The organism is Streptomyces sp. NPDC048248 (assembly GCF_043201875.1).
Lineage (GTDB): Bacteria > Actinomycetota > Actinomycetes > Streptomycetales > Streptomycetaceae > Streptomyces.
The window spans coordinates 1-84,043 of sequence record NZ_JBICZL010000025.1 but is presented as its reverse complement, the minus strand read 5'-3'; the positions used below and the strand labels follow the sequence as shown (position 1 = coordinate 84,043).

Below are 84,043 nucleotides of genomic sequence, written 5' to 3'. Positions count from 1 at the left end.
GACCCGCCGGAGGACTCCACGGCCGTGGTGAGCTGGCTGACGGCGGTGCCGCTCGCGGGAACTTCCAGTCGCACCGTCATCGAATACGAGACGCTAGGCGCCGTTGCCATGGCCGACTTCCTCTGCTTTCCCTGGATTCACTCTGCACATCGCTCCGATACCTGATAGTGCAGGTCCGGAGCGTGTTGGTCGATCGTCCCACCTACCAGCCGGTACACGGTAACCAGCTACAAATTTCGGAAGAACTCTTCCACCATACGAGAGAATGCGGTTCGAGGGGAAGCCCCTCCCCCTGCACCGCCCCTGAGCGGCCGCTCAGGGGCGCGGCTCCGGGGGCGCAAAACGACTGCGGGCGCCCCTCCCGTGGGAGAGACGCCCGCAGTTCCGCTAGGTGGCACCGACCCGCCATGCTCGCCTCGCGGCAAGTGGTCGCTCGTAGCGACGATGGTTGGGCCCGGGGGCTTGGATCGAGCCGGTGCCGTCACCCAGGCTAACAAACCATCCCCGGAAGCGAATCCCGTCCCGGGCGGACGATTTCAAGACCCCTCGGACGGCGGTCCGCGCCTGCTCGCGCGGGCCGCCGTACGGGTCAGTCCCGCAGCAGGTCGGGCACCCCGTCCGCGTCGGGCTCGTCGCGCTCCGCGGAGAGCACCGTCAGCTGCTGGGTGGCCCGGGTCAGGGCCACGTAGAGCACCCGCAGACCGGCCGGGGACTCGTCGGCGATCTCGGCCGGCGAGACGACCAGCGTCGCGTCGTACTCCAGACCCTTGGCCTCCAGCGAGCCCAGCGCGACCACCCGTTCGCCGAGTCCGGCGAGCCAGCGGCGCGCCTGTTCGCGGCGCTGCATGGCCACCACGACGCCGACGGTGCCGTCCACCTCGCCCAGCAGCCGCCCGGCCTCCTCGACGGTGGCTCGTGCCAGTGCGTCGTCGGCGGCCGCGCCCCGTGCGCCGTCCGTGGTGGCGAGCGCGAATCGCGGCGTCAGACCCGTGGAGCGGACCGCCTTCGGCGATTCCATGCCGGGCATCGCCAGCGCCAGCACCCGGGCGGCGAGTTCGGCGATCTCCGCGGGGTTGCGGTAATTGACGGTGAGTGTGAAGCGCCGCCGGGGGCGGGATCCCAGTGCCTCGTCCCGGGCGAGGGCCGCCTCGTCCGGGTCCGACCAGGAGGACTGCGCCGGGTCACCGACGACGGTCCAGGTGGCGTGCCGGCCGCGTCGGCCGACCATGCGCCACTGCATCGGCGTCAGGTCCTGCGCCTCGTCGACGATGACGTGGGCGTAGTCGGCGCGCTCCTCCTCCAGCCGCTCACGGCGGCTGCGGCCGCCGCCGTTGCGCTCGGCGTAGGTCGACAGCTCCTCCAGGCCGGTCAGGTGGTCCAGAGGGTCGGCCTCGCGCTGACGGGCCGGACGCGCGGGCGCGCCGAGGATCAACTGCAGCTCGTCCAGCAGGGCCACGTCGTGTACCGAGAGCGGGCCCCGGCCCTCCGCCGCCTTGCCTCCGCGTCCGGCCGCGGAGCTTGCGTTCGCGGTGTCCGCGGCGTGCAGCCGCCGCAGCGAACGGGCGAGCTGGCGGACCTCGCGCTGGTTGAGGACCCGCCGGGCCCAGCGGCCCAGCAGGCGCTCGTCCGCCATCGCGGCCAGCACCCCGCGCGGGGTGAGCTCGGGCCACCAGGCGTCCAGGAATTCCTGGAAGTACGGCTCGGTGGTGAGGTCCTCGTCGAAGCCCTGCCGGGCCTCGGCGACCAGCTCGGGGTCGGTGTAGCGGCGGGCCGCGCCGGACTTGGCCCACAGTGCGTCCAGGATCAGCCGCCGGGCGCGCGGCCGCAGCAGGTTGACCGGTGCCGTACCGCTGAGTGCGGTCTGGCGGATGGCGCGCAGTTCTTCGGCCTCCAGCTCGATCCGGCCGCCGAAGGCGACCACCCGTAGCCGGGTGGGCGCGGTGGTGGCGGGGCGCGAGGGTCTGGAGCGGGTCCTGCGGCCGTCCCGCCCGCCGTCGGCGGGCCGGTCGGCGCCGGTGTCGTCCCCGGCGGCCGCGAAGAGGTCCTCCAGGGACAGCTGCGCGTCGGCTTCCGCGGGCCGGGCCGCTGCGGGCCGGGAGTCCTCCGCGGGCTCCGCCGCTCCCCCGGCGGCCGTCTCCAGCGCTCCGCGGGCCGCCTTGCGCAGCAGCTTCTGCATACGGCTCGACCCCTTGATGCGGGCCACCGCCGGCGGGTCGTAGGCGGTCGCCTCGGCGCCGTCGACCAGGGAGCCGAGCGACCGGATGGCGACCTGTCCCTCCTCGCCGAGCGAGGGCAGCACGCCCTCGGTGTAGGCGACCAGCAGCGGCGTCGGGGAGACGATCAGGATGCCGCCGGCGTAGCGGCGGCGGTCCTGGTAGAGGAGGTAGGCGGCGCGGTGCAGCGCGACGGCGGTCTTGCCCGTGCCGGGCCCGCCCTCGACCTCCGTCACCGACGCGGCGGGGGCCCGGATGACCATGTCCTGCTCGGCCTGGATGGAGGCGACGATGTCCCGCATGGTGTGGCTGCGGGCCCGTCCCAGGGCGGCCATCAGCGCGCCGTCGCCGATCGCCGGCAGCTCCCGGCCGTCCAGCGTGGCGGTGACCTCAGGACGCATCAGGTCGTCCTCGACGCCGAGGACCTTGCGGCCCTTGGAGCGGATGACGCGACGTCGTACGACCCGGCCGGGGGCGACCGGGGTGGCGCGGTAGAAGGGTGCGGCGGCGGGCGCCCGCCAGTCGATGACCAGCGGGGAGTAGTCCGCGTCGAGGACGCCGAGTCGCCCGATGTGCAGTGTCTCGGCGATCGCGGCGTGGCCGTCCTCGATGGCGCCGTCGGCGGGTTCGACGGAGGTGTACGCGCCGTCCGGGCCCTTCTTGCCGTCCTTGCCCAGGAGCAGGTCGATGCGGCCGAAGAGAAAGTCCTCGTACTCGGAATTCAGGCGGTGGAGATGGACGCCGGCCTGGAAGACCTGTGCGTCGCGCTCGGCGAGGGCGCCGGGCGTGCCGACCTGCCCGCGCTTGGCGGCGTCGTCCATCAGGAACTCTGCCTCGTGGATCTTCTCCTCAAGGCGCCGGTAGACGCGGTCCAGATGCGTCTGCTCGGTCTCGATCTCGCGGTCGCGAACGGAATCCGAAGCGTGATCCGGCGCGTGCGTGGCGTTCTGCGCGGCCACCCAGGCCCCCTTCTGCTGTGCGTAGGGCAGCCGTCAACCGTACGCGAACCGGGCACCGCGCGCACCTGGCCATACGGACAAAAAGGGACGTGTTCGGTCGGATGTTGACTCAGGCATCGACTTCACCCCCGGGGAGGCCTGCCGGGGTGCCCCGTTCGGCCGAGAGCCGGCCCCGACCGCGGCGTGCCGCGGCGCCCGAACCTCGGCCGCCGGGCCCGCCGACGGAGGCTCAGACGTCCACCGTGGCCAGTCGTTCGCCCGCCAGGGTGCGGATCTCGAACCGGTCGATGTCGCCACGGCCAAGGGCCGCCCCGCCCGCGGCGTATAACGGCTGCCGGTTCCACTTGGCGGCGCTGTCCTTGATGCCGTATCCGCCCGGGGGCACCGCCCAGGTGGTGACGGTCTGGCGCCTGCCGTCCTTGCCGACGGCGACCAGGTCGCAGGTGAGCGGGCCCTTGACGTTGGCGAGTTCGAGGACGATCTGCGTACCCCAGGGCCGGGGCGCCATGGACACGCCCGCCGCGACCTTGGTGTCGGGATCGACGGATGTCACCCGCTCGCCCTCGGCGTACTGGGCGCGGACTGCGTTGGCGAGCGGCGGCACGGCCTCGGTGCCGGTTCCGGATTCGGCGGAGGTCATGGAGACCGCGGCGAGCGGCCCGCCGATGATCAGTACGGCGGCCGCGGCGACGAGGTAGAACCTGCGCCGGCGCCGGGCGCCGCGGGCCGCGGCGACCTCGTCGAGCAGGCCGTCCAGGACGCCTGGCCCCGGGGTGGCGGTGACGGTCTGCGGGGTCGGGGCGGACTCCTTGAACTCGGCCAGCAACGGGGGCAGGCCCATCAGTTCCTCGAGTTCCGCCGCGCACCGGTCGCAGCCGGCCAGATGCACCTCGAACCGGTCCGCGTCGGCGGCGTCCAGGACGCCCAGCGCGTAGGCGCCGACGTCGGTGTGCCGGTCCGGCTGCGTGGGCGGGTTCACTCCGTCACTCCTCGTTCCTCTAGCGAGAGCTTCAGGGAGCGCAGGGCGTAGAACACCCGGGACCGCACGGTCCCGGCCGGCACCCGCAGCACCGCCGCAGCCTCGCTGACCGTACGCTCCTTGAAGTACGTCTCGACGAGGGCCTCTCGGTGGGCCTGACTGAGGTCGCTCAGCGCCTCGGAGATCGTCATCAGGCGCAGCGCCCGGTCGATCACGTCGGCCGCGGGCATCGTCTCCAGCGGGGTGGGATCGACCTCCTGGGGCCGGGCCTGGCGGCTTCGGTGTCCGTCGATGACGATCCGCCGGGCCACCGTCACCAGCCACGGCCGGATCGAGCCGGTCGCGCGCTGCAGCTGGTCGGCGTTGCGCCAGGCGCGCACCAGCGTTTCCTGCACCACGTCCTCCGCGCGGTGCCGGTCGCCCGCCACCAGCCGCAGGACGAAGGCGAGGAGCGGACCCGCGTGCTCGTCGTAGAGGGCTCGCATGAGCGCCTCGTCTGGTGTCGTCCGGTCTGCCACGACGGCATCCTTGCGCACTCCAACTCCCGGGTCGATAGCGCGGATCACCGGAGCGGGCCGGGGACCATGCCACGGATCGGACTTGCGGAGAGGAGTACGGGCCAAAGGGGCGGGGCGACTCACTGTCCGGCGGAAAATTTTGCGCCAGCGGCAGAAACGGCGGAAGGGGCGGAAGCCGCGGCGGGGGAGGAAGCCGCGGCGGGGGCCGGCGGCGCGGACGTCGAGGGAGCGGCGGGAGGGGTGGCTGCCGGGCCGGCGGCCCTCCCGGAGGCCCCGCCCGGGGGCATGCCCGGGGGCGCGCCCGTGCCCCGCCGCCTCGACCGCCTGCGGTGCCGCGCCACCCGCTCGCGATTGCCGCACACCTCACTGGAGCACCACCGCCGGCGCCGCCCGCGGGAGGTGTCCAGATAGACCAGGGAGCAGTTCTCGCCCGCGCACTGCCGCAGTTGCCCGCGGGCCGCCTCGTCGGTCAGCAGCGCGACGGCGTCCCGCGCGACCGCGGCCAGCAGCCCGGCGCAGTCGGGCGGGCCGGAGAAGGTGCGGGCCAGACTCCCATCGGCGGTACGCAGCAGGCGCACGGCGGGCGGATCCGCGACCTCGGCGGTAGCGTTGAGCAGCGTCAGGTCGGCGTCGGCCGCCCGGTCTTGGAGTTCGTCGTGCACCACGCGGCGCAGGAGCTCGCGCAGCGTCCTGAAGCGGGTGACCCAGCCGCCGTCGACGGCCTCCAGCGGGACTCCGGGTGGTACCACCCCCGCGCCGACCAGCCAGGCCGTCAGGTGCTCGGGCCCGGTGAGCCGTTCGGCCGGGGTGCCGCCGGTCGTGGCCACCAGGTCCAGGCAGATCCGCCCGCAGTCGAACCGCAGGTCGTGAGGCGCCGCCATGTGCCTGTCACTCCTTAGAGAACAAACGCGTGTGCCCCAAGAGTGCCCGGCGCGGCGGCCGCCGGGAACCCTCCGGGAGTGCCCACCACGGAGGTGCGCCGCAGGTGGACACATCGAGTAGACACTGCATGTATACCTCTCAGGTATAGTCCGCGGCGTGGCGTCCGGACGGCCCTGCCGACCGCCGCGCCCTGCCCCTTCCGGCCCCACCAGGACGAAGGTCTCCATGTCGCCGAAATCGCTGCTCAGGAACCGCGCCAGCCTGACCCACAAGGTCGCCTACGCGATCCGGAACCCGGCTCGCGTCACCCCCTACCTCAGGCGCACCGCACGCGACACCTGGCTGCGCGTCAAGCACCCCCGTCACGTGGACTACTACCGCGCGGTCATGGCGTCCGACGCGGCCCGCAACCCGGAGGCCGCGGTCGGCAGCCGGAGCCATGAGCGCTGGCTGGCGCTGGGGGAGATGCAGTTCGACTACCTGATGGAGCACGGCCTCAAGCCCGTCCACCGGATGCTCGACATAGGCTGCGGCAACCTGCGGGCAGGCTGGCGCTTCATCGAGTACCTGGACACCGGCAACTACTACGGCATCGACATCTCGCCGGACATCCTGATCTCCGCGAAGAAGACCCTCACCACCTACGGACTCCAGGCCAAGCTGCCGCACCTGACCCTCACGCACGACCTCACGCTGGACTTCCTGCCGGACGGCCACTTCGACGTCGTGCACGCGCACAGCGTCTTCTCCCACTCGCCGGTGGAGGTCATCGACGAATGCCTGTCCCACGTCGGCCGCATCCTGGCACCCGGCGGCTTCTTCGACTTCACCTTCGACCGGACCGAGGGCGCCGAACACCAGGTCCTGCGCGAGGACTTCTACTACCGGACCGAGACCCTGCTGCGGCTGGCACGCAAGCACGGCCTGGAGGCGCGATTCATGGAGGACTGGGAGAAGCGGCCGCACGGCCAGTCCAAGATCCGCGTCAGCAACGCCGACAACACCGACAACGCGGCCTGACGCGCGCCGCGGCCGTCACCGCGGGCACGCTCCGAGCGGGCCGTCAGACGCCGTCGTACTTGGCGGTGTCCGCGTGCGGGTCGAGCGAGAGCCGGTAGCCCCGCTTGACCACCGTCTGGATCAGCTTCGGCGCGCCCAGGGCCACCCGCAGCCGGGCCATCGCTGTCTCCACCGCGTGCTCGTCCCGCCCCGCGCCCGGCAGCGCCCGCAGCAGGTCCGCGCGGGCCACCACCCAGCCGGGGCGGCGGGCCAGCGCGCGCAGCAGCGCCATACCGGCCGGGGGCACCGGCCGCAGCTCGCCGTCCACGACGACGGCATGCCCGCGGATCTCGATGCGCCGCCCGGCCACCGGCAACGACAGAACCCGGCCGGGGAGTTCGCGGCACAGGACGCCGACCATCGGCCCCAGCCGGAAACGCTCCGGCTGAAGGGTGGGCAGATCATGCGCCTGGAGGGGCAGCGCGGTGACCGGTCCCACGCACACCGACAGCACGTCCTGGCGCAGGGCGGCCAGCACCTCCTCCTGGATGCCGCGCTCCTCGGCACGGCGCAGCAGCGACGAGGCGGCCGGGGCGCTGGTGAAGGTGACCGCGTCCACGCCGCGTCCGACCACCGCGTCCAGCAACCGGTCCACGGGAGCGATGTCCTCCGGCGGCATCCAGCGGTAGACGGGGACCCCCACGACCTCCGCGCCGTCGGCCCGCAACGCCTCCACGAAGCCCGGCAGCAGCTCCCCGTGCAGCTGGATGGCCACCCGGCGCCCGGAGACCCCCTCCTCCAGCAGCCGGTCGAGGACCTCGGCCATGGACTCGGACGCGGGTGACCACTTCTCGGTCAGCCCGGCGGCCCGGATCGCGCCCTTCACCTTCGGCCCGCGCGCAAGCAACTCGACGCCGGCCAGCCGGGCGAGCAGTTCCTCGCCCAGCCCCCACCCCTCGGCGGCCTCGATCCAGCCGCGGAAACCGATGGCGGTGGTCGCGACCACCACGTCCGGCGCGTCCTCGATCAGGCCCCGGGTGGCGTCCAGCAGCTCGGTGTCGTCCGGCAGCGGGACGATACGCAGCGCGGGTGCGTGCATCACCTGGGCGCCGCGGCGCTCCAGCAGCGTGCCCAGCTCCTCCGCACGCCGCGCTGCGGTGACACCGACGGTGAATCCCTCCAGCGGCCGTACGGTCTGCGCGGCCTCCCGCGGGATCTCCGGCCCGTCCCCGTCGCCCGGCTGCGGCTGCTGGTCGCCTCGCTGCTGTGGTTGCTGCTCCTGCTGTTGATCGTGCATGGTCGTCCCGCTCCGCCCAGAGTGGTGTGGTGCATCGTGCGTACGCGCTCCCTCAACGCCGCGGCTCGGGCGAGAGGGGTCCGAAGGTGCCGAGCCTGCCAACACCACGTGACAGGCCCGGTCACCCAGTATTTCCCAAGTGTTACGGCGCGTCCTGCGGCGCGTCTCACACCTGTGCGTAGACGGGCCGGGCGGCCGCCTCTCCCGCGTCCGCGCCGGTCTCCGGACCGGCCGTGGGCACCCCGCGCCGCGGCCTGCGCAGGTATACGGCCCAGGTCACCGCGCAACACACGGCATAGAAGGCGAGGAAGGAGACGAACGCCGGGGTGCCGGACCCCGTCATCTGGAACGACTGCCGGAAGGCGAGGTTGATGGCCAGCCCGCCGAGCGCGCCCACCGCGCCGATCAGCCCCATGGCCGCTCCCGAGAGGCGCCGCCCGTATGCCGCGGCCGCCTCCCCCGCGAGCCCCCGCCGGACGGCCTGGGCCTGGAAGATCCCCGGGATCATCTTGTACGTGGAGCCGTTGCCGAACCCGGTCAGTACGAACAGGGCGATGAACCCCACGAGGAAGACCGGCAGCGAGCGCTCCGCCGACGCGAAGATCACCACGCCGGTGGCCGCTCCCATCGCCACGAAGTTGCCCAGCGTGATCCGGGCGCCGCCGAACCGGTCCGCGAACCGCCCGCCGATCGGCCGCACCAGCGAGCCGAGCAGCGGCCCGATGAACGTCAGGGACGCCGCCTGGAGGGGCGTGCGCGCGAACTGGTTCTGCAGCACCAGGCCGAAGGCGAAGCTGTAGCCGATGAACGAGCCGAACGTGCCGATGTACAGCAGCGACATGACCCAGGTGTGCGGCTCCTTGGCCGCGTCGCGCGCCGCCCCGGTGTCGTTCGTGACCGGCCCGAGGTTGTCCATGAAGAGCGCGGCGAGCACCGCGGCGACCACGATCAGCGGCACGTAGACGGCGAGCACGATCCGCGGGTGCGCGGCTCCCGCCGTACCGATGACCAGCAGGCCGAGCAGCTGGATGACCGGCACGCCGATGTTTCCGCCGCCGGCGTTCAGACCCAGCGCCCACCCCTTCTTGCGCAGCGGGTAGAAGGAGTTGATGTTGGTCATCGACGAGGCGAAGTTACCGCCGCCGACGCCGGTCAGCGCCGCGACCACGATGAACGTCGTGTACGAGGTGCCCGGCGTCATCACCAGCGCCGCGGCGGCCGTCGGCACCAGCAGCATCAGCGCGCTCAGCACCGTCCAGTTGCGCCCGCCGAAGCGTGCCACCGCGAAGGTGTAGGGCACCCGCAGCACGGCGCCCACCATCGTCGGCATCGCCACGAGGAAGAACTTCCCGGCCGGGTCGACCCCGTACTCCGGACCCATGAAGAGCACCATCACCGACCACAGGCTCCAGATGGAGAAACCGATGTGTTCGGAGAGCACCGAGAAGACAAGGTTCCGCCGCGCGATCTTCTCGCCCGTCTGCTTCCAGAAGCCCTCGTCCTCGGGATCCCACCGCTCGATCCACCGGCCTCCTCTCCTCGTTCGGCTACCGCTACCGGTCTCTGCCGCGGCCTCGGCCGTCATCGCGCCTCCCAGGGGTCGTGTCCTCTCCCTCGAAGCTAGGTACGGCGCGTTTCCGGCCCGTGCCGACAGGTGACCACGGCGAAACCTTGCACTCACGCCTTCCGTGGCCGCGTGGTGAGCCGTCCTGCATCGGACAGGCGGCGGGCCCTGGCACCGGACGGGCGCTGCGCGCGCTGTGCAGCGCAGAGGCCCGGCGGCGCGGGGGCGCGGCTCCGCGGCCGGATGCGTCGCGCGCCCCTCCGTTCACCCGATAGAGGCAATGGCATCGGCGCAGGCCGCTGACAATCTGATGAAAGAACGCTGAGTAATCAGCCCGACACGGTGCGTGCGCTGTTGGTGCGCAGCCCTCCCGAAGGAGATACCTCCATGCAGGAACCGCAGAGCAGGTCGAGTACGAGGCACCCGAGCCGGCGGAGGCCGGCGACTTCACCGAGCTGACGCTCGGGTTCTTCGGCCCCCACTGGGACGGCCTGGCCGGATTCCACCACGGCTGGTGGTGAATCGGCACCACCACAGGGCCCTGTCGACCCCGCGCCCCCGGCAGGGCCCGCCCGGCATCGGGCACGGAGCCGATCCGCTAGCCGACGCCCATCGCGCGGGCATCCTCCCGAGGCAGCCACGCCTTCGCCGGAGTCGTCAACCATCCCCCTTCGGCGGCGAGTTCATGTGCCGCGGTCCGCAGCGCGTCGAGGCCCGGATGCCGCAGCCCCTTGCGCCACACCATCGAGATCGGGGACAGCGGCACCGGATCGACCAGCGGTCGCAGGACCATCCCCGGCACCTCGATGAACTCCACACTCGCCAGCACCGACCACCCCCGCTTCCGCACCACCCGCACGAACTCCCGCGAGCCCTCGATCTCCGGGAAAGGAGCGGCCATCGCGATTCCACGCCCCTCGAAGAGGCGGGCCGCCAGATCCGTCCACTCCGCCGTCTGTGGATTCCCTGCGCCCGCGTAGAGCGTCTCCCCGGCCAGCGCCGCGAGCGGCACCGCGCCCCGGGGGGCCAGCGGATGGCCCTCGCGCAACAGCACCGCCATCGGCTCCAGCCGGACGGGCTGATGCTCCAGACCGGCCCGCACCCCCGCCGGCAGTGCCGCGACCCGGCCGAAGGACACATCGAGCCGCCCGTCCGCCAATTCGGCGGCCGCGCCCGTCAGTCCGCTGTGGAAACGGGCGACCAGCTCGCAGCTCTCCGGCACCCGGCCCCGGGCCGTCTCCAGCACCCGGTGCGCCGTCCCGATCGGCACGCCCACATCGACCAGCAGCGGCCGCTCCGGCACGGCCCGGAACGCGGCGGCCAGCTCGTCCTGCGCGGCCAGCACCCACCGGGCGTACGGCAGCAGCCGCTGCCCGTCCGGCGTCAGCGCGACCTGGCGCGTGGTCCGCACGAAGAGGACGGCACCCAGCTCCCGCTCCAGGCGCCGGACGTCCCGGCTGAGCGCCTGTTGGGCGACGTACAGCCGGGCGGCGGCCCGCGTGAAGTGAAGTTCCTCGGCGACGGCGGTGAACGCCCGCAGCAGACGCGGGTCGATGTCATACGGCACCGGGCCACCCTCCCAGCCACCGCCCAGAATTAACAACCCTGTTGCGTGAATGCAGTCTGATCAGGTGTTGGACGACCGACCCGGTCCGCCGCGACGGTAGAGGAATGATCCTCTTCCTCGCCGCCCGCCCCGTCACCGCCCCGCCCGTACGGCCCCCTGTCCTGCCGGCCCGTCGCGCGCCCCGTCCGCGCCGTCCGCACCGCGGGCCGCTCGCGCCCTATCGCCGGATCTTCGCCGTCCCCGGCACCCGCGCCTTCACCGCCGCGAACCTGCTGGCCCGCCTCCCGATGGGCATGCTCAGCATCAGCGCGGTCCTGATGATCGCCGGATCGCGCGGCTCCTACGCGCTGGCCGGAGCCGTCACCGCCACCGGGCTCGCGGCGACCGCACTGGCCGGCCCGTGGACCGCCCGGCTGATCGACCGCCACGGCCAGGCCCGTATCGCCGTCCCGGCCACCGTCCTCGCCGCCCTCGGCTCCGTCGGCCTGCTCCTGTGCGTGCACCATGACGCGCCCGCCTGGACCCTGTTCGCCTGCTACGCGGCCACCGCCACCACGCCCAACACCGGCGGAATGTCCCGTGCCCGCTGGGCCCACCTGCTCCGCGAGGACCCCGCCGCCCTGCACACCGCCAACTCCTTCGAACAGGCGGCGGACGAACTCTGCTTCATGCTCGGCCCCGTCCTCGCCACCCTGCTGTGCACCGCCCTCTTCCCTGAGGCGGGTACGGCCGTGGCGGCGGCACTGCTGCTCTCCGGCGTGCTGCTGTTCGCGGCCCAGCGCCGCACCGAACCACCCGTACCGCCCCGAGAGGAAGACCGCGTCCGTCCCCGGCCCCCGCTCCGCCTCCCCGGCCTGCCGCCGCTCCTCGCCACGTTCCTGTGCACCGGCGCGATCTTCGGCTCACTGGAGGTCGTCACCGTCGCCTTCGCGGACAGCCACGGCGTACGCTCCGCCGCCGGGGCCATGCTCGCCCTCCAGGCAGCCGGCTCCTGCGCGGCCGGCCTGCTCTACGGCCTGCTGCCGCCCGCCGGCCGGACCGCCCGCCGCTTCCTCCTCTGCATCGCCGCGATGGCCGCCCTGATGCTGCTCCCGCTCCTCGCCGCCTCGACGGGCAGCGCGGTGGCCGTGGCTGCCGCGCTCCTGCCGGCCGGTATGGCCACCGCGCCGACCATGGTCACCGGCATGGGCCTGGTCCAATCCCGGGTGCCCGCAGGTCAGTTGAACGAAGGGATGACCCTGGCCGTGACCGCCCTCCTCGGCGGCATCGCAGCCGGCTCGGCGGCGGGCGGCTGGGCGGTGGACCACCTCCCCGGCTCATCGCCGGCTGCCTACACCGTCCCGGCCTGCGCGGCCGGCCTCGCGCTCGTCACCACCCTCCTCGCCGCCCGCGCCCGCCGCTGAACCGCCCGGCCCCGGCGCGCTCGCGGCCTCTCAGCCGCCCAGCCCCCATCCCCGCCCCAGCTCATACGCGGCACACAGGTTCACATCGAGCACATACGCCGCTGCCGTCCCGCACTGAGCCGGTCCCGTCCCCGGGTCGACCGGCTGCCCGTGCCCCATACCGGTGATCGCGTACGTCTGGACGACCGGGGCACCCGCGGCGTTCTGATACACCGCGTGCGGATACCCGCCCACCGTGTCCGTACGGTCAGCCGTCCCGTCGACGCCGTGCACATTCGTCCACTGCTCGACGAGATCCGCCATGTTCACCGGCTTCACGGTGGTGTCGGCGGTGCCGTGCAGCACCGTGAGCGTCGGCCAGGGCCCGCCGTACCCCGGATTCGCCGCCCGCACCCGGTCACCCCACTGCTGAGGCGTCTGGGTCGCCCCGACGTACATGCACACATACGGCGACCCGGCGGCCTGTGCGCAGCCGTACGGCAGTCCGGCGACCACCCCGCCGCCCGTGAACGCCTCCGGATACGCGGCCATCATCACGGTCGTCATCCCGCCGCCCGCCGACAGCCCGGTGACATAGACCTTCGAGGCCCCCGTGTCCGTCCGCTGCCGCTCCACCATCTGCGCGACGGACGCGGCCTCTCCCTGCCCGCGGGCCGTGTCGCCCGCCGTGAACCAGTTGAAGCACGAGGAGGCGTTGTTCGCCGTGGTCTGCCCCGGCAGCACGACCGAGAAGCCCCACCGGTCCGCGAGCTCGACCCAACCGCTCTGCCGTCCGTAGTCGACGGCGTTCTGCGTACACCCGTGCATCGCGACCACGACCGGCCGGCCCTCCGGCAGCCCGGACGGCACATAGCGGTACATCCGCAGCGCCCCGGGATTCGTCCCGAACCCGGTGACCTCCTCGATCGTCCCGGCGGCGGCCTCCGCCCGCGCGCCGCCCACCGGCGACAGTCCGCCCGCCAGCAGCCCGGCGAGCAGCACCAGCACCCCGGCCGTCCGCCGGCCCCATCTCGTCCGCATCCGTCTCATCACGCCCCGTCCCTGCCCTTCGCCGTCCGTCATTGCCGAGCGACGGTAGGCGGGCCCCGGGTGCGCCGATATGTGGCCGGCGACCACAAAAACGACTCAGGCCCCGGTGTCCTCTCGGACACACGGGGCCTGGGCCTCACATGGGAATTGTGGAGATGGCGGGAATCGAACCCGCGTCCAACGGTGCAGCAACAGGGCTTCTCCGAGTGCAGTTCACTGCGATTTTCTCGGCCCCGGAGATCACGCGAACAAGTCTCCGACGGGCTCAGTCACTGTTTGATTTCCTTCTATACCCCGTGACCGGGTCTAGAAGTTTAGTCCCCTAGCTGATGCCAGGATCCGGGTCGGGAACAGCCCCGGGCTGACACTTCGCAAGTCGCTACTTAGGCAGCGAGGGCGAAGGAATCGCGCTTGGTATTGGCGATTATTGTTTGCGACATATGGTTTACGAGATCATTGCCGCTTCCTCGACTCGCTTCCCCTGCTTCAACATCCGCTGTCGAAACCGATCATCCCCATGTTGTTTTTTCAAGGTGGTGCACTGACACCCGCATGGAGCGCCAGATCCTGCACACCCCGTGAGGTGCAGTGCCATCGTACGTGACCAACGCACGACGATGCCAGCGTATTCCCCGGCCCTGCCCCGGACCCGCGGCGAGCGGGCGGGGGCCGGGGGTCAGGCGCGCTGGCGCCTGCGAGCGGCCGAGACGGCGCGGTCCGTCTCACGGCGGTCCTGCTGCTCGCGCAGCGTCTGCCGCTTGTCGTATTCCTTCTTGCCCTTGGCCAGGGCGATCTCGACCTTGGCCCGGCCGTCCTTGAAGTACAGCGCCAGCGGCACGATCGTGTGACCGCTCTCCTGGCTCTTCGCTTCCAGCTTGTCGATCTCGACGCGGTGCAGCAGCAGCTTCCGCTTGCGGCGGGCGCTGTGGTTGGTCCAGGTGCCCTGGGTGTACTCCGGCACATGGACGTTGTGCAGCCACGCCTCATGCCCGTCGATGTGCACGAAGCCGTCGGCCAGCGAAGCCTTGCCCTGCCGCAGCGACTTCACCTCGGTGCCCCACAGCACCAGGCCGCACTCGTAGGTGTCCAGAATGTGGTAGTCGTGCCGCGCCTTCTTGTTCTGCGCGATGAGCTTGCGCCCCGTCTCTTTAGCCATAGTGCGGCCATTTTCGCACTACGACCCACCCCCGAGGCCACTCAATACCGTCCGGGCCCTCTTCTCCGTGCGGCTCTCGGCCAGCACGTCGGGGGTGATCCCCCGGCCGTCGACGGCCCGGCCGGACGGTGTGCGGTAGTGGCCCACGGTCAGCTCGGCGACCGAGCCGTCCGGCAGCTCGCTGGGCATCTGCACCGAGCCCTTGCCGAAGGTCGGGGAGCCGACGACGACCGCACGGCTGCGGTCCTGCAGGGCTCCGGCGAGCAGCTCACCGGCGCTCATCGTGCCGCCGTCGACGAGGACCACCAGCGGAACGCGGGTATTGCCGCCCCGCTCGGCGTACAGGGCGCGCTGGCTGCCGCGGACGTCATAGGTGGCGACCAGGCCGCCGTCCAGGAAGGCGGATGCGGCGTCGACGGCCTCGGTCACCAGGCCGCCGGTGTTGCCGCGCAGATCCAGCAGCAGACCGCCGTGCGGCGCCGCGCGGCGGACCGCCCGGCGCACCTCCTCGCCGGTGCCCTTGGCGAAGGCGGAGACCTTGATCCGGGTCAGGCCGTGGGTCCCGGCCGGCCGCTCGGTGGTGACGTTCTGCGTTCTGAGACGGGTGCGGTGCAGGGTCGCGGTCCAGGAGCGGGAGCCGCGCTGAAGATCCAGCCGGACGGACGTCCCGGCCTCGGCGGAGTGCCGGCCCGAACCGTCCTCGGCGGCGCCGCGCAGCCGGGCGACGATCTCGGTGACCGGTCTGCCCCGGGACGGCCGGCCGTCGACGGCACGCAGCGCGTCACCGACGGCGATGCCGGCGCGCGCCGCGGGGCTGTCGTCCTGCACCCCGGAGACCTCGATCCGGCCGCCGTGCGCCTGGCGCACCCACAGGCCGACGCCGACGTACGCACCGTCCAGCTGCTGTTGGAAGCCCTCGAACTCGCCGGGTGAGTAGATCGTCGACCAGCGGTCGCCGCTGCGGCTGACGACGTCGGCAGCGGCCTGCGAACCGGACTTGCCGTCCTCGATGGCCTCGGACGCCGCCCGCTCGACAGCGGCGCGGTCGGCGATCCGCTCGGCCCGGCCGTCGGCGCTGGTCCGCACCGGCCGCTCCACGGCGCCTTCGGCGCTCTCGTTCCATGTACCCGCCGCCGCGCCGGTCGCGAGCACACTCGCGAAGACCAACGTCAGGGCTGCCCCGCGGCGGATGCGGCGGGGCCGGTCGTACGCACACGGGCCCGACATGCCGGTGAGTCTAGGTGACAAAAGGGCGCCGTACGGTGAGTTGACCGTACGACGCCCCTTGGCAAAGCTCACACCTTGAGGTACTTGCGCAACGCGAAGAAGGCGGCGAGCGCGGGCATCAGCAGCCCGATCAGCAGCACCAGTGGCAAGACCGCCGCCACCGAGTCCCAGCCGATGAAGTTGATCACTTGGATCTTCTCGGCCAGCCAGTTGTTGACCAGGATGTACTTGCCGCCGACGATCAGCACGCAGGCGAACACCGCCCCCAGCAGCCCCGCGATGGCGGCCTCCAGGATGAACGGCATCTGGATGTAGAAGCTGGAAGCTCCCACCAGGCGCATGATCCCGGTCTCCCGCCTTCGGCTGAACGCCGACACCCGGACGGTGTTGACGATCAGCATCAGCGCAACGACGAGCATCAGCCCCATCACACACAGCGCGGCGATATTCATGCCGTTCAGGAGGTTGAACAGTGGCTCAACGGTGTCCCGTTGGTCCTGTACCTCCTGCACGCCGGGCCGCTCGGAGAACGCCGACTTGATGACCGTGTACTTCGTCGGGTCCTTGAGCTTGACCCGGAAGGACTCCGGCAGCTGGTCGGGCGTGACCAGTCCGGCGACGGGCGTGTCGCCGAACTGCTCCTTGTAGTGCTTGTATGCCTGGTCGCTGGATTCGTACTGCACCGGCTTCTGCACGAGCGGCAGCCGGTTGAGCTCGGCCTTGATGTCGTCCTTCTGCTGCTGCGTGGCCGCACCCTTGGTGCAGTTCGTGCCGCTGCCGGCGTCGTTCTTGTTGCAGAAGAAGATGGAGACGTTGACCTTGTCGTACCAATAGCCCTTCATCGTGCTGACCTGGTCGCGCATCAGCAACGAGGCGCCGAACAGGCCGAGCGAGAGGGCCACGGAAACGATGACGGCGAAGGTCATCGTGAGATTACGGCGGAGACCGACGCCGATCTCCGACAGGACGAACTGGGCGCGCATGGCGTCCTTTCAGTGCTGGTAGCCGTACACGCCGCGCGACTGGTCGCGTACGAGCCGGCCCTTCTCTAGTTCCATGACCCGCTTGCGCATCTGGTCGACGATCTGCTGATCGTGGGTGGCCATGACCACCGTCGTGCCGGTCCTGTTGATCCGGTCCAGCAGCTTCATGATGCCGACGGAGGTCTGCGGGTCGAGGTTGCCGGTGGGCTCGTCCGCGATGAGCAGCATCGGGCGGTTGACGAAGGCCCGCGCGATGGCGACGCGCTGCTGCTCACCACCGGAGAGTTCACCCGGCATACGGTCCTCTTTGCCGCCAAGGCCGACGAGTTCGAGGACCTCGGGCACCGTCTTGCGGATCTGGCCGCGCGGCTTGCCGATGACCTCCAGAGCGAAGGCGACGTTCTGCCCCACCGTCTTGTTGGGGAGCAGGCGGAAGTCCTGGAAGACCGTGCCCACCTGGCGGCGCATCTGCGGCACCTTCCAGTTGGACAGCTTCGCGAGGTCCTTCCCCAGTACGTGCACGGCGCCATGGCTGGCGCGCTCCTCGCGAAGGAGCAGGCGCAGGAAGGTTGACTTACCGGAGCCCGAGGAACCCACCAGGAAGACGAACTCGCCGCGCTCGATCTCGAGCGAGACGTCCCTGAGCGCAGGGCGGTTCTGCTTCGGGTAGGTCTTGGAGACGTTGTCGAATCGGATCACTGATGCACCACGGTCGACCTGGATAGAGGGCACGGTATGCCGGGTTGCGGCTCCCGTCGGTGTGCGTGACCATACGCGAACCTCACACGGCGGCGCAGTCGCCGTCGGCGGTTGGTGCGTTTATTCACGGCACCTACGGGACAAAAGGAGCACAATCCCGCGGGGCGCGCCGTTCCGCCACGGACCTGGCACAGTGGTAGGGGGAACCAATGTGCCTTCCGGTGCGTTGGCGCAGTGGAGAAGGAGGTCGCATGACGTACGACCGATTGGTGTGCGCCAACTGCGCGGCCCCTGTGAGCGAGGGCCGCTGCCCGGTCTGCCGGGCCAGCAGGGAACGACTTCAGCACCAGACGGGCGGCATGTTCGCCCAGCTCAGCCCCGTGATGCTGGTGGCATTGCTGATCGCGTTGATCGCGGTGGGGCTGCTCCTGCAGCAGACCGTCTGAGACGGGTAGCCACAGCCGCGGGTGAGCGCCGCCGCGTACGGCGCGAGCACTCGATACCTCACGTAGCGCAAGCGGACGCGCACTTTCCGCGCGTCCGGCGCAGGCCCGTCGGCGCACCTTCTCACCGGGAGAACACCGGAGGGCCCGGAGCGCTGGCTGCGCTCCGGGCCCTCGTCGTGTACTGCGTCAGCGTCAGGCCGCGGCCGCGCCGCCGCCGCTCTTGTTGATGAAGCGGGGCATCAGGCGGAAGCCGACACCGCCGGCGATCATCGTCGCCGCGCCGATCAGCAGGAAGGTCGTGCCGGAGGAGCCGGTTTCGGCCAGCTCGCCGCCCTTGGCCTCCTGCTTCGCCTGACCGGGCGTGTCAGCGATCTGCTCCTTGCCCTCGCCCGGCTGCTCGACGGGCTTGCTGCCCTCGTTGTCGGTGCCGGTGCCGGTGCTGTCGCCACCGGTGCCGGCGTCACCGCCGGTGCTGGCGTCGCCACCGGTGGTGTCACCGCCCGTGGTGTCACCGCCCGTGGTGTCGCCACCCGTGGTGTCGCCACCGGTGGTGTCGCCACCGGTGGTGTCGTCACCGCCGGTCTCACCGCCCGTGGTGTCGTCACCGCCGGTCTCACCGCCGATGCTGTCGTCACCGCCGGTCTCACCGCCGATGCTGTCGTCACCGCCGATCTCGCCACCGGTGCTGTCGTCACCGCCGATCTCGCCGCCGGTGCTGTCGTCACCGCCGATCTCACCGCCGATGCCGCCGTCGTCGCCGCCGGTGTCACCGCCCGTGTCGCCGCCGGTGTCACCACCGGAGTCGCCGCCACCGATGATTCCGCCGATGAGGCCGCCGATGATGCCCGTGCCGCCATCACCGTTGGCACCCTGGTCGGGGCCTGCCGCCGAGGCGGCGCCGGCCGCGGTCAGCGACGCACCGGCCGCGATCACCGCGCCGGCTGCGATGCGCGCTACGCGCAGCCGCGTCTTCTTCGTCATGTGCTGCTACCCCCAGTAGCTGAACTCGTCAATGGAGCATCGCTGTACGGGGCCACGGCCGACAGGGGGTACGCGAGTCACGGCCCCACTCGGGCGGGCCACTCATCTCCCCGTTCATACACGCGCCCCAGACATACGCATGCCGCGCCCACCCTTCCCAGTTCCGCCAACATCGTCAAGGTCGAATAAAGTCTCGATGACCGAATTGCCAGAAGTTGGGCGGTACATGGACGTACGACTGTGACCAAACCGCCACATCAAAAAACAACTGCCCTCCGAGGAGAGGCAGTTGTCTGATGAGGCGTATACGCCGAAAAGCGCTACTTCTCCCGCTGCTTGCGCCAGCGGATCCCGGCCTCCAGGAAGCCGTCGATGTCGCCGTCCAGCACGGAGGTGGGGTTGCCGACCTCGAACTCCGTCCGCAGGTCCTTGACCATCTGGTACGGGTGCAGGACGTACGAACGCATCTGGTTGCCCCAGGAGTTGCCGCCGTCGCCCTTGAGCGCGTCCATCTTGGCCTGCTCCTCCTGGCGGCGGCGCTCCAGGAGCTTCGCCTGGAGGACGTTCATCGCGGAGGCCCTGTTCTGGATCTGCGAGCGCTCGTTCTGGCAGGAGACGACGATGCCGGTCGGAAGGTGCGTCAGACGGACCGCGGAGTCCGTGGTGTTGACGCCCTGGCCGCCGGGGCCTGAGGAACGGTAGACATCCACCCGCAGCTCGGACTCGTCGATCTCGATGTGGTCGGTCTTCTCGACGACCGGCAGCACCTCGACGCCGGCGAAGGACGTCTGACGGCGGCCCTGGTTGTCGAACGGCGAGATGCGCACCAGGCGGTGGGTGCCCTGCTCGACCGAGAGCGTGCCGTAGGCGTAGGGGACCTGGACGGCGAAGGTGGTCGACTTGATGCCGGCCTCTTCGGCGTACGAGGTCTCGTACAGCTCGGTCTTGTAGCCGTGCCGCTCGGCCCAGCGCAGGTACATCCGCTGCAGCTTCTCGGCGAAGTCGGCGGCGTCCACACCGCCGGCCTCGGCGCGGATGTTGACCAGCGCCTCACGGGCGTCGTACTCGCCCGACAGGAGGGTGCGGACCTCCAGCTCGTCCACCGCCTTGCGCACGGACGTCAGCTCCGCCTCGGCCTCGGCGCGCGCGTCCTCGTCGCCCTCGTCCTCGGCCATCTCGAAGAGCAGCTCGAGGTCATCGACCCGGCCGCGCAGCTCCTCGGCGCGGCGCAGCTGGCCCTGGAGGTAGGACAGGCGGCTGGTGATCTTCTGCGCGCTCTCCGGGTCGTCCCACAGGGACGGTGCCGCGGCCTGCTCCTCGAGCACGGCGATATCGGCCCTCATCTTGTCGAGGTCCAGGACGGCCTCGATCGACCCCATGGTCGAGGAGAGGGACTTCAGCTCTTCGGATACATCGACGACTGCCACGCACCCAGCCTAACGGCTGACGCCGCCGTCGTGCCCCGGCCCCGTCGGGACGGCCCCGCCGAGGCCCTGCCGGGCCGCTGTCGGCCGCTGCCGGGGCGGCCACGGGCAGCTGCCGCGTGCCCTGGGGAACGGCCCGGCAGGCGCGGTCACGGGGCGTCGGGCTCCGACCTGTGGACTCCGGGCCCGGCGTCGCCCGGCTCGTCGTCGCCGGAGGCCAGCCAGCCGCCGATACCGGCCGCCACGACCACCGCGGCGGCGGCCGCGCCGAGCTTGATCCGCCGGCGGCGCACCGCCCGGTGCCGGGCCGAACCCGCCCGGCGCTCCCCGGCGGCCCGGGGGGCGCGGGCGGTGCCGTGCGCGCCGCCCGCCAGCTCGTCGGGGCCGGGGACCCGCATGCTCGTGTGGGTCTCCCGGTTGGAGTCCGGCACCGCGCCCTGGACGAGCGGGACCGCGCCGCGGGTGGGGCCCGCCTCGGGTGCCACCGGCGGGTAGAGCGCGTCGTCCCGCGGTGTGCCGCCCTCCTGGCCCGCCCGCTCGTCCTCCGCGGACTCGTCGTCCGGCTCGTCGATGTCCAGCGGCGGGATGCCGGCGAGGTCGGGAAGCATCTCCCGCAGCCGGGTGGCCAGCTCCGGCGCGCGCAGCCGGGACGCGGGAGCCTTCGCCAGGCACTGGAGCAGCAGCTGCCACAGCTCGTCGGGGATACCGGGCAGGGGCGCCACACTCTCGGTGACGTGTCGGCGCAGCACCGCTCCGGGGTGGCCGCCGCCGAAGGGCGTGAAGCCGGCGAGCAGCTCGTACAGGACGGTCGCCAGGGCGTAGACGTCGACGGACGCGCGTGGCGGCAGGCCCTCGATGATCTCCGGCGCGAGGTAGTCGGGGGTACCGATGACCTTCGTCGAGCGAAGCGGGACGGAGGACCCCCCGGCCGGAGGCTGGGGGAGGGTCCTGCGCGGCGAGTCGACGAGCCGGGCGATGCCGAAGTCGGTGAGCAGCGCGGGGTGCGCCCCGCCGGGGCCCAGCTCGCCCTGCATGTCCAGCAGGACGTTCTCGGGTTTGACGTCGCGGTGCACGATCCTGGCGGCGTGCGCGGCGGCCAGCGCGTCGGCGACGTCGGCGGCGATGGCGACCGCGGCCTCGGGGGCCATCCGGCGCTCGCGCTCCAGACGGGTGCGCAGGTCGGTGCCCCGTACGAGGTCCATCACCAGCGCCAGGTCGTTGCCGTCGACGACGAGGTCGCGCACGCCGACGACGCGGGGGTGGTCCAGGCTCAGCAGCGCCGTACGCTCCTGCACGAAGCGGCCGACGAGCTCCTGGTCGGAGGCGAGATCCTCACGCAACAGCTTGATGGCCACGGCCCCTTCGGGGCCCTCGCCCAGCCATACCGTGCCGGCACTGCCGCGCCCCAGGATCTGGTGGGCGGTGTACCGGCTGCCGATCTTCCGTGCCAAGACTGCTCCGACGTGTCGGGCCCCCGAGCGTCCTGCCGGGGGCTGAAGTTGGCGTCAAAGCTACGCGGGTACCGAGGGGTTCGGTGCCCCGGACGGCGGCAACCTTCACTTCTGCAGGTGAAATCGCCCGCCGGAAGTCGACAAATCCACGAGGTCGCGCACCGGGGCGGCCCTGCCGCCCCGGTGGGTGGGCGCTACTTGGAGAGGCTCTGCACGAAGTCCTCGACGGTGCGGTAGGCATCCCCGATCTGGTCGAAGTAGCCCTTCGTCGTGCCGATCCACTCCTGAAGAGGAGTCAGTTCCCAGATCAGCCAGCTCGCCACGAACAGGATGAGCAGGGTGAACAGACAGCCCTTGAGACAACCCAGGCCCGGAATCCGCATCGGGTTGGCGCTGCGTTGACGCGGCTCGCGCCGGGGCCGGGGCTCCGGGGCGGGCGGGCGCTGCGGTTCGTAGCGCTGCGGCGGCGGCTCCTGGCGGCGCTGCGGAGCCTGGCGCTGCGGCGCCTGCTGGGCGTACGGCGCGGGACCGCCGTACTGCTGCTGCCCCTGCGGAGGCTGCTGCGGCGCGGGCCGGCGCTGGGGGCGGCGGCGCAGCGGGTCCTCGCTCGGGTCGAGGTACTGCACCTGGGTCTGCTCGCTGCGGTCCCGGGCGGCCCGCATCTGGGACTCCCAGGGGTGCGGCCCTTCGGGCTCCTGCGGCCCGCCGCCGGGCATGCCCTGGGGCATCGGCGGCACCGGCGGCATGGCGCGGGTCGGGTCGCCCTGGCCGGGGCCCGGGCCGCCGGTGGACGGCATGACGCTGGTGGCCGCGGCCGGGTCGTAGGAGCCGGCGTGGGACGGCAGCACCTGGGTGGCGTCGCCGCCGTCCGGGGCGCCCTCCGTCCCGGGGACCACAGCGGGGGTGGGGTCGGGCGCGAGCAGCGCGGCGACGCCCAGCGCCGCCTCGGCCTGGGCCGGGTTGGAATGCACTCCGACGCCGGCCGCGACGGTGCGCAGGCCGCGGGCGAGGTTCTCGGCGCTGGGCCGCTCCTCCGGGCGCTTGCGCAGACAGCGCTCTATGACCGTCCACAGCGGCTCGGGGACGGTGCTGGGGCGGCGCGGCTCCTCGCTCAGATGCCGGTGCAGCACTTCGAGGGCGGTCGCGCCGGCGAACGGCGGCCGGCCGGTGACCAGCTCGTACAGCAGGATGCCGGCGCCGTAGATGTCGACCGCGGAGGTCTGCGGGCGGCCCTCGGCGGACTCCGGCGCCACGTAGGCGGGGGTGCCGACGAATTCGTGGGTGCGGGTCAGGCCCGGGGAGTCCGCGAGGCGCGCGATACCGAAGTCGGTCAGCATCGGGTGCATCTCGCCGCTGCCGTTCGACCCGGCGAGCAGGACGTTGGCGGGCTTGAGGTCGCGGTGCACCACGCCGTCGGCGTGGCTGGCCGCCAGCGCGTCGGCGATCTGCGCGGTCAGCAGGGAGGCCGCCACCGGGCTGAAGGGGCCGTTGTCGCGAAGGTAGCGGTGCAGGTCCGGGCCGTCGACCAGGTCCATCACCAGGGCGAGCAGATCGCCCTCGACGACGAGGTCACGGGTCCGGACGATGTTGGGGTGGGTGAGCCGCAGCAGGACGGAGCGCTCCCGCAGGAAGCGCATCACCACATCCGCGTCGTTCGCCAGCTCTTCCTTGAGGACCTTGATCGCGACGGTCTCGCCGGGCTCGCCGGCCACCGCGGCCTCGGCGCCCGCGGTCTCCCGCTGACGGGCACGCCAGACGGTGCCCGTGGCACCGCGTCCCAGCGGTTCCTCAAGCAGGTACTTGCTGCCTACCGGCCGCACGTCATGCGCTCCCTGGTCTTGGTGGTTCCTCTGCCTGGCCCGCAGGGTCAGCTCGCGGCCCGTCCGCCCACTGTAATGCCGTCGTACAAGCTCCTGGGCTCGCGACGGCGGCGGGGCTTGTGGGGAAGACGTGCCGAAGCGGCGAATGGTTGCCACCGGCGGCCGGCCGCGGGTGCGCGCGAGGGCCTCGACAGGTCCGGCCCCTTCCGAAGTTGATCATTGCGATCGAAATCCGGCCGTTCACCGCGCGCAAGCAGGCACTTTTTCGCCCTTGGGAGACCAAACAAGATCACTCGTTGACGGTCGGCGGGCGTGTTGTCAGCGGCAGGTGCGAGGATGCACCCAGCACGCATGCGGTGGGGCGCGCGGTCTTTGTCGCGACGTGCATTGGGACTTGTACGTGCCGACGTGCTCGGGTGCGGTGGGGGAGTGAGCGCGGCCCCTGCCGGATTTCCCGGCAGAAGGGACCGTTGACGGCGATGCAGATCCGGCTGACCGTCCTCGGGCCGCGCAGCGGCCACACCACCCGGGCCTGCGACGTGCTCGTGACGGCCCCCGCCGGAACCCCGCTGGCCTCGGTGGCGGGCTCCCTCGCGGCGTCGGTGGCCGGCTCCGGCGCGGACGTCGGCGGCGGCGGCTCCGGGAGCGCAGGCGGCTCGGGCGGCACCGGCAGCAGCCCGGTCGTGCTGTACGCCGGGACCGAGCGGCTCGACCTCCAGCGCGCGGCGATCGGCGAGCCGCCCTTGATCGACGGCGCGGTGCTCTCCCTCCAGGGCCCCGGCCCCGCCCCTGCGCACGGCCTGCCGCACGGCCAGGCCCGGCTGCGCGTCGTCTCCGGGCCGGACGCCGGCGGAGTCCATCTGCTGCACGGCGGCCAGATCCGCATCGGCCGCTCCGCCGACGCCGACGTCCCCCTCGACGACCCGGACGTCTCCCGGCTGCACTGCGCGGTGACCGTCGAGCCGGACGGCTCCGTGTACGTCGCCGACCTCCGCTCCACGAACGGCACCGCCGTCGACGGCACCGACCTCGGCGAGCAGCCCGCCCCGCTGCGTCCCGGCACCCTGCTGCGCATCGGCGAGTCCGCCCTGCGCCTGCAGGTCTCCCCCGGCGCCCCCGATCCGGCCCTGGCCGCGACGCCCGACGGCGAGGGCCATCTGCGCATCACCCCGCAGACGGCGGGCACCGAGAGCCGCGCTCGGCACGGCGGCACCGGAGGGGCACACGGGGACAGCGGCCCGGGCGGGGCGCCGGTCCCCGCGGAGCCACAGGGCCCGCGGGCCGAAGGCGGTTCCGGCGCTTCGGTCCGGTGGCCCGAGCCCGGAGGGTCGGGGGCGTACGCCCCCGGCAGCCAGGCGCAGGGGCAGGACGGCGGCGCGCAGCACCCCGGCGCGGACGTTCCGGGTCACCCGGCGGGCCACCCCGGCGACCTCACCGGGCCGGAATCCCGGCCGGGCCCGTACGACGCGTTCGGCACGCAGGGCGGCCCCGGCCAGGACACGGGCACCTTCCCCTCACCCGCCCGGGAAACGGACGGGCGGGCCCCTTCGCCGGGCGGACCGGCGCGGCGGGACACGCCGCTGCGCGGCACCACCGCGTGGGACGACGCCCAGCGGCCGCCCGCCTCCCCGGGCCACGGCGCGGCGTTCCTGGACAGCCCGTCCACCGGCCGTCCCGCCCGGCGCCCCGAGGAAGGCCCCGGCATCCCCGCGCAGCCCGGCCCGGCCTCTCCCGGGTACGCCGCACCCGGGCACGACGACCGTGGGCACGGCCACCCGGGGCACGACCACCACCGTTCCGGTCCCCCTGCCCACGACCGGCAGGTGCCCGGCGGCCCCGGCAGCCACGATGCGCGCCTGGAGTACGACGACAGCCACGCGGCGGGTGCCCGGCCCGGCACCGGCCACGGCACGCCCCTGCGCGGCACCCCCTCCGAGGGCCTGGGCCCCGGGGCCCGGGAGCGGGCGGAGGGCATGCCCGCGGGCCCGCAGGAGCGGACGCACGGCGGGCAGCAGGCCCTGGCCCCGGCCGAGGCCCCGAAGGGCGCGCGACGCGGCGGGATCGGTGCCTGGGCGCGGCGGCTGGCCGGCGGCAGGTCCGCGGTGGACCGGCCCGCAGGCGCCCCGGAGCGGACCGTGGACGCCGCCGCGGAGCACGCCGCGTCGCCCCCGGCTGCCGCCTCGGACCGCTCCGCGGCGGCGGGACCCGCCGCCCACGAGCGATGGCCCGATGCCGCCGCTGTCCTGCTGACGGCGCTCGGCCCGGGACCGCGGCTCTGGGAGCGCGGCCCCGACCACCCTGACGTATTGACGGTCCGGCTGGGCACGGCAAGCGGCAGCGGCGGCCGGGCCGCCGTGCCCGTCACCGTCGATCTGCGCCGGGCCGGCGCCCTCGGCCTCGCCGGGCCGCGCGGGCGGCTGGCGGGACTGACCCGCTCCGCGGTCGCCCAGCTCGCCGCCCTGCACTCCCCCGGCACCCTGGAGATCGTGCTGCTCAGCACGGACCGCTCGCGCAGCACCGAGGAGCGGGTGGCGGACTGGTCCTGGCTGGGCTGGCTCCCCCAGGTACGCCCCGCACACGGGCAGGACTGCCGTCTGCTGCTGGCCTACGACAAGGAGCAGGCGACGGCCCGTACGACCGAGTTGGTGCGTCGGCTGGACGACGGTCCGCTGGGCCCCGGATGGGCCAGCGCCGACCGCGCCGATGTGGCCTCGGCCGCCGCGGGCCACCACGGCCCCTACACCGTCGTGATCGTCGACGGCGACCTCGGCTCGTCGGCACTGCGCGAGACGGCGGCCCGGCTGGCGGCGGGCGGGCCCGCGGCCGGTATCCACCTCATCTGCCTCGCGGAGACCCCCGCCGCGTCCCCCGTCTTCCCACTGGCCGCGACGTACGAAGCGGCCCGCGTGGCGTCGCCCGCGTTCGGCGAGTGCGGGGCGGTGGCGGTGCTGAGCGGCGATGTCGCCACGGCGCTGCGCGTCGTCCAGCCGGGCTCGGGGCCCAACGGCACGGTCGCGACGGTGGACGCGGTCTCCGGCGCCTGGGCCGAGCGGTTCGCCCGCGCGCTGGCGCCGCTGCGCGAGGCCGACGCGACGGCCTCCGTCGGCGGACGCACGGTGCATCGCGCCGCCGTCCCGCTGCCCGACTCCTCCAGGCTGCTGGACGAGCTGGGGCTGGCCCGCGCGACGCCCGCCTCGCTGATGGCTCGCTGGGCCGCCGCGACGGACACCGATCGGCCCGGCGCCGCCGCGGTCCTCGGCACCGGCCCGCACGGCCCGCTCTCCGCCGACCTCGCCGCCGACGGCTCCCATCTGCTCGTGGAGGGCACGGCGGCCACCGGCAAGACCGAGCTGCTGCGCTCCCTGGCCGCCTCGCTCGCCGCCGCGGACCGCCCGGATCTGCTGTCGATGGTGCTGGTGGACGGCAGCAGCGAGCGCGGCGAGGGGCTCCGGATGTGTACGGACCTGCCGCATGTCACGACGTATCTCGCCGCCTCGGACCCGGTCCGGATGCGGGAGTTCGCGCAGGCGCTGTCCTCGGAGCTGAAGCGGCGCGCGGAGATACTGGCCGGGACGCCGTTCGCGGAGTGGCGCGCCAAGCATCTGCCGGCGCCCCGGATCATCGCCCCGCGCCGTACGACCGAGGGCACGACCGGCAGCGCCGCCGGTGAGCCGGACCCGTCCACGACGGGCACCCTGCGGCTGCGGGCGCGCAGCGGTGCTCAGGTGGCGGACGGTGCGGCGGCGGTGCCGATGCCGCGGCTGTTCGTGCTGGTCGACGACTTCGACGAGCTGGTGTCCCCGGCGCTGGGCAGCACCGGCCGGCCGGCCGCAGGTTCGGTGGTGCGGGCCCTGGAGGGGGTCGCCCGGGAGGGTGCCGCGCTCGGCGTGCACCTGATCGCCACGACCGGCCATCCGGACCGTACGGCCGACACCGCTGCCTCCCGACGCGCCGGTCTGCGGGTACTGCTGGGAGCCTCGGGTGATCCGTCCGGCCCGGTCCCGCCGGGCCGCGGACGGCTGCACCGCGCGGAGGACGGCTCCTCCACGCCCTTCCAGGCGGGCCGGGTCACCGGGCGGATACCCAGGACCTCGACCCTGCGGCCGACGGTCGTGCCGCTGGAGTGGCAGCGGATGGGCGATCCCCCGGCCCGGCGCCCGCTGCGCGAGCTGGGCAACGGCCCGACGGATCTGGCACTGCTGGCCAGCGCGTTGCAGCGGGCCGCGCAGTCCTCCGGAGCGCCGTCCGCCCCGCCCCTGGTGTGAGCCGGGGGCGGGCCGCGGGAGTCCGAGGGGTGCCTTCGCACCATCCGCCCCGCCGCCCCCACCACCCGTAACAGCCCGATCACAAAAGGCCAGTTGGCGCGGGAGACGGTATTGCGGCCCGGGTGATCAGGGCGTAGGACTGTCGCACACCACAGCTGCACGGCACGGCACCACGGCACCACGGCACCACTCAGGGCACGACGCGAACAGCACGACGCGAACGGCACGGGCAGGGACGCCGCGGCACGACGTGACACGGCTCCCTCCGCACCCGGCACGGCAGGCGCGGCGAAAAGGGGCTGACGGGGATGCGCACACGACTCGACCGCACGGCCGCACGCGGCACACAGGCGCGAAGGGGCGGCGGCACACGCGAGCGGGCCTCGACGGGAAAGCGCGCCACGTCCGCCCTGGCGGCCACCGCGGCGCTCGCCCTCGCGCTGTCCGCCTGCGGCGGTGGCGGCGCAAAGGAGGAGAGCGAGGGCGGCAAGGGCGGCAGCACCGCCCCCACTGTGTCGCTGCCCAAGCTCAACGGTCAGAAGCTCCAGGTCACCGCGGTCTGGACGGGCGCCGAGCGGGAGAACTTCGTCAAGGTGCTCGACGAGTTCGAAAAGCGCACCGGCGCCACCGTCGACTTCGTGCCCAGCGGTGACGACATGGCCGGCTTCGTCGGCTCCAAGATCGCCGGTGGCGGTCAGCCGGACGTCGCGATGCTCCAACAGGTCGGTGTGCTCAACGAGTTCGCGGCGAAGGACTGGCTCAAGCCGCTCGGGCCGACGGCCAAGGCGCAGCTCACCAAGAACTACAGCAAGGGCTGGCAGGACCTCGGCGCCCACAAGGGCACGCAGTACGGCGTGTATTTCAAGGCGAGCAACAAGTCGCTGGTCTGGTACAACGCCAAGGCGTTCGACAACGCCGGTGCGCAGGAGCCGAAGACCTGGCAGGACTTCCTCAAGACCGCCCAGACCCTCTCCGAGTCGGGCGTCGAGCCGGTCTCGGTCGGCGGCTCGGACGGCTGGACGCTGACCGACTGGTTCGAGAACATCTACCTCTCGCAGGCGGGCCCGGAGAAGTACGACCAGCTGGCCCAGCACAAGATCAAGTGGACCGACGGCTCGGTCAGGAAGGCGCTGACCACGCTCGGTCAGCTCTTCGGCCGCAAGGACCTGCTCGCCGGCGGCAACGCGGGCGCGCTCCAGACGGACTTCCCGACGTCGGTGACCCAGACCTTCAGCGGCGGTGACACCCCCAAGGCCGCGATGGTCTCCTCGGCGGACTTCGCCGCAGCCAACATCAGCCAGACCAAGGCCGCGATCGGCACCGATGCCAAGGTCTTCCCGTTCCCCGCGGTGGGCGCCAAGTCCCCCGTGGTGACCGGCGGCGATGTGGCGGTGGCACTCAAGGACGGCAAGGCGGCGCAGGCGCTGCTGACGTTCCTCGCCTCGACGGACGCGGCCAAGATCTGGGCCCAGGCCGGTGGATTCATCTCGCCCAACAAGGAGTTGGACCGGGCCGCGTACGCCGATGACGTGATGCGTGAGATCGCCGAGGCGCTGATCGCGGCGGGCGACGACTTCCGCTTCGACATGTCCGACCAGGCGCCCGCCGGGTTCGGCGGCAAGCCGGGGCAGGGCGAGTGGAAGGACCTCCAGGACTTCCTCAAGAGCCCGAAGGACGTCACCGGCGCCCAGGCGCAGTTGGAGAAGGACGCAGCCAAGTCGTTCGGGCACTGACGCCGACCGCCTCGACCGGGACCGGGGGACCGTCACGATGAGCGACGTACGCACCAGCACCGAGCGGGCCGGCGGCATACCGGGCGGCCCGCCGGCCACCGGCTGTCCGGGCCGCCCCGGCAGGAAACGCCGACGACTGACGGGCACCCGCCCCTGGATCGCCGCGGCCTTCCTGCTGCCCGCGCTGCTGCTGCTCGGCGCGCTGGTGGTCTATCCCATCGTCTTCTCCGTCCAGCGCAGCCTGTTCGACGCCTCCGGTGACGGCTTCGTGGGGCTGGACAACTACGGCGAGATGTTCTCGGACGACGGCATCCGCACGGCGCTGCAGAACAACGTCATCTGGGTCGTGGTCGCGCCGACCGTCTCGACGGCGCTGGGGCTGATGTTCGCGGTGCTGACCGAGCGGGTCAGCTGGGGCACGGCCTTCAAGCTGGTCGTCTTCATGCCGATGGCGATCTCGATGCTGGCGGCCGGGATCATCTTCCGGCTGGTCTACGACCAGGATCCCGAGCGCGGGGTCGCCAACGCGGTGTGGGTCGGTGTGCACGACACGTTCGCCGATCCGGCACCGTTCCCCGGCGCCAAGCCGCGGCCGAACGCGGACCTGCGCCCGTCCGGGGGCGGCGCGTTCACGACGGAGTCGGCGGTGGCCGCCACGTCGCCGGCGAATGTGCCGCTGGTCGCCGTGCAGCCCGACGATGTGCGCGGGGCGCAGCGGGCAGTCGCCGCCACCGCCCGGCCGGGCAAGGTGACCGGCACCGTCTGGCTGGACTTCACGCGCGGGGGCGGAGGGCGCGTCAACGCCATCGACCCGGGCGAGAAGGCACTGGCCGGCATCACGGTCGAGGCGGTCCGGGACGGCAAGGTGGTCGCGTCGGCGACGACGGCGGCGGACGGCACGTACGCGCTGCCCGCCGACCGGGCCGACGGCGCCCGGCTGCGGCTGCCCGCCGCGAACTTCGCGGAGGCCTACCGCGGCATCAACTGGCTCGGTCCCGCGCTGGTCACCCCGGCCATCATCGGCAGCTACGTGTGGATGTGGGCGGGCTTCGCGATGGTGCTGATCGCGGCGGGTCTGGCGGCGGTGCCGCGGGAGCTGCTGGAGGCGGCGCGGGTGGACGGCGCGGGCGAGTGGCAGGTCTTCCGCCGCGTGACGGTGCCGCTGCTTGCGCCGGTCCTGGTGGTCGTACTGGTCACGCTCATGATCAATGTGCTGAAGATCTTCGACCTGGTCTACATCATCGCGCCGGGCTCCAGCGTCAGGTCCGCCAACGTGCTCGCGCTCCAGCTGTTCCAGTCGTCGTTCGGCACGGACGTCGACGAGGGCCTGGGCAGCGCGATCGCCGTATTCCTGCTGCTGCTCGTGCTGCCGGTGATGTACGTCAATCTCCGGCGCATACGGAAGGAGCGTCGCCGATGACCACCGTGGACGGTCCCGTACGGGCCAAGCCGTCGATGGCCGCGCGGCTGGCGGCCCGGACCGGCGGCGGGGCGCTGCGGATCTTCCTGGTCCTCGTCGCCCTCTTCTGGCTGATGCCGACCATCGGGCTGCTGATCTCGTCCTTGCGCAGCCCGGAGCAGATCGCCGAGTCCGGGTGGTGGCAGGTCTTCCGGGCCCCGGCACAGATCACCTGGGACAACTACAGCCAGCTGCTGTCCAACGACAAGGTCATGGGCTCGCTGCTGACCACCGCGGCGATCACGGTGCCGGCGACGGTGCTGGTCGTCGTCATCGGTTCGCTGGCCGGCTATGCCTTCGCATGGCTGGACTTCCCCGGCCGCGACACCTGGTTCATGGTCGTCGTCGGGCTGCTGGTCGTCCCGGTCCAGGTGGCGCTGATCCCGGTGGCGAAGCTGTTCGGCGCGGTCGGGCTCTTCGAGACGACGGCAGGGGTGATCCTCTTCCATACGGCCTTCGGCCTGCCGTTCGCGGTGTTCCTGCTGCGCAACTTCTTCGCGGAGATCCCCCGGGAGCTGCTGGAGGCGGCCCGGCTGGACGGGGCGGGCGAGCTGCGGCTGTTCACCCGGGTCGTGATGCCGCTGGGCGGCCCCGCCATCGCGTCCTTGGGGATCTTCCAGTTCCTGTGGGTGTGGAACGACATGCTGATCGCGCTGATCTTCGCGGACAGCGGCAGTCCGCCGATCACCGTCGCCCTCCAGCAGGAGGTACGGCAGTTCGGCAACAACATCGACGTCCTGGCGCCGGGTGCGTTCGTGTCAATGGTGGTGCCGCTGATCGTCTTCTTCGCCTTCCAGCGCCAGTTCGTCTCGGGCGTGATGGCGGGCGCCGTGAAGTAGCAGGTGCGGTGAAGCAGCGCGCCACCACTGCCGGTCCGCGCGCCATCTTCCGTTCATTTCCGTCCGCCTACGATGACGGCCGATGACGGTCACGCCGTGCACCGCGTGGTGCGAGCGGCATGCGCCGGGGCAGCAATGTGCGCGCGCACCCGGCCCGTGCCGAGCGGTGGCGCCCCGGCGCCGTCCGGTCCCGCGCGTCGCGGCCACGCCACGGCACCCGGCCGTATCGGCAGCAGCACCCGGCGGACACATCCGCGGCGCAGCATCGCCGCCACATATCGCACCCGCACACCTGCGCGTCGCCCCTCGCCCTGGATTCCCGACCGTCTGGAGACGGACCGCACATGACTGCCCTCACCGCAGACCACAGTGCCGAACAACTCCCGCGACCCACTCGACTGTCCGAGGTCAAAGGCTGGTTCTTCACCGCTGACCAGCTGCTCTTCGACTGGTTCCTGGCGCATCAGCAGGACCGGTCGGTGTCGGGCGACCTGCTCGAACTGGGCGCGTACATGGGAAAGAGCGCGATCTTCCTCGGTGCGCGGCTGCGCTCCGGCGAGCGCTTCACGGTCTGCGATCTCTTCGACTCCCCCGCCGAGGACGTCTCCAACTCCCGGGAGATGAAGAAGTCCTACGCGACCCTGACCCGCCGCGCGTTCGAAGCCAACTACCTCGCGTTCCATGACGAGTTGCCCACCATCGTGCAGGGCCTGAGCTCCGTCGTCCGGGAGTATGTGGCGGATGATTCGGTGCGTTTCGCCCATATCGACGCCTCGCATCTCTACGAGCACGTCCACGGCGACATCCTGGCGGTCCGCGAGCTGCTGACCGGCCAGGGCATCGTCGTCCTGGACGACTTCCGAGCCGAGCACTGTCCCGGCGTGGCCGCTGCCACCTGGCAGGCCGTGGCGAACGAGGGGCTGCGGCCGGTCTGCATCACCGGCACGAAGTTCTACGGCACGTGGGGCGACCCGGAGCCGCTGCAGAAGGCCCTGCTGGCGTGGATCGAGTCCCGCAAGGACATCTGGCACGAGGTGCAGCAGGTCAACGGCGCCCCGCTGATCCGGCTGAGCGCCAAGGGCGCGAAGGACCCCGCCCAGCCGGTCTCCCGTCACACCTCGCCGCTCCGCCCGCGCGCGGCGGACCGGGCGCCGGCGGGGTCCGCGGCCCGCGTGGTCCCCCGCCCCCGGCCCGGCACACTGCGCCGCGTCGCGCTGAACGTGCTGCCGCCGGTCCTCACCAAGGCGGTCGTCGCCGCCCGCCGCAAGGGCCGCGCGGCATCCCGCTAGGCGGGCGGACGCCGCGCGCCGTGCGGGGCCGTGCCGGCGCCCCTCAGAGCGGCACCTGCCCCACCAGCACGAACGCGTTGCCGCGCAGCAGCTTCCCGGCCGGGCGCGGCAGCGGCGAGGAGTAGGTGCGCCGGACGGCCAGGCCCGCGGACTCGGCGAAGGCCCGCAGCAACGGGAAGTCGGTGAAGCGGACCGCGGCGGGGGTCGCCCGGTGGCCCGCTTCCTGCGGGGTGATCAGCACGATCCCGCCGCCCGGGCGTACATACGGCACGTAGGCCCGCAGCAGGTCCTCGACCTGCTCGTCGTCCAGGCGGTCCAGGACGTGCGCGCACAGCAGCGTGTCGAAGGCGCCGGGCCTGGCGTGCGGGCTCGCGAGGAACGCGTCGGCGGTGTAGGCGGTCAGACCGCGGGCCCTGCACCGCGCCACGTCCTCCGGATCGTGGTCCACACCGACGCTGCCGGACGCGCAGCCCGCCAGGGCGTCACCGGCGCCGCAGCCGATGTCGAGGACCCGGCCCCGGCCGATCCGCCGCAGCTGCCTGCGGTACGGGGGCCGGACGGGCGCGGTCCGCGGCGGGCCGGAGCGCCCCGGGGCCGGCAGGCGCGCGGTCGAGGCGTGCGGAGCGGTGCCGGTGAGGGGGGCGCCGGTGCCCGGCACGGCGGCCGGGTCGCCGCCGGGCCCGGTGGCCTCGGGGCTGTCGGTGGCGGCGGAGCTGTCGGTACGGCCGGACATCAGGTCGCGGTCACCTTTCCCTCGGGGCACGGCGCAACGGCGCCGGGACGACAACCAACGGGTCTACGGCATCGGGCAGGCCACGCCCGCACGGCGCGCCGGTCCACCCCGCACGACTCCCCGGCCCGGCGGCGCACCGGCCGCCCGGCGTCGCGCCGCACGGCCGCCTCATACGCCGGCGCCCAGCAGGCGGACGCTCTCCTCCGCCACGCGTGGGGTGGGTGCCACGCTGCGCTCCGACGCCGGGAGCAGCGGCAGCAGTTCGTCGTCGCCGAGCAGCACCCGGCGCACCACACGCTCGGCGGCCTGCCCGTCGTCGTACGGGCAGAACCGCGCCCGGAACGCGGCCCGCATCCGGGTCGCGTGCGGGCCGTCCCAGCGGCCGGAGCGGAAGGCGTCGGCGACGGCGTTCTCGTCGTCGGCGATCACGCCGGGGGTGTCACCCGGCTCGCCGGAGAGCAGGTCGACATAGACGCCGCGGGCGCGCCGGAAGGTCTCCCAGTCGGCGGAGTGGATCACGATCGGCCGGTCCAGGCAGGCGTAGTCGAACAACAGGGACGAGAAGTCGCCGAGCAGGGCGTCGGATGCCAGGCACAGCTCCTCGACACAGGGGTGGCGGGAGACGTCGAGGATCGCGCCGGTGTCCCGGAGGGCCGCGAGCCCGGCGTCCGGACCGTACAACGGGTGTGTACGGAGCAGGAGTTGGTATCCCGCCCCGAGGTTGCGGCTGAGGCGCTCCGGGTCGAGCGGCGGGGTGCCGTCGCGCAGGTAGTCGCGGTGGGTGGGGGCGTAGAGGACGGCGGTGGTGCCGGGGAGGATGCCGAGCCGGGCGCGCAGGGCACGGATGTCGTCGGCGGTGGCGGTGAAGTAGGCGTCGTTGCGCGGATGCCCGGTGGGCAGCGTCTCGTAGCCGCTGGGGCAGGCCCGCTCCCGGACCTCGCTGGAGTGCGGGTTCGCGCTGAGGCTGTAGTCCCACTGGTCGGCGTGGTCCAGCAGCCGGGTGAAGCTGACGCCGGCCGCCGCCGCGGGGTAGCGGCGAAGATCCATGCCCATGGTCTTCAGGGGCGTCCCGTGGTGGGTCTGGAGGAAGATCTGGTCCGGCCGCTTGTGGAACGGCCGGCCGAAGTCCGCGTCGTGCACGAGGTACTTGGCGCGGGCCAGCACCTCCCAGTAGCGCCGGGAGCCGGCCACGACATGGTCCACCCCGGCCGGCACCTCGCCCCGGTCGCGGGCGTTCACCGCCCAGACGCCGTGCAGATGGGGCGCGATCTCCCGGGCCTTGCGGTAGACCGCGGCGGGACTGCAGTGCACGCCGCGGTGGCCGTACGCGCCGTAGAGCACGAGGTTGTCGTCCAGCGGGCGGCGCAGCTGGAGCCGGTAGTAGCGCTCGGACGCGGTACGGGCGGCGGCCTCGCGGCGGGCGCGCAGCTGCTCGGCCGCGCCGCGGCGCAGCGCGTCGGCGCCGCGCAGCGAACGGTAGCCGCCGTACGAGCCGAGTCCTGCGGGCAGCGGCACGCCCGACGGGCGGTGCCGGCGCAGGGTGCCGGCAGCGGCGCGGTGGAAGTCGGCGCGGTCGGCCGGCGGGACGCGAGCGCCGTCCGCGAGGATCGCCAGGAGGTGGCGGGCGGCCCGGTCGTAGAGCGCGGGGGCCAGGACGGCCGCGTCCGGGTGGCGGGCGACACGGTGCAGAAGGTCGTCGTAGCGGTCCACGGCGACGAGGTGGTGCCGGCCGGGGGTGGTCGAGGCGCTGCCGCGGCGACGCCGGCGCCAGGTGACGCAGATGCGGTCCAGGGTCGCGATGCGCTCGGCGTCCAGCAGCATGCCGAAGGCGACCGGGAGGTCCTCGTAGGGGCCGTCGGCGAACGCCAGGGCCTGCGCGCGCCAGACGTCGCGGCGTACGGCGCGGTTCCAGGCGGCGGGCAGCACTCCGAGCACGGCGGGGCGTTCCGCGGCGGTGAAGACATCGGTGCGGGCGGCAGCGGAGCCGGGGACGTGCGCGGCGCGCGGTACGGCCGTCCTGGGTCCCGGCGTGGTGTGCGCCGTCGCGCGCGCCAGGAACTCCCCGTCTCCGCTGGGCCGTACCCGCTCCCAGACGTCCGTGCGCGCGTGGTCCCAGAGCAGGACGTCCGGGCCGCCGGTGGCGCGCAGCCGCTTGTCGATGGCGGTCAGCGCGTCCGGCGTGAGGGTGTCGTCGCCGTCGAGGAAGAGGAGGTAGTCACCACGCGCGCGGGCCGCCCCCGCGTTGCGGGCGGGCCCCGCGCCGCCGGGGCGCATCAGATGCAGCGCGACCACCCGCGGATCACGCTCGGCGTACTCGTCGATGATCCCCCCGCCCTCGTCCGCCGAGCAGTCGTCGACCGCGATCAACTCCAGGTCGCCGAAGGGCTGGTCGAGGACGGAGCCGAGGCAGCCGCGGAGGAATCCCTGCACGCTGCGGGCGGGGACGATGACGCTGAAGCGGGGCATGGCCATCCCGTGGATCGAGACACTCGGACTACGAACGAACACCGAGCGTAACGAGACGCATACGGAGTGTCGATCATCTGCCTCACCCTTTCAGCGCAGATCCGGTGACCGGGTCGCCGAACGGTGAGTTGAACGCCCCGTCCCGTGTCTCACCTGTCCGGAAAGGCTTGGTCCGCGCATGAAGCCTCGGCTCACGGTTGTCGTACCGGTCCCTCGCACCGAGGGGTCCGAGCGGAATATGGAGGAGTGTCTGGAGTCGGTGGCGGCCCAGACACTGACCGCGCTGGATGTGGTGATGGTGGACGCCGGGCCGGCGGACGAGACCGCCGGTCACGGATCCGCCGAGAGCGCCCCCGCCGCCCTCGCCCGCCGCTTCACCGAGCGGGACCCGCGGTTCCGCATCGTCCGGGGCGCCGCCCACGGCTCCTGCGGCCCCGGCGCCGCGCGCAACGCCGGTGCCCGGCACGCCTATCCGGACACCGGTCATCTCGCCTTCCTCGACGCCGACGACGTGCTGCTGCCGCGCGCTTACGAGGACCTCGTCGGCCTGCTCGACAAGTCCGGCGCGGACTTCGCGACCGGCAACGTCTACCGGCTCGGCGCGGCCGGCCGCAGCCAGTCCCGGCACCATCCGGCCGGCCGGCAGACCGCGCTGCGCACCCACATCACCGACGACCTCACCCTGCTGTCCGACCACTTCGCCCGCAACAAGGTCTTCCGGCGGGCGTTCTGGGACCGGCACGGCCTCGCCTTTCCCGACGGCGAGTGGTGCGAGGACGCGGCGGTGACGCTGCCCGCACACTTTCTCGCCGACGCGGTCGACGTGCTGCACGAGCACGTCTGCTACTGGCGCCTGCCGGACGGACCCGACCGGCACCGGCCGCCGGACGCCCGGTCGGTCCGGGACCGGTTCGCGGCGGTGGCGGGCGTCCGCGCCTTTCTCACCGACCCGGCCCGCAGCCGCTGGTCGGCGTATCTGACGGACTTCGACCGGGCGGTGCTCACCGATGAGCTGCCCGCCCTCATCGAGGTGCTGCCGGCCGCCTCTCCGGAGTGCAGGACCGTTTTCCTGGAGTGCGCCCGCGACTTCCTCTCCCGCGTCGACCCCCAGCTCTTCCCCGCGCTGCCGGTGGAATTGCGGATGCGCTGGTATCTGGTCCGCGCCGGCCGGCTCGCGGACCTGCTGACGCTGCTGGCGCACGAGGCACGCAGCCCCGGTGGCTTCGCGGTCACCGGGCCGCCGCTGCGCAAACGCGCGGTGCTGCCGCTCACGCCGCCGCTCGCCCTCCCGCCGGGCGTGACCCGGCTGGAGCGTGCGGACTTCCCCGTACGCGCCCGGGTCCTGGAGGCGGTGTGGCAGAACGGGACGCTGCTGCTGCGCGGCTACGCCTACATCCGCAACCTGGACGCCGCCACCCGGCACGGCTACCTCAGGACGGCCGTGGTCTCCCAGGGGCGCCGCCGGATCCTGCTGCCGCTGCGGCCGGTGGCGATGCCGCAGGCCACCGCCGACTCCGGTCAGGAACAGCACTGCTACGACTGGTCGGGCTTCGAGCTGGCCCTGGACCCGCGCCGGCTGCGCAAGGCCGGCGGCTGGGAGGAGGGCGACTGGAGCGTCAGTGTGCTGCTGGCCTCGGCCGGCGTGGTGCGGGCCGCCGGGCTGTGCGCGCCGGACACCGGCTCCGGCGCCGAGCCGCTCGGCCACGAGGTCGTGCCGTTCCCCCCGGTGGCATCCGACATGGGAGGTGCAGGTGCGCAAGAGGATGGTGGGGCAGGCGATCAGACCGGCCAGGAGGCGGAGACGCCGCCCGGCGCGGGCGCCGAATCCGGTGCGCACGCCGCCGTGCGGGTCACGCCCCGGTACGCGGACGGGCGGCTGCGGCTGTCCGTCGAACGCCGGTCGCACCGACTGGCCGGCCACCACGCGGCCGCGGCCGGCGTCCTGGACCTGACCGTCGTCACCCCGGGCCCTGCGCCGTCCGCCCTGCGGCTGACGCACCGGGGAACCGGCACGGTGGTGTCCTTCCCGGTGGAGAACGCCGACGCGGCGGGGAGCGGGGACGACTCCCCGTCCGGCCCCCGGCGGCTCACCGTCCGCATCCGCCTCGACGCCGTCGCCGACGCGCGGCCCACCCGGGACGGCGCACCGCGGGCGATCCCGCCCGCACACACCGAGAGCTGGGCGGCGGGGCTGGTCCTGGCCGACGGCGGCACCGAGCCCCTCGCCTGCGCACCGGACCTCCCACCCGTCGCCCACCCCCTCTCGCACGGCCGGGAGCTGGTCGTGGCGGCGACCCCCGGCGGGGATCTCGTCCTGCACGACCGCACCCCGCAGCCGTTCCTGGACCGCGTCTTCTGGCGCGCCGACGGCACCCTGCTGGTCGCGGGTCCCCTGCCGAGCGCCGCGCCGCACGCCACCGAGCTGGTGCTGCGGCACGCCGCGCACGCCACCGAGACGGCCTTCCCCACCACCCATGACGGCAGCCGCTTCCACTGCGCGCTGCCGTTGGGCGCGCTGCCCTCGCTGGCCGGGCCGGTACCGCTGCGGGAGGGCCGCTGGACGCTTCATCTGCGCGAGCAGGGCGCGGCCGGCACGCCGCTGGACGCCCCGGTCCGCTTCCTGCCCACCGTCTTCGACGGACTGCCGGCGACCCGTACGGTCCGCGGCAAGCCGCTCGTCCTGGACCGGCACCGCCACGACGAGGCGTTCGTCTCGGCCGGGCCCGCGCTGCCGGCCGTCGACCGCGGCCCCTACCGCCGCCGGGTGCTGCGCGAACAGCACTACCCACTGCACCGCACCCGCCCCCTGCGCGAGACCGTCCTCTACAGCAGCTTCGGCGGACGCGCGTACGGAGACTCCCCGCGCGCCGTGCACGAGGAACTGCTGCGCAGGGGAACGGAGGTGGAGCACCTGTGGGCGGTGCGCGACGCCCAGGCCCCGGTACCGGGCGCCGCCCGCGCGGTGGTGGTGGGCAGCGCAGCCTGGCACGGCGCGCTGGCGCACAGCCGGTGGGTCGTCACCAACACCCACCTGCCGGCGTGGTTCACCCGGCGGGAGGGCCAGACGGTCGTCCAGACCTGGCACGGCACCCCGCTCAAGCGGATCGGCGCCGACCTGGCCGGCACGCTCTGCGCCGGACTGGCCCACCTGGCACCCCGGGCACGGCCCGAACGGCAGTGGAGCGTGCTGCTGTCACCCAACGCGCACAGCACACCGGTGCTGCGCTCCGCGCTCGGCTACTCCGGCGAGCTGCTGGAGTCCGGCCTGCCGCGCACCGACGCGCTGGTGCACCCCGACCGGGACCGCGCTGCCGCGGCCGTCCGCGCGCGCCTCGGCATCCCCCGGGACAAGAAGGTCGTGCTGTACGCGCCGACGCCGCGGGACCATCTGGCATACGACGCCCGCCACCATCGCCTGCATCTGCCGCTCGACCTGACGGCCGCCCGGCGGGCGCTGGAGGCGGACCATGTGCTGCTGGTCCGCGGCCACCCGCTGGTCGCCGACCGGCTGCCGGGGCACCACGCGCCGTTCGCCGTGGACGTCTCCACGCACCCGGACGCCACCGAGCTGCTGCTGGCCGCCGATGTCCTGGTGACCGACTACTCGTCGCTCGCCGCCGACTTCGCCAACACCGGCCGTCCGATGCTCTTCCTGACCCCCGATCTGCCGCACTACCGCGACACCCTGCGCGGCTTCACCCTCGACTTCGAGGCCCGCGTACCCGGCCCGCTGCTGACCTCGACGGAGGAACTCGTCGACGCCCTGGGCGATCTGGACGCCATCGCCCGGGCCGGGGCGGACGCCTATGCGGACTTCCGCCAGGCGTTCTGCCACCGCGACGACGGCGGCGCGGCTGGCCGGGTCGCCGACCTGCTGGCGGAGTGAAGCGTGACGCCCGGACCCGCGCCGGGCCCGTCCGCGGCGACCGGGCCGCGGCAAGTCGTGCGGCGCGGATCGGCATCCGGCGGCGCTCTCGTCGTTACAGCATGTGCGGGAGTCCTCACGGGCACCCGCACACCCAAGTCCGGTCTTTCGGTTCGTCACAGGACAGTAAGGACAGGGAAAACCGTGGCGAAGGGTGCAACCGCTCAGCGGGAATCCCCCTCTGACCCAACACAGGGAGTCCGGACCCCGCTCGTGCCCAGAGACGCTGTCGACACGAAATGTAGATGTAGTGACTGTGAAAGAAGCCCTAGAGCCACGGCCTGGGCCCACCATCACGCCAACCGCGCAGGTCAGCATCGTCGTCATCGCCTACAACGATGTCGCCCATGTCTCCGAGGCCGTGCGCTCGGCTCTGGCGCAGGGGGCACCGGGACAGACGGTCACCGAAGTGATCGCGGTGAACGACGCCTCCACCGACGGCACCGGCGCGGCCCTCGACACCCTCGCGCGCGCCGATCCGCGGCTGCGGGTGATCCACCGCGCCGAGAACAGCGGCGGCTGCGGCACCCCGCGCAACGACGGGGTGCGCGCGGCCACCGGGCGCTTCGTGATGTTCCTCGACAGCGACGACGTACTGCCTCCGGGCGCGGCGCAGGCACTGCTGACGGCAGCGCTCCGGCACGACGCCCCGGTGGCGGCCGGCGCCTGCGTACGGCGTGAGCTGCCTGCGCGGCGCGATGTCGCCTGGCAGCCCGGCCTCTACCGCGAGGCGGCCGTGCACGGCTCCCCCGAGAGCAGCCCTCAGCTGGTGCGGGACACCCTGTGCGTCAACAAGCTCTACGACCGGGCGTTCCTCGCCGAGCACGACATCGCCTTCCCCGAAGGCCGGTTCACCTACGAGGACTTCGTGTTCACCGCCCGGGTGCTGGCCGCTGCCCCGCGGATCGCGACCATCCCCGACAGCGTCTACGTCTGGCACGTGCGCCGCGCGGCCGCCAAGCAGTCCATCTCCCTGGACCGCAAGGACGTCGCCAACTGGCAGGCCCGCATCGACGCCCACCGCACCAGCGTGCGGATCTTCGAGGCCGCCGGGCACAAGGCGTTGGCGCACGCCGCCGACATCAAGTTCCTCGACCACGACCTGCGGATGTACGTGCGTGAACTGCACACCCGGGGCGCGGACTACCGCGCCGAGTGGTGGCGGCTGACCCGCGCCTACCTGGCCCGCTTCGACGAGGCCGATCTGCTCGCGGCGCGCGCGCCGGCCCGCTGGCTCGCCCGGGTGGTGCTGGCCTCCCCCGAGCCGCGGGATCTGGAGCGCCTGACGCACCTTGCCGCCCGGCCCGGCCGCCTGCTGCCGCCGTACGCGGAGGCCGGGGGCCAGGCGGTGTGGTCGGCGGACCTGCCGGAGGTCGAACTGGACGCGCTGGGCACCAAGCCGATGCACCGGCTGCCGGTGACGGTCGACGCGGAGCCCGTCATCGGCGCCCGCAATGTGCTGCGGCTGCGCGTGCACGAGATGTACGGGCGGCTGGCGGCGGCCGAGCCGGTCACCATCGATGTCGAACTGCGGCGCCGTACCGACGACCGGCGGGGCACGGTGCACACCGCTGCGCTGACCGCGTCGGCGCCGCCCGGCGAGGGGGCCGGCGTCTGCTGGACCGCGGAGGTGGTGCTGGATCTCGCGGCGCTGGCCGCGCGGGACGGCAGCCGCTCCGCCGACCCCGAGCCGTGGGACCTGATGGCACAGGTGGCCTGCGCGAACGGCGCCGGCTTCCGCGCGTCGCTCCGGGCGACCGGCCCGGGGCTGCGCCGCCGCGTGCTGCCCAGCAGGCGGCATGCCCTGCTGCTGGTGCAGCCGTACGCGACGACCGGCGGTGCGCTGTCCCTGCGGATCGCGTGCGGGCTGCGCAGCGTCTGGCGAATCGCCGCCCGCCGACTCCGCCGCTGAGCGGTCTCCCGTCCCCGCCCCGAACCGACCCCACGGGGTCCACCGAGCCTAGGATGGCGCTATGTCTTACTTGATCACGGGTGGTGCCGGTTACATCGGCGCCCATGTCGTACGAGCCCTGCGGCAGGCGGGCGAGACGGTCGTCGTGCTGGACGACCTGACGACGGGCGTGGCCGCCCGGGTCCCGGAGGGCGTTCCGCTGGTCGTCGGCTCCACCCTCGACCGGGAACTGCTCAACCGCACCTTCGCCGAGCACGGCGTCACCGATGTCGTGCACCTGGCCGCCAAGAAGCAGGTCGGCGAGTCCGTCGAGATGCCGCTGCACTACTACCGCGAGAACGTGTACGGCCTGCAGACCCTGCTGGAGGCGATGGCCGCGGGCGGCGTCGGCCGGCTGGTGTTCTCGTCCTCCGCGGCCGTCTACGGCATGCCCGACGTCGACCTCGTCACCGAGGAGACGCCGTGCGTGCCGATCAACCCGTACGGCGAGACCAAGCTGGTCGGCGAGTGGATGGCCCGTGCGGCCGGTAAGGCCCACGGCATCAGCACCGCCTGCCTGCGCTACTTCAACGTCGCCGGGAGCGCCGCCCCCGAACTCGCCGACACCGGTGTCTACAACATCGTCCCGATGGTCATCGAGAAGCTCACCGAGGGCGCCGCGCCGCTCATCTTCGGCGATGACTACGACACTCCCGACGGCACCTGCATCCGCGACTACATCCATGTCGCCGACCTCGCCGACGCGCATGTGGCCGCCGCCCGCAAGCTCGCCGAGCCGGGCCCGGTCCGCGATCTGACGCTCAACATCGGGCGCGGTGAGGGCGTTTCGGTGCGCGAGATGGTCGATCTGATCGCCGAGATCACCGGGCACGACGAGGTCACCGCCCAGGTCACGCCGCGCCGTCCGGGCGACCCGGCGCGAGTGGTCGCGGCCGCGGACCGGATCGCCACCGAGCTGGGCTGGAAGGCTCACCGCGATGTCCGCGACATGATCACCTCGGCCTGGGCGGGCTGGCAGCACCACCGCCCGCAGGAGCGCCGCGGCTGACCGCCACGGCCCCGACGCCCGGTCCACGCCCCGTCTCCGCCGCCCCGCGCGGCAGGAACGGGGCGTGCGCGGTTCCGGTCCGCTCGCCCCCGTCAGCGCGACAGGCGCGAAAGCGGCGCCGTCAGGCAGCCGCCCTGCGGCACGGTGAGGACCAGCGGGGCCCGCACGTCCCCACGCCGCACGGCCACCCGTACCGGCAGTTCCCGCCGCAGCGGCCCGGCGGTCAGCCGCAGCGCGACCCGCCAGGTGCCGGGCGGCCCGCTGCGCAGCAGGGCGCGCACCATGAAGCGGTCCCCGGCGCTCCGTTCGACCGTGGTGCGCAGCGCCACCGTCCGTGCGGCGTCGAAGAAGATCAACTGCAGGCGGGCGTCGGCGGGACAGCCCGGCAGGGTGAGCCGCGTCGTGAGGGCGACCCGGCCTGACGGGCTGACGGTCGCCTGGCCGCGCAGATCGCCCCCCAGCGGGCGGCGCACGCCGGTGCGGTCCAGGTCGAGGTGGAGATGGCCGTGCGGCTGCGAGCGGAAGAGCGCGGCGACGACCGGGCCGGCCGCTCCGCCGTCGGCGATCCGCGGTGCCATGGCGGCGGTGTCCCCGCCTTCGGGGCACAGCCACGCCTCGCGGCGTACGGCGGGTGCCGCCGCACCGTCCGCGATGTGTGCGGTGACCGCCACCTTCAGGCCCCAGCAGCCGTCGGCCGGCGGCGCGCCGTCCGCCGCGGTCGCCGGGTCGATCCGGGCGTGCCAGGCACCTTGCGCGCAGTGGGTGGCCGGGATGCGGTACTCGCCTCCGCCACCGCGCAGCACGACCTCGACGGAGTGTGTGCGCAGACCGGGCAGCTCGGCGGTGCCCTGCAGCTGCAGGACACCGTCCGACCAGCGGAAATCCTTCAGCCGCTGGGTCAGGACGAGCCGGTCGGTGAGGTCGTAGCAGGTGTCCGGCAGCCCGTGGCCGGGGTCGCGGAAGTACGGGTAGCCGGCGTACACCCGGCCGTCCTCGTCGATGTGCGCGGGCCCGATCCGGCGCGGGGCCCCGGTGTCGGGATCCGTGCCGGTGTCGGCGCGGACGATGCCGGTCAGCTCGTCGAGCAGCCCGGCGGCAAGGCAGTGGGCGCGCAGCCGGAGCCGGGGCGGCAGGGCGTCCCGTACCCGGTCGGTGAGGTACCGCTGGACGAGCGGGCGGGCGGCTTCGGCCATCTCGCGGCGGCCCGCGGCGTCACGGGCGAGGTAGGGGGCGGCGAAGCAGGCGAGGATCTCGCCGTGGAAGTGCCGGACCATCAGCTTGTCGCGGTCGGGGCCGGGCGGTACCGCCTCGGCGACGTCGGCCAGAACGGTGCCGACGTAGCCGAGCTGGTCGGCCCAGTCCAGGTCCTGGCGGCTGGCGTTGCTGTCGTCGTCCCGGCCGTACAGGTGGTAGCAGTCGTGATCGGCGAGGACGGAGACGGTGCCGGCGCGCAGCAGGGCGGCGATGCCGAACGGCAGGTCCTCGCCCAGCAGCCGTCCCTCGGTGAAGCGCAACCGGTGCTTGTCGAGGAAGGAGCGGCGAAAGAGCTTGTAGGCGGCCAGGGTCCAGTAGACCGGGGAGTCGAAGACGGAGACGCTGCCGCTGGTGGTGCGCAGGTCCACCGGGGCGGAGCGGCCCTCCGCCCCGACGATGCGCCCGTGGACGATGTCGGAGCCGTGGGTCTCGGCCATCTCGGTGAGCCGGTCGAGGGCCTCGGGACCGAGTCGGTCGTCGGAGTCGAGGAAGAAGACGTAGTCGCCGGTGGCGCGCGCCAGCCCGATGTTGCGCGGCCGGCCCGCGCCACCGGACGCGGCCGCGCGCACCACCGTCAGGTTCGGGTGCCGGCGGGCCTGTTCGTCCAGCCAGTCCGCGCTGCCGTCGGTGGAGCCGTCGTCGACCGCGATCAGCTCGATACGGGCCTGGTCAAGGCTTTGGGCGAAGACCGAACCGATGCTACGGGCGAGATAGCGGCGGGTGTTGTGCACCGGCACGATCACCGAGACCGTCGGTGCGGCCGCTGGAGGGCAGGCGGCGGCCGGGACCGCCGTTTCGTCAGACACAGCCACCCTGCGCTCCGTTTCTCCTGCTGACCGTCGAATTCACCCTGCATCTCGGCAGAGTAAAACGGGCTATCGAGACATATCCCGTAGTGTGAGCGTTCGCTGATCGTGGAGCGGTGCCGATACGGCGACCTCCACCCCGTAAGAGGCGGTCCGGGCGCGGCAGGTTGCCCGGTCCTCGGGATGCGCAGGGAGAACGCGGCGACGTGAGACCTACCATCAGACGCCTGGCCGCACCCGGGCTCGCGGCCCTGCTGTCCATGGCGGCGTACTGCCTGGCCCTGGCGATTTACGGCGGCTACCCCTTCGACCCCCGCTCACGCGCCGTCAACGATCTGGGCAACCAGTTCGTGCCGTTCCACGCCCGGCTGTGGGACCTGCTGCACGGCGAAACCAGCGGCGACCTGTTCTTCAACTGGGGCAGCGGCTACGGCGTCCCGTTCCTCGCCGACTTCTTCACGTACCTGATGAACCCGTTCTCCTGGCTCGTCGGGCTCTTCCCCCGCCATCTGGCCGACTTCCCCGTCTTCCTCGTCACCCTGTTCTGCATCGGCCTCGGCTCCGCCCTGATGACCGTCCTGCTGGCCCGGCTGCACCCCGGCTCCGGCATTCTGCGGGCGCTGCTGGCGGTGGGCTACGGGCTGTGCGGCTGGGTGCTCAACGACGGTTACGCGGACCCGATGTGGATGTGGGGGCCGGTCGCGCTGCCGCTGATGGGCATCGCCGCGGACTGGTGCCTGCACAGGCGGCGCTGGGTGGCCGCCACCCTGCTCGTCGCCCTCGCCTGGGCGGGCAATTTCTACACGGCGGCGATGGCAACCCTCGCCATGGCGCTGGTGCTGCTCCTGCGTCTGCTGCTGGCGCACCGGACATCGGTCGGCGACCGGCTGCGGTCGCTGCTGCGGGCCGCCGGCGCCACGCTGGTGGGCATCGCGCTCGCGGCGCCCGCGATGACCGTCACCTACCGCGCGAGCAAGGCCGCCCAGCCGGCGCCGGAAGCGGTCTTCCTCGGCCGGCCGGCGCTGCGCGACCAGTTGGCGCAGCTGCTGCCGGGCGGCCACGGCGGTGCGGAAGCCACCCCCGTGCCCAACATCGCCATCGGGATGCTGGGGCTGCTGCTCGTGGCCACCTTCCCGTTCGTCCGCACGCTGCCGCTGCGCGTCCGGGTCGGCTGGTACGGCCTGGCGGCGGGGGTCGCCGTGTCGTTCGTGTGGAAGCCGACGATCCTGCTCTGGCACGGCGGGGCGCTGCCCAACGGCAGCCCGTACCGCGCCTCCTTCGTGCTCAGCGCGATCCTCGTGATGATCGCCTGGCTCGCCCTGGCCTACCGCCCGCGCCCCCGAGAACTGGCCGCAGGGGCGACGCTGGTCGCGCTCCTCGCGATGCTCTGCCGCGACCGGAACTCGGTCGGCACCGCCACCTGGATCCTGGTCCTCGGCGGCGGGGGCGCGGCGTGGGCGGCGCTTGCGGCGCTGTCCTTCCTGCGCGGTCACACCGCCCGCACCCGGGTGCGGACCGCCGTCGCCGTCGCACTGACCGGCACGGTCCTGCTGGGCTCCGCGTACGCGGCGTTCTCGGTGACGGTGCAGCGGGGCAAGATCGCCTGGTTCCGGCCGAAGACCACGCTGGACCGAGGGGCGCTCGCCGCCCACGCCCGGCTGGCCGCGCGCGCCGACTGGCCACGCTCGCGCACCGATCCCGGCCCGCACGAGTTCGCCAACAACGACCCGCTGCTGATCGGCGGCGAGGGCGGCTCGTACTACAGCAGCTTCGTGCCCGCCGGGACCGCCGCCACCCTGCACGGCCTGGGCGCCGGCTGGTACATGAAGGGACGTCACACGCTCAGCTTCGAGGACCCCGTGGGGCGGGCGATCATGGGCGTCAGCAGCTACCTGGCTCCGGTGCCGGAGGGCGGCGGCCGGTACACCACCGGGTACGCGCGGTCCGCTCCCCTGCTGACCGTGCGCCGCACGCTGCCGCCCGCCCGCGGCGCGAGAACCGTCTTCGCCCGCCAGGAGCGGGTGCTGGGGGCCACCGTCTACGAGGTGCCGACCCTCACACCCCGGCCGGGCGACGCCGCGGTGCCCAGCCGGGGCGGCTGGATCCTGCCCGCGGTACGGAAACCGGCCGCTGACCCGGACCGCGCCGGGACCGTCTTCACCGGGCGCTGCACCCCGGGCAGCACCGCCGTCTGGTACGCGAAGTGGTTCTCCGGGCACGTCGGCGGGCTGGGCAGCAGGACCCGGGCCGTGGGCTGGTTCGAGCGCACCGCCAACCCGGTCAGGTCGCTGGGCACGGTGCCCCAGGACGGCACGGTCGCGGTGCGCTTCACCGGCCTCGGCCGGCAGCACGTTCCCCAGCACGCCGTCGGCTGCGTCTCGCCGCGCAAGCTGGACGCGGCGGTGGACGCCCTGCGCGCCAAGGGCCCGGTCGCGTTCCGCACCAGCGGCCACGGGCTGACGGCGACGCTGCCGTCCGGCAGCGCGGGACACGCGGTGCTTGCCGTACCCCTCACCCGGGGGTGGGGCTGTTCGGTGGACGGCGGTCCGTCCCGGGCGCCCCGCTCGTTCAGCGGTCTGATGAGCGTCGGCCTGGGCTCCGGCGCCACCCGATTGGCCTGCTCGTACACTCCGCCCGGCCTGAAGGCGGGGCTGGCGGTGAGCGGGGCGGGCGCGCTGCTGCTCACCGCGGTGGCCGTCGGCACGGCCGTCAGCAGGCGCCGTGTCGCCGGGCCGGCCGCACCGGCCCCTGCTGCCGGAGCGTCACCACGTCTGCACCGCCCAAATAGTGACATCGGCGCACATTAGTAGAATTGGCCCTCAGGGGGCGGCGCGTGAAGCGCCCCCTGTCCCGGCGAAAAGGCCAGTCCCATGAAGCTCTCCATCGTTGTTCCCTGTTACAACGAAGAAGACGTCATATCCCGGTTCGACGACGCCATCCGCGCGGCCCTCGGCGAACTCGCCGTGGAGTACGAGCTGTGTTACGTGGACGACGGCAGTGCCGACGGAACCCTGGTCCGGCTTCGCAGCCTCGCGCAGCAGCACGCCGGCACCACCCGCTACCTCTCCTTCAGCCGCAACTTCGGCAAGGAACCCGCGATGCTGGCCGGCCTCAAGGAGGCCACCGGCGATGCGGTGATCCTCATGGACGCCGATCTCCAGCACCCTCCCGAGCTGATCGAGAAGATGCTCGACCTCTACCACCTCGGCCACGACCAGGTCGTCGCCAAGCGCAGCCGGGACGGCGACAAGCGGCTGCGGACCGTGCTCACCCGGATGTACTACCGGGCCGTCAACTCCTGGGTGGATGTCGAACTCACCGACGGAGCAGGGGATTTCCGGCTGCTGTCCCGCAAGGCCGTGGACGCGCTGCTCTCCCTGCCGGAGTACAACCGCTTCTCCAAGGGTCTGTGCTCCTGGATCGGTTTCGACACGGTCACCTTCGACTACCGCAACGCCGCCCGCGAGGCCGGCGAGACCAAGTGGCGCTTCGGCTCGCTGATCAACTACGGCATGGACGGCATGATCTCCTTCAACTGCCGCCCGCTGCGGGCGGCGATCTACGCGGGTCTGAGCCTGGCCACCTGCGCCGCGCTCTACACCCTGTGGATCATCGGTGTGGCCCTCGCCGGCGGGGTCACGGCCCCGGGCTATGTGACGCTGGTGGCCATCGTGGTGGGCCTTGGCGGTCTGCACATGGTCATGCTCGGCCTGATCGGCGAGTACATCGGACGGATCTACTACGAGGCCAAGCGCCGGCCGCACTTCCTGGTCAAGGAGGCCAACGGCGCCCCGCGGTCGCGTATCCGGCCGGACGCCACCACCGCGGGCAGCCCCACCGCCACCATCACCGCGACGGAACTCGCGAACGCCGCGCGCGCGGCCCGTACGGCGCCGCCGCCGCACCCCGCGCCCAGCACCTCCCAGGCGGGCTGATGCGGTGGTCTCCGCAGGCCGTGCCGTGGGGACAGACAGCCCGCTTCGCCGCCGTCGGCGCCGTCAACACCGTGACGTTCTACTCCTGTTATCTCCCACTGCACCGCCTGCTGCCGTACTTCGCGGCGTACACCGCCGGCTTCCTGGTGAGCCTGGTCGGCTCCTTCTTCCTCAACACCCATTTCACCTACCGCACCCGCCCCACCTGGCGTAAGTTCCTGCTCTTCCCGCTGACCCAGGTCACCAACTACCTGGCGCAGAGCGCCGGCCTGGTGGTGCTGGTGAGCTGGTGCGGGATGAACAGCGCGGTGGCACCGCTGCTCGCCGCGCTGCTGGCACTCCCGGTCACCTTCCTGGTCTCCCGGCGGATTCTCCTGCCGGACCGCCGCGCAACACCCACACCCGAGGGCCAGGGCCCCGACGACGCGCGACCTCAGGCCGCCCCGCCGTCCGCCGCGCGCTCCGACGAGCCGGCCTGAGCCCGCCAGCCGACGAAACGCCCGCTCTTCCCGGCCGCACGCTGACGGGCCGCGTACAACCTGCCGTCATGGCCCAGCGCCACCACCACGGCGCGGCCCTCGGCATCCACGGCGACACCGGCCGCGCCCGAGTGCGGCACCTTGCCCCGCTGCCAGGGCCGTGGCCCCTCCTGCGCCATCGCGACCCGCACCTCGCCCGCGGCGTCCCGCACCGCGAGCACCATCCGGTCGCCGCGGCCGACCGGCGCGGCGGCCACCCGGCCGTGGCCGCCCACGACCGTGCACCGGGCAGTCACCCGCCACGCGCCGGCCGGGCGCCGCCAGTCGGCGATCAGCACCTGCGCGGTGTCCGGCCGGCGGTAGGTCACCCGCACCGCGCCATTGCCCAGCGCGACGACACTGACCGGGCCGCCCGCTTCCGGCAGGCCGGTGGCGGCGGCGGGCTGCGGAAGCGCACCGGCCTTCTTCGACACCCAGTGGTGCACCGTTCCCGGGGCCGGTGCGACCAGATGCACCAGCCCCTTGGAGTCGAGGCAGGCGTCCAGTCCGTCGACGACCTGCGGTGACGCCGACGGGGAGCCGACCGGGCCCGTCAGCCGCCGCCACAGCCCCCACCGCGTGCCGTGCGGGCCGCTGCGGCAGGCGATGCCGCCGTCCCAGGTCCGTACGAAGACATGGACCGTGCCGTTGCGGGCCGCCACCGCCGCCGGGAAGCCCATCTCCAACGACTTGGCCGGATCCGGGTCGGGGGAGCCGAGCGACTCCCACCGCGCGAAGGCCGGCGAGCCGTCCGCCGAGGTGCCGCGCTGCCGGGCGGTCATCAGCTCACGGCGGTGGGCGGCGTTGCGGCCCGGCAGGACGGTGCGGCAGGCGAACAGCTGGAGTGTGCCGTTCGGGTGACGGACCACCTGGATCTGACCCTGCAGCAGTTCGCCGCCCACCGTCACAGGACCGCCGAAACTGCCGCTGCCCGCCGCGGTCTCGGTCCAGCAGCAGGCCCTGCCGTCGAGCACGGCGAAGGCCACGAGCCGGCCGTCCCGGGCGGGCCGAATCCAGGCGTTGGAGCCGGGAGCGCGCAGCCTGGTGCTGCGGGTCCAGCCGCTGGAGCCGCCGCTGAAGGCGGAGCCGCCCACCTTGCGGTCGCCGCAGCCGGCCGGGTCGCCGCAGTCGCGGTTGTCCGCCCAGCCGTAGACCGACAGCAGGTCTCCCTTCCGGCGGGCCGCCGCGGTGTCCAGGCCGGCGGGCAGGGCGGCGACCTCGTAGCCGAGGTAGCTCTCGACGAGGGTGGGTCTGCGGTGTGCGCGCCCCCAGTAGCGGGCCAGCGCCGCTTGCACGAAGTAGGCGGAGGCGGTGTGGTCCTGATGGTCGTAATACCGCAGGCCGGCCAGGCGGGGATCGGTGCCCGCCGGACGGAAGTCGGGTCCGCCCTCCGGCTGGTGGGGCTCATGGACCGCGTTCGGGTCCAGCGTCCGCACGACCGAGGGGCTCACCCGCTCCAGAACCGCCACCAGGGTCCTGACGACCTGTTCACGGGTGTAGTGGAACGGCCACTGCACGGGGGTGCCGGCGGCGCGCAGCGTGGGGAGCGTGTCGGACGCCCCGAGCCAGAGGCCACGCAGGCTGGTCGCCCGGGGTGCCCAGACGGCCCGTGCCTCGACGAGCCCCAGGAAGATCAGCTGGTTCTGCGGGGCGGCCCGCAGCGTCTGGACCTCCACCTGGAAGCCGGGCAGCAGCGATACCGCCTCGATGTCCCAGGGGCTGTCCGGGGCACCGGTGGCCATCACCGCGTGCGCGGCGCGCAGCCCGTTGACACGGGCCCGCGAGAAGGCCGCCCGGTCCTGCGGGACGCTCGCGGGGTCGAGGGTTTCCTCGCCGACGTTGTGGCCGTCGGACTCACCCCCCGTCAGACAGACGGTGACCGAGCGCCCGCCGCTGCGGACGGACTGCTCCAGATCGGGGTTCATGAAGTACAGGCCGTCGTCGGCGTGCGCGATGACATGCAGGAAGGCCGGGTCGGGGGCGGCGGCCACGGACCGGCCGGTACGGGCGCCCTGGGCCGACCGGGTGAGCAGGTCCTCGGGTGCGAGCCATGCCCACACCCCCGCGCCGGCCGATGCCGCCAGCACGCCACCGCCGGTCGCCTGGAGCAGCCGGCGGCGGGAGATGCGAGGGGGGCGCGCTTGCACTCGGGGTCTCCTCCGGGGCGCCGAGGGCGCCACCACCATCGGGGATCGCGTCGCGAGCGGCTCCGTCCGGTCCGTTGCGCGGCGACGCGCGGACCGGAGCAAGCCCTCCGACGAGAGGCACGCTCCCAGTATTTGATGGCACGGCAGATCCCGCCTGTCCGCGAGTGCGCCCGTCACACCCCGCGTGCCGCAGGCGGCCGGCCCGGAGCCCGCCCCCGGTCAGGGCCTGGCGAGTGCGCTGACCACCGCCGCTGACAGCTCGTCGAGATAGCCCGGCGGCAGTTCGTCGCGGACGACCAGCAGCCGCCAGTAGAGCGGCCCGGTCAGCAGGTCCAGTGCCAGCCGGCCGTCGGCACCCGCGGGGATCTCGCCGCGTTCGGCCGCACGGGCGAGCATCGCGGTGGCCACACCCTCCTGGCTGTCGTGCAGGGCCCCCTTGAGGGCGTCGGCAAGTTCGGGGCTGCGCGCCGCCTCCGCCAGCAGGTCGGGAATGATCTGCGCGGCCATCGGGTGCCGCAGCGCGCGGACCGCGACCTCCAGCAGCATCCGGACATCCCCTTGCAGCGACCCGGTGTCCGGGGTCGGCATACCGGCCACCGCCACCGCGGAGACCACGTCGAGGACGAGGTGCAGTTTGGAGCGCCACCGCCGGTAGACGGCGGTCTTGCCGACGCCCGCCCGCCGTGCGATGCCCTCGATCGACATCCGCGCGAAGCCGACCGCGGCCAGCTCCTCGAAGACCGCGGCACGGATCGCGGCGGTCTTGTCCTCCCGCAGCACGGCTGCGCCGGCCGGGGCCCGGCGCACCGCCGCGGGGTCAGTCTCGCTGCCGTTCTTTGCCATGCCATGAGCATAGCGTCACGACGCTACGGTTGCGTCTCGACGTACCGCCCCTCTACTGTCGACGTCACGACGATACGGACCCGTTCCGTCGCTCGCTCCGCATGTTCACCGCCCCGACGTCGTCAGGTACGAAAGCGGCCTCCATGCCCCAGACCCTCGCTCCCCCGGCCCCGGCACCCGCCCGGGCGCCCTCTCCCGGCGCACCTCCCGACCCGGAGCTGCGCGCGCTGGCCGAACGCCATGGCCTGGCGGTCAGCGGCGCCCGGCCCCCGCTCCCCGCCTACACCCGCCGCCTCTGGGCCCGCCGGCACTTCATCGGCTCCTTCGCCACCGCCCGGCTCACCGCGACGTACACCACCGCCAAGCTCGGCCAGCTCTGGCAGGTGATGACCCCGCTGCTCAACGCGGGCGTCTACTACTTGATCTTCGGCGTGCTGCTGCACACCAGCCGCGGCATCGAGAACTTCATCCCGTTCCTGTGCACCGGCATCTTCATCTTCACGTTCACCCAGTCCACGGTGCTTGCCGGCACCCGGTCCATCTCCGGCAGCCTCGGCCTGGTCCGCGCCCTGCACTTCCCCCGCGCCTGCCTGCCCCTCGCTCACACCCTCATCCAGCTCCAGCAGCTGGTCTTCTCGATGGGCGTGCTCGGCGCCATCGTGCTGCTCTGCGGAGTGCCGCTGACCTGGCACTGGCTGCTGATGGTGCCGGCCCTGCTGCTCCAGTCCGTCTTCAACGCCGGACTCGCGATGATCATGGCCCGGATCGGCGCCCGCACCAGCGACACCGCCCAGCTGATGCCGTTCATCCTGCGCACCTGGATGTACGCCTCCGGCGTCTTCTACGACATCTCGAACTTCACCCGCGACGCACCGCACCTGATCTCGGTGCTCCTGGACCTCAATCCGGCGCTGATCTACATCGACCTGATGCGCTACGCCCTGATCGACACCGTGCGGGCCGACACCCTGCCGGCGCACGTCTGGCCGCTGGCCCTGGGCTGGGCCCTGCTGTCCGGCACCGTCGGATATCTCTACTTCTGGAAGGCGGAGGAGGAGTACGGCCGTGGCTGACACCATCACCGTCACCGAGGAACACCCCAATGCGCCCCGGTCCACGGCCCCCCGGCCGGCCGACCCGACCGCGACGGCGACGGCGACGGCGACGCCCGACGAACGCGTCCCCACCGTCATCGCCGACGACGTCCACATCGTCTACAGGGTGCACGGCGCGGGCGGCGGCCGTGGCAGCGCGGTCTCCGCACTGAGCCGGATCGTCCGCCGCACCACCTCCGCCGGCACCCGCGAGGTGCATGCCGTCAAGGGCGTCACCTTCGTCGCCCACAAGGGCGAGGCGATCGGACTGATCGGCTCCAACGGCTCCGGCAAGTCCACCCTGCTGCGCGCGATCGCGGGCCTGCTGCCGCCCGCGAGCGGCCGCGTCTACACCCACGGACAGCCCTCCCTGCTGGGCGTCAACGCCGCGATGATGAACGACCTGACCGGCGAGCGGAACGTCATCCTCGGCGGCCTGGCGATGGGCATGAGCCGCGAGGAGGTCCGCGAGCGCTACGCCGGCATCGTCGACTTCTCCGGCATCAACGAGAAGGGCGACTTCATCTCGCTGCCGATGCGCACCTACTCCTCCGGGATGGCCGCCCGCCTGCGGTTCTCCATCGCCGCGGCGAAGAACCACGACGTACTGATGATCGACGAGGCGCTCGCCACCGGTGACCGCAGCTTCCAGAAGCGCTCCGAGGCCCGCATCCGCGAGCTGCGCAAGGAGGCGGGCACCGTCTTCCTCGTCAGCCACAACAACAAGTCGATCCGCGACACCTGCAACCGCGTGCTGTGGCTGGAGAAGGGCCAGTTGGTGATGGACGGCCCGACGGACGAGGTCGTCAAGGCGTACGAAGCGTTCCGGTAACCGGCGACGGCCCGCCCCGGCCTTTCGCGCCGCACAACGGGGAAGGCCCCGGAGCGTGTTGCTCCGGGGCCTTCCGCCGTGCAGGGCGCGTCAGCTGTGCGTGCGCAGCAGCGTACGCATGGTCCGCATGGCGACCGAGAGGTTCGCCAGGTCGAAGCCGTCCGAGCCGTGGATCTCCTCCAGGGTGGCGCGGGCCCGGCCGAGGATGGCCGCGTTGGCCTCCTCCCACGCCTTGAACCGCTGCTCGGGCGTCGAGGTGCCGTTGCCCACCGACAGCACGTCCGCGGTCAGCGCCGCGTGTGCCGCGAAGAGGTCCTCGCGGATCGAGGCGCGGGCCATCGACTGCCAGCGGTCGTCGCGCGGCAGCTCCAGGATCCGGTCGAGGAGCTGGTTGATGCGCAGCCGGTCACCCAGGTCGTAGTAGACCTCGGCGACGTCCAGCGGCTCCTTGCCGATGCGGTCGGCGATGGCGACGATGTCCAGCGCCGGGAAGACCGAGGAGAAGCCCGACACCCGGACGGCCAGCTGCTCGGGCACGCCCGCGTCGGTCAGCTCCGCCAGGATCGTCTGGTACCACTCCTGGTCACTGCCCTGCAGCAGCTTCGGCAGCGCCGTCCAGACCCCGGCGACCCGCTCCGCGAAGAAGTCGATGGTCTCCGAGAGCTCCAGCGGCTGCGGCCGGTTGTTGAGCAGCCAGCGGGTGCCCCGCTCGACCAGGCGGCGCGAGTGCAGCCGGATGCGGGTCTGCACATCGGCCGCGACGATGTTGTCCAGCGCCTCGACGTCGTCCCAGACCTGGCCCAGGGAGAAGATCGCCCGCGCCGCGGTGTGCGCGCGCACGACCTCTTCGAGGGAGGCGCCGGTCTCCTCCCGCATGCGGTGCAGGAAGCTCGTACCGCCGGTGTTCACGGTGTCGTTGACCAGCACCGTCGTGACGATCTCGCGGCGCAGCGCGTGGGCGTCGACCTGCTCGGGGAAGCGGTCGTGCAGCGCGGACGGGAAGTAGGCGTGCAACAGCCGCTGGAGGTAGGGGTCGTCCGGCAGACCGGTGTGGATCAGCGCGTCGGCGACCGTGATCTTCGTGTACGCCAGCAGCACCGCGGTCTCGGGCTGGGTCAGCCCGCGCCCGGTGTTCAACCGGTCGCGGATCTGCCGGTCGGTGGGCAGGAACTCCAGCGCCCGGTCGAGGTGACCGTCGCGCACCAGACGGCGCATGAAGCGCTGCTGGGCGTGCAGCATGCTGGAGGACTGGGCCTGCGCCAGCGCCAGCGCGGTGTTCTGCGCGTAGTTGTTGCGCAGCACCAGCGCGCCGACCTCGTCGGTCATCTCGGCCAGCAGCTTGTTGCGCTGCTTGACCGTCATGTCGCCGTCGGAGACCACCGAGTTGAGCAGGATCTTGATGTTGACCTCGTGGTCGGAGGTGTCCACACCGGCGCTGTTGTCGATCGCGTCGTTGTTGATCTTCCCGCCGGCCAGGGCGAACTCGATCCGGCCCAGCTGGGTCAGGCCGAGGTTGCCGCCCTCGCCGACGGCCTTGACCCGCAGGTCCTCGCCGTTGACCCGGATCGCGTCGTTGGACTTGTCGCCGACATCGGCGTTGGACTCCGCCGAGGACTTCACGTAGGTGCCGATGCCGCCGTTCCACAGCAGATCGACCGGCGCCTTGAGGATGGCCTGCATCAGATCGGCCGGCGTCATCTTCTTCACGCCGGGCTCGATGCCCAGCGCGGCCCGCACCTGCGCGTTGATCGGGATGGACTTGGCCGACCGCGGGTGGATGCCGCCGCCGGCCGACAGCAGGTCGGTGTTGTAGTCGGCCCACGACGAGCGCGGCAGCTCGAAGAGCCGGCGGCGCTCGGCGTAGCCGACCGCGGCGTCGGGCTTGGGGTCGAGGAAGATGTGCCGGTGGTCGAAGGCGGCGACCAGCTGGATGTGCTCGCTGAGCAGCATGCCGTTGCCGAAGACGTCACCGGACATGTCGCCGACGCCGACGACGGTGAAGTCCTGGGTTTGGGTGTCGTGGCCCAGCTCCCGGAAGTGCCGCTTGACCGACTCCCAGGCGCCGCGGGCGGTGATGCCCATGCCCTTGTGGTCGTATCCGGCGCTGCCGCCGGAGGCGAACGCGTCACCCAGCCAGAAGCCGTAGGACTCGGCGACCTCGTTGGCGATGTCGGAGAACGTCGCGGTGCCCTTGTCCGCGGCGACGACCAGGTAGGTGTCGTCCTCGTCGTGGCGGACGACGTCCTGCGGGTGCACGACCTCGCCGCCGACGAGGTTGTCGGTGATGTCCAGCAGACCGGAGATGAAGGTCTTGTAGCTGGCGATGCCCTCGGCCAGCCACGCGTCGCGGTCCTGCGCCGGGTCGGGCAGCTGCTTGCCGACGAAGCCGCCCTTCGCGCCGACCGGCACGATGACGGTGTTCTTTACCATCTGCGCCTTGACCAGGCCGAGGATCTCCGTACGGAAGTCCTCGCGGCGGTCCGACCAGCGCAGACCGCCTCGGGCCACCTTGCCGAACCGCAGGTGGACGCCCTCGACCTTGGGCGAGTACACCCAGATCTCGTACGCCGGGCGCGGCGCCGGCAGGTCCGGGATGGCCTGCGGGTCCAGCTTCATCGACAGGTAGCTGTGCGGGCGGCCCTGACTGTCGCGCTGGTAGTGGTTGGTGCGCAGCGTCGCCTTGATGACGGTCAGGAAGGACCGCAGGATCCGGTCCTCGTCCAGGGAGGCGACCTGGTCCAGCGCGCCGTCCAGCTCCTCCAGCAGACCGTCGGTCAGCTCCGTCCCGGCCCGCTGCCGCTCCGGCGACATCCGTGCCTCGAACAGCGAGACCAGCAGCCGGGTGGTGTGGACGTTGTTGGCGAGGGTGTCCTCCATGTACGTCTGGCTGAAGGTCGAACCGGCCTGCCGCAGGTACTTGGCGTACGCGCGCAGCACCATCGCCTGGCGCCAGTGGAGGCCGGCCCGCAGCACCAGCGTGTTGAAGTTGTCGCTCTCCGCCGCGCCGGTCCACACCGCCGCGAAGGCTTCCTGGAAGCGCTCGCGGGCGTCGTCGCCCTTGACGTGTTCCGGCATCCGCAGGCCGAAGTCGTAGACCCACGCGATGGTGGCGTCCGCGCAGCGCAGCTCGTGCGGGCGCTCGTCGACGACCTCGACGCCCAGGCGGTTCAGCCCCGGCAGCACCCGCGACAGCGAGACCGGCTCGCCCCTGCGGTAGATCTTGAAACGGCGCTCGCCGGGTCCGGCGCCGACCGGCTCGTAGAGGCTGACCGAGAAGTCGCGTCCCGACTCGCCGGTGAGCTTCTCCAGGTGCTGGATGTCGGCGACGGCGCTGCGCGGCGAGTTGTCGGCCTTGTAGCCCTCGGGGAAGGCGTGGCCGTAGCGGCGCGCCAGCTCGGCGGCGCGCTCCTCACCGACCTCGGCGTTGAGCGCCTCGGAGAACCCGTCGGCCCAGGAGCGGGCGGCCTCCACCAGCCGGGACTCGATGCGGTCCACATCGCCGTCGGTGAGGTCAGGGAGGGACGCACCGGGCTCGACGCGGATGACGAAGTGCAGCCGGGAGAGGATCGACTCGGTGTTCCACGCCGTGAAGTCGACGTTGGTGCCGCCGAGTTCCTCCTTGAGGATGTCGATCAGCCGCAGCCGGACACCGGTCGTGTAGCGGTCGCGCGGGAGGTAGACCAGCGCGGAGTAGTAACGGCCGTACTCGTCCTGGCGGAGGTAGAGCCGCAGCCGGCGGCGCTCCTGGAGGTAGAGCACGCTGGTGGCGATGGCGCGCAGCTGGTCGACCGGGGTCTGGAACAGCTCGTCGCGCGGGTAGGTCTCCAGGATCTGCAGCAGGTCGCGGCCGTCGTGGCTGTTCGGGCTGAAGCCCGCGCCCTCGAGGACCTCGGCGACCTTGCGGCGGATGACCGGCACCCGGCGCACGGACTCGGTGTAAGCGGCGGAGGAGAACAGCCCCAGGAAGCGGCGCTCACCGATGACGTTGCCCTCGGCGTCGAACTTCTTGACCCCGACGTAGTCGAGGTAGGAGGGGCGGTGGACGGTGGCGCGGCTGTTGGCCTTGGTCAGGATGAGCAGCTTGTGCTCACGGGCCTTGGCGCGGGCGTCCGCCGGGAGCCGGTTGAAGGACGGCGAGACGGGGTGGCCGTCGTCCTCGGCGTGCGAGGGGTCGGCGCGCAGGATGCCCAGGCCGGTACCGGGCACCGCGGTCAGCACGTCCTCCTCGGCGCCGCCCTCACCGGGCGCGGAGACCAGCTCGTACTCGCGGTAGCCCAGGAAGGTGAAGTGGTCGGCCGACAGCCACCGCAGCAGCTCGCGGGCCTCGTCGATCTCCTGGTCGCGCAGGTCGTCGGCGGTCGGCTCGGAGGGCAGCTCGTCGGCGATGCGCAGCGCGGCGCCGCGCATCTTCTCCCAGTCCTCGACGGCCTCGCGGACGTCGGACAGCACCCGCAGCAGATCGGCGGTGATCTGCTGGAGGTCCTCGCGGTCGGTCTCCCGGTCGATCTCGACATGGATCCACGACTCGGTGACCGCGTCGTGCGGCAGCTCGGCCGCCTTGCCCTTGCCGGTGTTGCCGTGCGCCTCGCAGGTGGAGTCGTAGACCTCGATGAGCTTGCCGGTGACATCGCGGCGGACGATCACCTGCGGGTGGATCACCAGGTGGATGCCGCGGCCCTGGCGGGAGAGCTCGTTGGTGACCGAGTCGACCAGGAAGGGCATGTCGTCGGTGACGACCTCCACCACGGAGTGGCTGCAGGTCCAGCCGTTCTCCTCGACGGTCGGGGTGTGCACCCGGACGTTCGCGGTGCCCTGCGGACGGTCCTCCGCGAGGCGGTAGTGGGAGAGCGCGGCACCGAAGATGTCGACCGGGTCGCGGTCGGTGAGGTCCTCAGGGGCGGTGTGCAGGTAGTAGCGCTGGAGGTATCCCGTCAGGGTCTCCGGGGCGAGACCCCGTCCCGGGGAAGATCCCCCGGCCGGGCTGCTTTCAACGACCCGTGCCGCCTTGGCGAGCAGCTCGGTCTTGGCTTCGTCCAGCTTGGTCTGCATGTCCTCTGGCTCCTGTCGCGCGCCGTTGCGTGACGTCGTGGAAGAACTCCGTGGAAGCTGCACAACGCCGCCGCGACGCGGGGTGTCCGGTCGCTGTCGACGCTATGCCGCGATGAGAGAAGGCCGTGCCGTAATCGACTATTTTTGACAAAGTCGACATGAGCTCCGTGCCGCAAGGACCAGCGATCGCCCGGCCACCGTGGTGTTCCGGGCGCACGGCAGGGGCCTCGATGCCCCCGCGGGTTATCGCGCTGATCACGCTGCAAGGCTATCGCCCTCGGCCGGGGTGCCGTCATGGGCCGTGGGTGTACAAAACTCCTGGCCGAACTTGGCCCGTCTGGACAACGTGCCGACAGGGTCATCTGTGCGTCGGCCGCTTCCGGGGCCCGCGCACTCCCGCAGCAGCGGCTAGAAGGTCGTCCCGCGCGCCACGTCGACGGCCTCGGCGAGGCTGTCGACCACGGGCACGCCGGCGGTCTCCAGACTGCGACGGCTGTGCGACCCCCCGGTGTACAACACCGCGTACGCACCGGCGTCCCGGGCGGCCACCGCGTCGTCCACCGCATCGCCGATCACGACCGTCCGCCCCGGATCCACGCTCTCCAGCGTCGCGAGATGACGCACCATGTGCGCGCTCTTGCTACCGCCCGACGGTCCGGTCCTGCCTTCCACCCGCAGGAAGAACGACTCGATGCCCAGGCCCCGCACCAGCGGTATCAGGTCGTCGTGGCCGTACATGCTGAGGATCGACTGGCTGCGACCTGCCGTGTGCCACGCCTCCAGCAGACGGTCGACGCCCTCGGCCAGCCCGCACCCCACACGGTGCTCGGTGTAGTGCCGGTGGAACGCCTCGTCCATCACCAGCCACTCGGCTTCCGTCGGCATCCGGCCCATCAGCCGCTCGTAGAAGCGCGGGACGGGCACGCAGTACAGCTCGCGGTACCGCTCCAGCGTGATCGGGTCGAGACCGATCTCCGCGAAGGCCGAGTTGGTCGCCCCGATGACGGCCTCGATGTCGTGGAACAGCGTGCCGTTCCAGTCCCAGACGATATGCGTCGCGTGCTTCCTCATACGACCCCCAAGAACGACCCCATGCAGAAAAAATACCTGCCCCCACCGACAACGCCCAGAAACCGCCCGGGACGGCCGGAACACGCGGGGTCACGGGGCCAGGGCTGTGGGCTGTGGGCTGCGGTGCAACGACCTCCGGTCATGAGGCCGGCGGGCCGCCAACGGCCCGCGGCTCCCCGGCCGGCCCGCTCCCGGGGTCCTCAGCCGATCAGGTGAGGAATCTCCTGCACCCCGAACCACATCAGGTCGTGGTCCTCCGCGCCGTCCACCGTGAACTGCGCGTCGTCGTCCCCCTGGTCCGCCGCGCCGAGCGCCGCGGCGGCCGCCGCGACATCCGCCTCCGCCTCATCGGCGTCCACGTGCACGGCAGCGGCCTTCGCCAGCGGCACCGGCCCCGCCAGCCGCACCTCGCCGAGCGACGACTGGTCGAGCCCGCGATCGGGGTCGGCCACCGCCGCGCCGTCCGGCACGTCCAGCGCCACCACGACCCGTCGTCGCGCGATCTGCGGGTTTCCGGCGAGCCGGCGGAGCGAGGCCTGGGCGGCCCGGTTCAGCGCCGCGTACTCCAGCTCCTCGATGTCGTCCGAGACGTACCACTCGCGCAGCGCCGGAGTGACGGCGTACGCGTCCAGGGGGCCGGGGCCCAGCTCGCCGCTCCTGTGCGCCTCTGCGAGACCGGAAAGGGTCAGGGGAACATAGACGCGCATGGCAGTCGCTCTCGCTCAATTCGCTCGACTCTGAAGAATGCCCCGCCAGCATACGGGCGTGAGTCCCCCATCGTGGCGCCATCGCGTCCCCGGCACCGCCCACCGCCGGAGCCGAAAGCGAGCCCGTTTCGCGCTGTGTTCCCAAGGCCGCGCCACGGAAGGGTGAACTCTGCGACCCACGCGCTCGCGCCCCGTCGCGCCTTGCCCACGCCCCGGCCGCGCCGATAGAGATCTCCCACCGAAGCTACCGCCCGGTAATCAACCGGGCCCGGCACCACGGGGGATCACATGCCCAGCACGACCACACCGGCTCCCACCGCCGCGGAACCCACCGTCCCGGCGCCCGGCACCGCACCGACCAGCGACCGCGGCGCCCCAGGAGCCGCGCCCCACCCCCAACCCGCCTCGACCGCAACCGCACCTCACAGCCCGTACGCGCCCAGTGGCCGCACGGTCCCCACCACCCCGACCGCGTCCGGCAACCACAGCGACGAAGCGGCGCCCCGAGCCGTCCCCCAGCCCCGAAGGTCCCCCGAGCCCCGGACCGGTCGGCCCGCAGCCCCGGGGTCGGCCTCGGCAGCGGGTGCCGTCACCAGGCCGGGCGGGGGCGCGGGCGTCACGACGGACGGAGGCACGAACGCCACGACGAGCGGGGGCGCCCCCACTGCCGCAGGCACCGCGACGGGCGAGGCCGTCCCGGCAGGCGCGGGCGTCACGACGGACACGAGCACGGGCACGGGCGTCCCGACAGCCACGGCCAGGGCCGCGGGCACGGGCGGGGACACGAGCACGGGCACCGCGGACGAGCACCCGCAAGCCCAGGCGGCCCCAGCTCCCGCCGCTCCCACCACCCCCGACAGCCCCGGCAACACCAGCGACGCGAGCAACCCGAGCAACCCGAGCAACCCGAGCAACCCGAGCAACGACACAGGCTCCCCCGCCTCCGCCCCCGGCCCACGCCGCCCCACCGCGACCCGGCGTCCGACGGCCGGCTCAGGACCCGGCCGGCCGCCCGGTGCCGTCCGCACGCGCACACGCCCCAGCGCCCCCTCTCCCACCACCCGCAGCACCCCTGGAAGCAGGCCCGCCCCGAGCCGTCCCGCTCCGGAGCGCCCCGCTCAAGAGCCCTCTGCACCGGCCCGGCCCGCTCCGAGGCAGCCCAGCCCCCTCCTCACCCCACCCCTCGGCCGGTCGACTGCCCGCGCGGCCGCCGCGAGCCGCCGGCCGGCAGCAGGCCCGGTGAGCCCCACCGGCGCCCCTCTGCCGTCCCTCGGCGCACAACGCCGAGCCCTTGAGCACCGGCCGCACCACTGGTTCGCCCACCAGCTGCTGCTCACGCTCAGCGGCCAGCGCCCGGTGCACTCCCTCCTGGGACACGCCCTGCCGCCCGCGTACGACCGGCTGGCCGAGCTGGCACCTCAGGCGCCGCTGCGGCCCGTCCTCGGTCCCGGCCGACGCGCCCCCGCCCCGACACTCCGCAACTGCGGACTCTGCCGGCCCCGCCGCGGCGTCATCGAGGCGTTCGCCCGGATCGCCGCCGGTGAACGCCTGCGGGCCCTCGCCTTCCGGCTGGAGCTCGGCGCCGACGCACGGTGGCGCTGCGCCGCCCTCGACCTCGGCCCGCAGCCATGGAACCCCTCGGCACTGACGACGCACTGAGCCGACCGCGCCCCGCGCGTATCCGATCGGCCCCCTGGCCCCTTGAAGCTCGGTTCGCCCGCCCCCGGACACCAAGGCGCCCCGGCCGATCACCGACCGGGGCGCCTTGTACGTGAGGTGGCCCGGACACACCGTGCCCGGGCCACCTCACTTCTCACGTTCGCTCTTCTTCACCGCGCGCCGCGCACAGCGCACCGGCTCACTTCTTACGGCGACGGCCGCCGCTCTTCTGGGCCTTGCGGCGCTCCGCACGGGTGAGGCCGTCGGACTCCGAGCGGGCCGGGGAGTCGTCCTCGTCGCTCGCGAAGTCGCCCTCGATGACACCGCCCTCGCCGTCGACCGTCGGCGCGGAGAAGTGCAGCCGGTCCGGACGCTGCGGCGCCTCCAGGCCCTTGGCGCGGATCTCGGGGCGGCCGGCGCCCGCCGGCACCGCCTCCGCCGCTTCCTTGCCCAGCGAGGTCTTGGCCGCGGCTTCCTCCACAGGAACCTCCTCGACCTGCTGCTCGACCTGGACCTCCAGGTTGAACAGGTAGCCGACGGACTCCTCCTTGATGCCCTCCATCATCGCGGTGAACATGTCGAAGCCCTCGCGCTGGTACTCGACCAGCGGGTCCTTCTGGGCCATCGCCCGCAGGCCGATGCCCTCCTGGAGGTAGTCCATCTCGTAGAGGTGCTCACGCCACTTGCGGTCCAGGACGGACAGCACGACGCGGCGCTCCAGCTCCCGCATGATGTCCGAGCCGAGCTGCTCCTCACGGGCGGCGTACTGCTCGTGGACGTCGTCCTTGACGGCATCGGCGATGAAGTCGGCGGTGATGCCCGCACGGTCACCGACCTCGTCCTCCAGCTCCTCGATGGTCACCTTGACCGGGTAGAGCTGCTTGAACGCGCCCCACAGCCGGTCCAGGTCCCACTCCTCGGCGAAGCCCTCGACCGTCTCCGCCTGGATGTAGGCGTCGATGGTGTCGTCCATGAAGTGCTTGATCTGGTCCTGCAGGTCCTCGCCTTCGAGGACGCGGCGCCGCTCGCCGTAGATGACCTCACGCTGGCGGTTGAGCACCTCGTCGTACTTCAGGACGTTCTTACGCGTCTCGAAGTTCTGCTGCTCGACCTGCGACTGGGCGGACGCGATGGCCCGGGTCACCATCTTGTTCTCGATCGGGACGTCGTCGGGAACGTTGGCCATGGCCATGACCCGCTCGACCATCTGGGCCTTGAACAGCCGCATCAGGTCATCGCCCAGGGAGAGGTAGAACCGCGACTCGCCCGGGTCGCCCTGACGGCCGGAACGACCGCGCAGCTGGTTGTCGATACGGCGCGACTCGTGCCGCTCGGTGCCCAGGACGTAGAGCCCGCCGAGGTCCTTGACCTCCTCGAACTCCGCCTTGACCGCGGCCTCGGCACGCTCCAGAGCGGCGGGCAGCGCGGCTGCCCACTCCTCGACGTGCTCGACCGGGTCGAGGCCGCGCTGGCGCAGCTCCGCCTCGGCGAGGTCGTCGGGGTTGCCGCCGAGCTTGATGTCGGTACCGCGGCCGGCCATGTTCGTGGCGACGGTCACGGCGCCCTTGCGGCCCGCCTGGGCGATGATCGGCGCCTCACGGTCGTGCTGCTTGGCGTTGAGCACCTCGTGGGCCACGCCCCGCTTGTTGAGCTGCTGCGAGAGGTACTCGGACTTCTCGACCGAGGTGGTGCCGACCAGGATCGGCTGGCCCTTCCGGTGCTTCTCGACGATGTCCTCGACGACCGCGTCGAACTTCGCGGGCTCGGTGCGGTAGATCAGGTCGGCCTGGTCGACGCGGACCATCGGCCGGTTCGTCGGGATCGGGACGACGCCCAGCTTGTAGATCTGGTGGAACTCGGCGGCCTCGGTCATGGCCGTACCGGTCATGCCGGAGAGCTTGTCGTAGAGGCGGAAGAAGTTCTGCAGGGTGATCGTGGCGAGGGTCTGGTTCTCGTCCTTGATCTCCACCCCTTCCTTCGCCTCGATCGCCTGGTGCATGCCCTCGTTGTAGCGGCGGCCGGCGAGGATACGGCCGGTGTGCTCGTCGACGATCATGACTTCGCCGTCGATGACGACGTAGTCCTTGTCGTTCTTGAACAGCTCCTTGGCCTTGATCGCGTTGTTGAGGTAACCGACGAGCGGGGTGTTCACCGACTCGTAGAGGTTGTCGATGCCCAGCCAGTCCTCGACCTTGCTGACACCGGACTCGTGGATGCCGACGGTGCGCTTCTTCTCGTCGACGTCGTAGTCGCCGGTCTCCTCGATGCCGCGTTGCGGGTTGGCGGCCTCGCCCCGCTTGAGACGGCGCACCAACTTGGCGAAATCGCCGTACCACTTGGTGGCCGAATCCGCCGGACCGGAGATGATCAACGGCGTACGGGCCTCGTCGACGAGAATCGAGTCGACCTCGTCGACCACGGCGAAGTTGTGGCCCCGCTGGACGAGTTCGTCCTGCGACCAGGCCATGTTGTCGCGCAGATAATCGAAGCCGAATTCGTTGTTCGTGCCGTAGGTGATGTCGCAGTTGTACTGCTCTCGGCGCTGGGCCGGCGTCATATCGGCGAGAATGCAACCGACCGTAAGACCCAGGAACTTGTGGATCCGGCCCATCATCTCGGAGTCACGCTCGGCCAGGTAGTCGTTCACCGTGATCAGGTGTACGCCCTTGCCGGACAGCGCGTTGAGATACGTCGGGAGGGTACCGACGAGGGTCTTGCCCTCACCGGTCTTCATCTCGGCGACGTATCCCAGGTGAAGGGCCGCGCCACCCATCAGCTGGACGTCGTAGGGACGCTGGCCGAGCACTCGCCGGGCCGCCTCACGGACCGTGGCGAACGCCTCGGGCAGCAGGTCGTCCAGGGACTCGCCGTCCGCGTACCGCTCCTTGTATTCATCGGTGAGCGCCCGCAGCTCGGCGTCGGAGAGGGCTGCGAAGTCCTCTTCGATGGAGTTGACCTGGCCCGCGATGCGGTGCAGTTTGCGCAGGATCTTTCCTTCGCCTGCACGCATGAGCTTGTTGAAGACGGACACTTGGGCTGGTCTCCTTGCCGGTCGGGCCTGCACGGTCGAGTGCGCGGGCGCGGCATTTTTCCAAGGGGGCAGGCCCCGCCGCAACGGCCATCGTAAGGGAGGACGCTCCTCGGCCGGGAGGTCCGCCACCGCGAAGGCCGTATCCCCTCCCCCCGTGAACGCGCGAGCCCACGAGAAGGTGCCGGGAATCACCGCGAAAACCCTTCGCGGCCCCGCCCGCACCCGAGCAAACTCTGTCCATGGAGCATGTCACCCTCACCACCGAGCGCCTCATTCTGCGCCCTTTCGAGCCTTCCGACGCTGCCGCGGTACACGCCGCCTGTCAGGAACCCGATATTCCGCGGTGGACGAGCGTCCCCTCCCCCTACACCCTCCACGACGCGGAACAGTGGGTCGGCACGGTCGCCCCGGAAGGCTGGCGCGACGACACGTCCTATCCCTTCGCGGTCCTCGCCAAGGACGACGGTTCGCTGGTCGGCGCGATGGGCCTGGTCCGTCTCGCCCAGCTGCGCACCCCGGAGCGGCAGGCGGAAATCGGTTACTGGACGGCCAAGGAACAGCGCGGCAAGGGGTACACAGCCGAGGCGGCCACCGCGGTGGCGCGCTGGGCCTTCGCCGACCTCGGGGTGGAGCGGCTGGAGTGGCTGGCCGAGGCGGGCAACGAAGGTTCCTGGGCCGTGGCCCGCAAGGTCGGCTTCCGGATGGAGGGCACCCTGCGCGCCAAACTGGTGCACGAGGGCACCCGGCGGGACGTCTGGATCGGCTCTCTGCTCCCGTCCGACCTGCCCACGGAGGGCGGCCGGGCCGGTACCGCCCGCATTCCCTCCCCGGACGCGACGCCCTACCTGCCGTACCCCGGGTGATGCGGCGGCGTCCGGCTGCCCCGGTCAGGACGCGGCGCCCGCCTCCTCAGACCTCAAGCGCCGGACGCCGGCCCGCCCCGGGGCCTACGGGCGGGCAAGCAGTCCGCCGATTTCCCCGGCCGTTGTCAGTGCCCGCCCCTACCCTTTCCGCATGACCGCCGTGACACAGCGCACACCGCACCACCGCCCCGAGATCTCCCTGTCGCATGACGACGCCCGCCGCATCGCCTTGCGCGCGCAGGGCCTGTTGGGCGCTCCGGACCGCCGGGCAGGTGTGCGCGGCGTGCTGCGGCATCTGGGCGCGGTGCAGCTGGACACGATCTCCGTGCTGGCCCGCTCCCATGAGCTGGTGCCCTACGCCCGCCTCGGCGCGACCGGCCGCTCCACCGTCGAGGCCGCCTACTGGACCGATACCCACAGCTTCGAATACTGGTCGCACGCGGCCTGCATCCTGCCGATCGAGGAATGGCCGCTCTTCGCCTTCCGCCGCCGCGCCTACCGCGCCCGCCGCAAGTGGCATGACGACCTGCCGCAGGCCGCGTACGACGCGGTGCTCGCCCAGCTCACCGCAGAGGGCCCCCTGACTGCCACGGAGCTCGGCGGCGCGAAGAACGGCGGCCTCTGGTGGGACTGGAGCGATGCGAAGATCGCCGTGGAGCGCGCCCTGATGCTCGGCGAGGTGGTCTGCACCGAGCGCCGCGGCTGGAAGCGGGTGTACGACCTCGCCGAGCGCGCCGTACCGGAGCGGTTGCTGAAGGACGACCTCGACGACGCCGAGTGCCTGCGCCGCCTGGTCGCCCAGTCAGGCGTCGCGATGGGGGTGGCCACTCGCGCGGACCTCGCCGACTACCACCGCTTGCGTACGGAGCAGGTCGATGCCGTTGTCGCCGAGTCGGGTCTGATCCCGGTGGAGGTCGAGGGCTGGGGAAAGCCCGCCTGGGCCGATCCGGCCGCACTGGCGGAGGCACCCCGCGGCCGGCACCGCACGACGCTGCTCTCGCCGTTCGACTCCCTCATCTGGGACCGGCCGCGCACGGAGCGGATCTTCGGCTTCACCCACCGCCTGGAGGCTTACGTCCCACGCCCCAAGCGGATTCACGGCTATTTCGCGATGCCGCTGCTTTCCGGCGGCCGATTGGTCGGCCGGGTCGACCCGGCCCGCGAGGGCTCCACACTCGTCGCCCGCCAGGTCTCGCTGGAGGGCATCAAGGCCGTGCCGGCCATGGCCCGGGCACTCCATGAGGCGGCTTCCTGGGTCGGCTGCGACTCCGTCCGCCTGGAACGCTGCGACGACCCCGCACTGGCTGCGGCCCTCCGCACGGAAATCACCCGCATCGGCGACTGACCGGAACGCACGCCCGAACGACGCCCTCCACCCTCGGGGCTAACGAGCACCGAGGCGTGGGCAATTCGGTCCCCGGGCGGCATCACCCGCGCCGGCGCCCCACCGCAGACCGCCGCCACCGGGCGTCCGCGTCACCGGATTTCGAGAATCTTTTCCCGCATCGCATACACCACCGCTTCCATCCGGGAGTGCAGTTGCAGCTTCTCCAGGATGTTGCGGACGTGGTTCTTCACCGTGTTCTCGGAGATGAAGAGTTCCTTGGCGATATCGCGGTTGTTCATGCCCGTGGCGACGAGCTTGAGCACTTCCAGCTCGCGGTCGGTGAGCCGGGGCGCGGGCACCAGCCGGCGCTCGTCCGTCCGCTGGATCATCGACTTGAACTCCGTCAGGAGTTTGGAGGCCATCGACGGACTGATCTGCGACTGGCCGTCCGCGACGGCACGGATCGCCGTGGCCACCTCGTCGGTGGAGATCTCCTTGAGGAGGTAGCCGGTGGCGCCGGCCTTGATCGCGTCGTAGAGATCGGCCTCTTCGTCGCTGATCGTCAGCATGATGATCTTCGCGCTTGGGGCCACCTCCTTGATGGAGGTGCAGGCCTCGATACCGCCGCGCTTGGGCATCCGTACATCCATCAGCACGATGTCGGGAAGCAGATCCGCGGCCTTGTCGACCGCCTCCGCGCCGTCCCCGGCCTCGCCGACGACCTGGATGTCCTCCTCCTGGGCGAGAACGATCTCCAGGCCGCGTCGGAAGAGCGCGTGATCGTCCACCACCAGGACACGGATCGGCTCCTTGCGGGGCGCGCCCGCGTCCTCCGCGTCGCCGTCCCCGGCATCGCTTCCGTGGTCGTCCGCGTGGTCACGCACGGGCCCGAAGCTGTCCCCCATCGTTCCTCCCCGTCAACTACTCGGCCGAAGGGCCTGAGCTTGGAATAAGGCTGGTTGACTACAGCCCCCTGCGGCCAGCCCGATCAATGCCATACGACCGCCTCCCCGGCGTGGCGCCGTTTCGTGCTCACATTCTCCCCGGCCGGCACAAACACTATACGGCTTCAACTCCGGGTTTCAGCAGGCACGATGGTGCCCCCGGCGCACGCCGGGGGCACCGAACGGGTGGGTTTCAGCCGCCGAGCGCGCCGCCCGCGCCGCCGGGCTCTTCCTCTCCGAACGAGTCGGGATTCAGGTGGATGACGCCGTAGTCGTAGGCGTGCCTCCGGTAGACGACGCTCGGCTGCTTGTTCTCGGCGTCGACGAAGAGATAGAAGTCGTGGCCGACCAACTCCATCTCGTAGAGGGCCTGGTTGAGCGTCATGGGGGTCGCGGAGTGCGTCTTCTCTCGGACGATCAGGGGTCCTTCACCCTGAACCTCCAGCGAGCCGATCTTCTTGGTCGGCACCCTCTGCTCGGTCGCCGTATCGGCGGCCAGTTCACCGTTGGTGTTCAAAATCGCGGCGTCGGGGACGCTGCCGGCGACATCACTCGCCGGGATGCGCCCGCTGCCGCGACGGGAGAAACGCTTGTCGTGCTGCTTCCGCAGGCGTGCTTCCAACTTGGCCGTGGCCAGGTCGAGCGCGGCGTACGGATCGGCTGCGGCCGCCTCGGCCCGGACCACCGGGCCGCGGGAGCGGAGAGTGATCTCCACTCGGTCGGAACGGTCGGCCTGCCGCGGATTAAGCTCCTTGGACACCTCGACGTCCAGGCTGATCACCTTGCCGTCGAGCTTCTGGACTTTCTCCAGCTTCAGCTTCTCGGCCACGTGCTTGCGGAACCGCTCGGGCACCTCGGTCTTGCGGCCCTTGACGACGATGTCCACGCAGAACTCCGTTCCCGGATCGCCCCGCCGCTCACTGGACGGAGCGATTCCTTCTTGCACCAGGCTTCGGTGGGTGCCGAAGCCTCGGACTTGGCGACCTTCACCTCCTCCTCCCCCAAGGATGAGATCCCCATTCCCACGACTTCAGGGTCTCTGCAAATGCCCTTTATCGCATGCATCACGACATCTGAGGCAAAGCGTCTGCCAGTCCTCACAACCGAACATAGCTCTCCTGGACGGGTGTCGACACCCCCTCGGAGCCTCGGGCTCCGTTCGGGTGACTTTTTGTCCTCAATACCTGCAACGACGAACTCCATTGTTCAGTTCCAGTCGGTGACGAACGCACTGCGGGGTGCCGCCACCACCGCCGCCCCGGCCACCCTGCCCCCGGCAACCCCGAGGGCCCGTGCCGCCTCGGCGAGCGTGGCGCCCGTCGTCACCAGGTCGTCCACCAGCACCACTGGAGGCCCCGCCAGCAGCCTCCTGGCCCGGTCCGGCACCTCCAGGGCGCCACTGACATTCGCCAGCCGCTCCCGGGCACTGAGCCCCGCCTGATCGGCCACCGCACGGCGCTGCCGCAACACCGCCAGCACCCGTGTACCGGCGCCCGTCCGCCGCAACTCGCCCGCCGCGGCCAGCGCGATCCTGCGCACCGGATCATGGCCGCGCCCTGCCACGGATCTGCGCGCCGAGGGCACCGGGACCAGCACCAGTGGCCCACTGCCGCCCTGCCCGCCTCTCGGTATCCCGCTGACGCCGACACCGCGTACCGCCCCGACCAGCGCCGCTCCCAGCGGCGCCGCCAGCCGCAGGGCACCGCGCTCCTTGTGCGCCAGCAGAACCGCCCGCACCTCGTCGGCGTAGGGCGCGCCGGCCCACACCCGCGGCAGCCCTGCGGGCTTCGGCTCCGGCCGCACCCGCCGCGCACCGCGCCCGCCACGCGCCAGAGCCCGCCGGCACTGAGCGCACAACTCCGTACGCGGCCGACCGCACCCTGCGCAGTCGACCGGCAGCACCAGCCCGGCAAGTTCTCTCCACAGCCCCCGCATGACTCCACTGTCCCGCCGTCCGCGTCCGGCCACCACCCCTGTGGAAAACACGGCTGTGACCACCGGCGACGTCGGGGTATACGGGATGGGCGGGGCGAGCGAGGACGGGCCGGCGGAGGGAAGGCCACGAGGGCGGACATACCCGCCACGCACGGAGCGAGACGGCGCCAGATCGGCAGTAGCCGGCGCCGAGGACTGAGTGAGAGCTCGCACGCCGTACGGGGAAGTCGCGCCCGGACGGGCGACTGGTGCCGGACCGGGCACACAGGCACGCCGGGGCCAGCCTCGCCATCGCTTCCGCCGGGACCGCGTCAGCGCCTCAGAGGCGGACGGCCCCGGCACCGCAGCGCGACCGAACCTCCGCGCAGCCCCGAAAGTCCCCGGCCCCCGCACATCCGGCGCCCGCACGACCGGCGGTCCCGACGGCCATCACGCTCCGACGATTTCTCCGGCCCCACGGCGGGCCGTCTCAGCCCGGGTAGACCGGCGCGGTGCCTTCCTTCGCCACGGTCTTCCAGTTCGCGTCCGGAGGCAGCCGCACGATTCCCTCGGTGGCGTCGGCGATCAGCGGTCTGTTCTCGTCCTCCGAGGCCGCCACCGCCTTCACACCGTTGACGCCGGGCAGCGTCTGCGCGTTCGACGCCGAGCCGTCGGTCTCCATGAACTGCATCTGCTGCACGCCACCGGACTCGCGGCCGACGACCACCAGCCGGCTGCCGCCGGCCCAGGACGCCGCCACCACGTCCTCCAACTGCGGGGCGATCGGGCGCAGTTCCTGCACCGACAGCACCGGGTGATCCGCCGATCCGCCGCGCTCGACCCGGCCGAGCTGGAGCGTCGTACGCCCCTTGTCCTCCACCAGCATCGCGATCCGGATGCCGTCCGAGGCGACGCGGATCGCCTTGATCTGCCGCTTGCCGAGCCCGGGCACCGCCACCGCCTCCGGGTCGCCCTTGCCCTCGCGCATCCGCAGCAGTCGGGAGCCGTGCGTGTCGCGGTCCGCGATCCACAGGTCGCCCAGTCCGTCCCAGCTCGGCGCGGTCAGCCCGTTCTGCGGGTCCTTGGCCGAAGCGCCGCTGGTCAGCAAGGAGCCGCCGCGCTCGATGCCGTCCTCCATGTCGGCGACGTACAGCGAGCGCCCGTCGCTCGACACCCCTGCCGCGGTGCTCTCACCGCGCGAGATCGCCACGGAGCGCAGCGGGGTCTTGCCCGTGCCGAACGGCCCTTGCACCGGAGTCGGTTTCGTCGCGGTGTCCGACATGGCGACGACCCGGTGGTCGGCGTCGATGAAGTATTCGCTCGCCGAGTGCCCGGCCTGGCGGGAAGGGGCGAAGTCGCGGTCGGCCTGCTCCTGGGTCAGCGAGCACAGCGAGTTTCCGCTGTTGTCCAGGATCTCCACCTCGCTGATCTTCGAGGCCCGTGTCATGTCCTGGACGGTGAAGAACAGTTGGGCCGCCATCCGCTTGCACTGGCCGGTGTCGGTGTTGACCGCCTGCTTGCTGAGTTTGACCCGCAGAGCGTTGGAGTCGTCCAGGGACAGATCACGGGCGGCGAGCCGGGTGCCCGTCGGGAACGCCGAGGTCGTCACCTGGTGGAGCCAGTTCGTGGGCCCCGCCAGCAGGGCCTCCACACTTGCCTTGATCGGCTCTATGCGCTGGCGCAGGTAGACGGGGTCGGCGACCAGCACGTTCCTGCCCGCCTTCGGCTGCCCCGCCTCGGTGTTGTAGGACGCGAAGTAGTACTTGTTCACCGAGCGGTAGATCCGCTGGAAGTCGGACTGCCCGAGCACCAGTCCGTTGGGCAGCCGGTCGATGCGCCACTGATTCCCCTCCTTGATGAGGTGGATCGTCTGGCGGTACGGCTTCTCCTCCGGGGTGTACGCGTGGTTGTCGTCGACCGTCGCCACCTGGGTGCCGGAGAGCGTGACCGTGTAGCCCGCGCCGTCCTCGCGGTTGGGCTGCACCGTCGACTCGGCCTTGGGACGCTCCTGGAGGACGTTGGTCGCCTGGAACGGCCGCCAGGTCCGCTTGGCCGACTTGGCCAGATACTGCGTGGCCGTACGGAAGTCCGCCTCGTCGCTGGTCGTCGCGTCGAGGAAGCTGCGGACGATATTGGTCGGCTGCGCGCCGTCCTGCGGAGGCACACCGTAGACCCGCACCTGCGAGTCGCCCTCGGCGCGCGGCGACTGCTCGACCGCCTTGACGTCCCCGTCGTCCGGCATCGACGCACACCCGGCCAGCAGCGCCGCCGCACAACCGAGCAGCGCGAACTTCCGTCCCGCGCGCGACGACGGCCGGGAGTCCCTGCCGCCCCGGAAACGGGTGCCTCGATTGAGCAGGCCACGGGCCCCGGTGCCGGCGCCGGAGCGGGTGGGCGCCGGACCGTCCGTGCTCGTCCGCCGCTCGTTCCCGTGCTCAGTGTTCACGCAGCCCGCCTTCCCGATCCGCGCCACGCCCTGCCTTCTGCTCCGCGCCGGCGGCGCTCGCACCGTCCGCGGACAGGTCGTCGCCGTCCGCATCCCGGTCCGGCGCCGTGTCCGCACCGCGTGTGTCCTCGCGCTGGGCCACCACGCGTGCGCCGCTGCCGGGCAGCGCCGCCGGATCGGCCGTGGGCCGGGCCGGGGTGCGCGGGTCGATGGCGCCGGGCTGCACGGGAATGGTGGAGGGCTTGTCACCGGCACCGGATTGCGGCCGGCCGGCCTCGTCCAGTCCCCGGTTGCGCCGGGAGTCGTCCGGCTCCAGCGGTATCGGGGAGCCTCGCAGCGTCTCGCCGGCCGTACGGGGCAGCGTCAGGCGGAACTGCGAACCACCGCCCGGCTCGCCCCATGCCTGCAGCCAGCCGCCGTGCAGCCGGGCGTCCTCGACGGCGATGGACAGGCCGAGGCCCGTGCCGCCCGTCGTACGGGCCCGTGCCGGGTCCGCGCGCCAGAAGCGGTTGAAGACCCGGGTCGCCTCGCCGGGCTTGAGGCCGACGCCGTAGTCGCGCACGGCGATGGCCACGGCGCCGCCGCTCCGGCCGCCCCCGGACGCCAGCCGCACCACGACGTCCTCGCCCTCACCGTGCTCGACGGCATTGACCACGAGGTTGCGCAGCACCCGCTCGACCCTGCGCGGGTCGGCCTCGGCGATCACCGGCTGCTCGCCGCCGCGCACCACGATCCTGGTTCCCTTGGCCTCGGCGAGTGGCTCGGCGCCTTCGATCACGCGGTGCACGACATCGCGCAGATCCGTCGGCTCGGCCTCCAGCGCGGCCGCGCCCGCGTCGAACCGGCTGATCTCCAGCAGCTCCGCGAGCAGCGACTCGAAGCGGTCGAGCTGTCCGCGCAGCAGCTCGGCCGAGCGCGCGGTGACGGGGTCGAACTCGTCGCGCACGTCATGGATGACGTCGGCCGCCATCCGTACGGTCGTCAGCGGCGTCCGCAGTTCGTGCGAGACGTCGGAGACGAAGCGGCGCTGCATCCGGGACAGCTCTTCCAGCTGCTGGATCTTTACCTGGAGGTTCTGCGCCATCTTGTTGAAGGACTCGCCGAGCCGCGCGATGTCGTCCTCGCCGGTGACCTTCATCCGTTCCTGGAGGAGGCCGGCGGCCAGCCGCTCGGAGATACCCGCGGCCATCCGTACGGGCGTGACGACCTGCCGCACCACCAGCCAGGCGATGGCGCCGAGGAGGATCACGACGAACACGCCGGCCGTCGCGAGCGTGCCGGTCACCAGCTTCAGCGACTCCTCTTCCTGGCTGAACGGGAAGAGGTAGTAGAGCTGGTATTGGTTGCTGTTTGCATCGTTCAGGCGCTTGCCGATGATGAGCGCCGGTACGCCGTCATCGGATCCGATGCGCTTGATCTCGGTGTACTGACGGAAGGTCCCCGCCTTGGTCTCCAGCTTCCGCCGCAGGTCGGCGGGCACACTCCGCTCCGGATCGACGTCCCCGGAGGCGCGCGGCCCGCGGGTACCCGGGCTGGAGTCACCGAACGGCTCGTCGGAGTCGGAGCTGAGGGCGACGACCGAGAAGACGCCCTGCCCGCCACTGGCGAGCTGCTCGACCAGGCTGGTCAGCCAGGTCGCGGAGTCCTGGGTGCCGCGGCTGCCGGCACGGGTGCCGTCGTCCGGCCGGGTGCCGTCACTGCCGTCGGCCAGCTTCTGGGCGACGCCGAAGCCGCCCACCGCCTGGCTCTGGGCGGCCTGGGCCTTGGCGGTGAGCAGGCCGTTGCGGACCTGCCCGACCACCACGACGCCGAGCAGCAGCACCACTGCCAGCGACATCAGCAGGGTGGTCGCGACCACCCGCAGCTGGATATTGCGCCGCCACAGTCGCAGGGCGGACAGCAGCGGACGCCGCACCCAGCGGCTGAAGAGCCGCAGCAACGGGTGGACGGGCCCGCTCACCGCACCGTCCGGCAGGAGCTGGCCACCCCGCAGAAGCCGGGCGACCAATCTACTCGAAAAGGACATTTTGCCCGTCGGGTTGACGGTGCGCCCCCGCTTTCCCTCCGGGGCGAAACCGTCCCGACTCATCTCAGCTGGGCCCGGCCTTGTAGCCGACCCCGCGCACGGTCACCACGATGTCCGGCCGCTCCGGATCCCGCTCGACCTTGGAACGCAGTCGCTGCACGTGGACATTGACCAGACGGGTATCGGCGGCGTGCCGGTAGCCCCAGACCTGCTCCAGCAGCACCTCACGCGTGAACACCTGCCACGGCTTGCGCGCCAGCGCCACCAGCAGATCGAACTCCAGCGGGGTCAGCGCGATCGACTGCCCGTCCCGCTTCACGGAGTGACCCGCCACATCGATGACGAGGTCACCGATGGAGAGCTGCTCGGGAGCCGGCTCCTCGGAGCGCCGCAGCCGGGCCCGGATGCGGGCCACCAGCTCCTTGGGCTTGAACGGCTTGACGATGTAGTCGTCCGCACCCGATTCGAGCCCGACGACCACATCCACGGTGTCGCTCTTGGCGGTCAGCATGACGATCGGCACCCCGGACTCCGCCCGGATCAGCCGGCACACCTCGATGCCGTCCCGTCCGGGCAGCATCAGGTCGAGCAGCACAAGATCGGGCTTGGTCTCCCGGAAGGCGGCCAGCGCTTTGTCACCGTCCGACACGAACGACGGTTCAAAGCCTTCGCCACGCAGCACGATGCCGAGCATCTCTGCCAGTGCGGTGTCGTCGTCGACGACCAGGACGCGTCCCTTCATTTGGCCATCATCCCATTACCTGATCGTGACGTTCCCCATCGTGACGTGGAACACATCTCCGCAAGGCCCTCACGGGTCACCGGAGACACCACTCCGGCCTCCGTCACGATCGCCGTCACCAGCTCCGGCGGGGTGACGTCGAAGGCCGGGTTGTAGGCCTGAGCGCCCAGCGGCGCCACCGGGATCCCCGTCCCCGGCTCGGCCCCGGCACCCTGCGCATGCGGCAACGAGAATTCCGTCACCTCATGGCCCGGCCGCTGCTCCACCTCGATGTCCGTGCCGTCCTCCGTCTGCAGATCCACCGTGCTGAGCGGCGCCACCACCACGAACGGAACGTGGTGGTATCGGGCCAGCACCGCCAGCGGATAGCTCCCGACCTTGTTGGCGACCGAGCCGTCCGCCGCGATCCGGTCCGCACCGATCAACACCGCGTCCACCTCACCGGCCGCGAACAGCGACCCCGCCGCCCCGTCCGGCAACACGGTGTACGCCATCCCCGTCCGCGCCGCCTCGTAGGCGGTCAGCCGCGCCCCCTGCAACAGCGGCCGCGTCTCGTCCACCCACAGCCGGCGCAGCTCGCCCGCCCGGTGCGCCGCCAGCGCCACCGCCAGGGCGGTCCCCTCGCCCCCGGAGACCAGGGCCCCCGTATTGCAGTGCGTGAGGATGCGGTGACCCCCACCGGGCAGCAGCTCGCCCAGCAGCGCCAGACCGTGCTCCGCCATCCGCTTGCTGGAGTCGACCTCCTGGGCATGCACGGCGTGCGCCTCGGCCAGGGCGGCCGCTGCGGCCCCCTCCGGACCCGCTCCGCCGGCCACCGCCTCGCGATAGGCGCCGACCGCCCGCCGCACGCCGTACCCCAGGTTGACCGCGGTGGGCCTGGCATGCGCCAACGTCTCCGCCGCGTCCTCCACATCGAAGCCCCGCGCCGCTGCCAACGCGACGCCGTACGCCCCCGCGATGCCCAGCAGCGGAGCCCCGCGCACGGCCAGCGCCCGAATCGCCTGCACCAGCGCCGGTGCGTCGGTGCAGACCAACTCGACCTCCTCCACCGGCAGCCGAGTCTGGTCAAGAAGGACCACGACGGGCCCCTCGGGCAGCTCCTCCCAACGCAACGACGGGACTGTGAGCGCCTCGACGCCCACCTCGGATACCTCGTACTGATCGGCCATCCGCTCAGTCTGCCGCCGACAGCCCCTCGAACAGAAGGTCCCCCAGCTCTCAAGGCACGGGTACACAACGCCACACGCCATGACACGATGACTGCCACCGCGGACCCTGGACCCCGGCCGCCCCGGCCGAAGGGCAGCAAGAAGGAGCGACGATGAACAACTCTCCGGGCTGGGCCTCGCCCGGATCCGCCCCCTCCGACGAGCCGGACCGCGGCACCCAGGAGCAGTCCGACCCGGAAGGCCGTCCCGAGTCCGCCGAGCAGCCGCCCCCGCCGAACTGGTCCAAGCAGCAGCCGCCCCCCGGAAAGTGGTCGGCCCCGACGGGAATCCCCGGTCAGAGCGGTGGGCCCGACGGCCCCGGCAGCCGGAGCGGCACCGGTGGCCGGTCCCGTGCAGGCCAGACCCATGGGCACGGACAGCCCGGACCCGGCAATCAGCCCTCCTGGGGCGGCGGGCCGGGCTGGGGCACCGGCTGGGCACCGACGCCGCCCGCCGCACAGCCCGGTGTGATCCCGCTGCGCCCGCTCGGCATCGGCGAGATCCTCGACGGCGCGGTCTCCACCATGCGCGCCCACTGGCGCACCGTGCTCGGCATCTCCCTCGTCGTCGCGGTCGTCTCGCAGACAGCTGTCACCCTCGTCACCGGACTGTGGTTCAAGGACGCCGGCCGCGCCCCCACCCTGAACGAGCGCTCCGGCACGCCACTCGGCGAGACCCTGCGGGAAGCCGGCAATTCGCTCGTCGGCACCGGCATCACCTCGCTGATCGGCCTGCTCGCCACGATCATCGCCACCGGACTGCTGACCATGGTCGTCAGCCGTGCCGTACTGGGCCGCCCGGTGACCACTTCGACGGCTTGGCACGAGGCCCGCGCCCAACTCCCGCGGCTCCTCGGCCTGCTCGTCCTGCTTCCCCTCCTCGTCACCGTTGTCTTCGTGGTCGGCCTGGCCCCCGGACTCGTCCTCGCCTCGACGGGCAGCGTCGACACCGGCCTCTTCCTCATCCTGGCCGGCGGGGTCGCCGCCACTGTGGTGAGCATCTGGCTGTGGGTCCGCTACAGCCTCGCCTCGCCTGCGCTGATGCTGGAGAAGCAGGGCGTCGTCGCCTCCATGCGCCGTTCCGCCAAGCTCGTACGCGGCACCTGGTGGCGGGTACTCGGGGTCCAGCTGCTGGCCTACCTGCTGATCGCCATCGTCGAGTTCATCGTCCAGATCCCGGCCACCCTCGTCGCCTTCCTCGTCGGCGGCGAAAGCCTCATGGACTGGGCGAACGGCACGACGGACGGAAGCAGTTGGACGTTCCTTTCCGTGCTCGGCATCGGCGCCGTCATCAGCTCCACCATCACCTTCCCGATCAGCGCGGGCGTCACCGCGCTCCTGTACATGGACCAGCGCATCCGACGTGAGGCGCTCGACCTCGAACTGGCCCGTGCCGCAGGCCTTCCCGCCTATGGCCCGGAACCCGCCGCGCCGGGCACCGCGGCCACTGCCGAAACGACCACCAGCACCCCGGCCGAGGACATTGCGTCCGAGACCCCCCGGGCCGAGGGCTCCACCGCAGCGGACGGGACCACTGCCGGCAACCACCCGGCTCCCCGCACCCCCGCCGACGACACCCCTGCCGACGACGCTCCCGCCAGTGACACCCCGGCCGACGTCACCCCCGCCCACGGCGGTACGGCCGGCAGCCGCCCGACCAGCGGCGAGCGGGCCGACGCGGACTCTCCCCAACGCCCCGGCAAGGACGGGGACAACCCCGCGCAGGGCTCCACCGACGCCACACCAGGAAGCTGATGCGGTGACCACGGCGGGGAGCAGCACCGCGGTCGGACGCCTCATAGCGCGCTCCGGGGAAGACATACCCGTGCGGACTCCTCGTGTTCCGGCCCGTGAAGCGGCGGAACGCGAGCTGTCCGACCCTCGGTACCACCAGCACGACCCCAACCCGATCCAACGCGCACTGAACTGGTTCTGGGAACGCGTCGACGAACTTTTCCAGGCAGCCTCAGGCGCCACGCCGGGCGGATGGATCGGGCTCCTCGCCATCGGCGCTTTCGTGCTGCTGCTGGTGGTGGCGCTCCGACTGCGGCTGGGCGCCGTGCGCCGCACGCCGACCACCGCCGGAACGCTCTTCTCGCACACTCCCCGCACGGCGGCCGAACACCGCTCGACCGCCGACAGCCACGCCGCCGCGGGCCGATGGAGCCCGGCAATCCAGGAACGCATGCGCGCGATCGTCCTCGCCTTGGAGGAACGCGCCCTGCTCACGCCGGGCCCCGGCCGTACCGCCGACGAGGCGGCCGTCGAAGCCGCCCGCCCGCTGCCGGCACACGCCGACCGACTGCGCGCCGCGGCCCGCACCTTCGACGACGTCACATACGGCAGCCGTCCCGGTACCGAAGACGAGTACGCCCTCCTGCGCGCCCTCGACACTGACCTCCAGAACGCCAAGCCCCGCCTGGCCGATGCCGCCCACGGGAGCCGCGGATGACAACGGCCACCACGCACACCACCGCGCTCTCGCCGACCACCCGCCGCCTGTGGGCCCGGTCCCGCGGGCTGCTGCTCGCACTCCTCCTGCTCGTCATCACCGGCGTCGCGCTCGCAGCCTTGCAGTCCGGCCAACAGCACGGCCGCCTCGACCCCCGCTCCCCGGACCGCCCCGGGAGCCAGGCACTGGCCAGGCTGCTCGCCGCCCACGGCGTCACCAGCAAGGTCGTCACCACGTCCGAGGAGGTCGCTGCCGCGGTCGGCCCCGACACCACCCTCCTCGTCACCCGGCCCGACGTCCTGACCAAGCGCCAGCTCTCCGAGCTGCACACCGCGACCGGGCAGCACGCCACCGGCCGCGCCGTGCTGCTCGCCCCCGGAACCACCGCCCTCGAAGCCTTCGCTCCCGGAGTACGAGCGGAGTCGCCGGTCGACATCTCGCCGCACCGCCCCCTCTGCTCCTCCCCCGTCGCCCGCCGCGCCGGCACCGCTCTGCTCGGCGGCCTGCGCTACACGGCACCCGGCGGCGCGACCGACGCCTGCTACCTCAGCGGCGGTCTGCCCACCCTGCTGCGCCTGCCGGCGTCCGCCGCAGGCCGCGACACGGTGCTCCTCGGATCGCCCGATTTCCTCCACAACCAGCACCTCGCCGAGCACGGCAATGCTTCGCTGGCCCTCCAACTCCTCGGCGCGCACAAGCATCTGGTCTGGTTCCTCCCCTCACTCAGCGACCCCTCGTCCATTTCTGACGACCAGCGCGGCCTCCTCGACCTCGTCCCCACCGGCTGGAGCTGGGGCCTCCTCCAACTCGTTCTCGCAGCCGTCATCGCAGCGTTCTGGCGTGCCCGCCGCCTTGGCCCCTTGGTGCCCGAACGCCTTCCGGTCACCGTCCCGGCAGCCGAGACCACCGAGGGCCATGCGCGCCTCTACGAGCAGGCCAACGCCCGCGACCGCGCCTCGGCCGTACTGCGCTCCGCAACCCGCAGCCGGCTCGCTCCCCTGCTCGGCGTGTCCCCCACGCACGCCCACACCCCCGACATCCTTCTTCCGGCCCTGCACGCCCGCCTGTCCACCTCGGCCGGTGCCGAGGCCAACGCACATGCGCTGCTCTTCGGCCCGACCCCCGAGGACGACCGGGCACTCGTGCTCCTGGCCGACGAACTCGACGCACTCGAAATATCGATCGTTTCCCAAGAGAGGCACGCCCCCCGTGAGCACCCCGACCGCTGAGAGCGCCCGAGCCTCCCTCGAGGCCCTGCGCACCGAGATAGCCAAGGCCGTCGTCGGCCAGGACCCTGCCGTCACCGGTCTGGTCGTCGCGCTGCTCTGCCGCGGGCACGTCCTCCTCGAAGGCGTCCCCGGCGTCGCCAAGACCCTGCTCGTCCGCGCCCTGTCGGCCACCCTTGAACTCGACACCAAGCGTGTGCAGTTCACTCCCGACCTGATGCCGAGCGACGTCACCGGTTCCTTGGTCTACGACTCACACAGCGCCGAATTCTCCTTCCAGTCCGGCCCCGTCTTCACCAACCTCCTTCTCGCCGACGAGATCAACCGGACGCCTCCCAAGACCCAGGCATCCCTCCTCGAGGCAATGGAAGAGCGCCAGGTAACCGTCGACGGCACCCCCCGCCCACTTCCCGAGCCGTTCCTCGTCGCCGCCACGCAGAACCCCGTGGAGTACGAGGGCACCTATCCGCTGCCCGAGGCTCAACTCGACCGATTCCTGCTGAAACTGACGGTCCCGCTTCCGGCCCGCCAGGACGAGATCGACATCCTCACGCGTCACGCCGACGGCTTCAGCCCCCGCGACCTCTTTTCCGCAGGGCTACGCCCGGTCGCCTCAGCTGCTGACCTCGACGCCGCCCGAGCCGCCGTGGCCAAGACCGCTGTCTCCCCCGAAGTCACCGGCTACATCGTCGATATCTGTCGTGCCACCCGCGAATCCCCCTCGCTCTCCCTCGGTGTTTCCCCCCGAGGTGCCACCGCACTGCTCTCCACCTCACGCGCCTGGGCCTGGCTCACCGGCCGCGACTACGTCACCCCGGACGACGTCAAAGCCCTCGCTCTCCCCACGCTCCGCCACCGCGTCCAGCTCCGCCCCGAAGCGGAGATGGAAGGAGTCACCGCAGACTCCGTGATCAACGCCGTGCTCGCCCACCTCCCCGTCCCCCGCTGACAACGCCGTGGCCCTCACCGGACGCACCGCGCTCCTCTCCGCACTCGGAGCCCTCTTCGTCGGCTTCGTACTCCCCGGCTGGCTCGGCATCCTCACCGTCCAACTCGCCCTGCTGATAGCAATCCTGTGCGACCTGGCACTCGCCGCGCCAGTACGAAAGCTCCATTTCACCCGAACCGGTGACACAACCGTTCGACTAACAGGCGAGGCCCGTACGCACCTGACCGTGACCAACCCGGACCGCCGCATTCTGCGCGCCCAACTCCGCGACGCCTGGCCCCCGAGCTCCTACGCACCCGGCTCGGACATCACCGCAGCCCGCCACACCGTGCGCGTCCCCGGCCCCGAGCGCCGTCGCCTGACGACCGTCCTCCGCCCGACCCGACGCGGCGATCACCACGCCGTCCGCGTCACGGTCCGCTCGTTCGGCCCCCTGGGCCTGGCAGCGCGACAAGGAAGCCACGACGTCCCCTGGAGCCTGCGCGTTCTGCCGCCCTTCACCAGCCGCAAGCACCTTCCCGGCAAGCTCGCCCGGCTCCGTGAACTCGACGGCCGCACCAGCATCCTGACCCGCGGTGAGGGCACCGAATTCGACAGCTTGCGTGACTACACGCCTGGCGACGACACCCGTTCCATCGATTGGCGGGCCACCGCTCGCCGCCAAAGCGTCGCAGTTCGCACCTGGCGCCCGGAACGCGATCGCCGCATCCTGCTGGTCCTGGAGACCGGGCGCACCTCTGCCGGTCGAGTCGGTGACGTTCCCCGCCTCGATGCCTCCATGGACGCCGCCCTACTGCTCGGCGCCCTCGCCGCCCGCGCCGGCGACCATGTTGATCTCCTCGCCTACGACCGCCGCGTACGAGCGTCGGTACAAGGCAAGACCGCACGAGACCTCCTCCCGGCGCTGACCAACGCGCTGGCCCCCCTGGAGCCAGAACTCGTCGAGGCGGACGCCCGTGGCCTTGCCGCAGCAATCCACCGCCGCACCTCGCGCCGCTCCCTCGTCGTGCTCTTCACAGGCTTGGACAGCGCCCCCGTAGAGGAAGCGCTGCTGCCCGTCCTCCCTGGCCTGACCAAACGCAATGAGCTCATCGTCGCTGCCGTGGCCGACCCCCGCATCGAGGAAATGGCCGCCGGCCGTCACACCCCCCAGGCCGTGTACGAGGCGGCAGCCGCAGAGCAGACCCGCGCCGCCCGTCGCCGCACCGCCGACCGCCTCCGACGCCACGGCATCACGGTCATCGACTCCACCCCGTCCCACCTGGCCCCCGACCTGGCCGACGCCTACCTGGCCCTCAAGTCCGCCGGCCGCCTCTAACCACGCCCCCGCCCTGCCACGAGGCGGTCAGAGTCTTAGCTCTGCTTCCTGGAATTTGGCGCATCCTGCGGAACGGCCGGCCAAGCCTGTGCTGGCCCCTCCTCGCGCGCCCAGAGAAGCGACGACATCTGTGCCAGCGCCGAGAAGCCAGCCACACACCCCGGGAACCATCGCGCACTCCGACGCAGCAATTCCCTCCCCTAAGCAGCACGTACCGGCCGGCCCAGCCCCGCCCTCGCACCAGGGCTTCAGAACATGGACAGAGGCAGCGGTACAGTGCGCCAACACGAGCACCCAGCGCTCGGCGCCAACGTATACGCAGCGGAAACGCGTGTAAGCCCCGCAGGAACCGAAGTTCCCACGGGGCTTACACACAAAGATTGTTCGGCGGCGTCCTACTCTCCCACAGGGTCCCCC

At 72.2% G+C, this 84,043-nt stretch carries 56 protein-coding genes, 1 other RNA gene and 1 pseudogene; 25 read left to right on the top strand and 33 right to left on the bottom strand.

Translation table 11 applies throughout. From position 1 onward, the window contains the following. Window positions 1-589: 589 nt before the first annotated feature. From ACGFZW_RS35030 to ACGFZW_RS35015, 4 genes are all read right to left on the bottom strand, one after another. Window positions 590-3,172, bottom strand: coding sequence for a HelD family protein (locus ACGFZW_RS35030; RefSeq protein WP_393897358.1), 2,583 nt, complete (start codon window positions 3,170-3,172; stop codon window positions 590-592). 229 nt (window positions 3,173-3,401) lie between these two features. Further along, on the bottom strand, window positions 3,402-4,151 hold the full coding sequence (locus tag ACGFZW_RS35025; RefSeq protein WP_393897357.1) for an anti-sigma factor family protein: 750 nt from the start codon (window positions 4,149-4,151) through the stop codon (window positions 3,402-3,404). Further along, on the bottom strand, window positions 4,148-4,687 hold the full coding sequence (locus ACGFZW_RS35020; RefSeq protein WP_393897356.1) for a sigma-70 family RNA polymerase sigma factor: 540 nt from the start codon (window positions 4,685-4,687) through the stop codon (window positions 4,148-4,150). The genes ACGFZW_RS35025 and ACGFZW_RS35020 overlap by 4 nt, the downstream gene beginning before the upstream one ends. 101 nt (window positions 4,688-4,788) lie before the next feature. Next, the gene (locus ACGFZW_RS35015) at window positions 4,789-5,550 is read right to left on the bottom strand and encodes a CGNR zinc finger domain-containing protein (protein WP_393897355.1); all 762 of its coding nucleotides are present in this window, start codon (window positions 5,548-5,550) and stop codon (window positions 4,789-4,791) included. A 226-nt stretch (window positions 5,551-5,776) separates the two neighbouring features. On the opposite strand from ACGFZW_RS35015, the gene ACGFZW_RS35010 reads away from it, so the two are divergent. Continuing rightward, window positions 5,777-6,571 (top strand): class I SAM-dependent methyltransferase, encoded by a 795-nt coding sequence (locus ACGFZW_RS35010; RefSeq protein WP_393897354.1) that lies wholly within the window; start codon window positions 5,777-5,779, stop codon window positions 6,569-6,571. A 43-nt stretch (window positions 6,572-6,614) separates the two neighbouring features. Here the strand turns inward: ACGFZW_RS35010 and ACGFZW_RS35005 are convergent, their stop codons facing one another. Both ACGFZW_RS35005 and ACGFZW_RS35000 read right to left on the bottom strand, forming a co-directional pair. After that, a complete protein-coding gene (locus tag ACGFZW_RS35005; RefSeq protein WP_393897353.1) occupies window positions 6,615-7,847 on the bottom strand; it encodes a uroporphyrinogen-III synthase in 1,233 nt (410 codons plus the stop codon). A gap of 166 nt (window positions 7,848-8,013) precedes the next feature. Further along, window positions 8,014-9,432 (bottom strand): nitrate/nitrite transporter, encoded by a 1,419-nt coding sequence (locus tag ACGFZW_RS35000; RefSeq protein ID WP_393897352.1) that lies wholly within the window; start codon window positions 9,430-9,432, stop codon window positions 8,014-8,016. Window positions 9,433-9,824: 392 nt separating this feature from the next. Here ACGFZW_RS35000 and ACGFZW_RS34995 point away from each other — a divergent pair. Then, window positions 9,825-9,932 (top strand): annotated as a pseudogene (locus ACGFZW_RS34995) (lasso RiPP family leader peptide-containing protein); the annotation flags it as partial. Between the two features lie 77 nt (window positions 9,933-10,009). On the opposite strand, the gene ACGFZW_RS34990 reads toward ACGFZW_RS34995, so the two are convergent. Next, window positions 10,010-10,978 carry a LysR family transcriptional regulator gene (locus tag ACGFZW_RS34990; RefSeq protein WP_393897351.1) on the bottom strand — a complete coding sequence of 323 codons (969 nt, stop codon included), beginning with the start codon at window positions 10,976-10,978 and terminating at the stop codon, window positions 10,010-10,012. A 104-nt stretch (window positions 10,979-11,082) separates the two neighbouring features. Between ACGFZW_RS34990 and ACGFZW_RS34985 the strand changes: the two genes are divergently transcribed. Next, window positions 11,083-12,381, top strand: a complete 1,299-nt coding sequence (locus ACGFZW_RS34985) for an MFS transporter (RefSeq protein ID WP_393897350.1) — start codon at window positions 11,083-11,085, stop codon at window positions 12,379-12,381. A gap of 30 nt (window positions 12,382-12,411) precedes the next feature. Here the strand turns inward: ACGFZW_RS34985 and ACGFZW_RS34980 are convergent, their stop codons facing one another. The 6 genes from ACGFZW_RS34980 to ftsE form a co-directional block, all read right to left on the bottom strand. Beyond that, complete coding sequence (locus tag ACGFZW_RS34980; RefSeq protein ID WP_393897349.1) at window positions 12,412-13,401, bottom strand: alpha/beta hydrolase family esterase; 990 nt, start codon at window positions 13,399-13,401, stop codon at window positions 12,412-12,414. Between the two features lie 156 nt (window positions 13,402-13,557). Next, window positions 13,558-13,927, bottom strand: a transfer-messenger RNA (tmRNA) gene (ssrA, locus tag ACGFZW_RS34975). 159 nt (window positions 13,928-14,086) lie between these two features. Further along, window positions 14,087-14,566 carry an SsrA-binding protein SmpB gene (gene smpB, locus ACGFZW_RS34970; protein WP_393897348.1) on the bottom strand — a complete coding sequence of 160 codons (480 nt, stop codon included), beginning with the start codon at window positions 14,564-14,566 and terminating at the stop codon, window positions 14,087-14,089. An 18-nt stretch (window positions 14,567-14,584) separates the two neighbouring features. Further along, entirely contained in the window at window positions 14,585-15,793 is a 1,209-nt protein-coding gene (locus tag ACGFZW_RS34965; protein WP_393897347.1) for a S41 family peptidase, read from the bottom strand. A 68-nt stretch (window positions 15,794-15,861) separates the two neighbouring features. Then, window positions 15,862-16,776, bottom strand: a complete 915-nt coding sequence (ftsX, locus tag ACGFZW_RS34960) for a permease-like cell division protein FtsX (protein WP_393897346.1) — start codon at window positions 16,774-16,776, stop codon at window positions 15,862-15,864. A gap of 9 nt (window positions 16,777-16,785) precedes the next feature. Then, window positions 16,786-17,475, bottom strand: a complete 690-nt coding sequence (ftsE, locus tag ACGFZW_RS34955; protein ID WP_030069385.1) for a cell division ATP-binding protein FtsE — start codon at window positions 17,473-17,475, stop codon at window positions 16,786-16,788. A gap of 251 nt (window positions 17,476-17,726) precedes the next feature. On the opposite strand from ftsE, the gene ACGFZW_RS34950 reads away from it, so the two are divergent. Continuing rightward, window positions 17,727-17,921, top strand: coding sequence for a hypothetical protein (locus ACGFZW_RS34950; RefSeq protein WP_393897345.1), 195 nt, complete (start codon window positions 17,727-17,729; stop codon window positions 17,919-17,921). A gap of 192 nt (window positions 17,922-18,113) precedes the next feature. Here ACGFZW_RS34950 and ACGFZW_RS34945 read toward each other — a convergent pair whose 3' ends face one another. The 4 genes from ACGFZW_RS34945 to ACGFZW_RS34930 all read right to left on the bottom strand — a co-directional run bounded on the left by ACGFZW_RS34945 (window position 18,114) and on the right by ACGFZW_RS34930 (window position 23,597). Beyond that, entirely contained in the window at window positions 18,114-18,902 is a 789-nt protein-coding gene (locus tag ACGFZW_RS34945; protein WP_393897344.1) for a hypothetical protein, read from the bottom strand. A gap of 320 nt (window positions 18,903-19,222) precedes the next feature. Continuing rightward, the gene (gene prfB / locus ACGFZW_RS34940; protein WP_393897343.1) at window positions 19,223-20,329 is read right to left on the bottom strand and encodes a peptide chain release factor 2; all 1,107 of its coding nucleotides are present in this window, start codon (window positions 20,327-20,329) and stop codon (window positions 19,223-19,225) included. Between the two features lie 146 nt (window positions 20,330-20,475). Then, window positions 20,476-21,777 carry a serine/threonine-protein kinase gene (locus ACGFZW_RS34935; protein WP_393897342.1) on the bottom strand — a complete coding sequence of 434 codons (1,302 nt, stop codon included), beginning with the start codon at window positions 21,775-21,777 and terminating at the stop codon, window positions 20,476-20,478. A 194-nt stretch (window positions 21,778-21,971) separates the two neighbouring features. Beyond that, window positions 21,972-23,597, bottom strand: a complete 1,626-nt coding sequence (locus ACGFZW_RS34930) for a serine/threonine-protein kinase (protein ID WP_393897341.1) — start codon at window positions 23,595-23,597, stop codon at window positions 21,972-21,974. Window positions 23,598-24,076: 479 nt separating this feature from the next. On the opposite strand from ACGFZW_RS34930, the gene ACGFZW_RS34925 reads away from it, so the two are divergent. From ACGFZW_RS34925 to ACGFZW_RS34905, 5 genes are all read left to right on the top strand, one after another. Further along, entirely contained in the window at window positions 24,077-27,862 is a 3,786-nt protein-coding gene (locus tag ACGFZW_RS34925; protein WP_393897362.1) for an FHA domain-containing protein, read from the top strand. Window positions 27,863-28,170: 308 nt separating this feature from the next. Then, on the top strand, window positions 28,171-29,595 hold the full coding sequence (locus ACGFZW_RS34920) for an ABC transporter substrate-binding protein (protein ID WP_393897340.1): 1,425 nt from the start codon (window positions 28,171-28,173) through the stop codon (window positions 29,593-29,595). Window positions 29,596-29,632: 37 nt separating this feature from the next. Next, window positions 29,633-31,015: a carbohydrate ABC transporter permease gene (locus ACGFZW_RS34915; protein ID WP_393897339.1), complete on the top strand. Its 1,383-nt coding sequence runs from the start codon at window positions 29,633-29,635 to the stop codon at window positions 31,013-31,015. Then, the gene (locus ACGFZW_RS34910; protein ID WP_393897338.1) at window positions 31,012-31,893 is read left to right on the top strand and encodes a carbohydrate ABC transporter permease; all 882 of its coding nucleotides are present in this window, start codon (window positions 31,012-31,014) and stop codon (window positions 31,891-31,893) included. The genes ACGFZW_RS34915 and ACGFZW_RS34910 overlap by 4 nt, the downstream gene beginning before the upstream one ends. Window positions 31,894-32,237: 344 nt before the next feature. Next, entirely contained in the window at window positions 32,238-33,182 is a 945-nt protein-coding gene (locus ACGFZW_RS34905) for a class I SAM-dependent methyltransferase (RefSeq protein ID WP_393897337.1), read from the top strand. A gap of 43 nt (window positions 33,183-33,225) precedes the next feature. On the opposite strand, the gene ACGFZW_RS34900 is transcribed toward ACGFZW_RS34905, so the two are convergent. Together ACGFZW_RS34900 and ACGFZW_RS34895 are read right to left on the bottom strand one after the other, a co-directional pair. After that, window positions 33,226-33,915, bottom strand: coding sequence for a class I SAM-dependent methyltransferase (locus ACGFZW_RS34900; RefSeq protein WP_393897336.1), 690 nt, complete (start codon window positions 33,913-33,915; stop codon window positions 33,226-33,228). Window positions 33,916-34,083: 168 nt separating this feature from the next. Beyond that, window positions 34,084-36,387, bottom strand: a complete 2,304-nt coding sequence (locus ACGFZW_RS34895; protein WP_393897335.1) for a CDP-glycerol glycerophosphotransferase family protein — start codon at window positions 36,385-36,387, stop codon at window positions 34,084-34,086. A gap of 172 nt (window positions 36,388-36,559) precedes the next feature. On the opposite strand from ACGFZW_RS34895, the gene ACGFZW_RS34890 reads away from it, so the two are divergent. From ACGFZW_RS34890 to galE, 3 genes are all read left to right on the top strand, one after another. Then, a complete protein-coding gene (locus ACGFZW_RS34890) occupies window positions 36,560-40,267 on the top strand; it encodes a CDP-glycerol glycerophosphotransferase family protein (RefSeq protein ID WP_393897334.1) in 3,708 nt (1,235 codons plus the stop codon). Window positions 40,268-40,562: 295 nt separating this feature from the next. After that, entirely contained in the window at window positions 40,563-42,218 is a 1,656-nt protein-coding gene (locus ACGFZW_RS34885) for a glycosyltransferase family 2 protein (protein ID WP_393897361.1), read from the top strand. Between the two features lie 61 nt (window positions 42,219-42,279). Next, a complete protein-coding gene (gene galE / locus ACGFZW_RS34880; RefSeq protein ID WP_393897333.1) occupies window positions 42,280-43,266 on the top strand; it encodes a UDP-glucose 4-epimerase GalE in 987 nt (328 codons plus the stop codon). A 92-nt stretch (window positions 43,267-43,358) separates the two neighbouring features. Here the strand turns inward: galE and ACGFZW_RS34875 are convergent, their stop codons facing one another. Then, the gene (locus ACGFZW_RS34875) at window positions 43,359-45,332 is read right to left on the bottom strand and encodes a glycosyltransferase family 2 protein (protein WP_393897332.1); all 1,974 of its coding nucleotides are present in this window, start codon (window positions 45,330-45,332) and stop codon (window positions 43,359-43,361) included. 200 nt (window positions 45,333-45,532) lie between these two features. Here ACGFZW_RS34875 and ACGFZW_RS34870 point away from each other — a divergent pair, with 200 nt between their 5' ends. From ACGFZW_RS34870 to ACGFZW_RS34860, 3 genes are all read left to right on the top strand, one after another. Further along, the gene (locus tag ACGFZW_RS34870) at window positions 45,533-48,133 is read left to right on the top strand and encodes a YfhO family protein (protein ID WP_393897331.1); all 2,601 of its coding nucleotides are present in this window, start codon (window positions 45,533-45,535) and stop codon (window positions 48,131-48,133) included. Between the two features lie 63 nt (window positions 48,134-48,196). Continuing rightward, window positions 48,197-49,261, top strand: coding sequence for a glycosyltransferase family 2 protein (locus ACGFZW_RS34865; protein ID WP_393897330.1), 1,065 nt, complete (start codon window positions 48,197-48,199; stop codon window positions 49,259-49,261). Next, a complete protein-coding gene (locus ACGFZW_RS34860; protein WP_393897329.1) occupies window positions 49,261-49,740 on the top strand; it encodes a GtrA family protein in 480 nt (159 codons plus the stop codon). Before ACGFZW_RS34865 ends, ACGFZW_RS34860 begins: the two co-directional genes overlap by 1 nt. On the opposite strand, the gene ACGFZW_RS34855 is transcribed toward ACGFZW_RS34860, so the two are convergent. Further along, window positions 49,695-51,926 carry a PIG-L family deacetylase gene (locus ACGFZW_RS34855; protein WP_393897328.1) on the bottom strand — a complete coding sequence of 744 codons (2,232 nt, stop codon included), beginning with the start codon at window positions 51,924-51,926 and terminating at the stop codon, window positions 49,695-49,697. The genes ACGFZW_RS34860 and ACGFZW_RS34855 overlap by 46 nt on opposite strands. Window positions 51,927-52,145: 219 nt before the next feature. Then, on the bottom strand, window positions 52,146-52,769 hold the full coding sequence (locus tag ACGFZW_RS34850; RefSeq protein ID WP_393897327.1) for a TetR/AcrR family transcriptional regulator: 624 nt from the start codon (window positions 52,767-52,769) through the stop codon (window positions 52,146-52,148). 143 nt (window positions 52,770-52,912) lie between these two features. Here ACGFZW_RS34850 and ACGFZW_RS34845 point away from each other — a divergent pair, with 143 nt between their 5' ends. Both ACGFZW_RS34845 and ACGFZW_RS34840 read left to right on the top strand, forming a co-directional pair. Continuing rightward, a complete protein-coding gene (locus tag ACGFZW_RS34845; RefSeq protein WP_393897326.1) occupies window positions 52,913-53,842 on the top strand; it encodes an ABC transporter permease in 930 nt (309 codons plus the stop codon). Window positions 53,843-53,960: 118 nt separating this feature from the next. Then, window positions 53,961-54,695 (top strand): ABC transporter ATP-binding protein, encoded by a 735-nt coding sequence (locus ACGFZW_RS34840; RefSeq protein WP_393897360.1) that lies wholly within the window; start codon window positions 53,961-53,963, stop codon window positions 54,693-54,695. Window positions 54,696-54,785: 90 nt separating this feature from the next. Here ACGFZW_RS34840 and ACGFZW_RS34835 read toward each other — a convergent pair whose 3' ends face one another. The 3 genes from ACGFZW_RS34835 to ACGFZW_RS34825 all read right to left on the bottom strand — a co-directional run bounded on the left by ACGFZW_RS34835 (window position 54,786) and on the right by ACGFZW_RS34825 (window position 61,522). Continuing rightward, a complete protein-coding gene (locus ACGFZW_RS34835) occupies window positions 54,786-59,744 on the bottom strand; it encodes an NAD-glutamate dehydrogenase (RefSeq protein ID WP_393897325.1) in 4,959 nt (1,652 codons plus the stop codon). A 408-nt stretch (window positions 59,745-60,152) separates the two neighbouring features. Then, the gene (locus ACGFZW_RS34830; RefSeq protein WP_393897324.1) at window positions 60,153-60,815 is read right to left on the bottom strand and encodes an HAD family hydrolase; all 663 of its coding nucleotides are present in this window, start codon (window positions 60,813-60,815) and stop codon (window positions 60,153-60,155) included. A gap of 200 nt (window positions 60,816-61,015) precedes the next feature. Then, a complete protein-coding gene (locus ACGFZW_RS34825; RefSeq protein ID WP_393897323.1) occupies window positions 61,016-61,522 on the bottom strand; it encodes a DUF6912 family protein in 507 nt (168 codons plus the stop codon). 1,239 nt (window positions 61,523-62,761) lie between these two features. Between ACGFZW_RS34825 and ACGFZW_RS34820 the strand changes: the two genes are divergently transcribed. Beyond that, window positions 62,762-63,181, top strand: a complete 420-nt coding sequence (locus ACGFZW_RS34820) for an Rv3235 family protein (RefSeq protein WP_393897322.1) — start codon at window positions 62,762-62,764, stop codon at window positions 63,179-63,181. A 199-nt stretch (window positions 63,182-63,380) separates the two neighbouring features. On the opposite strand, the gene secA is transcribed toward ACGFZW_RS34820, so the two are convergent. Then, entirely contained in the window at window positions 63,381-66,212 is a 2,832-nt protein-coding gene (gene secA, locus ACGFZW_RS34815) for a preprotein translocase subunit SecA (protein ID WP_393897321.1), read from the bottom strand. A gap of 239 nt (window positions 66,213-66,451) precedes the next feature. On the opposite strand from secA, the gene ACGFZW_RS34810 reads away from it, so the two are divergent. Together ACGFZW_RS34810 and ACGFZW_RS34805 are read left to right on the top strand one after the other, a co-directional pair. Continuing rightward, window positions 66,452-67,075: a GNAT family N-acetyltransferase gene (locus ACGFZW_RS34810; RefSeq protein WP_393897320.1), complete on the top strand. Its 624-nt coding sequence runs from the start codon at window positions 66,452-66,454 to the stop codon at window positions 67,073-67,075. 151 nt (window positions 67,076-67,226) lie between these two features. Continuing rightward, entirely contained in the window at window positions 67,227-68,420 is a 1,194-nt protein-coding gene (locus ACGFZW_RS34805) for a winged helix-turn-helix domain-containing protein (protein WP_393897319.1), read from the top strand. A gap of 131 nt (window positions 68,421-68,551) precedes the next feature. Here ACGFZW_RS34805 and ACGFZW_RS34800 read toward each other — a convergent pair whose 3' ends face one another. From ACGFZW_RS34800 to mtnA, 7 genes are all read right to left on the bottom strand, one after another. Beyond that, the gene (locus tag ACGFZW_RS34800) at window positions 68,552-69,307 is read right to left on the bottom strand and encodes a response regulator (RefSeq protein ID WP_393897318.1); all 756 of its coding nucleotides are present in this window, start codon (window positions 69,305-69,307) and stop codon (window positions 68,552-68,554) included. 232 nt (window positions 69,308-69,539) lie between these two features. After that, entirely contained in the window at window positions 69,540-70,232 is a 693-nt protein-coding gene (gene hpf / locus ACGFZW_RS34795; RefSeq protein WP_393897317.1) for a ribosome hibernation-promoting factor, HPF/YfiA family, read from the bottom strand. Between the two features lie 320 nt (window positions 70,233-70,552). Beyond that, window positions 70,553-71,149 (bottom strand): ComF family protein, encoded by a 597-nt coding sequence (locus ACGFZW_RS34790; protein ID WP_393897316.1) that lies wholly within the window; start codon window positions 71,147-71,149, stop codon window positions 70,553-70,555. Between the two features lie 601 nt (window positions 71,150-71,750). After that, on the bottom strand, window positions 71,751-73,619 hold the full coding sequence (locus ACGFZW_RS34785) for an LpqB family beta-propeller domain-containing protein (RefSeq protein ID WP_393897359.1): 1,869 nt from the start codon (window positions 73,617-73,619) through the stop codon (window positions 71,751-71,753). A 76-nt stretch (window positions 73,620-73,695) separates the two neighbouring features. After that, window positions 73,696-75,795: an MtrAB system histidine kinase MtrB gene (gene mtrB / locus ACGFZW_RS34780; RefSeq protein ID WP_393897315.1), complete on the bottom strand. Its 2,100-nt coding sequence runs from the start codon at window positions 75,793-75,795 to the stop codon at window positions 73,696-73,698. A gap of 1 nt (window position 75,796) precedes the next feature. After that, window positions 75,797-76,474: a two-component system response regulator MtrA gene (gene mtrA / locus ACGFZW_RS34775; protein WP_393897314.1), complete on the bottom strand. Its 678-nt coding sequence runs from the start codon at window positions 76,472-76,474 to the stop codon at window positions 75,797-75,799. Then, window positions 76,471-77,643 (bottom strand): S-methyl-5-thioribose-1-phosphate isomerase, encoded by a 1,173-nt coding sequence (mtnA, locus tag ACGFZW_RS34770; protein ID WP_393897313.1) that lies wholly within the window; start codon window positions 77,641-77,643, stop codon window positions 76,471-76,473. The genes mtrA and mtnA overlap by 4 nt, the downstream gene beginning before the upstream one ends. 152 nt (window positions 77,644-77,795) lie before the next feature. On the opposite strand from mtnA, the gene ACGFZW_RS34765 reads away from it, so the two are divergent. Genes ACGFZW_RS34765 through ACGFZW_RS34745 form a run of 5 tightly spaced genes read left to right on the top strand, consistent with a single transcriptional unit; the run spans window position 77,796 to window position 83,626 of the window. Next, on the top strand, window positions 77,796-79,436 hold the full coding sequence (locus ACGFZW_RS34765) for a hypothetical protein (protein ID WP_393897312.1): 1,641 nt from the start codon (window positions 77,796-77,798) through the stop codon (window positions 79,434-79,436). A 4-nt stretch (window positions 79,437-79,440) separates the two neighbouring features. After that, window positions 79,441-80,133 carry a DUF4129 domain-containing protein gene (locus tag ACGFZW_RS34760; RefSeq protein ID WP_393897311.1) on the top strand — a complete coding sequence of 231 codons (693 nt, stop codon included), beginning with the start codon at window positions 79,441-79,443 and terminating at the stop codon, window positions 80,131-80,133. Further along, a complete protein-coding gene (locus ACGFZW_RS34755) occupies window positions 80,130-81,362 on the top strand; it encodes a DUF4350 domain-containing protein (protein ID WP_393897310.1) in 1,233 nt (410 codons plus the stop codon). The genes ACGFZW_RS34760 and ACGFZW_RS34755 overlap by 4 nt, the downstream gene beginning before the upstream one ends. Further along, complete coding sequence (locus ACGFZW_RS34750) at window positions 81,343-82,308, top strand: AAA family ATPase (protein ID WP_393897309.1); 966 nt, start codon at window positions 81,343-81,345, stop codon at window positions 82,306-82,308. The genes ACGFZW_RS34755 and ACGFZW_RS34750 overlap by 20 nt, the downstream gene beginning before the upstream one ends. A gap of 7 nt (window positions 82,309-82,315) precedes the next feature. Beyond that, on the top strand, window positions 82,316-83,626 hold the full coding sequence (locus ACGFZW_RS34745) for a DUF58 domain-containing protein (RefSeq protein ID WP_393897308.1): 1,311 nt from the start codon (window positions 82,316-82,318) through the stop codon (window positions 83,624-83,626). Window positions 83,627-84,043 lie beyond the last annotated feature (417 nt).

What these genes read in the sequence shown, in the direction of transcription:
- ACGFZW_RS35015 (WP_393897355.1), bottom strand. Translation starts at nt 5,550, where the DNA reads ATGGCGGCGCCTCACGACCTGCGGTTCGACTGCGGGCGGATCTGCCTG.
- ACGFZW_RS35010 (WP_393897354.1), top strand. Translation starts at nt 5,777, where the DNA reads ATGTCGCCGAAATCGCTGCTCAGGAACCGCGCCAGCCTGACCCACAAG.
- ACGFZW_RS35005 (WP_393897353.1), bottom strand. Translation starts at nt 7,847, where the DNA reads ATGCACGATCAACAGCAGGAGCAGCAACCACAGCAGCGAGGCGACCAG.
- ACGFZW_RS35000 (WP_393897352.1), bottom strand. Translation starts at nt 9,432, where the DNA reads ATGACGGCCGAGGCCGCGGCAGAGACCGGTAGCGGTAGCCGAACGAGG.
- ACGFZW_RS34985 (WP_393897350.1), top strand. Translation starts at nt 11,083, where the DNA reads ATGATCCTCTTCCTCGCCGCCCGCCCCGTCACCGCCCCGCCCGTACGG.
- ACGFZW_RS34980 (WP_393897349.1), bottom strand. Translation starts at nt 13,401, where the DNA reads ATGCGGACGAGATGGGGCCGGCGGACGGCCGGGGTGCTGGTGCTGCTC.
- smpB (WP_393897348.1), bottom strand. Translation starts at nt 14,566, where the DNA reads ATGGCTAAAGAGACGGGGCGCAAGCTCATCGCGCAGAACAAGAAGGCG.
- ACGFZW_RS34965 (WP_393897347.1), bottom strand. Translation starts at nt 15,793, where the DNA reads ATGTCGGGCCCGTGTGCGTACGACCGGCCCCGCCGCATCCGCCGCGGG.
- ftsX (WP_393897346.1), bottom strand. Translation starts at nt 16,776, where the DNA reads ATGCGCGCCCAGTTCGTCCTGTCGGAGATCGGCGTCGGTCTCCGCCGT.
- ACGFZW_RS34950 (WP_393897345.1), top strand. Translation starts at nt 17,727, where the DNA reads ATGACGTACGACCGATTGGTGTGCGCCAACTGCGCGGCCCCTGTGAGC.
- ACGFZW_RS34945 (WP_393897344.1), bottom strand. Translation starts at nt 18,902, where the DNA reads ATGACGAAGAAGACGCGGCTGCGCGTAGCGCGCATCGCAGCCGGCGCG.
- ACGFZW_RS34925 (WP_393897362.1), top strand. Translation starts at nt 24,077, where the DNA reads ATGCAGATCCGGCTGACCGTCCTCGGGCCGCGCAGCGGCCACACCACC.
- ACGFZW_RS34920 (WP_393897340.1), top strand. Translation starts at nt 28,171, where the DNA reads ATGCGCACACGACTCGACCGCACGGCCGCACGCGGCACACAGGCGCGA.
- ACGFZW_RS34915 (WP_393897339.1), top strand. Translation starts at nt 29,633, where the DNA reads ATGAGCGACGTACGCACCAGCACCGAGCGGGCCGGCGGCATACCGGGC.
- ACGFZW_RS34910 (WP_393897338.1), top strand. Translation starts at nt 31,012, where the DNA reads ATGACCACCGTGGACGGTCCCGTACGGGCCAAGCCGTCGATGGCCGCG.
- ACGFZW_RS34905 (WP_393897337.1), top strand. Translation starts at nt 32,238, where the DNA reads ATGACTGCCCTCACCGCAGACCACAGTGCCGAACAACTCCCGCGACCC.
- ACGFZW_RS34900 (WP_393897336.1), bottom strand. Translation starts at nt 33,915, where the DNA reads ATGTCCGGCCGTACCGACAGCTCCGCCGCCACCGACAGCCCCGAGGCC.
- ACGFZW_RS34895 (WP_393897335.1), bottom strand. Translation starts at nt 36,387, where the DNA reads ATGGCCATGCCCCGCTTCAGCGTCATCGTCCCCGCCCGCAGCGTGCAG.
- ACGFZW_RS34890 (WP_393897334.1), top strand. Translation starts at nt 36,560, where the DNA reads ATGAAGCCTCGGCTCACGGTTGTCGTACCGGTCCCTCGCACCGAGGGG.
- galE (WP_393897333.1), top strand. Translation starts at nt 42,280, where the DNA reads ATGTCTTACTTGATCACGGGTGGTGCCGGTTACATCGGCGCCCATGTC.
- ACGFZW_RS34865 (WP_393897330.1), top strand. Translation starts at nt 48,197, where the DNA reads ATGAAGCTCTCCATCGTTGTTCCCTGTTACAACGAAGAAGACGTCATA.
- ACGFZW_RS34860 (WP_393897329.1), top strand. Translation starts at nt 49,261, where the DNA reads ATGCGGTGGTCTCCGCAGGCCGTGCCGTGGGGACAGACAGCCCGCTTC.
- ACGFZW_RS34850 (WP_393897327.1), bottom strand. Translation starts at nt 52,769, where the DNA reads ATGGCAAAGAACGGCAGCGAGACTGACCCCGCGGCGGTGCGCCGGGCC.
- ACGFZW_RS34845 (WP_393897326.1), top strand. Translation starts at nt 52,913, where the DNA reads ATGCCCCAGACCCTCGCTCCCCCGGCCCCGGCACCCGCCCGGGCGCCC.
- ACGFZW_RS34835 (WP_393897325.1), bottom strand. Translation starts at nt 59,744, where the DNA reads ATGCAGACCAAGCTGGACGAAGCCAAGACCGAGCTGCTCGCCAAGGCG.
- ACGFZW_RS34830 (WP_393897324.1), bottom strand. Translation starts at nt 60,815, where the DNA reads ATGAGGAAGCACGCGACGCATATCGTCTGGGACTGGAACGGCACGCTG.
- ACGFZW_RS34825 (WP_393897323.1), bottom strand. Translation starts at nt 61,522, where the DNA reads ATGCGCGTCTATGTTCCCCTGACCCTTTCCGGTCTCGCAGAGGCGCAC.
- ACGFZW_RS34810 (WP_393897320.1), top strand. Translation starts at nt 66,452, where the DNA reads ATGGAGCATGTCACCCTCACCACCGAGCGCCTCATTCTGCGCCCTTTC.
- ACGFZW_RS34805 (WP_393897319.1), top strand. Translation starts at nt 67,227, where the DNA reads ATGACCGCCGTGACACAGCGCACACCGCACCACCGCCCCGAGATCTCC.
- ACGFZW_RS34800 (WP_393897318.1), bottom strand. Translation starts at nt 69,307, where the DNA reads ATGGGGGACAGCTTCGGGCCCGTGCGTGACCACGCGGACGACCACGGA.
- mtrB (WP_393897315.1), bottom strand. Translation starts at nt 75,795, where the DNA reads ATGAGTCGGGACGGTTTCGCCCCGGAGGGAAAGCGGGGGCGCACCGTC.
- mtrA (WP_393897314.1), bottom strand. Translation starts at nt 76,474, where the DNA reads ATGAAGGGACGCGTCCTGGTCGTCGACGACGACACCGCACTGGCAGAG.
- mtnA (WP_393897313.1), bottom strand. Translation starts at nt 77,643, where the DNA reads ATGGCCGATCAGTACGAGGTATCCGAGGTGGGCGTCGAGGCGCTCACA.
- ACGFZW_RS34765 (WP_393897312.1), top strand. Translation starts at nt 77,796, where the DNA reads ATGAACAACTCTCCGGGCTGGGCCTCGCCCGGATCCGCCCCCTCCGAC.
- ACGFZW_RS34755 (WP_393897310.1), top strand. Translation starts at nt 80,130, where the DNA reads ATGACAACGGCCACCACGCACACCACCGCGCTCTCGCCGACCACCCGC.